Source organism: Acinetobacter higginsii (genome assembly GCF_000369845.1).
GTDB classification, from domain to species: Bacteria; Pseudomonadota; Gammaproteobacteria; order Pseudomonadales; family Moraxellaceae; genus Acinetobacter; species Acinetobacter higginsii.
The window spans coordinates 173,015-288,357 of the sequence record NZ_KB850223.1 but is presented as its reverse complement, the minus strand read 5'-3'; the positions used below and the strand labels follow the sequence as shown (position 1 = coordinate 288,357).

Genomic DNA, 115,343 nt, shown 5'->3' with positions numbered 1-115,343 from the left:
TTTAAACTTCTGTAAATAATCCCTGAGTGCTAAAACTAATAGAAACCAAGGAATTTACAGGTGAAAAAAATGAATAAAGTCTATTCAACCGCAGCACTGGCACTGCAAGATGTGGTGCAAGATCAACAGACATTTGCGGTTGGCGGTTTTGGCCTATGTGGTATTCCTGAGGCATTAATCCAAGCACTGAAAGAAACTGGTGTAACAGGCCTCACTTGTATTTCCAATAATGCAGGCATTGATGATTTTGGCTTGGGTGTCTTGCTCAAAACCCGACAAATTAAAAAAATGATCTCGTCTTATGTCGGCGAAAATAAAGAATTTGAACGTCAGTATTTGAATGGCGAACTTGAAGTTGAACTCACACCCCAAGGCACATTGGCGGAAAAACTACGCGCTGGTGGTGCAGGTATTCCTGCCTTTTATACCGCAACAGGTGCAGGCACCTTGGTGGCTCAAGGTAAGGAACAACGTGAATTTAATGGCCGTACTTACATCCTTGAACCCTCACTGACCGCAGATGTAGCACTGGTTAAAGCCTATAAGGCGGATAAAGCTGGCAATCTGGTATTCCGTAAAACCGCTCAAAACTTTAACCCTGAATGTGCGATGGGTGGAAAAATCACCATTGCCGAAGTCGAGCAAATTGTTGAAATCGGCGAACTTGATCCAGATGAAATTCATTTGGCGGGCATTTACGTCAATCGTGTGGTGCTGAATGCCACCCCAGAAAAACGTATCGAACAAAAAACCCTAAAAGCACAGGACGCATAATCATGGCATGGACACGTGAACAAATGGCACAACGTGCCGCACAAGAATTACAAGATGGTTTCTACGTCAACCTTGGTATTGGCCTGCCAACACTGGTTGCCAACTACATCCCAGAGGATATGGATGTGTGGTTGCAATCGGAGAATGGTCTACTCGGGATTGGGGAATTTCCTACCGAACAGCAACTCGACCCAGATTTAATCAATGCAGGCAAACAAACTGTCACCGCTCGTGCAGGTGCGGCATTTTTCTCTAGCAGTGAATCCTTTGCCATGATTCGTGGCGGCCACGTCAATATCGCCATTCTGGGGGCTATGGAAGTCTCTGAACAAGGTGACCTCGCCAACTGGATGATTCCGGGCAAAAAAGTCAAAGGTATGGGTGGTGCGATGGACTTGGTTGCAGGCGTTCAACGGGTGGTGGTGCTGATGGAACACAATGCCAAAGATGGTACCGCTAAAATTGTCAAACAGTGCAGCTTACCACTCACAGGTCAAAAAGTGGTGCATCGTATCATTACCGACTTGGGCGTTTTAGATGTTGTCGCAGAAGGCATCAAACTGGTGGAGTTAGCACCGGGTGTGACTGAACAACAAATTCTAGATGCTACAGGTGTTGAGCTATTGATTGAAGCCAAAGCTTAACTCTACCCCCCTTTTATTTTTCTCGTTGAAGTGATGCTGTAATGGCATCACTTTTCGCTGTTTTCGGGAGCAGCACATTCATTTAGGACAAATGAATCAGATACAACAAAATTAAAAATGGATGCTAAACATGAATAAACAACCTGCCTTGTTAGAACGGTTTGCCCTGCGGATTAGTAACTGGTCGGAAAAATGGTTTCCTGACTCTTATATCTTTGCCCTGCTCGGTGTGATTATCGTTTCCTTTGCTGCAATCAGTATCGGTGCATCGGTACAAGATGTCGCCAGCTCCTTTGGGAATGGTTTTTGGAGTTTAATCCCTTTCACTCTGCAAATGACCATGCTGATTATTGTTGGCTATGTCGTTTCGGTTTCTGCACCTGTGAAAAAACTGATTCAGAAGATGGCGCGTATCCCCCATTCGGGACGCAGTGCCATTGTCTTGGTGGCCACGGTCAGTTTATTGATTTCTTTGGTCAATTGGGCAGTCAGTACTATTTTGACGGCGTTATTGGTGATTGCGCTGGCAAAGCGTAAAGAACTACAAATGGACTATCGTGCTGCCGCCGCCGCTGCAATTATTGGTATGGGCGCAACTTGGGCACTAGGTATCAGCTCTTCTGCAGCTCAATTACAGGCCAATAAAGCCAGTCTACCTGAGTCGATCTATAACTTAACTGGTGTGATTCCATTTACCGAAACCATCTTCCTGTGGCAATCCATGTTAATGACTTTGATCTTGGTGATTGTCTCGATTGCGATTGCCTATTGGTCTGCACCGAAAGGCGGTAATGTCAAAACCATGCAGGATTTTGAACTGAGTTTTGAGGAAGAGGAAGAAACTGAGGTCAAATCCACTCGACCTGGGGATTGGTTGGAGAACTCACCGCTTTTAACCATTATTGTGGTGGCACTAGGCTTGATTTGGATGTTTATCGAGTTTTCTAAAACCAATCCAATCATCGCCATTTCCAGTCTCAATACTTATAACTTTGTGTTTTTGATGCTGGGTCTGGCACTACATCGTACCCCACGTAATTTCCTGAATGCAGTCAGTCAGGCTGTTCCTGCGGTCTCAGGCATTCTGATTCAATTCCCGCTCTACGGCAGTATCGCCTTTATTATGACCCAAGCGCTGAATAGTCAGGATTTATCGCTGTCGCACTATATCGCTGAATTCTTTGTCTCGATTGCCTCCAAAGAGACCTTTGCGATTGTGATGGGTATCTACTCTGCGGTACTCGGTTTCTTTGTGCCATCAGGCGGTGGGAAATGGATTATTGAAGCGCCTTATGTGATGCAGGCCGCCAATGATTTACAAGTACATTTAGGTTGGTCGGTACAGATTTATAATGCGGCCGAAGCATTGCCAAATCTGATCAATCCCTTCTTTATGCTACCGATGTTGGGCATTTTAAAACTTAAAGCCAAAGATGTGATTGGTTTTACCGTCACTCAATTGGTGTTCCATCTGCCTTTAGTACTGTTCTTATTGTGGATTTTAGGCCGTACCCTCAGCTATAGCCCACCTGTCATGTAAGACCAGCAACAACTGCACAGCGCTGCTTTTTATATTGAACATTACGGATATGAAAAGTGGCGTGAGCTGTTCTTGAACACAGCAAAAATCCTCTCCCCATTTGCATTCAAATCCCTCACAGCCTTTCATTTAGAAATGCCCAAAACTGTGCTATTTTTAAGCAAATTGCACCACTTCTCACCAAAATTACAATTTAACTTCTAAATTGGTGCGTTTTTTGCTTTATAAATTTCATCAAATTGAGTTGTTTCAATACAGCTTGAGTTTTTAGATTTACTAAATCTATTTTGGTGCAGAAAATGAATCAAATATTTGCATCAAAATAAAATTTAGCACTTTTTTTGAGCACCACTATGCAAAACGTAGATCTATTTTTCTTACTGCTCGGTGCAGTACTGGTATTAGCAATGCACGCTGGCTTTGCGTTCTTGGAATTGGGCACGGTACGCCATAAAAACCAAGTCAATGCATTGAGCAAAATCCTTACCGATTTTGCCATTTCAGCGATTGCCTATTTCTTTGTAGGCTATTGGATTGCATATGGTCAAAACTTTTTCCATGCAGGCAGTACCTTAGCAGCCGATCATGGCTATAACCTGATGCGTTGTTTCTTCTTACTGACCTTTGCTGCTGCCATTCCTGCGATTATTTCGGGTGGGATCGCAGAACGTGCCAAGATGCGTGCTCAAGCGATTGCAACATTGATCTTGGTGGCACTGATCTATCCTTTGTTTGAAGGTATGATTTGGAATGGTAACTATGGTCTGCAAAAGTGGCTAGAGAACTCTTTTGGTGCAAGTTTCCATGACTTTGCAGGTTCTGTTGTAGTGCATGCAATGGGCGGCTGGATTGCCCTTGCTGCAGTGATTTTACTCGGTGCTCGTCATGGTCGTTATAAAAATGATGGTCGTGTCAGTGCCCATCCACCATCATCTATTCCATTCCTTGCTTTAGGTTCATGGATTCTGATCGTGGGCTGGTTTGGCTTTAACGTGATGAGTGCACAACGGGTTGAAGCGATTTCAGGTCTGGTTGCAATCAATTCTCTCATGGCAATGGTCGGTGGTACTTTAGCAGCCAACTTTATGGGCCGTAATGACCCTGGTTTCTTACACAATGGTCCATTGGCTGGCTTAGTCGCAATCTGTGCGGGTTCAGATATTGTGCACCCAATTGGTGCGCTTGTAATTGGTGGCACGGCGGGTGCACTGTTTGTTTACCTGTTCACCTATACTCAAAATAAACTGAAAGTCGATGATGTACTTGGGGTATGGCCTTTACACGGTGTTTGCGGTGCATTGGGAGGAATTGCAGCAGGCATCTTTGGTCAACAAGCTTTAGGTGGCTTAGGTGGTGTCTCCATCATCTCGCAAATCATTGGTACGGGTCTTGGCATTATCATTGCCTTGGTCGGTGGTTTTATTGTCTATGGTCTATTAAAAGCGACTATGGGTATTCGCCTGTCACAAGAAGATGAATACCGTGGCGCAGACCTTTCCATTCATAAAATTTCAGCCAATTCTGAAGAATCGATGTTCTAATTTTTCAAACTCTTTTAAGCGACGGAAACGTCGCTTTTTTTATCTCAATTAAAAACGAACGAGTGTTTATTTTCCCTATTTTATTTTCTCTTCTCATCAATGCTATCGATACATAGCGGTTTTAATACTGAGATAAAGCCGCTGTACAACCGACTCTGCCCTAGTCTATCCAAACCATTATGGCATATATCATGCTTTATATTTCTTGCAATTTTTACTGTAATTTACAGCTTTTAAATTACGTCACTCATCCACCATTACGATTAACAAAACCGTAAAGAATATCGCTTGAGCATGTGCATTGAACTCCATTAAGATGAAAAATAATGCTTTTTAATACATCAAAAAGAACACATTATTTTTCATAAAAATGAACGGTTAAACCGCAACAATGACGCATGCGATCATAACGATACAAAAGGAGTTTTGTACATGATTTATAAACGCACCATGACCTCTCTGCTTTGTGCAGGCACATTGATATTCGGACTTAGTGCTTGTAGTGACAACAAAGCGCCGGCTGCTGGCGACAAAGCGACTGAAGCGGGTGCCTCCACTTCGGGAACATTAAACAAAATCAAAAGCTCTGGCACGATAGTGCTGGGTTATCGAGACTCATCCATTCCCTTTTCTTATATTGCATCTACCCCAAACCAACCCGTCGGTTATGCGCATGATCTACAACTTAAAGTGGTTGAGGCCGTGAAGCAGAAGCTGAACATGCCAGACCTGAAGATTCGCTATAACTTGGTCACCAGTCAGAACCGCATTCCACTGGTCTCGAATGGGACTGTCGATCTGGAATGTGGCTCAACCACCAATAACAAAGAACGACAACAGCAAGTCGATTTCTCTGTCGGTTTCTTTGAGGTTGGCTCTCGACTGCTGACTGCTAAAAATTCAGGGATTAAAGACTTTGCCGATTTAAAAGGCAAAAAACTGGTCACCACAGCAGGAACCACATCTGAACGCTATATTCGTCAACACCAGCAAGAACTTGGCATTGGCGAAATCATTTCCGCCAAAGACCATGCTGAATCCTTCCTGATGCTGCAAAATGGCCGTGCTGTGGCATTTATGATGGATGATATTCTGCTCGCAGGTGAAAAATCTAAAGCCAAAGATCCGAATCAATGGGACATCGTTGGTACTGCGCCAATTCATGAAATCTATGGTTGTATGCTGCGTAAAGGAGATACTGGTTTTAAACAGGTGGTTGATGATGCCATCAAGGCAACTTATGCTTCTGGTGAAATCAACAAGATGTATGAAAAATGGTTCCAACAACCGATTCCGCCAAAAAATATTAATTTGAATTTTGCCATGTCGGATCAGCTCAAAGCCTTAATCAGCAATCCACATGATCGCGATCAATAATTCGCTCCCCTTATCGCAAGCATAGTAGTGTGAGATCGGGAAACAGTGGATGTTGTCCCGACTCTACTCAGGAGTTGTTATGAATTATAGCTGGAACTGGGGAGTTTTATGGCAATCCACAGGTATCGGAGATACCACCTATCTGAACTGGATCATCACAGGTCTGGGCTGGCTGGTTGTGATTGCTGTGGTCGCATGGACTATTGCCCTGCTGCTGGGCAGTATCCTCGGCATTATGCGCACGCTCCCCAATAAAACCGCCAGAGCCATCGGTACCACCTACGTTACCCTGTTTAGAAATGTACCTTTACTGGTTCAATTATTTATCTGGTTTTATGTGGTTCCCAACTTTCTGCCCGCCCCGATTAAAAACTGGTGGATGAATGATCTTGGGGCCAATACCACTGCCCTGATTTCGGCCAGTATCGGACTCGGTCTATTCACTGCTGCGCGGGTATGTGAGCAAGTCCGAACTGGGATTGAAGCCCTACCCAAAGGACAAATCAATGCAGGTTATGCCATGGGCTTTTCCACGGCGCAACTGTATCGCTATGTCATTCTACCGCAGTCATTTCGCACCATTTTACCGCCGCTCAGTTCAGAATTGACCAACTGTGTCAAAAACACCTCGGTCGCCTCGCTGGTCGGTGTTGCAGAAATTATTTCACAGATGAAAACCATCAGTGAATACACCCAGAATACCATCGAAATTTACACCTACGTCACGCTCATTTTTATTCTGATTAACATCTGTCTTATTTTTAGCATGAACCTGTTGGAAAAGCGTCTGCGTATTCCTGGTTTAATATCAGGAGGAAAGTAGTATGGAATGGCTAACGTCTTTTCTCAGTGACTTACAGCAGTCTGGACCTGCGCTGTGGTATGGATTCAGCATTACCTTAAAAGTCGTGATGATTGCGACCATTGGCGGTATTGCCATTGGTACTCTCGTGGCTCTGATGCGCCTGTCATCAATCAAAATTTTAAATTGGATTGCGCAGGCTTATGTGGATCTATTCCGTTCCATTCCCCTGCTACTGGTGCTGATGTGGTTCTATTTTGCTGTGCCATTTTTTTATACCGCAATTACAGGACAATATCTGACCATTGATACCGCTTTGGTTTCAAGTATTGTCGCCTTCATGCTGTTTGAAGCCGCCTATTTTTCTGAAATTGTCCGTGCAGGGATTCAATCCATTCCCAAAGGTCAAGCTGCCGCAGCTTCTGCATTGGGCATGAGCTATGGCCAATCCATGCGACTGATTATTCTGCCACAGGCATTTAGAAAAATGACACCGTTACTGCTTCAACAGACCATCATCCTGTTTCAGGATTCCACCATGGTCTATGCCATTGGATTACTGGATTTTTTCAGAACAAATTATGTTCGTGGCGATTTAATGTCTCTACTCACCCAATATATTTTATTTGCAGGACTGGTGTACTTCACGATTAGTGCTTTAGCAACATTCGCAGTGAAACGTTTACAAAGGAGGTTAAGTGTATGAGCAACAATAAAGTAATGATAGACCTCCAGAATGTCAGTAAATGGTACGATCAATTTCAGGTCCTAACCGAATGCAGTACCCAAATTTGCCAAGGTGAAGTAGTGGTGGTCTGCGGTCCATCAGGTTCAGGAAAATCAACCTTGATTAAAACCGTAAATGGGCTAGAACCCTTTCAGCAAGGTAAGATCTTTGTCGATGGCGTGCCCGTTCACGAACCTAAAACGGATATGACTAAACTACGTAGCCGTGTCGGTATGGTGTTCCAGCACTTTGAATTGTTTCCTCATCTCAGCATTACCGAAAACCTGACCATTGCACAGATCAAAGTGCTGGGTCGTTCAGAAGCGGAAGCCAATAAAAAAGGACTGGCTTATCTGGATCGGGTGGGGCTCAGTGCCCATGCCAATAAATATCCCGCCCAGCTTTCAGGGGGGCAACAGCAACGGGTTGCGATTGCTCGTGCCCTCAGTATGGACCCAATCGCAATGCTATTTGATGAGCCAACTTCTGCGCTTGACCCTGAAATGATCAATGAAGTTCTCGATGTGATGGTGGGATTGGCCAAAGAAGGCATGACCATGATGTGTGTGACGCATGAAATGGGCTTTGCCCGTCAGGTCGCCAATCGCATTATTTTCATGGACCAAGGTAAAATCGTAGAAGACTGTTCTAAAGATGAATTCTTTGGGGCGCCACGTGGTGAACGTGCACAGCAATTCCTGAATAAAATCCTGCACTAATCAGTTCTTGGTTTCAGCATAAAGCAGCCAAATGGCTGCTTTATGCTGAAATGGAACAAGGAAAAATCATAAAATATACTTAAACAAAAAAATAAAATAATTTCAAACATTTAAAAAATAAGTTTGTGCTTATTTTTAACTCCCCTCCACTAACATTTTTTTATGATGATTTAAGAGCCAATTAAGCTTATTCACATTAAATAACACAATTGTCATCTGATTTTAATAATACGTTCCATGATTTTGAAAACACCTTTCTTCGCATTGATGAGCTTTCTATTATTGGTCAGCTTTTTCATCTTGTTGTTCGTGTTTCCAGTCGGTGGAACCATTGACATGCAACTGATTCAACCTTGGGTCAGTCAACATGGTGGCTTCCCTTATAAAAATGATTGGTTTCTCGATAAACTTAACCATACTTACGTCAAACAACTTTTAACGCTTGTTTATGTGGTTTTTTTCTTTTTGTGGTGCGCCTCTTTTAAAGTCGAAAAGCTGAAACCACAACGTTGGCAATATGGTTATATGTTTTGGGTCAGCATGCTCTGTACAGGTATCGTAGGACTACTCAAAGCCCATTCTTATCACGCCTGTCCATGGTACATGACCCATGAAACGCCAACAGGCTTTATCTGGGATTTCTCTGCAACTGCTGGACACTGCTTTCCAGGTGGACATGCCAGTACAGGTTTTGCATTGGTCACAGGCTATTTTGCCTATCGTCTACATCAAACACAACGTGCTTGGTTTTATCTCGTGGCAGCAATGATCATTGGATTTGCGATGGGTTGGGCTCAGATGATGCGCGGCGCCCATTTTTTGAGTCATAATTTGTGGACTGCATGGGTTTGCGTTGCTGTGAACCTTGTGTTGTATGCGTTCACTTATAAACGCCACCAAGCCATTACAAATCGTAATTCTATACCGTTATCGACAATTGATGTGGTAAAGTGAACGCCCGTACTCAAACAACGAGTATGTTTGACGCTCACATTAGGATTATTTTTGCTGCCGTATGTCTGACTATCAATCTTTTTTGGAATCCACTTTAGCAACGCAATCCGACTCTATTCAGTCTTATGAACTAGATTCACGTAAAGTATGGCTTAAAAAAGCATCTGAACGTCATGGTTTGTGGTTATATACGCCTCTGAAATGGCTAGCAAAAATATTTAATCTCGGCTCCATCACCCCAGTTCCCAACCAAGGGGGGGCAGTTGCAATCCAATGTGAATTCAAACGTATTCAGCAGCTCAAAGCATTAGGGATTTCAACACCAAATGTATTGGCACTCTCAAAAAAAGGCATTCTGCTCGAAGATGTCGGCTCACAACGTCAAAGCCATGTCAGCCAACTAGACCAGAAAATTGCAAGCCTTAAAGATCATCCAGAACAACAATTCGGCTTATTTCATCAAGCCATTCAGGCCATTCGCCAGTTGCATGCGAATGAGGGTTATTTAAGTGAAGCCTTTGCGCGGAACATTCTGGTCGATGAACAAAATCAGTTTACTTTTATTGATTTTGAAACAGATCCGCGAGATGTGCTCAGCCTGCATGATTGTTTTGTTCGTGACTGGTTACTATTTATCTTCTCGACAGCCTATCATTTTGAATTTGAACGACTCGAGCCAGCCAGCCAACTGCTTTATCAAGCTTTACTGGATGAACCTCAAGTCTATAAAGATATTTGTAAGGTCGGTAAACGTTTAAACTGGGTATTACGCTTGAATGTCAGCAAAGTCGGCAATGATGGTAAACGTATCCAGAAATGTGTGTTATTTCTGCGCGATCTGAAACAGCAATCTGAAGCCAATACTCAGTCAAATTAAGCCCTCGTTATATTCAATGCGGTTCATGATGCGCAAGTTTCTTTGGTAATCTGACCAATACGCTCAAACCGCCTAATTCAATACTCCGAGATAAAGTCAAAACCCCACCTAAACGTTGGGTGGCTTTATCTACAATTGAAAGTCCAAGCCCACTACCCACTTCTAAGTGATGGTGGACACGATAAAAACGTTTTAGTACTTTGTCGTATTGTTCAGGATCAATTCCATTACCACTATCTTCGATTTGAATATAGGCAAAATCATCGGTATCGCTATAGACTGAAATATTAATAATGCCTTGATTCGGGGTATATTTAATTGCATTGTCAATCAGGTTAAAAATAATCGAATGTACCGTTGATTCAAGACTCTGCATTTCAATCGGATCATTGCGCTCAAAGCCTAAATCAATCTCCTTTTGCATGGCTAAATTCACCAATTGCTCAACACAGTTGAGTGCAACATCGTTCAATCTGAAATTAGTATTGGGTTCAATCAGGCTTAGTGCAACATCCTGCTTAGCCAATGCCAAAAGCTGGGTGACTAAATGTTGAATACGGGCTAAGCCTTTACTCAGATTTTGCAAAGCCTCATGTTCTGGAAACTGACTGATCAAAATTCGGGTTTGCAAATTCAGTGCAGTCACAGGTGTTCTAAGTTCATGCGCGGCATCGGCAATAAATTGCTTTTGCTCAGTTTGAGCATGCTGAATACGCTCAAATAAACGATTCATTTCTTCAATGGTGGGTAACAGTTCTTGTGGATAATCTTTCACATCTATCGGTGATAAACCATCCGAATCACGTTGGGTCAATTCCGTTTTAAAATCATCTAAGGGTTTTAAGCTCAAACTGATAATAAATGCTAACACCAAAATCGCAATCGGCAATAAGAGCAGATAAGGGACAAACATACTCCCGGCCAACTCCCACGCAAACGCATGGCGTACCTCTTCTTGTTGACTGACTTGAATCTGATAGTCTTTTAATGGAATCACATACACACGCCACTTTCCTTGCGGTGTGTTTTGGGTATAAAAACCAGCTTGTTTCACAGGCGGGAGCAAGAGATGGGTCTGATGCCATAAATGACTTTGATCTTTATAGGCCCAAATATCAATCAACAAATCCTCTTCATGGTAGGTTCTGTGCAACTCCACCCGACTTGCCGTTGGCGTTACTGGCTGAGAACTTGAACGTTCCGCCATATACTGCATTTGGGTATCTAAAATTTCATCGACTTCATGCAATGAAATTTTATATGCGGCTAAAATCAAGAAACAACCCAGCACAATACTGAAAATAGAGGTCCCCCAAATCAGTCTTTTCTTGAGTGAATAATGCTGAGTTTTTTTCATAAGTTTAAGCTTGCCCCAAACGATAACCTAGACCACGAATGGTTCGAATAAAGTCTTTTCCAAGTTTGGCTCGTAAATGGTGCACATAGACTTCAATGGTATTACTGGTCACTTCACTGTCAAAATCATACAGTTTGTCTTCCAAATTAGCTTTCGAGAAAATTTTATTTGGATGAGAAACCATCGGGATCAGAATGGCCCATTCCCGATTAGAAAGTTCAATCTGTTGTCCTTTAAATGTCGCCAAGTGCTGTTCAACATCAAGAATCAACTCACCACTTTTTAACAATTGTGACTGACTTTTCAATTGTGCTGTTTCTACACTGCCACGACGTAATAACGCATTGATTCGTGCAAGTAATTCATCAAACTCATACGGTTTGATCAAATAATCATCTGCACCTTGATTGAGACCATCAACACGATTTTGTAACTGATCTCGTGCAGAAATAATCAACACAGGTATTGAACTACGTTGACGAATCTGTCTGAGAATTTGCATCCCATCCATCAAAGGTAGGCCTAAATCCAACAAGATTAAATCAAAAGACTGTTTGGTTAACAAAGCTAGTCCATCGACCCCGTTATTGACCCACTCCACCTCAAACTGATGATATCGCAATAAAGTCAATGTTGACTCAGCAATCATAAAATCATCTTCTATCATCAAGATCTTAGTCATGATTTCATTACACCTTATGGGTTAGGACATGTCTGCAACATGTCATTTTTAGCATTAATTACCTTGGTTTTGATATCAAGCAAACTCAGCATGGTTGGGAACAAGTTATCTTGGCTCAGCTTATTTTTACTTTGTTGTGCCAAACATTTGACTTGCTTCGCGGCTTGTTGCTGCCATGTCTGAGAGAACCACATCACCATCGGTACATGGGTTTGTTGCGTCGGTGCGATCGCATAAGGTGCACCATGCAAATACATCCCACTCTCACCTGTTGATTCACCATGATCAGACAAATACCACAAACCTGTTTGATATTTCGTTGTATTTTTTAATGTTTCAATCAATGAATCTAAAACATAATCGGTATAAAGCAAAGTATTATCATAGCTATTCACGAGTGCTTCTTGAGTACAGCCCTGAATCGCATTGGTGTCACAAGTTGGTTTAAATACACGGTATTCAGCAGGTACCCGCTTATAATAGGCTGGTCCATGGCTGCCCATTTGATGCAATACCACTAAATGTGGACGGGTATCATCTTTCGGGATTGTTTCAATATAAGCTTTTAAACTATCAATCAGAATATCATCCAGGCACTCTCCATCCTTACACCATTTCTGTTGAATTGGCTCAGGGATTTTAAATTGCTCAACACGGTCACAAGTCCCTTTACAACCCGAATTATTATCAATCCAAGTCACTTGGTAACCCGCTCGTTTTGCAATATCCAGTAGACCTTCTCGATGACTCGCGAGACGTTCATCGTAATCTTCTCTTGGCATACCAGAGAACATACAAGGTACTGAAACTGCCGTTGCTGTACCACACGAACTCACCTGAGAGAAATTCAAAATATCTTGTTTGGATAACTTAGGATTCGTATCTTTTGCATAACCATTTAAAGAAAAATTTTCTGCACGCGCCGTTTCACCCACCACCAATACCATCAATTTGGGTACAGCTGTTGATGATTGCGTTGCTTGAGCATCTTCGCCATAAGTCACCAGAGGTAAATTTTCCTTTGGTGCTTTCTTTTTATAATACGATACAAATGAAGCAATCATATTTTGAGGAGAAATCATGCCTTTTAAATCGCGGTTTTCACGAAAGATTGCAGCAAAATCGACATAAAAGACAAATAGTAAACCACCAACCATAGCTAAAGAAACAAGTGAAGCCACCACCTTTTTCCAAATTTGTCGAATAACAGGTTCTGGTTTTAGTTTAATCAGCAAAATCACAATAATCGGCACAATCACCATACCAATGATCCAGACCAGCAAATGCCAAGACCAGGTATCTTTTGCTTCAGCGATATCCGTTTGCATCAGGTTTTGAATTTGGTCTGAAGTGATCCAGACCCCTAGAGTATTAACCGCATAAGAGGCAAAACCACCAATAAAAACTAAGGCGATTGCAATTGGTTTTACGGTCCATTTCCAATTCAAAACTTGAAAAAGAAAAGTATAGAATGCAGTTACCACACCGACTGAGGCTAAAACAAATAGTCCTGCTTTAAAACCTGTATAGGGGGTCAGTGTCTGCATCTTTTCATAAAATGCAAAATTCAGAAAAACCCCTAACCAAACTGCGAGTAACACATTGAAGGTAAGTAATGAAATGGTCTTGGTTTTGAGTCTTTTTAGCAACATAAGCATCACAATCTAAAAATAAATTTCTTAGCTTTTTTTAAGATAAGAATAAAAACTTAAAAATGACTTAAACAAAACAATAGCAACCCAACAAATGACAGGTTGAAAATTGAGTTAATTAAGAATTGGAGTAATTAAAGTATGAATAAGGTCCTATTTTTATAAATCCTTGTTGAAGTAATCCTCCATCCTTGTAGCCTAGCGTTTTATGAAAATAAACTATTCTATTTAAAGAAAAAACAATATAAACAAAAATGCCCTTTAAGCAAACTTAAAGGGCATTTTTTTAAATAAAAGCAGATTAGAATTTGAACTCTAAACCTAAGCCTGCAACAGGTTGTTTATCCTTTTTGCTTGCTTGCTCAAGCGTTAGATAACCTGCATAACCATAAGTCTTAACTTGTTTGTTAAATGCATAATCTGCACCAGCAATAATTTGTTTTGCTTTAAAGTCAGCAGTATTGGTTTTAAAGCTCGTATCATTCTGACTATATTGACCTTTCACCGTCCAGTTCTTCGCTTGAGGGATATTATATTCCGCGCCTAACAACCAACCTTGTGTATCATCAATATTTTCTGAACCTGGCGCATTACCAGACACAGCTTCTACTTCTGAAGTCTGATACAGTGCTTTAAGTGCCAAGCCTTCAAGCGGCGTGACTTTACCAATTGCACGTACCGTATTTGCCGCTGCAAACAAGCCACCACCAGCAATTGCAGGCTCAGCAGCATTTAAGAAACCACGACCAAGGAAGGTGCTTGGAATCGCTTTGTCATAACCAAGACCAGCTACCACCAATGGATTTTCATAAGTTACAGATGCTGACCATGCATCACCTAAACCACGACCAGCAACTTTTGCGCCGCCACTGGTTGCTTTAATACCAGAAGACTCACCTGTTGCAAGTAACGCATTAAATTTAAATGCACCATCGAGTAATTTCACTGCTGGTGATTCATAAATCACTGCATTATCAATACGGTTTTCACCTGTGAAAATACCTGTGATATCAGCCTTGTTGGCAACATAGTTGTTAAAAGTATCTACAACGCTCGATAATTGTTTTACAGGCGTATCATGCTTACCAATTTTCAAAGTACCCAATTGCGCATCTTTCAAACCGACAAAACGGTTACGCTGTACCCAATCATTGCTATCACCATCAGCGCTAAAGCCCCATTCAATTGCATAAACTGCGCTTAAACGCTCAGTTAGCTTTTCATCACCTTTAAGTCCAAGGAATGAACTGTTTGAGCTGATTTCCCAAACGTCTTTGTTTGACTTCGTTGCATTTTTTTCTGGTAAATAATCAACACTGGCATCAATCTCGCCATAAAATGTTGGTGCAGCAAAAGTGGTTGTTGCAAGTAAACTAAGCACTGCTGCTGTTACAATTTTGATTTTCATTGTTTACATCCTGGTTAAATTTGTAACAAATCCTACACATTAACTTTATATGACAAAACGATTAAAATCTTATTAATTTATTCCAATTTCGACTAAAGTTTAATTTTTATACATTCAGTTATTCATTCTAATTGACTTATTTACGACAATATCTACTCTAAATTTAATATCTATATCAATTAATTATCACAATATTTCTGTATTCTTACTCACAGAAATCTCTATATTCATAAAATGATAAAATCCGACGAAAATCATTCCATTCCTATATAAGCTGAGTCATATACCCAGATTATTTGTTTCAACATACATCGTTTAAACACAAAAATTGTAATAAAAAGTGACCTTTATCTTGCTTTATTTTTCCAATAAAAGATCGGACTCAAACACAGCATTGAAATGATGCAGATCACCAGTAAATAATCTGCATAGCCCAGCCAATCGCCCACCACACCACTGAATAAATACAATAAACCACTGACCGTTGCCATGATCGATACCTGAAAGGTAAAGTCCGTTCCTGCAAATTGTTTACGGCTATATTGCATGACCAGTGTCAGCATCACCACCAGCAGCATTGCAGAACAGGCATCTTCAACCGCATTTACCACATACAACCAAAGTGGAGCAATTTGATAACGAGATTCATAGGCATAGCCGAGAACGGCATACGCCCCCAAACTTATAATTTTCAGAAATGAGAATACGATTAAACAACTTGTTCTAGAGAAATATTTTAATAATAGTCCAGCGACAGCCGCTCCCAATAATGCCGCAACCGCTCCAAACATGGTAATAAACACCCCAATCTGAGTGAAATTCAGCCCCATATCCACCATCAATGGTTTCAATAAAGGTCCTGCTAGGCCATCAGCCACTTTAAAACTGATCAGTACCAACAGCCATGCTTTTAACTCTTGAGAGGATTGAAAATAATTTAAATAAGCTTTAATTGCCTGAGTAAAGGATTGAACATTCGCTTTATTGAGTGTGTCTTTGCTTTCATGTTGCGGCTCGGAATAAAATAAAACAGGCAATGTGTTTAAAAAAACCAAACCTGCCAAAGCCAGAAATGTGCTTTGCCAATCCAGCCAATCCAAACACCAAAGTACAGCTCCGCCCCCAACAATAAAACCTAAACGTGATCCGATCACTTGGAAGGTATTGCCCCAATGCTGCTGATCACTTTTGAGTAAATTGACAGCCAAACCATCTGTGGCAATATCTTGGGTTGCCCCTGTTAAATTCATCAACAAGAGTAAGCCAAAGAAAATCAGTAGATAACTCGGTTGATCCAAGGCATAGATAGGGAAAAATGAGAGAATAATTAGAATAACAACGCTGCAAAGTTGCGTCGGAATGATCCAGCTACGGTAGTGCCCGAATCCAAATAAGGCAAACCGATCCACATAAGCAGCCCAAAAAATCTTAATCGACCAAGGCAACATCAATAAGCCGAAACCACCAATATGCGCCAGCGATACCCCTTGTGCCCTTAAAATCACAGGTAATGCATGCGTCATAAAGCCAACAGGCAAGCCCTGTGCCCAATACAAAGAAAACAATAAAATGTAAATCTGTCGAAGATTAGGCATTCCGCGTTTTCCATGGCAGTACAATAAAGTCGATTAAGTATCCAATCCTTTCATCTGTAAGGCAATAAAATCTTATTTTTTGCCAATGCAGGCGCTGTCATGAGTGTTTAACATAATTGTAGTTGTCATTACATATCGTGATTTATGCCACAGCATTTTCCAGATTTACCTCCGCTGGTTCCACAACGTGGTACAGCTTATAGTCGTGCATTGTGTAAAAAACTTTTTCTCGGTCAAGGCTGGACGGTTGTTGGTGAAATTCCCAATCTACCTAAAGCTGTTGCCATTATCTCGCCACATACTTCCAATATTGATGGTTGGTATGGTTTTCTCGCTATAGGTGGCTTGGGCTTAAAAATTACGGTTTTAGGTAAAGATACTTTATTTAAACCAGCTTTGAAGCCACTTTTAAACTGGGCAGGACTCATTCCTGTTCATCGTGATAGTGCTCATGGTTTGACAGAGCAAGTTGTTGCCACGATTCATCAACACGATAAAATCTGGATTGGGATGGCGCCTGAAGGAACACGTAAAAAAGCAGAGAAAATGAAAAGTGGTTTCTATCATATTGCCCATGCTGCTGGGATTCCCATCGTAATGTTTGCTTTTGATTACGACCATAAAACCATTTACTGCTTAGGTGCTTTTACCCCAACAGGTCACTATCAACAAGACTTAGAGCACATCATGCAACGTTATGTCGGACACTTCTCGCCCAAAAACCCAGATTGGCTGGCAGAACCCTTACAAAAACTTGTGAAAAAAAACTAGAAAGTTAAGGGCAAATCTGCTCTGATGTGCCCATCTTTTTGTACATTTTATCTGCACCTGATATGAAAATTGCTCGACTGTCTTGCTTGGCTGTTCTAAGTCTCGCTTTATTTGGTTGTGATCAAACAGCAAAGAAAACACCTCAAACTACGGCGATTAAAGCACGTGAACCTGTCATTGCACTCGCGTTGGGTGGTGGCGGTGCCAAAGGCTTTGCCCATATTGGCGTGATCAAAGTGTTAGAGTCACATGGCATTAAAGCCAAAATCGTGACGGGCACCAGTGCAGGGAGTTTCGTGGGCAGTATTTATGCCAGTGGACAAACCCCTTATCAAATGCAGAATCTGGCGTTAAAACTGCAAGAATCTGATTTACGCGATTTAACTTTGAATAGTCAAGGTATTATCCTCGGCCAAAAACTACAAAACTATGTAAATACGCAAGTGGGCAATAAACCAATTGAGCAATTCCCAATTCGTTTTGCTGCGGTCGCAACGCGCTTAGATAATGGAAAAAAAGCAGAGTTTATTAAAGGCAACGCAGGTCAAGCTGTACGAGCTTCTTGTAGTATTCCAAACGTGTTTGTGCCTGCGGTGATTGGCAATACCAAATATGTAGATGGTGGCTTAGTCAGTCCAATTCCTGTCAAAACAGCCAAAGATATGGGGGCCGATATTGTGATTGCCGTAGATATTTCTGCACGTCCGGTAGGAGGCAAACCTTTAAGTATGTGGGGCTTACTCGATCAAACCATTAATATTATGGGACAGCAAAGTATTAATGAAGAGCTCAATCAAGCCACTGTCGTGATTCAACCTAAAGTCGGTCATCTCGGTGCACTTGATCTTAAATCCAGTAATGAAGCAATTTTGGAAGGTGAAAAAGCGGCTCAAGCCAAGATCACTGCGATTCGAAATGCGATTACGACGTTTAAAAACTCCCCTGCTGCCCTTAAGCCTGCGCCAAAGTCTAAATTCTAAAAATCCTCCTCAAGGGCTGTTGATCTGCATAACGACTTGCAATCTAAGCAAGATTTCTCATGACCAACAGCCCCAAATTCCAAAAAAACAATCTTTGTATATTCATAAAGATAATGATCTGCTAGAGTGCTAAAGGTGAATATTTTTTCACCTTCACTCCGTTTAATGATGCGAGCAAATCTATGGAATTTGTAGTTGAACCTTGGCACTGGTTTGTATTAGGGATTTTACTCATTCTTTCAGAGTTAATTTTGCCTGCTTTTGCTGCATTATGGTTTGGCATAGCAGCCGTCATGGTCTGTATTTTACTGTGGCTTTTCCCGATGATGGGCTTTACCACCCAAGTCATTACTTGGGGAATTTTATCTATTTTATGCACGATTCTTTGGTTCAAATTTATCAAACCTCTCTCCATTGATAAAACCAAAGCAGGACTTCCTCGTGAAGCAACCATTGGTCAAGTCGGTATGGTGATCCAGACTGGTCTTGAACATGGACAAATTATTGTACGCTTCTCGATGCCTGTTTTAGGTTCTGATGAATGGAATTGCCGTTGTACTGTACCTGTACAAGTCGGCGATCGCGTTCGAGTCGTTGATATTTTGGGTAATGATTTAGTCGTTCAACCGCATAGCACGTCATAAACACAAAAGAGGGTTTTCAATGTCTGTCGGTACTATTGTTGTTTTAGCTTTTTTAGCTTTTATTGCTATAACCATCTTTAAAGGGGTTCGTATTGTTCCCCAAGGTTATAAATGGATTGTTCAACGTTTAGGTAAATACCATACCACGTTGAATCCTGGTCTCAATTTCGTGATTCCATATGTAGACGAAGTTGCTTATAAAATTACCACGAAAGATATTGTTTTAGATATTCCTTCACAAGAAGTCATTACCCGAGACAATGCTGTACTGGTGATGAATGCCGTAGCTTATATCAACCTGACAACACCAGAAAAAGCGGTGTATGGGATTGAAAACTATACTTGGGCCATTCAAAACCTTGTTCAAACTTCACTCCGTTCAATCGTTGGTGAAATGGATTTGGATGATGCGCTTTCTTCACGTGATCATATCAAAGCGAAGTTAAAAGCAGCCATTTCTGATGATATTTCAGATTGGGGCATTACCCTGAAAACGGTTGAAATCCAAGATATTCAGCCATCTCACACCATGCAAGCTGCGATGGAAGCTCAAGCGGCGGCTGAGCGTCAACGTCGTGCGACGGTGACTAAAGCAGATGGTGAAAAACAGGCTGCGATTCTAGAAGCGGATGGTCGTTTGGAAGCTTCGCGTCGTGATGCAGAGGCACAGGTTGTTCTTGCAGAATCTTCACAACGTGCGATTGAAATGGTCACGACAGCTGTCGGTGATAAAGAAATCCCTGTTGCTTACTTACTCGGTGAGCAATATGTGAAAGCGATGCAAGATCTTTCAAAATCTAGCAATGCAAAAACTGTGGTCCTTCCAGCGGATGTACTCAATGCCATTCGTGGAATTATGGGTAAACACTAAACCCATTTTTCAAATCAAAATAAAGCAGCGTTATCGCTGCTTTATTTTTTATACATTCTGAATCCGTTTTCGATCTTTAAGTGGGAGTTTCCCCACCACCAAATCATAAGAATCTTTAATCAGATCTTGCAGCAAATCAGCTGTAATTTCATGACTACTGGCAATTGATATCCAGTGTTTCTTATTCATATGGTAGCCTGCCGAAATCGAAGGATAAAGTTCCTGATATTCCAAACTTTTCTCAGGCTCGCATTTAATCGTCACCAGCAACTTGCCAGAATAAGCACCAATCAACATAAATACCTTATCAAAGACCTTAAAGACCTCACAGTCTGGACCAAAAGGTTGTGATTGGATGGAAAAAGCCAGTTGTTGTCCATATTCAAGCGCACATTGTTCTAATTGATCGTCATTCATAAAGTGATGCTCTGTTGTTATTTCTATGGATCATCTATTTATCTTAGATTCACTTTTATATTAAAACAATGATTTATAAACTGCTTAAATCTATTCTGTTGATCATCTTAAGGTATATACCGACTCCAAAAATAAAGACCATACAAGGATGGTCTTTTATAACACTCAATAATAGATCAAAGCTGACGAAAGATTAACTTTTCCGTGCCAGTAAAAACTGCGAAATTTCGACCAGCTCTTTGGCATCAGCACCAAAATAAGCCAAGGCTTCAAAGGCTTGATCATGTAAAGTTTGTGCATAAGCCTGTGCTTGTGCTAAGCCCATCAACGATGGATAAGTTGATTTTTGAACTTGCTCATCTTTACCAGCAGTTTTACCTAAAGTCTCAGTGCTTGCCGTCACATCTAGAATATCATCTTGCACTTGGAAGGCTAAACCAATCGTTTGCCCAAATTGGCGTAATTTCGGAATGGCCTGATCAGTCCCATTAAAAATGGTCACCGCGCCCATCATAATCGCCGCTTGAATCAAAGCCCCTGTTTTATTGCGGTGAATATTTTCCAATTCAGCTTGATCAACTTGTTTTCCTTCCCCTTCGGCCTGTAAATCCAATACCTGACCACAAACCATTCTTGAACTTGCTGTTGCCAAGATTTGCACTTGTTTTAAGACAATGGCAGCTTCAGTTCCTTGGCCCTGCTCATCAAACAAACGGCTGCCCAAAATCTCAAATGCCATCGACTGCAAAATATCACCCGCCAATAAGGCCGTATCTTCACCAAATGCAACATGACAGGTTGGTTGTCCACGACGTAGTAAATCATTGTCCATGCATGGTAAATCATCATGTGCCAACGAATAACAGTGTATCAATTCAACCGCAACTGCGGCACGGCGTGCTGCTGCAAAGTTGTGATTCGGCTGTAATGACGCTGCTGCATAACAGAGTGCAGGACGAACCCGCTTACCACCTAACATCACGGTATGATGAACGGCTGCTTTTAAAGGTTCTGGAATTGAAAATGCAGCCAATGCTGTCAATAAATCTTGTTGAATACGTTGTTGAGCTTGTTTTAGAACATCCGCATTAACTTGAGAGATAGATGACACAGTTGTTGCCTCAGGAAATCTGAATGGAAGAGTAAAATGACAAGACTTGTCAGAATTGCCACATCATAACATTATTTATCTCATGAAATTGTGTTTGTATTTTTAATAGACCTAAAATAATAAGGCCTTCAAATGAAGGCCTTACCTATAAAACTCAAAAAGAAAATAAACTAGAAGGTATCCCCTGGTACACGAACCCAGCCTTCCATCAACACACGCGCACTGCGACTCATAATGGCTTTTTTAACAGACCACTTACCATCAATCAATTCAGCTTGAGCACCCACACGTAAAGTCCCAGATGGATGACCGAAACGAACGGCTTCACGCTCACCGCCACCAGCAGCCAAATTCACTAAGGTTCCTGGAATAGCGGCTGCCGTACCAATCGCAACTGCTGCCGTTCCCATCATGGCATGATGTAATTTGCCCATCGACAAAGCACGTACCAATAAGTCCACATCACTGGTCTCGACGGGTTTACCACTTGATGAGGTATAGCTCTTTGGTTGTGATACAAAAGCAATTTTAGGCGTATGCTGACGCGCAGCTGCTTCTGAAATATCTTCAATCAAACCCATATGTACTGCGCCATAAGCACGAATTTTCTCAAAACGTGCTAAAGCTGCAGCATCACCATTAATCTGATCTTGTAATTCTGTACCTTGATAACCAATATCTTCTGCATTGAGGAAAATGGTCGGAATACCTGCATTGATAAATGTGGCTTGAAATGTGCCAATTTCAGGAACAACCAGTTGATCCACAACGTTTCCTGTCGGGAACATATCGCCGCCTTCTTCGCCATCATCCGCTGGGTCTAAAAATTCAATCTGAACTTCAGCTGCGGGGAAAGTCACACCGTCCAGTTCAAAATCACCTGTTTCCTGAACTTGACCATTGGTCACAGGAACATGTGCAATAATGGTTTTTTGAATATTCTTCTGCCAGATCCGTACCGTACAAATCCCATTTTCAGGAATACGCGCTGCATCGACCAAACCATTTGAAATGGCAAAGGAACCCACTGCTGCGGTTAGGTTGCCACAGTTACCACTCCAGTCGACAAACGGCTGATCAATTGATACTTGACCAAATAGATAATCAACGTCGTGTTCTGACTCAGAACTTTTTGCCAAAATTACCGTTTTACTGGTGCTTGAGGTCGCCCCACCCATGCCATCAATCTGTTTGCCATAAGGGTCTGGACTGCCAATCACACGGAGAAGAAGTTGATCACGTGCCTTGCCCGCTATTTGTGCCGCTTCAGGTAAATCATCCAGTTTGAAAAACACACCTTTACTTGTCCCCCCACGCATATAGGTTGCTGGGACTTTTATTTGCGGTACTGAGCTCATGTCAATGTCTTCCTTTTATCATATTCTTGGTGCAGATTGGTTTTGAATCTAAAGGTACTGCACGGCCATCAAAAATACCATACGACCAATGGTTTTGGGATTGGTCATAATGTGTAAAATCTGTGCATTATAGTGAGTAGATTTCAAGACTTTCACAATGGCAAAAATACTATTCCATCCGTCGGGAAAAACAAAGGCATTCTCCAGCTGTACAAAATTGCAGCATATTTCATTTTAATTTTCATATAAATATAAGATTTTAAATAACTTTTAAAAACAACTTTCCAGTCATAGCATCGCTGTACTTTTACTAGGCGAAAATCTTTGAATCTATTAGAATAATCCAGTTAATTCCTCGTCGAGCTCAGTCCTTTGAACAACGATTCTTCTCAACTTCAGCGTGGACTAAAAAACCGCCATATCCAACTCATTGCGATGGGTGGAGCGATTGGTACGGGCTTATTTTTAGGTTCTGCGCAAATTATCCAGTCTGCTGGGCCATCTATTATTTTGGGGTATGCGATTGGCGGCTTGATTGTTTTTCTAATCATGCGTCATTTAGGTGAAATGATTGTTGAAGAACCTGTTGCAGGTTCATTTAGCCATTTTGCTTATAAGTATTGGGGTAAATTTCCAGGTTTTATCACTGGCTGGAATTACTGGGTACTGTATATCCTTGTCGCAATGACTGAGCTAACGGCAGTAGGTAAATACATTAATTACTGGTGGCCACAAATCCCCGCTTGGCAGTCTGTATTGTTCTTCTTTGTCGTGATTACGGCAGTGAACCTAACCAATGTTAAATTCTATGGTGAATCAGAGTTCTGGTTAGCGATCATCAAGGTGACTGCTGTCGTTGCCATGATCTTGTTTGGTCTATTCTTGCTCTTCACTGCGGATGCAAATTCAACAGCCTCATTTAGCAACCTGTGGTCACATGGCGGCTTTTTCCCGCATGGCTTCGATGGCTTGTTCTATATGCTGGCTTTCTTGATGTTTGCCTTCGGGGGTATTGAACTGATTGGTATGGCCGCAGCAGAAGCCAAAGATCCAAAGACCACCATTCCTAAAGCGATTAACCAAGTGGTGATTCGTATTTTAGTGTTCTATGTGGGTTCGCTTGCTATTCTCTTGTCACTTGTGCCTTGGAACCAATTGGACTTAGGTGGCTTAGATAAAAGTCCATTCGTGATGATTTTCAGTCAAATGGGGATTGGTTGGGCAGCCCACCTACTTAACTTTATTATCCTGACAGCAGCATTATCTGTATACAACAGTGGTATGTATGCCAATAGCCGTATGGTATTTGGCCTAGCTCAACAAGGTAATGCACCAAAAATCTTTACCAAAACCAATAAACAAGGCGTCCCTGTTCCAGCAGTCCTGCTCTCGGCATTCCTGATCTTTGGTTGTGTCTTGTTAAACTACTTTGTACCTGAAGATGCACTTGGACATTTGATGTATGTGGTTGTTGGTGCACTGGTTTTAAACTGGGCCATGATCAGTTTGACCCATTTGAAATATAGAAGTCATATCAAAAAAGCTCAAATTAAAACCTCTTACCCTGCTTTATGGTCTCCATTTAGTAACTATTTGGTATTAGGTTTTATTGCTGTGGTGCTTTACATCATGTGGCAACAAGGCTTCAAAGAATCTGTACTGATGATTCCGATCTGGATCGTATTAATGTTTATTTTCTATAAGTTTTTAAATCGTAAAACTGAAAGTTAACAGCTGATCGGTTTCATTAAAAAGTGATTGCTTCTGCAATCACTTTTTTGTTTATAATCATAAAATTATGCGCTTATAGCTTAACTGGATAGAGCAGTTGCCTCCTAAGCGACCGACGTGGGTTCGAGTCCCGCTGAGCGCATAACCCATTAGCATTTTTGTTATATTGCAACAGCACATCGAGCGGCTAAATATCCCAACTCTTTTCGATCGCTGTAATCTGGCTATAGACACTTTGATATTCAGCCTGCTTTAGCGTACACCAAAGCGTGGCAAAGTCCTTTCCTAAGTATTCGATTAAAACCGAATTGGCTTGGAATAATTGCAATGCTTGCATTTGCTCAGTCGGCAAGAATAGATGCTCACTTTTCAGTTTTAACTGATGCGCTTGCTTTGGAATATCTAATCCCTGTGTTAGACCATGCAATGTACCTATCAAAATTATAGCGACAGCCAAATAAGGATTACAATCAGCTCCTGCCACGCGGTATTCCAGTCTCTGATTTTCTTGATCTGAACATGGAATTCGAATCGCCACATTTCGATTATTCAGCCCCCAATTGGCTTCAAGTGGCACATGATTGCCAAATTTAAAGCGTCTAAAAGAGTTTAAATTAGGCGCTAAAATCGCCATTGAATCAGGCATCAATAACAGTAATCCACTCACCGCTTTTAATAAATTGTCAGAGATTTTTTCTTGCGCCGAACTAAAAAGGTTCTCCTGATTCTGATCTAAAAGACTCATATGGAAGTGCATACCACTGCCCGCCTTATGCATATCAGGCTTGGCAAGGAAGTTTGCACGTAGTCCATGCTTATTCGCAATCTGCTTGATGCTTCTTTTCAGCAACATAATCTGATCACATAAGCTCAATAGATCCGTTGTATGTTGCAGATTAATCTCATACTGACCTGAAGAGGATTCAGAAACGATTCCTGTAATTTGAATACGCTGTCGTTTTGCGACTGCTTCGATCTCATTCAGAATATTTTGATAATGATCGGAGGTATTAATATCAAAGCATTGGCTCATGGTTTCTTCAACCTCATCAGCCTCACTTAAGGGATGCAGATAGAACTCGACTTCGGCAGCGATACAGGGAAAGTAACTTTTATCATGAAGTTGAGAGAGGATTTTTTTCAACATATTGCGAGGTTCAAATACGCAATCTTGCTGATGATCATCCTTCATACTGAGCAGTAGTTGGGCTGTTGTTTCTGGCTCAAGTGCGTGTGGTTTCAATGTGCCTAAAACAGGTTCACATAAATGATCAGGCTCTCCAATATATTTACCGAGTCCTGTCTCTTCAATCACTTTGCCATCCAAACTCATAGCATAAATCGACAATGGAAAATAACAGCCTTTACTCAGATTTTTGAGGCAACCGACATCTATACGTTTACCGCGTAAATGTCCATTTAAGTCACATAAATAAATATCGACGTGTTGAGTCTGTGGATAATGTTTTAAATAAGTTTCAACTTCTTCTATAAATCGTTTTTTTAGCGTAACACCATTAATATCATTGTTGCAGATTGCCGTTTGAATATACTTTTTAAGCGCAGATGGATGATTGATCTCAACAAGTACAGCACTCATAGCTGAAAGCTCAAGTTATATAGATAAATTTAGCTTAGTTGAGGCTTGGGTAGAAGTAACGTAAACAGTGCGTAAACTCTTGGGGTAATCGAATAAATTTCTTATAACTCGGACAATAAAAAACGGAGCAATGCTCCGTTTTTTATAAATTCATTTAGGCCAGATATCAATCCATCAATTGAACTGGCTTTATACGTCTAATTCTAATTGCCAATTCTTTCAGTGCATAATTGACTGATACCACCAGCATAAAACCAATCACAAAAGAACCAATCACATCAAAGGGAAAATGAACACCGACAAAAACTCTCGATAGACCGACAACTACACTACACAATAATCCGATCAAACCAATCTTTTTAAAGCCCGCCATCCAATAAGAAAAGCCAATAATCACAACCGTTATCGTATGCTGACTTGGGAAAGATGAAGTTGAACCATGGCCAATTAACTTATGACCTAAGTCAATTTGAAATGGGCGAGGATGATGATAAAAGAATTCAATAATGTCGCTTAAAAGTAAAGAAAACAGCACAATCACTAAAGTTTTGGCAAATAAAAGATGATATGTTTTCCATTGGATGACCAATAAAAATACCAGAAAACTGATCAGTACCGTATTTAAATCCTCCGCCAAAAAAATTGCGGCCTTGTCTAGCGCGGCATGCTCCTTTGCAAAAGAATTTATACTATTAAACAAAGAGATATTTAAATCTTTAAAAATCATTTCCTTTTCTATCCACACTATCCATGAAGATCAATGCGCTCAATATACAGGAGAATAATGAAGAAATTATTAATAATTTTTATATTTTATTATTCACATATTCTAAAAGGAATTAAGTCAAGCCTTGCTTTATCAACGAGAAAAACACTTCAAATAAAATCACCAATAAATAGGACAAATTTATCCTATTTATTGATGTTAATTCACTGAAATTTAGAACTTAAATTCTAGACCAGTCCCCGCAATCGGTTGCTTGTCTTTAGCACGTGCTTGCTCGAATGTTGAGTATCCAGCATAGCCATAGACTTTCACTTGTTTGTTAAATGAATAGTCTGTACCAAGCAATAATTGCTTGGCATCGAAATCCGCCTCATTGCTTTTAAAGCTGGTACTGTTTTGGCTATATTGTGCTTTCACTGTCCATTTTGACTGATTTGGTAACTTGTATTCCGCACCGATGAGCCAGCCTTGTGAATCATCAATGTTGATTGCAGCGTCATCATTCCCCTTTTTATCAGCGACCTTCGAGGTTTGGTATAGCGTTTTCAGTGCTAGGCCTTCAATTGGTGTTAAACGACCAATCACACGCACGGTATTCGCAGCAGCGAACACTTCATCCACTTGCGTTTCAGTCTCAGCTGCATTTAATAAACCATGCCCCAAGAAATCACTTGGAATGGCTTTGTCATAGCCAACACCAACCAAAAATACAGGATGACTATAGCTCAGCGATGCCGACCATGCATCACCTAGACCACGACCCGCAGCATTCACACCACCACGTTTATCATCTTCAATGCCTCTACTCTCACCTGTTGCAAGTAAAACACTGGCTTCTAAGTTACCACCATTCAAGGCAATTTCAGGTGAATCATAGACCACCACATTATTGACACGATTCTCACCTGTCATAATGCCGGTGATATCCGCTTTATTACTGATATAGTTATTAAAACTATCTACAGGACTGGATAAATCTTTTAACGGTGTATTATGTTTACCAATTTTGACTGTACCAAAACGATCATCTTTTAATCCGACAAAACGATTACGTTGCGACCAATCAGTTTTGTCGCCATCCGCATAAAATGCCCATTCTGCTAAATAAACCGCACTCAAATTTTCGGTTAATTTTTCTTCACCTTTAATTCCAACAAATGAACTATTACTATTTACTTTCCAAACATCATGATCTGCCGAATTTGCATTTTTTTCTGGTAGATAATCAATACTGGCATCAATCTCTCCATAAAATTTTGGTGCTGCAAATGCAGAACAGGTCGCAATACTCATCATTGTCGCGAGTGCAATTTTCATCTTCATTGTTATGTTCCTAACCATCTAAAAAAAGTGTAAAAAATCTCTATTTCGCTGTGTTTCAAGCAAAATTTAGAATTAAGTGGGAATGCGTAAATAAGTATGCTTTTATATTCTCATGAATATAAAAGCATTATAACAAATTGATTTACATATTATAAAATGGAAATACACCGAATATTAAGGCGCTACCCATCAACACGCAGCAGGTAATAAATGCCCATTTCAACGTGAATTTCTGATGATCACCCATTTCTACAGCAGCCAAACCACATAACAAATATGTTGAAGGAACTAAAGGTGATAACAAGTGAATCGGTTGCCCAATAATCGACGCACGTGCAATTTCAACTGGCGAAATTCCATAATGCGATGCTGCTTCCGCAAGAATTGGTAAAACACCGAAATAAAAGGCATCATTCGACATAAAGAAAGTCAAAGGCATACTCAATACGCCCGTAATTGGCGCTAGATAAGGTCCTAGGCTCGGTGGAATCACCGCAACGAAACCTTTAGACATGGCCTCAACCATACCTGTGCCCGATAAAATCCCTGTAAAAACACCCGCAGCAAAGATTACCCCCACTACTGCTAAGACACTGTCTGCATGCATGGCAATACGCTTTTTCTGCATGTTGACACACGGATAGTTCACGACTAATGCAATACAGAAACCCAGCATAAATAAGATCGACATTGGTAAAATCCCTTTTACCAAAGATGCCATCAAGACTAAGGTCAAAATACCGTTAAACCAACGTAAATGTGGACGTTGTGCTTCTGGATCTTTTGAAATCGAAATATCATCGGCATGGCTGATGTCTACAAGTTCAATCACGCCCAAACGTTTGCGTTCATACATGCCATACATATAAGCCAAGAAGAATAACCAAGCAGCCGCCACAATCATTGATGGGATCATTGGAATGAAGACTTCACTGGCATCAACTTGTAATGCACTTGCAGCACGGGCTGTTGGTCCACCCCATGGCGTCAAATTCATCACACCACTACAAAGCAACATCAAGCAGGTCATGATCAGTGGATTCATACCGACTCGTTTATAAAGCGGCATCATTGCCGCCACACAAATCATATATGTGGTTGAACCATCGCCATCTAAAGAGACCAATAATGTGAGAAAAACTGTACCCAAAGTGATTTTTAATGGATCGCCTTTTACTTTCTTTAAAATCCATCTTACCGAAGGGTCAAATAACCCAGAATCAATCATTAAGGCAAAATATAAAATAGCGAAAAGAAGCATAACGCCTGTTGGTGCAAGCTTTTTAATACCCTCTAACATGGTATTGCCAAGTTCGGCCAATTGAATATGACTTAAGCTATCAAAATAAAAACCTAAGCCCCAAGCGATAATAGCGAATATGAATGGGATTAAAATTAATGCAACTAATGCACTGAGACGTTTTGACATGATCAAATACATAAAGCACATGATCATGCTGATACCTAAAAAAGTCAGCATTGAATGCAATCCTTAGCATAATAAGTTTTTTTAATGGGTAGACCTACCCTAATCCAGCACAGATTCTATGCGATTTAACTTTAGCTAATTCATTTAATTTAATTATATAGTGAACACAGCCATTCACATGAAAAATACCTTAAAAGTATACAAATATACTTTTAAATATAAGACTCTAATTATTAATATGTTTTTATTAAAAAATATAGATCAATCGATCAAAACACCTGAAGAATAACTAATCAAAATGTTATATATTTAAAATCACAATGCAATATTATGGTGCATTTTTTGATTAAAAAATAACATATTTAATTAAATGATAATTAAAACAAATATCATTCATTTATAAAACTTCTATCGTGGTTAAAATAAATAGCTATTTATGAGCATTCCAACAATTATAATCATCATTATTATCGCGTGATATTAAAATTAAATTAAAAAATTCATATTTTGAGAATAAAACCTATTTTTTAAACTAAATTATCTTATTTTTATCGGCTCGATATTCATTTGGTGAAACCCCCACCCAATTACGATAGGCTTTTCTAAAATTTGAGGTATCAGAAAATCCTAAGCGTTCTGCGATTTCATCAATGCTCAAACTTGTTGCCAAATATTCATCTGCAAGCCGCCTTCTGGTACTGTCTAAAATCTCTTGATAACTGATATCCACATCGGCTAAACGGCGATACAAAGTCCGCTTGGATAAATGCAATTGATCTGCCATCTGTTGTGCCGTTGGAAAGCTTCCCACTGCATCTAATAAAATGAGTCGAATGCTACGAACTAATTCAGGTTCCTGTTCATTGTCATCTGTAGCTAACATGCGCTCACAAAAAGATTGGCACATATCTGCAGTAATCGGATTGGCATTCGGACAAGGTTTATCGAGCCAATCAAGATCAAAATGCCATTGCATCACATCAGCATCAAACTCGACTGGACAGCGGAAGACTTTTTCATACTCTGCCGCATACGCTGGGGCAGGATAAGGCACTAATAATTTTTTCGCTTGAAAGGGTGCTTCCAAAACACATTCAATCAGGGTTTGCATTGAACTAAACCAAAACTCACACACCAGAGGCAATAGCTTGCCGAGTGCAATAATTTCATGACCTTCAAAAATGGCAACTTGCTTTTGAATTGAAAAGCTTTTCTTAAGGACGGGTGCCGCGAGTTTGATATGGCGAATACCAAACTCTACGGCTTGTTGAAAATTACGAGAGGAAGACAGCGCATAACCATAAACCCCAAAGTCCGATAGCCGCTGTTTTTGCCCAGCCCGCATACCGATCAGCGGATCTTTAGTTAAATGCTGAATGGTTTGAAACAGTTGTAATTTTTGAAAGGGGGAAATATGAGAGGCCGCACTATTCAGCGCATCTTGAGAAATGCCTGTGCCCGCTAAAACCTCATCCAAACGATAACCTTGCTGTTGCATGGCTTCTAGCAGACTAGTTAAACCGAGGATCGGCGTACCTTGAGCCAATTGATTTTGATCATAACGTGCTTCGACCAATGTTGAGCTCAACTCCTGTTTACGCATTTTTTCACCTCATCCCTTGAGTGATGATGCATAATGGCACTAAATTACCTTTTGTTGTCTCAATTTAACATCGACTACAAATCTCATCAATCATAAAGTCTATTCTACTAATAAGCATGAAAGGAGCAACAATGACACTTTCAACTTCACAAACCTTCAGTGATCCTGCAACCGAGCATATGTATTCGGTTTTTAATCAGCAACGTGCTGCTTTTGATGCTCAGCCTTACCCAGATCTCGATGCTCGTCGTACCAAATTATTGCAAATAAAAAAACAAATTATCCGTTATCAAGATGTGATTGCGACTGCAATTAATACCGACTTTAGTTCACGCTCGGTAGATGAATCAAAACTGCTTGATTTACTCGGTTCAGTGCTTGAAGCAGAACATGCCATTCGTCATGTCCGCCGTTGGATGCGACCAAGTAAACGTAGCACTGAACTGCTATTTTTATCCAATCGCCTACGGGTGCAGTATCAGCCTAAAGGTGTGGTTGGCGTCATCGTACCGTGGAACTTCCCTGTTTATTTAGCTTTGGGCCCCTTAATTGCCGCAATTGCAGCGGGCAATCGGGTGATGATCAAACTACCAGAAGTGACTCCAGCAACCAATGCCGTAGTTAAACGAATGCTGGCTGAGATTTTCAGTGAAGATGAAGTAGCTGTTTTTGGTGAAGAGATCCTTGATCCAGCACAATTCACCTCGCTGCCCTTCAACCATATTGTATTTACTGGCTCGCCTGCGATTGGTCGGGTGGTGATGCGTGCGGCAGCAGATAATTTAACCCCAGTCACCTTAGAACTTGGCGGTAAATCCCCTGCTTTAGTCAGCCGCAACTATCCGCTTGCCGATGCAGCAAAACGTGTTTTACATGGTAAAGCCACCAACTGTGGTCAGATCTGCGTTGCGCCCGACTATGCACTGGTGCCAAAAGAAAAAGTAGATCAATTCGTTGCAGAATGCCAAGCGAATTTCACTGCGATGTATGGCAAAAATATTAGCCAAAACACAAACTACACCTCGATTGTGAATGATCGCCATCTAAAACGTTTGCTTGATATCTTAGATGATGCCAAAGCCAAAGGCGCTCAAATCATTGCCTGTGGCGAATATGATCGTGACAAAGATGCACGTCGTATGCCTGTACATATCGTCCTGAATTGCACAGAAGATATGCGGATTCTTAAAGAAGAGTTATTTGGCCCAGTTTTACCTGTGGTTGCTTACGATACCGTGGATGATGCAATTGATTATATTCAAGCGGGTGAACGACCATTAGCCTTATACCTCTTTACCCACGATGCTAATGAACGTGATTATGTCTTAAAACAAACCCATTCAGGGGGTGTGACCTTGAATGATTGGGGCTGGCATGTGGTCAATCATGATGCACCTTTTGGGGGAATCGGAAACTCGGGAATGGGCACATATCATGGCGAAGAAGGTTTCCGTGAGCTTTCCCATGCAAAAACTGTTTTTGCACGTCATCGCTTCTTCCCAACCCAACTGTTCTATCCACCTTATGGGACTTGGGTACAGAAACTCGCCTTACGTTTCTTCTTGAAACAAGGTGATCCAAATATTAAATAAGATTCGATAATAAAAAAGCCTCATCAAGAGGCTTTTTTATTCTACAGATGAAACATGAATTACTTCACTACGCCATCTTGTTGGTATTTCGGTGAACGAGGTCCGTAAAGCAAACCCAAACCAGAGTTATGCTGCGTCGGGGTAAAGAGTTGGGTATTTACAATCGTTGCCAAAGGATAAGCACGATCATTTAAGCTCCCCGCAATTTGTTCAACCAATGCCCCAACCAGCGCAGTGAGTAAATCATTGTTACCACTATTGCTCGATTGCACGGCTTTCTTTTCACCCGACCAAAGCGTCTCATTGGTGTTTAAATCGACCAGTTTTGCTTCCACACTCACCGTTGCAACACTTTGAATGACTTGATACTGAGAACCATATTCTTTAATTCGAATATACAAAGCCGCATCAGCACCAAAGATTTCCTGCAATTTCTGTGTCGAAATGCTTTGCGCGTCATGACCATTGGTCACGCCGTTCTCTTTAAACATCGAATCCACAACAGAAATTGGAAAAACATAATAACCCGCTTCAGCAACAGGCATAACGACTGTCGGCCAATAGCTATACGTTGCCTTTACATCAGGAGAATCGTTAACGGGCGGTAATACCAAAATAGATTTCGGCATATGCTGTTTATACGCCGTCATATCCTTATTTACCGCTGGAGATGAAGCACAGCCCGTCAATACCAAACCCGTCAGCAGAAGGGTTGTAACTAAAAAGGTCTTAATCATGGCTGCGTCGATCCCACATTGGCATTCATTTTCCGCAACAACCGATCCATCAATACCGTAGATTCAGGATAAACTTGTCGTTCCAATTGAAAATATTCAACTGCTTTTTGCGCATTATTCACTTGTAAAGATAACAATCCTAGATGTGCATATAAACCTGGCGGAACGGCCAGATTTTTCGCTTTGGCTTTTTCAATTTCCGCTTCTAACTTAATGATTTGTGCACTCGGTGTAGCTTTTTCTGGCTGGTTATACATCAGATAGGTCTGTTGTGTATAAGAACCCCAACTATATAAAGGTTGAGGCCCCGCAGCACAGCCAACCAAGCCGATCGTGATTAAACTGGTGAACAGAATTTTTTTCATTTTACAGCGGTCCAGCCTTATTGCGCAGTCCAACGATTATTCTGAATATCAGTCACTAAGTTATTCACTGCTTCACGTACAGCCAAGTCTAAAACCTTACCATTTAAAGTCGAATCATAAGATGCGGTAGAACCAAAACCGAGTACTTCACGTGCGCTCAATGCATATTCCCCCGCGCCTTGTACTGAATGTACAATCTCTGAAGTTTTTACATCCACAATATTCAAGTTCACTTTGGCATAAGCAATTTGCTGTTTACCGCGCCCTAAAATCCCAAATAATTGCTGATCACCCACTTCTTTGCGACCAAATTCAGATACATCACCAGTGATCACATAACGTGCACCTTTAATGCTTTGAGTGCTGTTGCTAAATCCCACTTCTTGCTTAAGTTCAGACAAATTATCGCGATTTAGAACAGAGAAATAACCCGTTTGCTGTAAATGCGTTTCTAAAATAGTTTTCGCCTGCCCACCAAGACGATCAACATTGTCAGAGAAAATGCCTCTCATATAACTAGAACGGTTATCAAACTTACCAATCGAAACAGGTACTTTTACCCCGTTATATTTAATCTGTTGAACTGCTGCCGTCACTTGAGGACTTTGAATTGATTTAGATGTTTCTGTGGTTGAGCAGGCCATTAAGCCAAAAGTACTGAATACTGTCACCGCTAATAATTTTTTCATTGTCGCTCGATCAAAATAAAGATTAAAAAACGTGAAAATTATAGCTTAAAAACTGTGAACTATCTAACATTTTACAATTCAAGCTCCACCTTTAAATCATCATAAATAATTTTATAATCCAACCAATTAGCTCAAATTAATCCAGATTATTCGCAAAAACGTAACCCTACACCCGCAATAGTAAAAATATACTTAGGTGTCACTGCGGAATCCCCTATTTTAGTTCTGAGTTTTTTTACCAAGATTCTAAGATAGTGGGTATCCTCTTCATGCGTAATGCCCCATAACTCGGTCATGATTTGTTTTTGTGTCACGATCTTGCCCTGATGACGAATCAATAAAGCCAGCAACTGAAATTCTTTTTTGGTTAGGGTAATGTCCTCGCCTGCCAGTTTGGCTGCATGTTCAGCCACATCAACCCAGAGCTGTCCATCATTAAACATCAGATTGTGTTCTGCCTGTTGTGGCTTATTGCGGAACATCACCCGAATACGCGCACAGAGCTCCTGAATGCTAAATGGCTTGGTGACATAGTCATTCGCGCCTGCATCTAACAGTTTAATTTTTTGATTTTCATCTGGACGGGCCGACAAGACAATCACAGGAATATCTGACCATTGTCGCAACTCAAGCAATACCGCCTGCCCATCCATATCCGGTAGGCCCAGATCCAGAATCAACAAATCAGCACCACGCGTCGCCAAAACCTCTAATCCTTTCATACCATTTTCAGCCACATGTACCTGATAACCCTGTGCACGTAAGGCAATGTCTAAAAACTTCCGAATTTGTGGCTCATCATCAATAATCAGAATTGATGCTTGTGAATGAAATGATTGCGGCATAAAAGTGGTTTTAATCCTGATGCAGTGGTAATCGTATTCTAATTAAGGTGCCCTGACCATATGTGCTCGCTAGGGCTTCGATACTGCCCATATGCGCTCCAATAATCGCTTTGACAATAGCAAGACCTAAACCAGTTCCTGTTTTACCACGATCGCCACGTTGCATAGTATAGAACATATCAAAGATTTGCTCCCGCTCATCCTCTGGAATACCAACACCTTGGTCCATGATATCAATTTGCAGGAATTGATCTTGTTGTCGAATCCGCACCTCAATCGGCACATCATCAGGTGAAAACTTGGCTGCATTTTCCAACACATTAAAAATAGCCTGCTCAATCAATGCGGGATGTACATGCAATTGCGGCAAGTCTTCTGGCATTTCGACATCAATATTAACCTTGGGCTGATAGCGTTTCAGTCGCTGTGTCGCTGAACCAATCAGTTCTTCTACCCCAATCCAGTCGCGACTGAGACTCAAACCTTGATGGCCAAGTCGGGTCATATCCAGTAAATTTTGAATATAACGATCCAGCCGCTCACCTTCAACATGAATGGTGTCCAATAAGCTTTCACGATCTTCTACCGACATCTGCTCAGCATAGTATTTCAAACTATCCGCCGACCCAATCATGGCCGCCAAAGGTGAACGTAAATCATGGGAGACCGATGATAATAATGCAGAGCGTAATTTTTCAGTTTCAGCCACCACACGGGAGTTCTCTAGCTGTAAAGACAATTGCACCCGCGAAGTGGTTTGCGCAATATCATCGATCATCAACTCGGCTAAACGCTGCTGCTCAAAACTAATAGTTTCGGTTTTCTGATTAAACCGAAGTGCAATTACCCCATAACCTCCCACCAGATTCAATGGATTAAACCACCATTTGGATTGAGTTAAGGTATTGGTAAAGCGCCCACAAGGCTTGGCATTTTTCTGAGTCCAATTGGCCGCGATCTGATCTTTTTCATTTAATAAACGGCTATCGCCTAATTCCTGTGTACCAACTCTCAACCACACCGTTGCATTTAAAGAACTCTCTAGATGTTGCTTGGCGATATTTAACACCTGTTCGATATCGACACAACTGGATAATTTGCGCTCCAACTCCTGCATTTGTAAAGACACTGAATTGGCAGCACGTAAACTCAGGACCTGAGCGCGTAATTGATTGGCTAAGCGCCCCACCAATAAGGCCGAAGCAATAAAGATAACAATGGTGATCACACCACGTTCCGCACTAATCCTGAGGGTAAATCGCGGTTCAATAAAGAAATAGTTATACAGCACGAAGCAAATCACCACACTCAAAATGGTGATCAGCATCCTCGCCCGCATTGCAACCACCAGCACGGTGACCACAAAAATTAAAGCCAATTCGCTATAACCAATAAAATGATCGCTCACCGTTGCCACAATTAAGCCCAATAAGACAATCAAAATACTCTCAATGATCTCACGTGGATTAAAAGCCAAGCCTTGTTCCAACCAAGCAGCACCGTCCCGATCAGTTTGCAGCTTGGATTCATTCACTTTGGCTTTTAAAGGTTGAACAAAAGTGATCTCAAAAGGATGCTGTTTTTCCAAGAGTTGGTCGGCAATATGATCTGAAAACAGACGTTGCCAGAGTGACTTTTTAGGACTCTTCCCCAATAAAATATTGGATGCACCATAATCATAGGCCGCCTGTAAAATGGTCGATGCAATATGATTACTATGTAACAAATAGGTATCGGCACCCAGCTTACGCGCCAAGTTAAATGCTTTGGTCACGGCTAATGTCTGGGTTGTGGTTTTCTGGCTCTTTTGGATCGAAATCACACTCCAGATTGCATTGCGTCTTTCTGCAATACGATGTGCCCGCCGTACCAGATCTTCAGAAAATTCTGATCCATCAATCGCCAACATCACATGATTTTGAATCGGGATAATCTGCCCTTGCGCAACAAACTTCTCTCGATAATCAATTTCAACTTGCCCTGCAACGGTTTGAATCGCCAGATCACGTAAAGCCGTTAAATGGGCGGGTTTAAAAAATCCTTGTAATGCTTGAGGCGCAACATCAGCGAAATAAATCTTGCCATGATTCATTCGCTCTAATAGTTCGGGTACAGGCAAATCCACCAAACGGATGTCTTTCAAACGTTTTAATAAGGCATCGGGAACGGTTTCACTGACCCGAATCCCAGTAATCTGATAGACCACATCATTCAGACTTTCCAAATGCTGAATATTTAAGGTGCTATAGACATCAATGCCTGCATCCAGTAATTCATTGACATCTTGCCAACGATATTCATGCCGACTGTTTGGCACATTGCGATGCGCGAGTTCATCCACCAACACAATTTCAGGCTTTAATTTGAGGATTTGATCAAGATCCATCTCTTCCAGTATCCGACCTTGATATTCCACAGCCTTTCTTGGAATCACATTGAGGCCTTGAATCAAACGCTCGGTATCAGATCGACCGTGGGTTTCCACCACCCCAACCATTACATGCTGCCCTTGTTGCATCAGTTCATGCGCTCGAGTCAACATAGCATAGGTTTTTCCCACGCCAGGTGCTGCACCCAAGAAAATGGTTAAACGTCCAGACTGTTCACGTTGACTATGAGCCAACCATGCATCTGCTTTGTTATTACGGTCAATCTGCATAAAAGAGGCTCTATCAATGAGGTGTAGATGACAATTGATCTAAAGCTAGATTCAACTGCAGTACATTGACTCGTGCTTGCCCATATAAACCAAACTGCGCAGGCTGAATCTGTTGTTGCACCAAATCTCGCAATTGTTGCTCTGCTAAATGACGTTGCTCAGCCACTCGCTTCACCTGTAACAATGCACTCTCCGGTGAAATATCGGGGTCAATCCCACTGCCTGATGCTGTGACCATATCGTTCGGTACGTGTTGCTCTGAAATATGATTATGCTGGGCAAATTGCACAGTTCTTTCCTTAATTTGTTTTTGTAAATCAGGATTAGAGACCGCTAAATTACTGCCGGCCATTCCATCTACACTGTAACTTACCGCACTGGGGCGGCCATGGAAATATTGTTCACCAACAAAATGTTGCCCCACCAAACTTGAACCAACAATTCTGCCATCAAGTTGGATTAAGCTACCATTGGCCTGCTTCGGAAAAATTAACTGGGCAATCGATACACTCACAGCAGAATATAAGACACCTGCGACAAGGAACCCCACCAGAATCAAACCAAGGCTTGGACGTAAAATTACATGTACTGGATTGGATAATGGTAGGTCCTGTTTATTCAATTGCTCATGATTCAATAAAGTATTCATCTCTCACTCCTAAATCCACAAGGACACAATAAGGTCAATCAACTTGATCGCAATAAACGGAAAGATCACGCCACCTACACCGTAAATCAGCATATTACGGCGTAACAATTGCAATGCACTGGCGGGTTTGAATTGCACCCCTCTCAATGCCAATGGGATCAACATCGGAATAATCAGTGCATTAAAAATCAAAGCTGAAATTACTGCACTGCTTGGACTACTGAGTTGCAGAATATTCAACACCCCAAGTTGTGGAATTGCTACTGCAAACAGTGCAGGTAAGATCACAAAGTATTTGGAGACATCATTTGCCAGAGAAAAGGTGGTTAAGGCGCCACGAGTAATCAATTGCTGTTTCCCAATTTCCACCACATCCAACAGTTTGGTTGGATCGGAATCCAAGTCCACCATATTGCCTGCTTCTTTTGCGGCTTGAGTACCTGAATTCATAGCCAAGCCAATATCCGCCTGTGCCAAGGCAGGTGCATCATTAGTCCCATCACCCACCATTGCCACCAGTTTACCTGCCGCTTGTTCTTTACGGATGCAAGCCAATTTATCTTCAGGTTTGGCCTCTGCAATATAGTCATCCACACCCGCTTCTGCGGCAATCGCTGCTGCAGTCAACGGATTGTCTCCTGTGACCATGATGGTTTTAATACCCATCTCACGTAACAGGGCAAAGCGTTCCTTAATCCCAGACTTGATTACATCCGAGAGCTCAATCACCCCTAAAATACTGTGATTCGAAGCCACTACGAGGGGTGTCGCACCTTTTGATGCCACTTGTTCGACACGAGTCTTAAGCTCAACGTTATCCTTGATTTCTTGGTTGGTAAATTTAAGAATCGCGTCCACAGCACCCTTACGAATCTTTTGCCCTGTGACCAAATCCACGCCAGACAACCGTGTCGACGCACTAAACTGGATGAATTCTGCATCTTGAGGCTCACGAATACTCTCACCCAACTCTTTACCCAAACTCACCACGGATTTACCTTCAGGGGTTGGATCAGCAAAAGAGGTCAGCATGGCTGCTTGGCGCAATTCACTTGGCGTTACACCTGCCAATGGATAAAAGGCGGTGGCTTGACGGTCGCCATAGGTAATCGTGCCAGTCTTATCTAACAGCAACACATCAATATCACCTGCAACTTCAACCGCTTTCCCTGATTTGGCCAAGACATTGGCTTTTAAAGCACGGTTCATCCCAGCAATTCCAATCGCAGGCAGCAAGCCTCCGATTGTGGTTGGAATCAAACATACCAACAGTGCAATCAACAAGACGATGCTGATTTTTATGCCAACCATAGAACCAATAAAAGGTAAGCTTGCCACCACTACAATAAAGGTAATGGTCATGATGTTGAGCAAAATACTGAGTGCAATCTCATTCGGTGTTTTTTGGCGGTTGGCACCTTCAACCAAAGCAATCATGCGGTCTAAGAAACTATGACCTGCTTCATTACTCACCCGAATAATAATTTCATCGGACAAGACCTTAGTCCCACCAATCACCCCTGAACGATCAGTATGAGCTTCACGGAGTACAGGTGCAGACTCACCGGTGACTGCCGATTCATTGATGGTGGCAAAACCTTGAATAATCTCACCATCCGCAGGAACAATTTCACCTGCTTTAACAATCACCAAATCATCTTTTTTAAGTAGATTGGCAGAAATGGTATTCGGTGCCGCATTTAAATCGAGGATACGATTTGCAGTTAAGTTTTCACGTGCCTGACGTAATGATGCTGCTTGTCCACGGCCTTTGGCTTCTGCAACCGCTTCTGCATAATTGGCGAATAAGACCGTCACCAATAAGATCAAACTCAAGAGTAGACCAAAACCTAAGCTGGCACTGCCCATCAAGGTTGCAATAATCGTTAAGATTGTTCCCACCCAGACACAGGCCATCACTGGGTTTTTAAAAGCATACTGTGGCAACAGTTTATGAAAAGTTTGCTGAATAATTTCTTTATTCAAAATATCCATTTGTTGTGTCGCATTTGAATGTTTCATTGTTGTCGCTCCACGCTTAAACTTTCACAGATAGCACAGATAAATAATCAGCAATTGGCCCAATCACCAACACTGGCATGAATTGCAATAAGGTGAGAATTAACACGATCCCGATTAAGGTCAGTGCAAATGTCGGTGACTCAATATGTAAAGAACCTTTGCTTTCGGTTGCTTGAGCTTTGGTAGCCAAACTGACTGCAATCAACACAGGGATGATCAGTACGCTGTAACGGCCTGCCAATAACGCAACACTGGCACTCAGATTCCACCATAAAGTGTTATCGCCTAAACCTTCAAAACCAGAACCATTGTTGGCATAAGCAGAGACATACTCATAAAACACTTGGCTAATCCCATGAAACGCTGGATTTGAATTCCCTGTAATCGATGGAAATGCAATCGCAATGGCTGTTAAGCCCAGAATCACCACGGGTTGCAGTAGAATGACCAAAGCCAATAACTTGATTTCAGTCACTTCAACTTTTCGGCCAAACAATTCAGGGGTACGTCCCGTCATCAAGCCTGCAATAAATACAGCCAAGAACAGGTAAATAAAGAACTGTAATAGACCACAGCCAATACCGCCCCAAATGGCATTAATCAGCATATTGCACAGTTCAACCAATCCCGTCAGTGGTGAGGCAGAGTCATGCATCATATTGACCGAACCGTTATTCACTTGGGTGGTCAAACTTGCCCACAGCGCCGATGCCTCTGTACCAAAGCGGACTTCCTTACCTTCCATCAATGCCGTGTTTGGAATCAACGAAGATTTTTCAGCCCACAACGTTAACGAGGTTGAAGCCAATGACATCAGTAACATGGTGCCAAAAATCATCCACATCAATTTCTTACGTTGGATAAAGCGTCCCACCATAAACACCACAGACAATGGAATCAGTAAAATCGCGATCATCTCGATCACATTGGATAACGGCGTTGGATTTTCTAAAGGCACACTACTATTTGGACCATACCAACCACCACCGTTACTCCCCAGTTGTTTAATCGCCACCATCGGCGCAACTGGACCCAGTGGAATATGTTGGGTTTTAAGCTCTACGGTTTGATCCAAAACCTGTGCGGTTGGACCGGCAGATAATGTTGCAGGAACACCTTGAAAAGTGAGTAGCAAAGAAAAAATAAGACCTAATGGAATAAAGAATCGAAATAATGGTCGGACGATATCCATCCAGTAATTACCTAAATTAATCGTATTCCAATTTTTTTTATCCGAGCCTTCTTCTCGACCTGATTGCAAAAATAAAGCTCGCAACATTGCCACCAACAAAGCCAGCCCAATAATTGGCGATAAATATTGCAATCCAACAATGACTGTCATTTGCGATAGATAAGACAGTTGAGCCTGTCCTGAATAGTGTTGTTGGTTGGTATTGGTCAGAAATGAAATGCTGGTATGTAAAGCCAGATCCCAATTCATATTTGGAATATGATCAGGGTTGAGTGGTAACCATGCTTGAGTCATTAAAATAGTGACACTTGCAGCGAGCAGTAAAATATTACTGAGCACAAATGCCGTTAAATATTGCCGCCAATTCATTCCACTACGCTTAACACCCAACACAGCATAAATGGGTTGTTCAATCCATTTAAACAACGCGTCACTTTTCATTGGCTTTGCTTGCATCACATCTGCAAGATAAGCACCGAGCGGATAAGCCAGCAGTAATGAAAGGACAAATACAGAGATAAATTCCCACATAGCATATGCCATTTAAAAATAGGTTAGCGTTAGTATGGAAATGAAGGACGTAAATTCTCTATATTGAAAAAACCAGTAGACGTAAATTCTGCGTAAAATTATTCAACGATGTTCTAATGCGCTGAAATTTTTACCTAAAAAGAAAATATGGAGAAATAAATCTCATTTTTTACAAAAAATCTTTGACCAAATAAAAAACTTTTTTGGGAAAAATGCAAAAAAGAACGATTACTATTTTAAAATAATAATTTATATTTATCATTATTTTACAAATAAAAACACATATGTATATAAATTTTTTAAGATTTATTTTTATCCATTTTCACCTAATCCAGCGTACTGCTTAGTTCATTTAGAACATTTACTCTTATTTTAATTATGGTATTTTTGTTACATGAAGTTATAGCCAATCACGATAGATAACTTTTTTGTTGTCAGATCATAGCTTCTTAACACTTAAGAATCTTGAAGTTCAAGGAAAGATTACAATGAAATTAAAACATCTTAGCACTGCCATGATCTTAGCAACGCTACCTGCAACTGGAGTTTTTGCAGCAGCGTTAGACCGTTCAGGTCAATCTATGTCTGCATTTTTACAGCCGGGTAACTATTTTGAAGCTGGTCTTTCGGTTCTAGACCCAACAGTTAAAGGTCAGGAAGCTGGTACATCATCGACCACTCGTAAAATTGGCGATATGGGTGATGATTATTATTTCCCTAGCGCAGCATTAAAACTGCAACTGACTGACAACATTTCTTTTGGTCTTATTTATGATCAACCATTTGGTGCTGATGCAAAATATACTGGTAACAATGTATTCGTTTCTAGCCCAACTGACGGTGTTTTAAATCAAAAATCTCTAAACGATTTATCAACCAAATCTGTTGGTCAGTTAGTTCAAGCTGCTGGTTCTTCATTCGGACCAGCTCTTCAACAAGTTGCAAAAGACCCAACAAATCCTACTCAACAAGAAATTTTAGGTGCATTACAACGAGTTGCACTAGGTGGTAATGCTGCCGTAGGTGCTGGTCTTCAAAAACTACAACAAACTCAAGCAGCGTTAAATGCAGCAAAAGGCTACCTTGGCTCAAGCACAGGTTCAAATAGCACACAAGTTGAAGTTGACACTCAAAACCTTTCTATGGTTTTTGGATTCCAACCAAATAAAAACCTGAATTTCTATGCGGGTCCAGTGCTTCAAACTGTAAAAGGTAATGTTAGCCTTCGTGGTGAAGCTTACAGCGTTTACAATGGTTATGATGCAAATATTAAAGAAACAACTGGTGTGGGTTGGTTAGCAGGCGCTGCATACCAAATTCCTGAAATTGCGTTAAAAGCTTCTTTAACTTACCGTTCAGAAATCGATCACGATGTGAACATCAAAGAAGATTTATCTTTATTAGCTTTTCCTGGTTTAACAAACGTACTTACAGGTTTAGGTGTTGATCCAACTAAACTTGCAGGATTAAATGCTGATAAGAAAACAAAAATTACGACTCCTCAATCTGTTAACTTAGATTTCCAGACTGGTATCATGGCGAACACTGTTGCATTTGCAAACGTTCGTTGGGTGAACTGGAAAGACTTCTCTATTCAACCATATAAATTTGGCGAGTTATCTAAAGTATTAGGTGGTGCAGGCCTAGTACCAGGTAAAGCAAATGGTTTTAACCTAGTTGAATATTCAGATGACCAATGGTCTGTAAACGCTGGTGTTGGTCGTAAACTGAGTGAACAGTGGGCTGGTAACGTTTCTGTGGGTTGGGATTCTGGCGCAGGTAACCCTGTAACAACTTTAGGCCCAACAGAAGGCTACTGGAATGTTGGTGTTGGTGTTCAATATAGCCCAACCCCTGCTACATTCATCGCTGGTGGTGTAAAATACTTCTGGTTAGGTGATGCTAAGGCACAAACTGGTGCTCAAGCAGGTAGCAATGATTACGTTGCGAAGTTTGAAGACAACAATGCACTCGCATATGGCTTAAAAATTGGTTATAAATTCTAATCAATTTTTAGAAAAGAGAAGGTCATCTTAGGATGACCTTTTTTATTATGTTTTAATCAACAAAATCAAATTAATAGATCAATAAACACACACCCTCTTGTACGCTTAGATGCATCAATAGAAAACATGAATGCTCAAGCATTTTTCGTGACTTTATCAGTTCATTTATTGACATTTGTAAAATATTTAAGCGCATAAAAATTATGATACTTTTCGCGCCATTCTGTTACAAAGTGATTTGAGAGAACATATTAATGAAGCTGAATGCTATTCAAACGGCTCTTCTACTTAGCTTAGTTCCAACAACGACAACATTTGCCGCAGCACTGGATCGCTCAGGTCAATCAATTGCAGCATTTTTACAGCCAAATAACTATTTTGAAGCAGGTCTTACTGTTCTTGATCCCAATGTATCAGGTAAGGACACATCTCAAAACAATACAGGGAATATGGCGAATCATTATTACTCGCCAAATGCTGCCCTAAAAATTCAAGCAACGGATAAATTCTCGATTGGTTTGATCTATGACCAGCCTTATGGGGCGGATGCAGAATACACAGGCAAAAGTAACTTTATCGAAAGCCGTCCTTTGCCTTTTAAAGGTGGTACATCAGTTACGGTCGATACTGAAAACTTAAACTTGTTATTCGGTTATCAACCAACACAAAACTGGAACCTTTATGCGGGTGCGGTTTATCAAACTTTAGACAGCACCGTGTTATTACGTGGTCAGAGCTATAGTGCCTATAGTGGTTATGATTTTAAAACAGGCCGTGATGAAGCAGTCGGTTGGTTAGCAGGGGTTGCTTATCAAATTCCTGAAATCGCACTCAAAACCTCTTTGACCTATCGTGCCAAAATCAAGCATGAAATGAATGCTTATGAAACACATGGCATTGCTGGTATGACTGGTAATGCGGGTTTTGATGCGATTTTAAATAAAATCAATCATTCAACAGGCACAACTGAAATCACCACCCCTCAATCGGTTAACCTTGATTTCCAAACAGGAATTATGGAAAACACAGTTGCGTTTGCGAATTTACGCTGGGTGAACTGGAAAGATTTTGCCATTCGTCCATATAAATTTGGCGCTGCTTCAACATTACCTCCTATCGTTGCTTCAACAGGTAAAAAAGACGGTTTTGATCTGGTTGCATACACCGAAGATCAATACTCAATTACCGCAGGCGTTGGTCGTAAACTAAATGATCAATGGGCAGGAAATGTATCTGTGGGTTGGGATTCTGGTGCAGGTAACCCTGTAACTACACTGGGTCCAACTGAAGGTTATTGGAATGTCGGTATCGGTGTTCAATATAGTCCTACGCCCACAACCTTTATTGCGGGTGGCGTGAAATACTTCTGGCTCGGCGATGCCAAAGCTCAATCAGGTTCACAATTCAATACACCAGGCTATGTGGCTGAATTTGAAAATAATGATGCCATCGCTTATGGCTTAAAGATTGGGTATAAATTCTAACTATCGACCTAGGATAAAAGGCGCTATTTAGGCGCCTTTTATCTTTTAATTTTCTCCAACATACTCAAAAGAAAGCTGGAGAGAATTCATTATTCAGGAATATCACGTTGTGATACCGAACGAATCGCTTGTTTCAATGCTTCATAACCATGCAATGGTGGGAACTGTGGAAATTCTGCAATCACATTGGCTGGTGCATCAAATAAGAAACCATGATCAGCTTCCCCCAGCATCGTGGTATCGTTATACGAATCACCTGCCGCAATGACACGGAAGTTCAAACCATGCAATGCTTTTACCGCCTGACGCTTTTGATCAGGTTGGCGTAATTTATACGCGGTGATCATGCCATTTTCATCAGTTTCAAGCTTATGACAGAAAATCGTTGGCCATCCCAATTGCTTCATGAGTGGATGCGCAAACTCATAAAAAGTATCAGATAAAATAATCAATTGGAAATGAGTACGTACCCATTCAACAAATTCTTTCGCGCCTTCAAATGGTCCCATATCAGCAATCACAGCTTGAATATCATTCAATCCCAAGCCATGTTGTTTTAAGATATTCAAACGTTGTGTCATCAGTACATCGTAATCTGGAATGTCACGTGTAGTTGCTTCGAGTTCTTTAATCCCTGTTTTTTTTGCAAAGTTAATCCAGATTTCTGGAACTAACACCCCTTCAAGATCTAGGCATACGATTTCCATGAATGCTTCCAATGTTGGTTAAAAATTGCTGTATCATAGCACTAAGATTATTCAATTTTTGCGCTGTTGTTGAATAAAATCATTTTATTCTGCAAGATTAAAATCAATGACAAGCACACTGCTTTGCTTCGATTGATTTACAATTGTGCCCAAGCCTATCGCCAGGAACATCCATGACTGTTATTCCGACTATTGACCTTGTAGATGCGCTCGCTGCTGAATATGCAGATAAATCGCCACGAGAAATTTTAGCACTTGCGTTAAGCCAGCAAGGTGAAATCGCAATTTCATTTTCAGGCGCAGAAGATGTTGTTTTAATTGATATTGCTTCTCGTCTTGGCAAGCCCTTCCGTGTTTTTAGTTTGGATACGGGACGTTTACATGCAGAGACTTACCAATTCATTGAAACTGTTCGTAAGCACTATAAGATCGATATTGAAATTTGCTTCCCTGAGTCTGCTGCAGTTGAGCAATTCGTGACTAAAAAAGGCTTGTTTAGCTTTTTTGAAGATGGACATCAGGAATGTTGTGGAATCCGTAAAGTACAACCTCTGCGCAAGAAACTGGCAACATTGGATGGATGGATTACTGGCCAACGTAAGGATCAAAGTCCAACCCGTAGCGAAGTACCTGTGGTTCAAGCTGATGCTGGTTTTTCGGGTGAAGGCAAGCAATTGATCAAATATAACCCGCTTGCAAATTGGAGCAGTGCCGATGTCTGGAGTTATATCCGCATGATGGAAATTCCATATAACCCATTGCACGAACGCGGTTTTACTTCAATTGGTTGCGAACCATGTACACGTGCGGTGCTGCCAAATCAACATGAACGCGAAGGTCGTTGGTGGTGGGAAGAGGCCACGCATAAAGAATGTGGTTTGCACGCAGGCAACCTAAAAAAATAATCAATTACAGATTTGGTATATTAAAACCACTGATTCGTCAGTGGTTTTATTTTTCCTGACTCGCCTGTCTAAAGTCATATTTTAACCAGAACAAACAGTATATACTGCGCAGAACGGTTCCAATAATTCTAATAAGAGCTCTTCGAGAGTATCTTAGAAAAAATGCGATGAGAGGCTAGATCTGCTATGCGCCCACTACACCCCATTGATTTTATCTTTCTCTCGCTAGAGAAAAGGCAACAGCCTATGCATGTAGGCGGATTGTTTTTATTCGAGCTTCCAGAGAATGCATCACCCACGTTTGTGCACGATCTCGTCAATGAAATTCGCCAATCAAAGAGTATTCCTGTCCCACCATTTAACAATCAACTGAATGGTTTGTTCTGGGGTGAAGACAGCGAATTTGATCTGGATCACCACTTCCGCCATATTGCGCTGCCAAATCCTGGGCGTATCCGTGAATTACTGGTTTATATTTCACAGCAGCATAGCTCCTTGATTGATCGCGCCAAGCCTCTTTGGACCTGCGACATTATTGAAGGCATTGAAGGCAACCGTTTTGCCATGTATTTCAAAATTCACCATGCCATGGTGGACGGCGTCGCAGGTATGCGTCTGATTGAAAAATCACTTTCGCAAGATCCAAATGAAAAGCATGTAGTGCCACTCTGGTGTGTAGAAGGTAAACGAACCAAACGCCTCAAAGCACCAAAGCCGCCGACTGTCAGCAAAATCAAAGGTGTGATGGAAGGGATTAAATCTCAGCTTGAAGTTGCCCCTAAAGTCATGCAAGAGCTGTCGCAAACCATTTTTAAAGAGATGGGCAAAAATCCAGATTATGTCTCAACCTTTCAAGCACCACCTTCTATTCTGAACCAACGCGTGAGTTCTTCACGTCGTTTTGCCGCACAATCCTTTGAACTCGGTCGTTTCCGTCGTATTGCCAAATCTTTGGGTGTAACGCTCAATGACGTGATTCTAGCGGTATGTTCAGGTGCTTTACGTGAATACCTCATCAGCCATAACAGCTTGCCAAAGAAACCTTTAATTGCGATGGTTCCTGCATCACTGCGTACCGACGATTCTGATGTCAGCAATCGTATTACCATGATTTTGGCCAATCTTGCGACCCATATTGAAGATCCAATTGAGCGTTTAGAAGTTATTCGCCGTAGCGTACAGAACTCGAAACAGCGTTTTAGCCGTATGACTGCCAATGAGATTTTGAATTATAGTGCAGTTGTGTATGGTCCAGCCGGTTTGAATATTGCATCAGGCATGTTACCTAAGCGTCAAGCCTTTAACCTTGTCATCTCAAACGTACCAGGTCCGCGTGAACCTTTATATTGGAATGGTGCAAAGTTAGATGCGCTCTACCCTGCATCGATTGTGATGGATGGACAGGCACTGAATATCACCATGACCAGTTATTTAGATAAACTGGAAGTGGGTTTGATTGCATGTCGTAATGCTTTGCCAAAAATGCAAAATTTACTGACCCATTTAGAAGAAGAAATTCAACGCTTTGAGCAAGCGATTCAAGATTTACCACAGAAAGTGGCGAATTAAGGATTGAGAAAAAATTAAGGGGCTTTCAGTGGCCCCTTATTTTTTGATTGTGCGGCAACGTTGTAGCAGTTGATGGCAGGCTGAACGAATCATCGCCGTAGTAATCTGAACTTCTTTACCTTGGCTGTCTACCATATAACATGTATTTACAGGGTTGCTGTCTAAAACATGCTTGAAACCGTGGTTCACTAATCTTTCACTCACATTCATCGTTATATACCTCATATTATTTGCTAAGGGACCCAAAAGTACCTATGGCTCATTTTATGGTTCTAGTATTTAAAATTCGTGATAGAAAGTAAAATTTCAGTTGTAACAAGGCTTAAGCGAAATCTTGTTACATCTTTAGGTCAAAATGATATCGTATTGCTCTTGCGTATATAGATTTTCCACTTGGAATTTGATCACACGATTCACAAAATGTTCTAAATCCGCGACAGCTGGGGCTTCTGCTGTTAATAGCCGATCTATCACAGCTGGATGCGCAACGACAGTAAAGCCACCCTTGGAATCAAATGCACGCGCATAACGCATGATCTCTCGAAATATTTCGTAACATACTGTCTCTGCTGTCTTCACATAGCCTCGCCCTTGGCAGGTTGGACATGATTCACAAAGCAAATGTTCCAATGATTCACGCGTGCGTTTACGTGTCATTTCAACTAAGCCCAGCTCCGAAACTTGGGTAATTTTAGTTTTCGCATGATCGCGTTCCAGCATTCGTTCAAACTGACGCATCACTTCTTCACGATGCTCAGCTTCCTGCATGTCGATAAAATCAATAATCAGAATCCCCCCCAAATTACGCAGACGCAGTTGTCTTGCGATCACTTGAGTAGCTTCCATATTGGTTTTAAATACCGTGTCTTCTAAGCTGCGCCCACCAACATATGAGCCGGTATTGACATCAATCGTGGTCATCGCTTCGGTCTGATCAATCATCAGATAGCCGCCAGACTTGAGTGCGACACGGGTTTGCAACGCTTTTTGAATATCTTCTTCGACGTTATACAAATCGAAAAGTGGCTTTTCGCCAGGATAATGAATTAAGCGATTTTGAATCGTCGGAACAAACTCATCGACAAATTCACTGAGCTTGCCATGAATCTCGCGTGAATCGACATAGATCTTCGCCGTTTCATCACTGGCTAAATCTCTGATGATACGTTGCGGTAAAGGCAATTCTTCAAAGATCAGTTCAGCCGTTGCCGCTTCTTTTTGTTTGCGCTGAATAAATTCCCAAAGTTTGCTGAGATAACACATATCTTGTGCAATCGCAGCTTCATCGACGCCTTCTGCCGCAGTACGAACAATGACGCTACCTGGTAAATTATGTTCTGCCTGAATATGTTCAATGATGCTACGTAGGCGATCTCGCTCTTCTTCAGACTCAATTCGCTGCGACACACCAATGTGATTGCCATAAGGCATGAGCACGAGATAACGCGACGGGATAGAAAGATCAGTACTTAGACGAGCACCTTTGGTCCCCAACATATCTTTCATGACTTGGACAGTGAGCATCTGTCCCGGGTGTAACAGCTCAAAAACGTTTGGTGTCGGTTGCGAACGCGACCACACCATATCGTTAATATGCAAAAAAGCGGTTCGAGACAAACCAATATCGACAAAGGCTGCTTGCATACCTGGTAGTACACGAACCACTTTACCTTTGTAGATATTACCCACTAACCCACGTTTTACAGTTCGCTCAACGAATAATTCATTGACCGTACCATTTTCAATCAATGCCACACGACATTCCATCGGCGTGACGTTAATCAGCAACTCTTCTGCCATAACAAACTCAAAATTTTATAAAAATTCTTATACCCGAAAGTGTCGTTCCCTGTATTGAAATACTTAGGCTTTAACGCTTTCTAATAACTGTGCGATCTCATGCAAAGGCAAACCCACGACATTGCTATAACTGCCTCGAATTTGTGGAATATATTGTGCTGCAATTCCCTGTATCGCATAAGCACCTGCTTTACCAATCGGTTCGCCCGTTGCCCAATATTTTTCCATTTCCGCATGACTGAGTTGCTGTAACTCAACTTGCGTTCTCACCACACGACTCAAAATCTGAGCAGAACTTGCAACACAAATTCCGGAATAGACATCATGCCATTGCCCAGAAAGCATCGACCAGATGGAAAAAGCGTGTTGCTTTGACTCTGGCTTACCAATGATCTGCCCAGCAAAACTTAAACTGGTATCTGCCGCAATCACAATTGCGTCAGTATATTTATTTAAAACGACTTGTGCCTTCTCGCGCGCCAAGCGTTCAACATAATGCTCAACAGTCTCACCCTCATGCACCGCCTCATCGACATCTGGACGATAGATTTCAAAGTCCAAACCCAACTGCTGTAGTAGCTCCTGCCGACGAGGCGAGCTTGATGCGAGAATTATATGCGCCATTTATGTAAGCAATAATAAACCAATGGCCATGCCAGTACACTTGTCACAACAGGTTGCCAATGGCGCGCAATCGAAAAATGTGTACCTGCAATGGTCTGGCTAATCCACAAAAAAGTAATATGTGCAACAATCGCAATCACCGCAATCACCCACGAATTCCCAAAAGTGAGAATACGGCGCTCACGGATTAAATAGCGAATACCGAAACTGATTACAACAAAACTGAGTGCATTTAAGCCAAACGGTGCATCGAGCAGCAGGTCGGCAAACAGGCCCATGCCAAAAGCAAACCAGACACCACACCAAACAGGCTGATAGAGAATCCAGAACAGCATAATCATTAGCATGATGGATGGTCGCCAACCCGAGGCCTCATAGGCCATTGGATAAACCATCAATACAGAACCAATCACGATGGATAGAATAATCATCCATAGCGGATCTTTGCGTTTCTCATAATTGAGCTTAGCGATCGGCATAAGGTTGCTCCTGCGCTAAGGATTCAGAGAACAGCACCACAACATGATGACCACTGGCAAGTTGAGCTGCTGGAGTAACATCAATTTCAGCAAACTCACCTGAAGTATGACGACTGACTTTAGACACAGTTCCCACTAAATAACCTGCTGGGAAATGTTCGCCTAAACCTGAACTAAAGACTTTGTCCCCAACCTGGATATTGGCACTGGTTGGCACATATTCCATTTTGAGTTGACCCAAATCGCCAGTACCCGAAATAATCGCACGCATTCCAGTACGCTCTAAACGCACAGATAATGAATGCTCTTTATCAGATAGCAACATGATACGGGCACTATGTGGATAGACATTAATGATCTGCCCCATAATCCCTTTATCGTCTAGAACAGTTTGTCCCGCACTTAAATGATCCACTGAACCACGGTTAATAATAATAATATGGCGCAATGGGTCTGCATCCGTTCCAATCACTTCCGCAATTTGCATACGTCCATCAATAATTAACGGCGTATCCAAAAGCCCTCTTAAACGGTTATTTTCCGCAGAGAGTTCTGAAAGTTTTTGGAGGCGGACTTGTGCTTGTAGCAGTTCAGCTTGCATTGCGGTGTTTTCACGACGCAATTGCGCTTCAGATTTGGTTTGTTGGTTAAGCCATTCTCGCGACAGTACAGGATAGCTTGCCAGCGCATAAATTGGATTATACGCGGCGTACAAGACATCCCTTGCAGGTTGAATTACATAAGGCATGCGCCAATCAAAGAAAAGCACCACCAAACATGTAATCACCGCAATAACAAATGAGCGAAAAGATGGCGGTTGTCTTGAAAAAAGATTCGGTTGCACCGCCTAGTCCTTATGATTTAACCAACGAAAAGCATGTCGTGGTTTGGATTGTCAAAGAACTCTAATACTTTACCGCCGCCACGAGTGACACAAGTTAAAGGATCATCTGCAACAATTACAGGCAAACCTGTTTCTTGCGCAAGCAATTTATCTAGGTTACGCAATAATGCACCACCACCTGTCAACACAATACCGCGCTCTGCAATATCCGAAGACAATTCAGGTGGCGTTTGTTCTAGTGCAGATTTAACAGCACTCACAATGCTTTGTAACGGATCAGAAATGGCCTGCGTAATTTCATCAGAAGTCACCGTAATCGCGCGAGGTACACCCTCAGCCAAGTTGCGACCGCGAACTTCGATCTCTAGGGTCTTGCCATCAGCAACAGCCATACCCACTTCTTTTTTAATGACTTCGGCTGTCGTTTCCCCGATCACACAACCGTGTGCTTTACGCACATAATTGATGATTTGCTCATCAAATACATCACCACCGATACGTAAAGAATCAGCGTAGACACAACCTTGTAATGAAATGATTGCAATTTCAGTGGTACCACCACCAACATCGACAACCATCGAACCACATGCTTGCTCAACAGGCATACCCGCACCAATCGCAGCAGCCATTGGCTCTTCGATTAAACGTACATCACGCGCACCTGCATTAAATACAGCTTCGCGAATCGCACGACGCTCAACCAATGTCGATTTACAAGGTACACAGACCACAACACGCGGTGCTGGCGGGAATAAACGCTTTTCATGCACTTTGCCAATGAACTGATTCAACATGGTCTCAGTGACTTCGAAATCAGCAATCACACCGTCTTTCATCGGACGAATTGCTGAAATATTCGCTGGTGTACGGCCTAACATTTGTTTAGCATCAATACCTACAGCGGCAACAATTTTTTGTGAACCACTATGGCGAATTGCCACAACAGTTGGTTCATTTAATATAATGCCACGGCCTGGTGCATAAATAAGTGTATTTGCAGTACCTAAATCAATGGCTAAATCCGGCGAAAACAAGCCAATTAGTCGTTTTAGAATCACGGGGGCGTTCTCAATTAAACTTTGTGTGAATACAAGGTGGCAACTTTAACTAAATGTGATGATTTGAACAAGTCAATCGCTTATTATAACGCACGATATTTTGAAATTTTTTAATACTGAATTAGGTAAAGTTATGTCTACATCATCAGATGCTCAGCAGACAACAGACTTAAATGCGCAAACGGTCTCGCAAATTGCACACCTTGCCCGTTTATCTCTCAATGACACGCAATCTGCTGAATATGCTCAAAGTTTGAATAAAATCCTTGGCATGATGGAAAGCTTGAAAGGCATTAATACCGATGATGTTGAGCCTTTAAAGAGCCCATTTGACAACCCGCAACCCTTACGCGCTGATGTTGTGACTGAAAGCAACCATCGTGATGAATATCAAGCGGTCGCGCCTGCTACAGAAGCAGGTTTGTACCTCGTACCTCGCGTAATTGAATAAGATTTATTCGATTAGTCAATATTTTATATTTAGAATGTAAAGAAATTTTTCATATGACAGATTTACATCGCTTATCAATCCGTGAACTCTCTGAAGGCTTAAAACAAGCCCAATTTTCATCACGCGAATTGACTGAACATTATTTAAAGCGTATTGCCCAAATTGACCCGAAAGTAAAAAGTTATGTGACGGTTACCGCAGAACAGGCTCTTGCTGAAGCGAATGCAGCCGATGCAGCACTGAAAGCAGGCAATGCACACGCGCTGGCAGGTATTCCACTTGCCCACAAAGATATTTTTTGTACCCAAGGCATTAAAACCACTGCCGGTTCAAAAATGCTGGATAACTTCATTTCACCTTATGATGCAACTGTAGTTGCAAAAGCTAAAGCTGCGGGTCTCGTGACTTTAGGTAAGGTGAACATGGATGAATTCGCCATGGGTTCAACCTCTGAAAACTCTTATGTCGGTGCAACCTCTAACCCTTGGGCACTGGATCATGTTCCGGGTGGTTCATCAGGTGGTTCTGCAGCAGCTGTCGCGGCTGATCTTGCGCCAATCGCAACAGGTACCGATACAGGTGGCTCAATTCGTCAACCTGCTTCATTCTGCGGCTTAACAGGCTTAAAACCAACCTATGGTCGTGTATCTCGCTTCGGTATGATTGCGTATGCATCATCTCTCGACCAAGGCGGTCCAATGGCACGTTCTGCGGAAGACTGTGCTTATTTGATGAATGTAATTGCCGGTCATGATGCCAAAGACTCGACTTCGATCAACAAAGAAGTGGATGATTACGTTGCTAACCTAAACGGTACGGCAGTGAAAGGTCTACGCATTGGTATTCCAAAGCAATACTTCAATGTGGCCGGTTTAGACGCTGATGTAAAAGCACGCGTTGAAGAATCGTTGAAAAAGCTTGAAGACATGGGCGCGATCTTGGTTGAGATTGATCTCAACATGACTGAAGCCTATGTACCAACTTACTACTTGATCGCACCTGCGGAAGCTTCTTCGAACCTATCACGCTTTGACGGCGTACGTTATGGCTACCGTTGTGAAAATCCTGTGGATTTGATGGACTTATACAAACGTTCACGGTCAGAAGGTTTTGGTGCTGAAGTACAACGTCGTATCTTGATCGGGACGTATGCCCTTTCTGCGGGTTACTACGATGCATATTATGTCAAAGCACAAAAAGTACGTCGTTTGATTCAGCAAGATTTCCTCAAAGCATTTGAAAATGTCGATGTGATTGCTGCACCATCTGCACCAACTACTGCGTACAAGATCGGTGCGAATCTCAGCCCGACTGAAATGTATTTAGGCGATATCTATACCCTTGCTGTGAACTTGGCAGGTCTACCAGCCATCAACGCACCAGTTGGTTTTGATAAAGACAGCTTGCCTGTGGGCTTACAGTTGATTGGTAACTACTGGTCAGAATCACAATTGCTTTCGATTGTGCATCAATATCAACAAAATACAGACTGGCATACCAAACGTGCGGCAATTGCTGAGGAGAATGCATAATGGCTGAAGCTCAAAAGTTAAAGTTAATTGACGGTTGGGAAGTCGTTATCGGGATTGAGATCCACACGCAGTTGGCGACCAAGTCTAAAATCTTTTCAGGTTCATCGACTGAATTTGGTCAAGACCCAAATACACAAGCCAGCCTTGTTGATTTGGCGATGCCGGGTGTATTACCAGTATTGAATGCTGAAGTGGTTGATCTTGCAATTCGCTTTGGTTTGGGTATCGATGCCTATATCGACCAAGCCTCTGTGTTTGCACGTAAAAACTACTTCTACCCAGATTCGCCAAAAGGCTACCAGATCAGCCAGATGGACAATCCGATTGTGGGCTTGGGTCATATCGACATCCAGCTTGAAGATGGCACTGTGAAGCGTATTGGCGTAACACGTGCCCATCTTGAAGAAGATGCAGGTAAATCGATCCATGACCAGTTCGAAGGTATGTCGGGTATCGACTTAAACCGTGCGGGCACACCATTACTTGAAATCGTGTCTGAGCCAGATATGCGTTCGGTGGAAGAAGCGGTTGCCTATATCAAATCGATTCACACCCTAGTGCGTTGGTTAGGTATTTCTGACGGTAACATGGCAGAAGGTTCATTCCGTGCCGACTGTAATGTGTCACTCCGTCGTCCGGGTCAACCTTTTGGTACGCGTTGCGAGTTGAAAAACCTCAACTCATTCCGTTTCATTGAGCAAGCGATCAATGTCGAAATTGAACGCCAAATGGAAATTTTGGAATACGGCGGCGAAATTGATCAGGAAACCCGTTTGTTCGATCCGAACAAGATGGAAACCCGTTCTATGCGTTCGAAAGAAGAAGCGAACGACTATCGCTACTTCCCAGATCCAGACTTGTTGCCAGTAATTATTGCTGACGAACAAATCGAAGCGGCACGTGCTGCCCTTCCAGAACTACCTAAAGCGCGCCGTGCACGCTTTATCGCTGACTTTGCTGTAACTGAGTATGATGCGCATGTATTGACGCTTTCACGCGAAATGGCGGACTTCTACGAAGCTGTTGTGGCTGCTGCTGGCGGTGCGAAGCAAGGTAAAGTCTCTGCAAACTGGGTAATGGGTGAATTCTCAGGTGCTTTAAACAAAGCGGGCCTAGAATTGGCGGACTCTCCTGTTTCTGCTGAGCAATTAGGTGGCATGATTGCACGTATTGTCGACAATACCATTAACGGCAAAATTGCGAAGCAAGTGTTTGGCTTTATGTGGGAAGCAGAAGGAAAATCTGCGGATGACATCATTGCTGAGAAAGGCTTGAAGCAAGAAACCGATACCGGTGCGATTGAAGCGATTATCAAAGACGTACTTGCAGCCAATGAAAAAATGGTTGAAGAGTACAAGTCTGGTAAAGAAAAAGCCTTTAATGGTCTGGTTGGTCAAGTCATGAAAGCGGCAAAAGGTAAAGCCAACCCAGCCCAAGTAAATGAATTAATGAAGAAATTGATTGGTTAAACTGATTTAATTTCAAAAGAAAACCCGCTTTAGAGCGGGTTTTTTGGTTTTTATAGGATAAAATACCCGCACAATAAATTTTTAAACTAAAACTGACATGATTATTCAACTTATGAAAAATAGATTACTCTTAGGTGCCTGTTTGCTTTTGATCAGCAATTCTAATTTTGCACAAACACCTCAAGTCCCGAAAGCGGATACTGATGCTATTTTCAAAGCAGCAGGTTTTACAAAAAGTAAAAAGGGCTGGAAAAGTGATTGTTCAGTCGGTGAAATTACAGCTTATGCCGATTTAAACAGTGATGGGCTGAAAGATGCAATCGTTTCAGATTACGGCACCATGTGTTATGGCAATACAGGCGTTGGTTATTATATTGTGGCCCAACAGAAAAACGGTCAATGGAAAACCATTTTAAAAGAAGCTGGTATGCCTGAATTTTTAAAAACGAAAGGAACAGATGACTGGCCTGATATTGAGAATGGTGGGCCTGGTTTCTGTTTTGAAGTTTTACGCTGGAATGGTCAAGCCTACAAGGTTAATCGCTACGAATACGAAGGCAAGGCTTGTAAATTAGATTAAAGGTTATAATAAATCAAAATTATATGTAAAATCAAAATAGTGATTTTACATATTAGGGACTATAAAAATCATGGCTCAAACTAAAACAGTTTTTAACATCACAGAAGAAAGAACATCCAAGCTGGCTGTTTTAATCGATGCAGATAATGCCTCAGCAAAAGATATTAAAAATATTCTAGATGAACTTACAAAATATGGGGAAGCAACAGTAAAGCGAATTTATGGAAATTTTGTTAGTCAAAATGGTAACTGGAAACAAGCTATTAATGATTTAGCCATCAAGCCAATGCAACAATTTGCTTATACCACAGGGAAAAATGCTACTGATGGTTTTATGATTATTGATGCAATGGATTTGCTTTATACGAATCGATTTGATGGTTTTGCCCTAATTTCAAGTGATAGTGATTTCACTGCTTTAGCTATTCGTATTAAAGAACAAGGAGCAACCGTTTATGGCTTTGGTAAAATGCAAACGCCCGAAGCATTTAAAAATGCTTGCTCACATTTCACATATGTTGAAAATTTAAGCAATGAAAATGATACTGAAATCATTCAACCGTTGCCAACTAAACAGCAAACAAATATTAAAACACCTCAAAAAGAAACAAAAAAAACAGAAAGCACTCCAATAATCAGCAATATTAGTCATAAACTACCATTATCAACAATTAAGCAAATTTTCGATAATCATGATGCTGAATGGATACCCGCTTCGTCTTTCACGTCTCAATGGAAGTTATTACAAAATGACTTCGACCCAAGAAATTATGGTTTCAAAAAAGTTGTAGATTTAATCAAAAGCCATACCGATATTTTCAAGTATGATGAGCGTCTATTAGAAAATGGACACAGACAAATATATATAAAATTAAAAGATTAAATTATCCAATATTAATAAAATGCTAAGTCTAATATAACTAATTTATTGTATGGCCTTCTATTCTTAGAATGGAAGGCCTAAAACATCACTGCCCTCTTAACACACCCAACTTATTCCAGATATCAGGTGTTAAAAAAGTCGTAACCAATTTATTCAAATCAATATAACGCAAGGTACCTTGCAACTGCTGTCTAACCGCAGGGTCTTTGACAATATCCTGACCTGCACTCTGACCTAACTGTTGAAAAGCCTGTCCAACTGCTTGAATGCCCTCAGCTTGAATCACTGCTTTGGTTTGTGTCGAACACTGCTCCACAATCACACGCTGTAACACCTGTGCCAATTTCTGATCCAACTGGGTTTTCTGCTCAGGTGTAACATTACTAAAAGACTTTAAATCTGGATGTGCCGCTAAAGCCGTGAAAGTCCATTGCAAAACCGTAGTCTTATCTGCTGCCGTTGTGGCTTTCACTAAACAATCACTCAATTGATCCACAGTTGGCCCTGCCATCGCCACTTGGGTTGTACCCAACACAGCCGCAGCCATCAACACAGAACGACTCAAATGAGAAAATTTACGGCGGGCAGAAGTATAAACACGAGACATAAGCACAGTTCCAAATTGCAATCTTCCCTTTGTACCATGCTCTGTCTAGATCATCTGTTATGACGCTGTAAATTGCGTAAGTCCACGCCCTTAAAGCTTTGGCAAAATGTAAAAACCATGATGATGGTAAATCACTCAACCTGCACCCTCATAATCCCATTCTTCTGGAATATTCGGTTGTTCAGGTGCTTTATTTAAATCAATATTCAGGTTGCGGCTGCCCTTAAATGATTTCTCACCCGAATCTGACGCAGGTGATACATCCAGACTGTAGCGGTAACGGAATTGCCAAAGCATCGGCTTGATCGGACGAATATCCAGACTCAAACTATCTTCATCATGGCACTTGCCCTTAGAGCTTTCATAATCCTGTTCGGAGAAACAGGCCCGAATCATACGGCTAAAATTAAAAGGATAGTTTTCAATAAAGCGATGCGTTTTACCTGAATCCTTTAACTCATAAAAGCTGGCCCGTTCAATTCCAGCCCCACCACCCGAATACATTTCTGAAAAGGTATCAATCACTGCAACGGCATAACGGTTTTGATCCATAGGAAACAGTTTAGGGAAAATATATTGGCTAGATCGTGCCATTTCTTCCGTAGCCGCCAATTCAATACGCCACTGCTTTAACAATTTAAAACCTGTGGTCGAAGTCGCAAACTGGGCAATATTTCCCTCAGATAATAACCATAAGGTTTGATCTGGTGTTTTCAAACTCTGCCATTGTGCGCGCTGCTGACACAGCTCTTTGACTTGTTCACAGAGTTGCGTCTGCTCCGTTGCACTCAGTTTCCCCTTTTTAAAGTCAAGAATCTGTAAAGGTGCAGCAAAAACTGATGCACTAAAATAGGCGGATGTACCTATTAAAATCATTCCACCTAAACCCATTTTATGTTTAAGCATTGTGTTTCCTTAGGCTATTTTTATATTCACAATATTATTTGACGATTGCTTCAATCTGATCAAGATCCCACACTCCACCTGCGGCAAGGCCTCGACACATCCCTGTCCAGCGATCTAGGGTATGTACAAACCTCTGCCCATCCCAGACCCATTCATCACTCGACCAGCAATCACCAATACCGCGCCCTTTCTGCGAACTGCTGAGAATCCCATTATAAAACTCAGAGGAATGTTCCGTCACAAAAGTGGCTTTATTAGCCAGTGACTCATCCAATACCCATGCACCATAACCTTCGTTATATGCACCTCGCCAACATAGCGTAGCTGCCAAAACTTTTTTATTGGTCAATTTATAGAGATCAATTGCTTGAGGTGCTGTTTGCTTACCATCATAAGCCCCTTCACAAAACCCTTCTTGTTTCGGAATTGGCTGGGCAGCCATCAAGTTTTGATAGAGTGCAGCATAGCGTTTGTCGGTTGGCCGCAATGTCAGATAAGGCTTACTGGATGTTTTGATCTGCTTGACGGTAAATTTGGGGTGAGCAACCAATACCTTGGACTCATCTGCCTTACCCTTTTTAATCAAAGCGCCCACTGTACCAATACGTTTTTGAAAATCATCCATTTTTAGCAATACCGCAGTCATTCCCTTATCTGAGATTTGCCAATGTAGATTAGCATTTTTAAACACGATTTCGGTCTTTTTCTTAGATTGCTGTAATAAGGCATTGACTTGATTTGTTGAGAGTTGCCCCATCAGTGGGAATTCTGTTCCATCGACGAACACTTGCCCAAAGTCTTTACCATTCACATAAAAATGGAGATTTTTAAGCTTTGCTGCGGGCATAGAAGGTTGTTCAAAACGAGCCAATGCAAATTCAACCTGTACAGGCTGTCGTGCGCCTGCCTGACGGGTCAATAACAGCGATGCAGGTTCATCATCACTATATTCATTGTAATAACCTGCTGCTCGGCAAGTGCCTGTATTGCTACAGTAAATTTCCCAATCTTCATGCGAGAATGAAATGCCTTTGATATCTTGGGCAAAAGCATTGGAACTCAGGACAATAAGGGAACAGGCTGAAAGAATCTTTTTCATAAGACTTATGCTCTGTCTCATCAATTTTATTATTTGTTAAAATATTCTAAATCTTTTAAATGAGTCAGTTTGTAGGTTCTTGTATTCAAGAATATGCTAATTTGATCTCAACCCCAAAACATCATCTAAAAATGAAAACATTAATCTCTATTCTTACTATTTTATTCGCATTATCAGCCACTTCAACTCATGCTGAGGTCAGTAGCTTTAAGCCCATCTTTCCCAAATTTTCAAATACAGCGCAAGAGCGAAAAGCCGAAAACCAAATTTATGCCTTGGGTGAAGTGTCCTTTGCCAACGATGTCCGGGTTCCCTTTTATGGAGTGACTGCACTCAATCCTGCCGATGAAGGCTTATTAAAAGACTTTAAAAACTGTACAGCCAAAAGCTGCCATTTCGATTTTAAACTGGATACCAATCAGGCCAAGCAACTTAAATTAGTTGCGCTACCTGAAATTGGTGCAGTACTTGTACCCAAAGATTGGCACGATGTGGAGGCACATGCGGGCGCAAATGGTACGGGTTCAGCCCTGCTGATGAGTCCAAATCAAAAACAGGCCATAGAATTATACGATTCATCCTTCTGTGTCGGTTGCGGTATGCCCAATGCCACGCTTTACTTTCCCAATCTGTTAAAAGAGAGTATTGAAAATGAGTTTGGCGGCTATAAAGATCCACAGAAACTGGTGAATATTGTACATCCTTCCAAACAAGTGGCTTTCTTTAGCTATCAAATCCCAAACCTGAATAATAAAACCCATGGCGTCGCGAAATACCATGACGAGGACACCTTCAATTTTAGAGAAATCATCGTCACGCTAGATAAATCACAACAGCACTTGGTTGGACCGATTTTAAACTTCTATCACTTTAACCATTGAGCCGTTTCAAACAGCTTGACTGGCTTTGAGTAGACTCAAGAAATGCTCAACCCGAACACTATTGCCTTTGGCACGGCAAATTGCATAGATCGGGGCGATACAGGGTTTTTTTGCTTCTAGCGGTTTATACACAATTTGCTTATTCCAGAAGTCCTGAATTGAGGCAGGAACAATTGATAGTCCAATCCCCGCTGCAATCAGATTCAGGCTCGAAGTTAAACGAGGGGCTTCTTGGACAATGTTGGGACTAAACCCCGCCTGATAGCAATTTGCCAAAATATTATCAAACAGGTCTTGCCCCGCAATACGGCGATACAACACAAACTCATACGGCTCTAAATCAAGCAAACGGATTGATCCCGCTTGCTCAGCCAAAGGATGATTACTTGGTAAAGCCACAATCAAGGGCTCATCCAGTACATGTATGCTTTGTACTTCGGCATGAATCGGCGCAGGTTTGCGTAGAAAGACGATATCCAGTTTTTCATTAATCACTGCATCAGTTAAAGCAGTACTGCTATCTTCTTCCAAATGAATAGCGACAGCAGGAAACTTTTCCCTGAATTGACGCAAGAGTGCAGGCAAAAAAGGATGTAGCCCTGCGGAGTTGGTAAAGCCAATATTGATTTGACCTTCCAAGCCTTGCGCAATGTTTTTGACCCGTTTCGGAATCGACTGAGCATGCGCCAAAATGGTAATGGCTTCCTGATATAAAGCCTTACCCGCTTCCGTCACCTCTACACCTCGGGGCAGGCGTTTGAGCAAAGCCGTATCCAGCTCTTCTTCCAGACTTTTAATCAATCGGGTCAGTGGCGGCTGTTGCATATGCAGTCTAACCGCAGCTTTGGAAATATTGCTTTCTTCCACCACAGCAACGAATGCATTGAGTTTATGAATATCAATCATACATACCCTAAAAGTATAGATAAAGGCAAAAATAGCATTTGTGAATATACCACAAATCTTTCATGCTATAGCTCACAAGGTTGAACAGAAAGGTAATCCAATGAAAGCCCAAGCCCTATCAATACAGAATGAGCCTCTCACAACTGCTCCTGATTGTAAGGCACTTTTTACGGGATTTATGAAATTGGGATTGATGGGTTTTGGTGGCGTGCTGCCACTGGCACATCGCATTATCGTTGAAGAACATAAATGGATTGATGCTGGCAAATTTACCGACTTACTTGGCGTGTGCCAATTATTACCGGGCGGTAACATCATCAATATGGCCGTTGCCATTGGAATGGAATTCCAAGGCGTGAAAGGTGCGATCAGCTCAGTCCTCGGTTTGATCTCTGCCCCGACCGCAATTGTATTAATCATCTATCAGGTCTATGAGCATTTTCAGTACCTCCCCGCAGTCAAACACATGATTCAAGGTTTGGCCGCTGCTGCCGCAGGCTTACTATTTGCGACAGGATTTAAGATGCTCAAGCCAATTTTGAAAAGCTATCTGACCATTTTCACCATTGGCCTGACTTTCGTGTTTATGATCTGGATCAAGCTGCCCTTAGCACTGACTTTAGCGATTTTACTGGCCATTAATATGCTGGTTCTAGGAGTGAAAAAATCATGATCTTAGTCACCCTTGCTGTCGTTTTTACTCAGCTTTCGCTACTGGCTTTTGGCGGTGGTAATGCCATTCTCCCTGAAATGCAGCACCAAGTGGTAACCGTGCATCAATGGATGAGTGCAGAGCAGTTTAGTTCGTTGTTTGCCATGGCTCAGGCTGCCCCAGGTCCCAATATGATGATTGTACCTTTAGTCGGTTGGCATGTCGCAGGTCCAGCAGGTTTGTTGGTGACGTCGTTGGCGAAGTTCGGCCCATCTTCAATCATTACCATTTATGCACTTAAATTTTGGGAACGCTTTAAAGCCAATCCATTACGGGCACGTTTTGAAAAAGCGTTGAAACCGATTACCGTGGGCTTGGTTTTGGTCAGTGCATGGTTGATTGCCGATGCTTCTGCACAGAACCTGCTTTTGGTCATCATCGTGATTTTGACAGCCATCCTCGGCATGTTTAAAAAGATTCATCCGCTTTGGGTCATGGCCGCAGGCGCAGGGCTTGGAATCGCCTTCCTTTAAAATGGCAATAAAAAACCTGCTTGATGCAGGTTTTTTATTGGATCTCGAATTACCAGATACTAACGCGTTTTTCAGGCGCTAAATACATTTTGTCCCCTTCTTTGATCTTGAAAGCATCATAGAACGGCGCTTGATTGACTAAAGCACCATTGGCGCGAACTTTATCTGGTGCGTGTGGGTCGGTTTTTAAATACACAATCGCTTGCGCTTCTCGAGTTTTGGCACGCCAAACTTGCGTCCAGCCCATATAGAAACGCTGCTCACCCGTACGCCCCTCGATCACAGGCGCAGCTTTGCCTGCTAACGAAATTTGATACGCTTTATAAGCAATCGATAGACCCGAATTATCGGCAATATTTTCACCCAAGGTCAGTTCACCATTGACGTGATAGCCTGCAATCGGCTCATAGGCATTATATTGCGCAACCAAAGCCTGTGTTTTGGCTTTAAACTTCTGATGATCTTGCTTGGTCCACCAATTACGCATATTGCCCAATTCATCAAACTGGCTGCCCTGATCATCGAAACCATGACTGATCTCATGCCCGATCACACTGCCAATCCCGCCATAGTTCACTGCATCATCCGCATCGATATTAAAGAATGGCGGTTGCAAGATTGCTGCTGGAAAGACAATTTCATTAGAGGATGGATTGTAATAGGCATTCACGGTTTGCGGGGTCATAAACCACTCATCACGATCCACAGGTTTACCGAGCTTGTCTAAATCATCTTGATGCTCAAATTCTCTGGCACGAATCACATTGCCAATCAGATCACCATCTTTAATCTCAAGTGCTGAATAATCACGCCATTTGTTTGGATAGCCGACTTTAATCGATAAGCTGGCTAATTTCTTTTTAGCCTGCACTTTGGTTGCAGGACTCATCCAATCCAACTGGCTAATGCTTTGATCATAGGCTTGGATCAAATTCTGCACCAAAGCATCCATACGCTGTTTTTTCTCTGCAGAAAAATGTTTTTCCACATAGATTTTACCCAGACCATCGCCCAACACCGCATTTACGGTTTGTACACCACGCTTCCAGCGCACTTCTTGTTCTGCAACATCACGTAAGGTTTTGCCGTAAAATTCAAAACTTTCATCCACAAAAGCCTTGTTTAAGAAGGGCGAAAAATTACTGATCAAGTTCCATTTAAAATACGCTTTCCACACATTTAAAGGGGTTTTATTGATCACTGGATCAAGTGCTTTGAAATAACTTAATTGATGTACTTGGATGGTTTGAATTTTGTCTTTGACCCCGACTGTATTGAGATAACTATCCCAATCAAAGCTACGGCTTAACTTATTCAAATCTTTAAGTGAGTAAATATTATAGCGTTTAGATAAATCACGGTTCTGAACATTGCTCCACTGGATTTTTGCCAATTCTGTTTCGAGCTTGAGAATGTCTTGTGCATGCTGTGCTGCTTGCTGATCGCCAGACAGTTGCAGCATCCGCTCAATATGCTTCAGATATTTGGCGCGAGTTTCCACAAACTTCTGATCATCTTTTAGATAATAGTCTCGATCTGGTAAACCCAAACGACGCTGCGCCAGACCTGCAATCATCACATCAGAGCGTTTCATATCTTGATCAATACTGATATCAAACGGCGTTCTAACCCCGATGCGAGAGAAATGCCCCATTAATTGAGCAAGGTCTTGTTTATTTTGAATCGCATCCACACCTGCCAATTCTTGCTTTAATGGTGTAATTCCCTGCGCTTCAATTGTTTTTTCATCCATAAAGCTGGCATATAGGCTGGAAACTTTTTGCTCTACTGTTCCTGTTGCCCATTTTTTTGTACTCAGTTCATCAACAATAGCATGTAACTGATTGGTCGATAGCTCATGTAATTCGTTGAATGCGCCCCAGCGTGATTTATCTGCTGGAATCTCAGTATCTTTTAACCATGTGCCATTCACATAGTTATAAAAGTCATCATTGGCAGGCACGCTTTGGTCGATATACTGTTGGTCTATGCCAGAAACTTTTTGTGTTGTAGAAGATTGAATTGCTTGGTCAGCCCATACAGTTGCAGTAAAGGCAGTCAGTGCAAGCGCCAATACACTTTTGAGCAATATAGGTTTCATGATTTATCCTATTTATTTAGGTTTTAAGCGATACAAGAGAGAAATGAAAGATCATTAATTTTATCAAGCGACTATAGTGAAGTACTTTGATCAAATAAAGTCATTTTCGTTGCAATATATATTCACTTTTCACATAAAAACCACAAACTCGCTAAAACCTTTGGCAATAAAAAAGCCTTAGCATCAAGCCAAGGCTTTCTTAATCTTAACTGTTCAAACTAATCTAATATTTTTTCAAAAGCTTTAAGACGTTTATGAATCGATAGTAACTCGATGATAGTTTTCCATGAACTAATCAGATATTGGAAAGAATCTCGAACATTACTAAATACATTCAGTATCTGTTGAAATAAACCAAGGGTTAACAGACCTGCTGAAATAGATGGAAATAACACGACTAGCTTATATAAAATATCAAGTTGTCCATACCAGTTTGCGGTCAAATTAAAATAAGAATAATGGAAGTATAGGCGGAAATAGTTTTTTCTTACTTGAGCAAATAGCTCTTTTAACTTGGCAGGCTGAGCATATTCGACATGATCTTCACCATAAACTAATTCTTTACGGTAAGCAGCCTCGACTTTCTGATTATTAAATTGCAAACCTGGCAATTTTATCCCAACAACCATTAAAAGTATGGTTCCAAAGACAGCCCATAACACAGCAGCCCATACTAATGAATATTTAACCTCACCAATAATAGGTAATGCAGGTACATGATTTGATAAGATAAAAAGTAATGGTAAAAATGCAATAAGCGTCATAATCGCTTTAATAAACTCTACACCCAAGTCCTCAACAATCGTTGCAAAACGCATGGTGTCTTCTTGCACACGTTGTGAAGCACCTTCAATATGTCTCAATTTTTCCCAATTCTCGACATAATATTCATTCATTGCTGTACGCCAACGAAAAACATAATGACTGGTAAAAAAGACATTGATCGTTGCCAAGGTCACGTACACCATAGCAATCCATAAAAAAACCGCCAACTCCTTATAAAGTGCTAGAACATCCCCCCCTTTTGCAGAGAGCATGCTTTGGACTAAATCCCAAAATGGTACATACCATGCATTAATCGCAACATTCGCTTGTACGGCAAACCAGATATTAAAGATGATAAAGGCGGATCCCCAAATCGACCAACGTTGCCATTTATTGGCTGAAAATATCCGCCAAAAACCAGCAAATAGTGCTGTTGCGGTAATAAACCAAGAATAGAACCAAAGCGAAGAAGGTGCCCAAAAACGACTAACACCAATTGGCAACTCTGCATTAGCATAACCTTTGGCAAAACCAAGATATTCGCCCCAACTATGCCCACCGGTGTACCACAGCAACATATTGAGGGATAACCATACGATGACAGAAATAAAAAACAAACGTGGGTTGGGAAAGAAAGACTTAAACATCTGTTTAACAATCCTTGTTAGGTAGCGACTCATTTGACTAGGTCATCCTATGACCTGAAACTTAAAACTGTCTGATAAAAAAGTTTGATGATTTGTAGTTATTTACCTGTTTTTTTCTCTTTTTAATAGCTTTTTGTAGATGATTTACAATTTGTTTTTGCCCGAATATAAGTTTAGTAAATGGACTCAAGTACTTAAGTCCATTACAAGGTTCATAAAATAAAGGCTTAACGTGGTGCTGAGGTACTCATTTTTAAGGCAATATCCTGTTGCTCGCTTTGCGTTGGGAAGCTCTTGCTTTGAATTGCCCATTGAATTTCAGCGAGTTTTTCATTGGCAGCATCCACTCCTGCCTGCATAGTCATCTCTCGACCTTTGACATCAAAGATATGCGCTTTTTCACGCAGATCAGGTTGAATTACAATATCAGCCTCTTTAAGTTCCTCTTCGGCCAAACGTCCTTGCATGATATTGATATTTTGGTTGAACAAGCCCCAGACATTACTGGTTTCCGTATGAATCGGCTGAGCCAAGATATCCACGGCGATGACCACATCCGCACCCAGTTCACGTGCAACCTGCACAGGTACAGGGCTGACTAAACCACCATCAACATACTCAACATCATGAATTTTAGTCGGTACAAACATACTTGGAATGGATGCAGAAGCCCGCACTGCCTGCCCGGTATTACCATAATTAAAGACGGTTCGGGTGCCATCTTTTAATTCAGTTGCCACCACATACATTGGGATTTTCATCTTTTCTAATGGCAGGTTATGCACTTGCTCATTGATATAGTCTTCCACTTTTTTACCGTCAAAAAAGCCCTTTAGACTGACATTGACTTCGCGCACATCATTGGCTTTGAGTTTTAACGCAATATCGCGTAATTCGGCAGGACTTTTACCACTGGCATAGATTGAACCAACAATACTGCCTGCACTGGTCCCCACAATAAAATCTGGACGAATGCCTTGCTGCTCTAAGACTTCAATCACACCAATATGGGCATAACCACGCGCGCCACCACTGCCCAACACCAATGCAATCACAGGACGCTTTTGCTGCTGTTTGATAGCATTAAAGGGTTGGCTTACAGCTTGAGCTTGGGCATCTTCAATGACAGGTTTTAAATGTGAGGTACTTTGGCAACCAGCCAAAATTGCCATTGAAAGACCCAACATCCATAATTTAAGCTGTTTCATACGCCGCGATTGCCATATTAACCATATCTCAGATCCGAATTTTAGCGTTTAGCACATCTAAAAACTGTAGCAATTTTTTGTATTTGTCATCAAAAAGACATAAAAAAAAAAGCTCCTCGAAAGGAGCCTTTTTTATGATTTTAGTTTTGCTTTAGATGCATTACCAAATATCAGAATCAACTTTTTTCTTTAATTCTGGATAGTTATCAATCTTAAACTCAGGCTCTTTAATACCTCGTTTAAGTTGAGAGGTGTAGTCTTTCAACAATGTACGTGCCATAGGGGTTAACAACAAGATTGCAATCAAGTTAATCGTTGCCATGATCCCCATGAACAAGTCCGCCATTGACCAAACCAATGGCACACTACCAATCGCACCGAAATACACCATTACCAATACAAAGATTCGGAAGATGAACATCACTTTCGGATTGTTATTGATAAACTGCACATTACTTTCTGCATAGGCATAATTACCAAGTACAGCGGAATAACAGAATAAGAATAACAGCACCGCAAGGAAGTCAGCACCCCAGTGTCCGACTTGAGTCTCTAAAGCACGCTGTGTCAGCTCTACCCCGACAAAGCCCGCATCGTGATAAACACCCGATACCAAGATAATGATCGCAGTACTGGTACACACAATGAACGTATCAACGAATACACCAAGCATTTGCACCAAGCCTTGGTTCACTGGATGTTTCACATCCGATGCTGCTGCAGCGTTTGGTGCAGAACCCATACCCGCTTCGTTAGAGAACAAGCCACGCTTGATCCCTTGCATCATTGCCATCGAAATCATGGCACCGAAGAAACCACCCGCTGCTGCATTAAACTGGAATGCTTCAGTGAAGATCAGTTTGAAGATCCCTGGTAGAAGTTCGTAATTGCTGATCGCAATATACATCGCCACAGCAAGGTAAAGACCTGCTTTGAGTGGTACAAACATTTCTGCAAATTTGGCGATACGTTTAATACCACCGAAAATCGCTAACGCAACCATAACAACCAGTGCAAGGCCTACCCATGAAATTTCGAGATCAACACCACCTAAGTGGGCAACCAGATTGGCTTTGTCCCAACCCCATGCATGTGAAGATGCATTGGCAATCGCATTGATTTGAACTGAGTTGAATACAAAACCATAGGTAAAGATTAGTGCAAGTGCGAAGATCACACCAAAGGTTTTACTGCGTAAGCCTTGCGTAATATAGTAGGCTGGTCCACCGCGGAATTGCTTACTATTGCTATCTCGTACCTTAAATAACTGAGCAAGCGAAGACTCAATAAAAGCCGAGCTCATCCCCAACAATGCAGTAAACCACATCCAGAACACCGCACCTGGTCCACCAATCGCAATCGCGATCGCCACACCTGCAATGTTACCTACCCCAACACGACTGGCTAAGCCCGTTACAAATGCTTGGAAAGGTGTCAATCCGTGTGAATCTTTTTCTTCACCTTTAGTACGACTGCCCTTCATCACCTTGATACTGTGGAAGAACATTCTGATTTGGACAGCTTTCGTTGCAATGGTATAAAAAATACCGACTGCAAGCAGGAAAACAACGAGAAAGTCCCATAAAGGATCATTGAAAAAACTTACCCAAGCCATCAGGGTGTCATTTAATTTTTCATTCATCACTTATTCGCTTTTAAATATTTTATGTACGTCCGTACATATACGATAACAATGGATGAATCAAAAAAGCCCCGCTTGGGGCTTTTGATCCGACTTAGGCAAAGAATTTCAAAATTAATTGAATTACTGTTGCGTTAATTAAATCAACGAAGAACGCACCACAAAGCGGAACAATCAAGAAGGCTTTATGAGATGGTCCATACATATTGGTAATCGCTTGCATGTTTGCAACCGCAGTTGGTGTTGCCCCCATACCAAAACCACAGTGACCTGCTGCCAATACCGCTGCATCGTAGTTTTTACCCATGACGCGGAAGGTAATGAACGCAGCATATAATGCCATCGTAATGGTTTGCGCACCTAAAATAACGACAAGCGGGCCAGCCAAATCTGCCAACTGCCACAATTTCAATGAAAGCAATGCCATTGCAAGATAGAGCGATAATGATGCATTACCAAACACATCAATTGCACGGTCAAAGATATCTACTTTTAATACGCTTTCTAAGACATTACGTAAGATCACACCACCGCCAAGCGCCCAAACGAAAGTTGGTAACTCGAACCAAGTGCCCTTACTGAAACCTGTCATGAATTCTGCAAATGCCAAACACGCAGCAAACATACCCAAAGTCGTAATCGCATTATCAGCCGTAATTAAACGAACCTGATGTGGATTTTCAAATGGTGCCAGCTCGTCAGGATGTTGATCTAAATGCGTATCGCGATTTTTGATTTCAGCTGGGGTCTGTGCTTGAGCAAGGCTATAACGGTTAATCAACAACTTCGCCAATGGACCACCGATAATACCACCGATAATCAGACCGAAAGTTGCACTCGCCATACCTAAAGCCAACGCACCTTGAATCCCATGCTGAGTCTCAAGAATTTCACCCCATGCACCTGCAGTACCATGACCACCAGTCAATGTGATTGAACCTGCAATCAAACCCACCAAAGGATCAATACCTAGCATGGTTGCAAGGCTCATGCCGACAGCGTTCTGTACCACAATAAAAGAGGCGACACAGACCAGGAAGATCACTAAACCAATACCGCCTTCTTTGAGCTTCATGAAGTTAGCACTTAAGCCAATCGAAGCGAAGAAGATCAACATAAAACTGGTTTGTAATTCACTACTAAACACAATACTGTAACCCCAAAGTGAGTGTACAAGTAGTGAAAGTACCGCTGCAACCAAACCACCAGCCACAGGCTCAGGAATGTTATAGCGTTTTAAGAAGTCAATTTTATTAACGAGCAAACGTCCTAATAACAAGACGATGACCGCCGAAATTAGGGTATAGAAACCATTAAAAGTAAATTCCATATCTTCTTCCGTTTATTTTATTCGTTCTACCGATGATTTTTTCACCACTTTGGAACGCATAAAATAGTAACTCTCAAAATGAGTGAAAACTCAATCAACTTAATAAAAAGCATACAGTTCTAAGCAAGAACTAAGGCCTGTTTCGTTGATCAGTTTTCACGGATGATTACACCTACTAGATAGGTGGCTTAGAAGTTATAGCGAGCCATGGCCCCTACACGATTATCCTTACCTTTTTGTCCATCAAAGGTCTTACGTTCACCGTAGACATACTCTAGACCAAACGTAATCGGTGTAACTGGTGAATACATGATATTCCACCAACCTTGTTGCAAGGTTTTGTTCTGCGCAGCATCTTTTGCAATCACCGCTTGTTTAGCAAAGTCATTGCTATCATCAGCAAACATTGCGCCATAAGCCAAGGTACTACGTAATTTAGGATTAATTTGATAAGTTGCACCGAGTGTCAGCGCATCAAATTCATTCAAATTTAAACCGAAATTATTTGGATTTACGTTATAAGCATTGTTGGTATACAACAAGAATTTGCTGTCACCCTTCACATGCGAGTAATCAATCATCGCCTGCAACGCATCGCTGAACTTATATTTTGCACCAACCGCAACACCCCAGCCTAATTCAGCGTCATTGGCACTGAGCTGTTTGTCATTATTGTAAGCAGCTTTACTGCGGGCTTCGGTAAGTAACACACGTGCAGAGCTTGTGCCCTGACCTTCTGCAAAATCATATTTTAATTTTGAAGTTAAAGCAGGCGCTCGGTTATCGTCATTGCCTTTTTCTAAGGCAACAAAATAATGTGTATTTGGATTAAATGCACCGCTATAACGAACCATTGGTGTACGGTAAGTCCCGATTCCCAAAGGTGAGTTAAAATCTAGCATTTCTGGCTGTAAATCTGTTGCCAAGAACGTCGATGTGGTTTGACCAAATAACCAGTCATTAAAGGTCATATACGCGTGACGGATACGAATGGTGTCATTGCTACTACCACCACGGAAATCAACTTCTAACTTACCACCGACTTCAGCGCCTTCCACAGGTGCTTTAAAATCCAGGCCTAAGCGGGTAACCGTTGCCGTGCTATAGAAACGATCGCTATTCTTTTCAGCGCCTTCTAAATCAACCTTATTGATGCGGTTAAAGATTCCGTCACCACCTTTGGCTTGATAAGAAGCATCACCACGTAAGAAACCGTGTAATTTAACTTCTGCGCCAGAAGCAGTGTTAAACACCAATTGCGACTTTTTAGGAACAGCGGGCGCTACAGCTACATTTGTAGGATGATCTGGGTGTGCTTCTTTAAAATTAGAATGTTCCTGTACAGGAGCAAGGTCATTTTTTTGTTTTGCTTGGGGAACATATTGCTGTAATAAAGCTTTTAATTCCTTCACTTCATCACGAAGTTGTTGAATCTGTTCTTGCTCACTAGCAGCGTGTGCGTTGTTCATCATTAAGGCAGCAACAGTGATTGCTAAACCTTGTAGTACGAACGGCTTACGGATGAGAGATACACTCATGAGAAGCTCCTTGTATCTGTGTATATTTCAACATTTTCTAGCGGCATAAAATTGGATAAATTTGCTATGCCTAGGATAGAAAATTCCCCTCACCTTATCAGTAAGGAAAGCCCAATCAGTTTTTTAAAAAGGGCGTATTATGCATAAATTTCGAATATTGTGTGTACTTTTTATTTAAGGAGTTCTCATCATTTTCGCGTGAATAAAAAAATAGTTTTTCGATTTCATTATGTTACTAATAGTTTTCTTTTTCACAGAAACCAAACAAAACATATAAAACATACTACAACTTATCATAAAGCTTTCTTTTTGTGATTATTTTTTACACACCGCTAAAGTTGTATGTGAAAAACTATCTGCAAAAACCATTTATTGATTTATAGTCAGCACACATTAAAAGATCAAAATGATGAGGAGTTTTTTATGAACACGGAACAAGTCCACTATGTAGATGAAGCGATTACGTCTCGTCATTCAGTCCGTGCATTTTTAGATACCCCTGTCGAAACACAAACCATCAAAGATATTTTAGCGGTAGCAAGTCGTGCGCCTTCTGGCACCAATGTTCAGCCTTGGAAAGTCTATGTGGTGACAGGGCAAAAACGTGCAGAGATGATTGATCGTGTTTGCACTGCCCAAATTGAACTGCTACAAAAACCTGAGCTTGCAGCACAATATCAAGAAACTTTTGCCTATTACCCTGCAACTTGGATTTCACCGTTCATTGATCGTCGTCGTGCCAATGGTTGGGGTCTGTATGGTTTGCTGGGCATTCAAAAGGGCGAAAAAGAAAAAATGGCAGCACAACAATTGCGTAACTTTCAATTGTTCGATGCCCCCGTTGCTTTATATTTTACCGTGAATAAAGTCATGGGGATCGGCTCCAAAATGGATATTGCCATGATGATTCAAAATGTCATGGTGGCTGCTAAAGCGCGTGGCTTAGATACTTGCCCGCAAGCCGCATGGAATCATTTCCATCCAATCGTACTCGATATTTTGGGCGCACCAGAAGATGAAGAACTGGTTTGTGCCGTGGCTTTAGGTCATGCTGACCCTGAGCATATTGTGAATACCTTTATTACACCGCGTGAACCTGTTGAAAACTTCACGGTGTTTTTAGACTAGACTTGTAAATAAAGCAGTCTCTAAGCGGAGAGACTGCTTTGCTGTTTCCCTACTTTTAAAATGGCGAACAATCCCGCACTGGTAAATAACAGCATCATGATGCCCATGTTCAAAGATGCCTTCCACACCAAGAAGTTCAAGATAATCCCAGCCAACAGACCACAAGCAAATTGCATACTGCCCATAATCGCACTGGCCGTACCTGCACGTGCCCCTTGCTGAGACATCGCCAAAGCCATGGCATTCGGCCCTGTTAAACCAATTCCTGATACCACCAAGAATAAGCCTGACATTAGCAGTAATAGCGGTGCATCCTCCATCAACCCAGCAGTCAGCACAATCAATGCCCCAAAACACTGGATTAGACCACCCAAACGCAGGCGTTGAAAAATTCCCATTCGGGTATTCAGATGTTTATTCAGTGAGGACATCAACATAATCCCTGCTGCATTCAACGCAAATGCATAAGAGAAATGTTGCTGAGACAATCCATATTGCCCCATAAACACTTCGGAAGCAGAGCTGATATAGCAGAATAAAGCGGCGCCAGTTAAACAACCCGCAAACATTGGTACTCTAAAGCTCTCATCTTTAAGAATAGCAGCATAGAGTGTGGTGACTTGATAAGCCGATAATTTTAAACGGCGTTCAACAGGCAGTGACTCTTTAAAGAAGAAATGTACACAGAGCCAGCACATCACCCCGATCATCGATAAAGTGATAAAAATCGCTTGCCATGGAAAGAAATTAAGAATCCATGCACCAAAGATTGGTGCCAGAATCGGTGCCAGCCCCATCACAATCATCATGCTAGAAAAGGCTTGTGCAGAGCCGTGCATATCCAGACGATCACGAATGGTTGCTCGCGCCATGACCACACCGACACAGCCACCTAAAGCTTGAAAGATACGAGCTGCAATCAAAGCCCACTCATTGGTCGCAAAGACACAGGCTAAACTGGCAATCGCATAAAGCCCCAAGCCAAAATATAATGGCTTTTTACGTCCAATACGGTCACTGACAGGTCCATAAATCAACTGTCCAATCGCCAGTCCCAAAAAATAAGCGGGTAAGGTATTGGCAACCATTTGTGTACTGACCCCGAACTCATCTGCCATTTGTGGCAAAGCGGGTAAATACATATCGATCGACAACGGCCCTAATGCGGTTAACAAAGCAAGCAACAAAATCCATGCTGTTGAATATTGACGCTGATTGGTTTGCTCTGCCTGCATAATGCTCTACTTTTCATGTTAATCACCATTCTAAGCTTAGCATCCTCAACATATTTGTGCATAATAAGAATCAGAAAATTGATTGCAGAATACAAAAAGGACAAACTTTGAATCCTTGGTTCGGACGTTTAAGACAAGCAACCTATAACACCACGTTTATGTATAACGTGCGTATGTTAATCGCCTTTACGGGCACTGCTTTTGTTCCCTATCTTTTAGATTATCAATTGGCAACGATTCCCTTAACACTCGGTGTCGTTGCAGCCGCGATTAGTGATATTGATGACCGCTTTTCTGTGCGCATCATGAACCTGATTTATACCTATATCGGGTTCTTCATTACAGCAGCTTCGGTTCAACTGTTATTCCCCTATCCGATTGCCTTTGCAATTGGATTAATCGCCTCTTGTATCGGCTGGATCTTATTGGGTTCTTTAGGTCGTCGCTATGCCACCATTGCCTATGGTTGTCTAGTCATTTCGGTCTATTCCATGTTGGGTGTACATTTATTTGAACAATGGTATCTGCAACCTGCTCTGCTTGTTGTTGGTGCTGCTTGGTATGGCTTACTTTCAACCATCAGCTTTCTATTGTTCCCCGTACGTAAAGTTCAAGATCAACTGGCTGCGTCCTACACCGCCTTAGGGAGTTTCTTATTCGCTAAATCAAACTTATTTGATGTGGATATGACCCCCTCTAGCTATCAACAAAGTATGATTGATATCGCCATGGAAAATGGCAAGTTGGTCGCAATCTTTAACGATATGCGGATGTCCCTGTTGACGCGTCTCAAAGGTGACCGTGGACAAAAGGGAACTCGACGAAGTCTGCAATACTATTTTGTCGCTCAAGATATTCATGAGCGCGCCGATTCAGCTCATATCGATTATCAAAAACTGGCAAAAGTCTTTCAACATAGTGATATTTTATTTCGCTTTCAAAGGATCTTATCGATTCAAGGCAAAGCCTGTCAGGATTTGGCTCAATCTATTTTAAGTCGTACCCGTTATGTACATAACAAGCGCTTTAAGCATAGTTTTGAGAACTTGCGTTTATCATTAGAAAAACTGCGCAAAGATGGACACTATGATCAAGTCAGAATTAATGCCTTATTTGCACTTTATCAAAACCTCAAATCGATTGATGCACAATTACAAAACCTAGAAACCGAACGAAATCTGCAAAAGATCAATGCACAACATACCGAAAGCCAGTTAAAAGATGATGATCTCAAAGGCTGGAATGACATCATTGTTCGGGTGAAACAGCATCTCACCCCTGAATCGGTACTCTTCCGTCATGCCGTGCGCTTATCCATCGTCCTCTTTATTGGTTATCTGTTTATTCAGATGACCAATATTGCTTATGGTTACTGGATTTTATTAACGGCACTGTTTGTCTGCCAACCCAACTTCAATGCCACCAAGCGACGTTTATACCTACGTATCATCGGAACCTTGGTCGGGATTATTGTTGGTTTAGCGATTATCTATTTTATTCCTTCAATCGAAGGTCAATTGGTGATGCTGATCCTGAGCGGTGTACTGTTTCTGGAACTACGCAGTAAACAATATGCGCAAGCCACTGCATTCATTACCATTCTCGCCTTAATCAATTTTAATCTGGATGGTTCTGCATTCGCAGCGGGTCTACCCCGTTTTATTGATACCGTGATTGGCTGTGCCTTGGCATGGTTTGGTGTCAGCTTTATCTGGCCAGACTGGAAGTTCCGCAGACTACCGCGTTCGATTCAACGTTCTCTACAGGCGCAATGTAAATATCTGGCCGAGGTGGTGGAACAATATCATCAAGGTCGTAACAATGCCCTGAACTATCGCGTGGTTCGACGTGCTGCGCACAATACCGATGCCGAAGTCGCTTCATTGATTTCCACCATTGCAACTGAACCCAACATTGATGTGAACCGAAAAAGTTTGGCTTTTGAATTTTTATGTCTCAGCCATACCTTTTTAAGTTATATCGCTGCCTTGGGCGCGCATCGGGAACAAATCCAAGATCAGGAAGTGCTGAGCTTACTCGATCAGGCTGTCGACGATATTCAAGGGGCACTGCTCAGAGATGAAGTTCCTGATTTATCCGCACAAAACCTGATGCAAACCATTCGTGACCGTCTCAGCCGCAATGAAGATAATGATCCAAAATCACTGATCATTTTGCAGCAACTTTCACTTATGCTCAGTGTGTTGACACGCTTAAGTATGCTGAAACAGAGTCTGAGCCATGAACCGAATGAAGATGGTACCGAATTTGCTTCACTTTAATGGCTGTTGTGATTGCAATAGCCGCCCATGATTCGCCATTGGCATAATATCTTTGCATGCCAATAGATGTTAAACTAAACCCAGTTATATACTCATTTTTTATACTATGACCGCCAAAACGCTATACGCTTATACGCTACAACCTGTTCCTTACGAAGTTTCTGAAGCTGAACAACGTCAAGCTCAACTGATGATTTGGCGTAGTACCAACAAATTCAGCCGCAAAGCATGGATGATTATGATTGCACTGGTTGTGCTCTCATTGGTTGCTGCAGGACTTATTAAATATTATTCAACCTACTCAACTGTGATTTGTTGGGTCGTGATTGTGAGTGTGGTGCTGTTCTATTTGATCAAACGTTTTGGTCTGGAGTGGTACGTTAAACGCAAGATGACTGAATTCCCTGTACAGGAAATTAAAGGTCTACGTTTAGGCGTACAACCACACGGTATCGTGATGCGTCAAAAAATGGGTCTGCAAGAAGGTACTGCAACCATTGGTTGGAAAGACATTTACGAATGGTATAGTTCACCTGACTTTATTTTGGTGAACTTTAAGGTAAAAACAAAAGGCGAAGAACAACAAGGTGCCTATATTTTACCAAAGCGTATGGACTCGAAAAATTTCTCGTTCAATACCGTACGTAGACACCTAAATGAAACAGTTGGTGCACCTAAATCAATTTAAGTTTTAGTCTCTGACGTAAAAGACCTCCCTACATGGGAGGTTTTTTAATACCCACTAAATAAATGAGAATCAAAATCAATATTACCTGCAAAATCCATATTATGTACTTATTCTTAGGTTATAATTTTTTACATGAATTCCATTATCTTTCCATTCTTTGACCATGTTTAAAAAAGTTTTTTTCCAAATCCATTGGTTTTTAGGGATTACCGCGGGGCTTATTCTCTCTTTAATGGGGGTAACAGGTGCAATCTATTCATACGAACCACAGATTCTAAAATGGATCAACCAAGACAGCTATGTCGTTGAGGTTGCCGAAACACCGAAACTCACCCCTGCCCAACTGTATCAACATTTCAATCAACAACAACCCGAGATTGAAATTAACAGCATCACCATTGCCGCTGATCCCATCGAATCGTCAACCGTCAATATTAAAAAAGAAGGTGCGCGTCGTGGCTATAATATGATGGTCAACCCCTATACAGCGGCAGTATTACCTGAAGTTAAAGGGCGTGATACGCTGCAATTTATTCAGCGTTTACATCGTAATTTAACGGCTGGAGAATTTGGGGCGCAGATTACTGGGGCATCTACGCTGATGCTGATTTTCTTTGTATTGAGTGGTATCTATCTACGCTTTCCAAAGAAACATAGTATTAAACAATGGTTGTTTATTAAGCCAAAACTAAAAGGTCGTAATTTTATTTGGGATCTACATGCAGTAGTCGGAACCTGGGTCATTGTGTTCTATCTACTGTTTGCATGTACAGGCTTATATTGGTCTTATGACTGGTGGCGTGCAGGTATGTTCAAAGTCATGGGCGTTGAACAACCACAACGTAATCAACAAAATAATGAACGTGGCAAAAATAAGCAACCTGAACTGGAAAAAACGCAGGTTAATAGCATCCTGACGCAAACATGGACAGGAGTAAATGCACAGATTGGCCGTGAATATTCTAGCCTGACCTTAAATATTCCTAAACGTGATGATGCCAAGGTTGAACTTTCATTTGTCGATGCTATTCCACAACATGAGCGTGCACGTAACCAAGCGGTTTATAACTATCAAAACAATAAATTCGAAAAATTCGAACTGTATGAAGACAAGAAGCTCAATGAAAAAATCATGAGCAGTATGCTGCCCGTGCATCGTGGTAGCTTCTTTGGTTCAACCTATCAATTTATTGCCATGTTGGCTTCATTGGCCATGCCACTGTTCTTTGTAACAGGTTGGATGCTGTATCTAAAACGCCGTAAACAGAAGAAATTAACTCAAGCGGCACGTCAGTCACTCGGCGCACAGCAGATTGACCCAAATGCCAAACCTTGGCTGATTACTTATGCAACGCAAACTGGTGTAGCTGAACAATTGGCTTGGCGTACAGCGACCAGCTTACAAGAAGCACAACAGCCAACCACGGTTAAACCAATTCAGCAACTGACTGAGCAAGACCTGCAACACGCAGCACAGGTTTTATTTGTGATCAGTACCTATGGTACAGGTGAGGCACCTGATCTTGCCGCAAGTTTCAGCAAGAAACTGATGCAACAACAGCTTGATCTTGGCCAAATGCACTATGCCGTACTTGCACTGGGTTCAAAAGAATACCCTGACAGCTATTGCAGCTTCGGCTATGCAGTAGATGCATGGTTAAAACAATGCAAAGCACAGCCGCTGTTTGACTTGATTGAAGTGGATAATGCCAATAGCAACGATATTCAACGTTGGAATCAGGGCTTGTCTGCGGTAACCCAGCATGAACTACATGCGATGAATATTGAGAAAGTATTTGATCAATGGACGCTAAGCGAACGCACCCTACTCAACCCAGATAGCTTAGGGCAGGCAGCTTATAATATCGAGCTGACCTCAGCATCTGACATAACATGGCATGCGGGTGATATTGCAGAAATTCAACCTGCCAACAGTTTGACTGATATTCAGAATTTCTTGATCAAGTATCAAACCCCTGCACATAGTATCGTTGAATCATTGAAGCAAAATATTGAACATGCACTGTGGAATAAAAATCTGCGGGTTGAGATCCAGCCGTTTGGTACGCTTGAAGACTTACTGGAACAGTTACCCACCCTACCCGCACGTGAATATTCGATTGCCAGTATTCCATCTCAACAAGTACTAAGACTAGTGGTTCGCCAAAAACGTGATGAAAATGATCAACTCGGTCTTGGTTCTGGCTGGTTAACCGAATTTGCGCAACCCAAACAAAACATCGCCCTGCGTATTCGAACCAATGAATCATTCCATTTAATTGATGACAACCGCCCAATTATCTGTATTGGTAATGGTACTGGTATCGCAGGTCTCATGAGCTTGTTACAGCAACGTAATCGCCAAAATTACACGGCCAACTGGCTGATCTTTGGTGAACGTCAACGCGAACATGATTTCTTCTATCAAGAAACCATTCAAGCCTGGTTAAACATGGGAACACTACAGCGTCTGGATTTGGCTTTTTCTCGTGATCAAGAACAACGTGTCTATGTGCAGGATATATTACGCAACAATGCAGATGAACTGATCAAATGGGTTGAGCAAGGTGCGGTGATTTATGTCTGTGGTAGCATTGAAGGTATGGCTTCTGGTGTCGATCAGGCATTGATGGAAATTCTTAGCGAAGAAAAACTGGATGAGTTAAGACAAGCTGGTCGTTATCGCCGAGACGTTTATTAATTCTTCTCTATAAAAAAAACGAGTGCTAGCCACTCGTTTTTTTATAAGACAATAAGAGGATTTGCCTTTCTCTGAATTTTGCATACACTTAGCACGGTTCAAATCGACACAATTAAGATTATGCAAATAAGTTCATGGGTTCGTATTATTTTAGCCCTTATCGGTTCAGTTCTGTTCTTAGATGGCGCAATTCTGATCGCTTTTAAAAAGATTCATATCGGAACCGTACTGCCGCTGCTACTTGGACTATTTTTCTGTCTCTATGCTTATTTCTATTATCATATTGAACGTTTCTTTTTCTATCATTTCCGCTTGCATTCAATCTGGCGCTTTGGCTGGCTCTGTTTCTGGATTTGGTTAGTTAGCTTAGGCTATTTCTTTGATTATCTTTCAGATAATAATGCCAAAACTCAACATATCCCTGCGGTTAAAGCAATTATCGTACTAGGTAGTGGTGTGGAAAAAGGACAACCATCTGCAACGCTCGCAAAACGTTTAGACCGTGCCGCCCCAATTGCTTTAGCTCAGCCTCAAGCAAAATTAGTCATGACAGGTGGTATTGATTTTGGTGAAACTGATAGCGAAGCCGTGGTGATGTCACGTTACGTACAACAACACTATCACATTCCTGCATCACAAATCATTTTGGAAGATAAAAGCACCAGCACTGAGCTAAATCTTAAAAATAGCCAACAGCTCTTGCAGGCACAACAGATTAGCATTCAACAACCAATTGCAATTGTGACCAGTGACTTTCATACCTTGCGTGCTGCTGCCATTGCTAAGAAACAAGGCTATACGGATATTACCCTACTCGGTGCGACTACACCTCTAAGCACACGCTACAATGCATGGTTAAGAGAATACTTTGCCTATGCGAGTGGTTGGATCTTAAATGAGTATTGATTGAGAGATTACCCTCTCAATTAGGATGAAGCTGAGTTATGCAACCGAATATCACGTGGTAAAGGTAGTTTTAACTCAGCAAAGACATCTGGACGTTGTAAATATATTTGGTATAAAAAATTCTTAATATCCAATAACAAAGAATCAGGAGAAACCAATAAATTGTTTCCCTCTGGGGTTAAATCTAGAGATAAGATCGTATTATTTTCTTTTAAAAATGGAATCAATTTTTCAATAAAAGCCAGTAATGGTACTTCCTGAATTTCGTATTGCGCCCAATTGTCTTTAATCAGCAGTTTTGCCAAACTTTTATTCTGCCACACGGATAAAGCATGTTGCCCAGATGGTGTTGAGCATAAGGCCCAACCATCGTGATACAGTGCAATCACATGACGTTGCATAACAATATTTTGAATGAACTGACGGTAAGCGTCTTTGAGTGAAGAACCAGAAGGTGTAGTTTGAGATTTCGACGCAGCCTTGCGTTGATAAGGGTTTCTCATAAAGTACTTCAATATTAGAATCATTATTGACGCTAATGATAGAATAACTTTGTATGGATTACAATGATATGAGATTTAGGGAAGATATATGGTGGGCGCTGACGGGATCGAACCGCCGACATTCTGCTTGTAAGGCAGACGCTCTACCAACTGAGCTAAGCGCCCTGAGCGAGGATAAACAAAGCGAAGCTTTGTCTGAGCGCAAGAGAAAAATCTTCGATTTTTCTAATGGCATCTCGAATCAGAGATCAAGTATAAAGATACTTGTTAAAACTAACATCCTCTTAAACTGATATCAAGAGAATGGCGCAGCGGACGGGGCTCGAACCCGCGACCCTCGGCGTGACAGGCCGATATTCTAACCAACTGAACTACCGCTGCACTGTATTACTTCTATTGAGAAGTAAATGTCACAAATTATGGTGGGCGCTGACGGGATCGAACCGCCGACATTCTGCTTGTAAGGCAGACGCTCTACCAACTGAGCTAAGCGCCCTAAGGAATAAAAACTGACTAACTATCAATCTTTATGACGCAAGATAAAATTATCATCTTGTATCCCAAGGTGTTCATTCTTGCAAATTTAAGTGGCGCAGCGGACGGGGCTCGAACCCGCGACCCTCGGCGTGACAGGCCGATATTCTAACCAACTGAACTACCGCTGCACGATAATTTTGCAATCATGACAAACAATTATTAAAACTTAAGTGGCGCAGCGGACGGGGCTCGAACCCGCGACCCTCGGCGTGACAGGCCGATATTCTAACCAACTGAACTACCGCTGCACTTGAGTTTTAACGTAAAGGCTTGGTGGGCGCTGACGGGATCGAACCGCCGACATTCTGCTTGTAAGGCAGACGCTCTACCAACTGAGCTAAGCGCCCTTAACGTCTTCATCGTTTGTGAGGTGCATTATAGAGAATCTTTACAGCCTGTCAAACGCTTTTGCCACTCTTTTCCGAAAAAACCGTACGAATGATTAAAAAATAAGTCATTCCATCAAAAAAATGATATTTTCGTATTTTATTTAAGCACTTATTTGCATTTTCACGCTTTATTTTCTAAGGCTTGTTCAGAAATATAAACCACAGCTTGCTCAGAAACGAGTTCAAACAGTTCAAGAATTTCATCATTCTTCATACGAATGCAACCATGTGACATTGGAATGCCCATCGGTTCTGTATCAGGAGTACCATGAATATAGATATAACGCTTAAAGGTATCGTGCCCTTCCCCATGGTTAAAGCCTTCTTCTAAACCATCCAACCATAAAATACGCGACAATATCCAATCTCGTTGTGGAAATTGTTGCGCTAATTGCTGGTCATACACTTCACCCGTGGGTTGGCGTGCAATAAATACGGCATTTTTAGGTGCATCACCACCAATCTTTTGAGCAACCTGATGCCAACCTCTTGGCGTCTTGCCACTATTTTCTTGCTCACCAATGCCGTTCTTACCAGAAGAGATCACATAGAATTTATTATGTTTTGGTAAATGTAAGGTTTGTTTTGCTAAATCAATGACGATATCTGCCTGATCTAGGGTATAGCTCATTTTTATCTCGATAGATGAAAGAACACTTTTATTTCAACATAGACCGTAATCTTTTTCTTGTACTTTTCAGTAGTTTTAATTATTCATTGGGTTTAAATATAAAAACAAAACGATGTAGCGTGATTTAATCTTGTTCTGATCTTTTGGATCGGCGATAAGCAATGTTTTATCGATTCTCAGAACAAAGGATTTCTTTTCTTAACTCGCCACTCGCAGCATGACTGCTCGTCTTCTTGCGGAGCTTTAATCGCTCCTCAGGACAAAGCCTTAAAGCGATGCTTTAAATTTGTTTATCCTCACCACTCGCAGCATAGCTGCTCGTCTTGCGCTTCGGGCAAAGCGTTGCTTTGCTTATCCTCGCTCAGGCTCGGGGCGTAACCACAGCCATACAGCCACGATAAACATAGTGACATCGGTAAAAACTTTTACCCAAAATGGCGCATTGGTAAAGAGCATCAAAATACCACTGATCAGCATCATGATACTGGCAATCCATTTTGCCTTACGCGGGACTGTGCCATGCTCACGCCAGTTGTGTAAGGTTGGTCCATACTTCGGATGATTCAATAACCATGCATCCATTTCAGGCCAGCCTTTTGAAGCAGCCCACGCTGCTAAAATCAGAAAGACAGTGGTTGGCATCCCCGGTAGAATTGCCCCTATAATTCCTAACGTAATAAAAATCACGACTAAACTACGCCAGAATAATGTTTTCATTGAGCAATTAACCAACACCGATTTACAACCGTGCTAGTATAAAGTGTTTTTATCGTTCTTTCTTAAACTTCACTTATTATTTCAATGATTGAGTTAATTCATGCCTAACCTGATTACCACTTCCAGTTATTTTGAACCGTGGTTACAGTTTAATAACCCAATCGTACGTCATTTAGCATTTTGTATCGCCAGCCCGAGTATATTGGCTCAGATTCCCAATGAGCTTCATGTAAAACATCATTTTGAGCTTCATCACGATTCGATTTGGCACACTCATTAGGCTTTGTTGCACAAATAGACGAAAGGTAGAGTTGTCTAATCTTCAGATATTTATGCAACAGCCACCGTTTTAGCTGTACCAAGTTGAGTAAATTTATTCAAAATATCGACTCTTATTTGCAAATCAACCACCTGACGATTAAAGCATCGACTAGATACACCTTGTCCAAGTCGTTTCAAGGCAAACATTTTAGCCTCTATTCGGGATCGTCGATGATAACCAATATCTCGTTTCCACTGCTTTTGACCCCTGTCCCAACAGCCTTGTACTGCATGATTCCTTGCTTTACCAATTTCATTTTCTGCCCATAAAGCAGCATTGGAACGAGGAGGGATAATTACATTTGCTTGCCGTTTCAAAATCGCATCATAACAATTCACTGTGTCATAAGCACCATCAGCCGTGACAGATGCAATGGGTTCATCAATTTGATCTAAAAGAGGTTGGAGCATTTCAGCATCACCATATTGGCAGGTCGTGACTTCAACCGCTTGTATTTCTCCACTGTTTGCATCTGTCGCGAGATGTAATTTCAGCCATTGACGATGTTGGTTTACGCCATATTTTTTACGCACCCATTCCCCATCACCTGTAACTTTGATCCCTGTGCTATCAACTAAAATATGCAAGTCTTCCTGTGGATTTTTTGCTGATTTATGTAGAAGTGGCTGGAGCTTATCTGCTCGCCGACTCAATGTTGAGAAGTCTGGAACATTCCAGTCGAGGTGAGCCATTTGAAAAAGGCTTTGAATGAAACCTTGTGTTTGGCGTAAAGCCAGTTGGAACAGGTTTCGTATCGTGAGGGCAAATTGAATTGCTATATCAGTGTAGGTAGGTTGACGTCCTTTTTTTCCAGTAGGTGTTGCAGACCATTGCATTTGGGGATCAAACCAAATGGTGAAAGCACCCCGTTGACGTAAAGCCTGATTGTACTCAGACCAGTTCGTTGTTTTGTATCGGCTTTTTGATTGTGTATTCATCTAACATGTATGGGGATGAAATTTATTTATGCAACAAAGCCCACTCATTATCAAAACTATGAACAGCGATTAAAGCAACTGGATCAACAGCCTCAGCCACTGATTGATTTTCTAGCACAACTCAAAAGTACCCGTCTTGGTTTGCGTTTTGAGAATTTACTCTGGTTCTGGTTATTGGATGATGACTATCATCCCTACCAACTGTTGGGACATAGTATTCAAAAAATTGCAGGTGCAGTGACCTTAGGTGAACTCGATTTTGTTGTACTCAATACAGGAACAAATGAAATTGAACATTGGGAAGTAGCACTAAAATATTACCTAGGTGAAAATGAATTAGATTTAGCGCAATGGTACGGCCTAAACCGAGAAGATACCTTACAGCGAAAGTTAAAGCATTTTACTGAACGTCAATTTCAGTTTTCAGAAGCCAATCACTATCAAATTCAAAGAAAGTTTGCCGTAATGAAAGGCCAACTCTATCTACCCCAAGAGCAAAATAACTTAAATCTACCATCTTGGATCAATGCATCACGACGTTTAGGGCATTGGGGAACCCAGATCCCACAAACGGCTTATTATCGCCTACAACGGCATGAATGGCTCTGCCCTGATTCAGAGCCATCATCACAAACCGCTGTCTGGTGGAGCAATGGTTTGTATTATCAGGATCAGCCAACGCCTTCTTATTATATGTTTCGCCAACCTTCACTTTTATTTATGAAATAAAGTGAATTATTATTCTACAAATTAACATTTTATAACATATCTACCATCAAACCCACATGGTCATTTTCTGTTAACTTTTTTAGCCTCTTAAGTACATCATAATTAAATTGAAATGGAGACGATGATGAAAAAAATTTTAGTTGCTTCAATCATGACTGCTTTTGTTTTAACTGGCTGTAATACATTTAAAGGTATTGGTAAAGATGTGTCTAAAGCAGGTGATAAAGTCACACAAACTGCGGAGAAAACACAAGATAAAATGTAATCCCTGAAAGCAACTTACCAAAACCTTATCTAAACCTAGATAAGGTTTATTTTCCCATACCTTTCTGCTGCATATTCCCCTATTATATCGGTTCACATTTCACCAGATTTAGCTACATCTCGCATGAACCATTCCGATACGCTTGAACTTAGTTTACAACTCCTTCGTCAACCTTCTGTAACGCCTGTAGATCATGATTGTCAAAACATCATGGCAGAACGTTTAGCAAAGATTGGCTTTAATATCGAAAACATGCGTTTTGAAGATGTTGATAATTTATGGGCACGTCGCGGTACTGAAAATCCAGTATTCTGTTTTGCAGGACATACCGATGTAGTGCCAACTGGCCATTTAGACGCATGGAATTCAGATCCATTTTTACCAAGTATTCGTGATGGTAAGTTATATGGGCGTGGTTCTGCTGATATGAAAACGGCATTGGCTGCGATGGTCGTTGCTTCTGAGCGTTTTGTTGCAAAACATCCAAATCATAAAGGTTCTATTGCCTTCCTAATTACTTCAGATGAAGAAGGCCCATCAATTAACGGTACAGTTAAAGTCGTTGAAACATTAGAAGCGCGTAATGAAAAAATGACGTGGTGCTTAGTTGGCGAACCATCAAGCACAAATCAACTGGGTGATATCGTTAAGAATGGCCGTCGAGGCTCTCTAAATGCCGTACTTACTGTTCATGGCAAGCAAGGTCATGTTGCCTATCCACATCTCGCTGAGAACCCAATTCATTCTGCGTCTAAAGCCATCAATGAATTGTGCGAAACGGTTTGGGACAACGGTAATGAATACTTCCCTGCAACCTCATTCCAAATTTCAAATATCCAGGCAGGTACTGGCGCAACCAACGTCATTCCTGGCACCTTAAAAGTAACCTTTAACTTCCGTTATTCAACCGAAGTGACTGCGGACATCTTAAAACAACGTGTACTTGAGACTTTAGATAAACATCAACTGAATTATGATATTCAGTGGACTTTATCGGGTTTGCCCTTCCTTACGCCTGTTGGTGAGTTGGTGAATGCTGCAAAAACAGCGATTAAAAATGTTACAGGCATTGATACGGTACTTTCAACCAGTGGCGGAACTTCAGATGGCCGCTTTATTGCCCCTACAGGTGCACAAGTACTTGAACTGGGTGTGTTGAATGCAACCATCCACCAGATTAATGAGCATGTTAATGTGGCTGAGCTTGAGCCATTGGCTGAAATCTATGAACAGATTTTAATCGAGTTACTTGCTTAAAAATAAAAGAGATCAATAAAGAAAAGGAACTCAAATGAGTTCCTTTTCTTTATTACAACCCGAGCTGGGTTTGTATATTTTGCAGATGGGGAACATAGAATTCATGTTCTCCCATTTTTACATATTTAAAGACTTTGTCGTCATCGGTTTCGCGCTCTTCATCCACAATCTCTGAAATACGCACACGAATCGATTCAGGCATTTCATCGCAGACCAAAGCAAATCGTTCAGAAACGTCATCCCCTTCGATCACCAATGCAACCCCTTGTTTCTGCTTCGGATCATTCACAGCATAGACTGGAAGTTTTAGATCATGCCATTCGATATGATCAACATTGGTTTGCGTATCCATTGCTGATAACACAATATTTTGCGGTAATAGCATCGGTACTTTTTGATGGCATTGAATAATATATGCATCAATAAATCCCGTAGAAACCGTGATTAAATGTTGTAATTCTTGCTGGTCAATCTGCCCCAGTGTCGAATTTGCGCTTTTCTTAGCCATTATTTTTCACCTCTTAGCGCACAGCCAGTAAGCTTTCAATATTTTCCAAAAGTGCCTCTTCTTGGAATGGTTTACCCATATATTGGTTTACACCGAGCGATAATGCACGTTCACGATGCTTCTCACCCGTACGTGATGTAATCATGATAATTGGCAAGTCACGGTGAATTTCATGATGTCGTACCAGATTCGAAACCTCGAAACCATCCATACGTGGCATCTCGATATCCAATAACATCAGATCTGGCTTAACCGTCTCAAGCTGTTCAATTGCATCGACACCATCTTTCGCAGTTACAACATCATAGCCTTGACGCTCTAATAGACGTGAAGTCACCTTACGTACCGTCACCGAGTCATCGACAATCATAATCAAGCGACGTTCGTCATAACGCTGCTTGGTATAGGTCTCATCCGCCTGCTTACTACGTGCAGTTGATTGCGCTTGTCGCGCAATATTTTGACCGTCCAAGATCAAACAAACCTGACCATCACCGAGAATCGTTGCACCTGCAATCACACCAATACTTGAGAACTGTTGTCCCACTGGTTTGACCACAATCTGTCCACGCGAGCCAATCAACTGATCAACCAGTAATGCCGTGGTTTGACCTTGCGCACCTTTAATCAACAGCACTGGTAAGGAATGGACCACACCACTCAATCGTGGAATTGGCTGCCCAGCAACAAACTCAGACAAGTAACGTAAACGATAACGCTCTTGATCAATGCTGAAGTAATCATCCTGACTTTCAAAGTACTGTTCTAAGGCCATTGGTGAGATACGTACAATACGATCGATCTGTGCCAATGGGAACGCGAACTGTTGATCGCCTGCTTTTACCATCAAGGCATCGCTCACCGCCACGGTAGTTGGTACGCGAATGGTAAAGGTGGTGCCCTGACCTAAGCTTGAATCGACACTGACGTGACCACCTAAGGCTTTAATATCACTTTGTACAACGTCGAGCCCTACACCACGTCCAGAAATTTGAGTGACTTGAGCCGCGGTACTAAAGCCTGGATGGAAGATAAATTGTAGAATTTCTTCCTGATCAAGCTTTTGGTCTTTGGTCATTAAACCAGTCTGTAATGCTTTTTCTTTAATGCGGTTAACATCAATCCCTTTACCATCGTCACTAAAGGTCACCACTACATCTGTGCCTTGACGACCAATGTTCAACACAATATGTCCAGTCTCTGGCTTTTGTGCCTGTAGACGTTGTTCGCGGTCTTCAATCCCGTGGTCAATCGCGTTACGTAACATATGTTCAAACGGCGCAACCAAACGTTCAAGAATACTGCGGTCTAATTCACCTTCAGTATTATTCACCACCAGTTCTGTTGGGCGGTTTAAGGTCGATGCTGTTTGACGCACAATACGTTGTAAACGCGGCAATAGACGTGAGAATGGCACCAGACGAGTACGCATCAAGCTTTCTTGAATTTCAGCCTGAATACGTGACTGCTGTAACAACAAACCTTCGGTATCACGAATCTTTTCAGACAGTGTAGTTTTGAAGTCAACCAAATCCGATGCTGACTCGGCCAAGGATTTAGACAATTGATTCAGCGAAGAGTATTGGTCCATTTCTAATGGGTCAAAGTCAGCATAACGTGAGTTTTCACCACCATGTCGTGCAATAATCTGACTTTCTAACTCACCTTCCATTCGGCGTAACTGATCCGCCAAACGTTTGATTGCAAGTTCCATTTCCGTCAAGGTACCGCCCAATTGACCTAAGTCCATCTCGATACGTGAACGGTTGATCGCATTCTCCCCTGACAAATCAATCATCTTCTCGATGACGTCAGCAGAAACACGGATCATTTCATTATTCTGTTCAATGCGTTCAGCGGTTTCCCATTCACCTAGCATTGACGGCGGCTCAGTGCCATCCCCTTGAACAAACTCCATCGTATATTCAGGCGTAAAGATGTCTTTGGCAGAGAGTTTCTGTGGAAGTTGTGCCGAAACATCGACAAATTCCATCTTCTCCAAGCTTTGTTTTAAGCCATCAAAGTTTGCATATTGGCGTTTAGAGATCGCATCCTCAAGCCATGCAAATGCAGTGTTGAGTAGGTTGTCATACACATTCGAGTTGAAATGATGTAAACCAAATTGCTCAAATGCATTTTCTAAGTGGTAGGCAATAATGGCAATCGCATCCATTTCTGCCATACGTGCACCACCTTTAAGACTGTGGGCATTACGCTGTAACTGCAACAGTAAACTACGGTTACTGCGTTGATCAAACCATTGTTTTAATAAGCCTTGTGCCTGCTCTATTAATTCTTCTGCTTCTTCAAGGAACGTTTGTTCAACCAGAGAACGGACATCGTCATCAGCCGACACGTTCTCTGTCTCAACGGTTTGAGCTGCTGAAGTATCTTCCAACACTTCTTCTTCGACTTCAACAATGCCAACTTGCTCTTCAAGTGCTATTGGCTGCACGTCAATTTCAGCTTCGACAAGTTCAAGTACGTCTGCCTGAGTATCAACACGCTCAGTTTCTTTGACTTCATCTACAGACGTATTAGCCTCAACAACTGGTTCAATCGTTGCAGGAGCAACTGTTTGATCTGCTTGTTGCAGTAACTGCACTACATGCGTCGACGGATAATCTGTTTGCTGATCGCGAATGGTTTGAATACGATCTGCAACATCATCTTGGACTAAACGAATGATCGCAATCAGTTGTGGTGTTGCCTGAATCTGTTGGTTAATCAGTTTTTCATAAATCGTTTCCAACTCATGCGCAATCAAACCAATATGACGTGCTTGAATCATATTTGAACCACCTTTTAAGGTGTGCAAATAACGCATCAAGTTCTTTAAAGCATTAATATTTTGGTGATCGGCAGTCCACGTAATTAGATCAGCATCAATCCCTCCCATCAACTCATCTGCTTCTTCAAGGAAAATATCCAACAAGTCAGGATCAAAGTCGCGGTTTGCATCACTTGATTGTAACTGTTGCTTATCCAGAGCCAACTGAGCAGCGAATGCGGTGACATCAATGGTTGCTGACACAGATTCAGTTTTGACTGGCGCAACCGTTATAGTTGCATCTGATGACTCAGCAACATCTTCAATTACAGCTGATGGATCTTGTAGTGTTACTGGTACCGATTCAGTTTCAACTGGATCTGCCACAGCAGCTGTTTTCGACAAATCGGCCAATACAATCAAAGTGTGTGTCGATGGATAATCTATCTGCTGATCACGAATGGTTTGAATACGATCAGCAATATCATCTTGCACTGAACGAATCGCAGTAATCAACTGTGGCGTTGCTTGAATCTGTTGGTTGATCAACTTCTCGTAGATGGTTTCCAATTCATGCGCAATCAAACCAATATGACGCGCTTGAATCATATTTGAACCACCTTTTAAGGTATGCAAATAGCGCATCAGATTCTTTAAGGCATTGACGTTTTGATGATCCGCAGCCCATGTATTCAGGTCAGTATCAATCCCACCCAGTAATTCATCAGCTTCTTCAAGGAAGATATCCAATACGTCAGGATCAAAATCTCGATTCGCTTCATCTGACTGTAACTGCTGCTTATCTAAAGCAAATTGCGCGGCTAGATCAGTGCTCGCAATAACAGGCGTAGTTGCCTCTTGGAGTTCGACTGTATTTGTCTCTTCAACGGCCTCAGTCACCTCAACAACAGGTGTTTCCAGAGACTCAACATTTTGCTGAGTGAAGGAACTTAATTCATTTAAAACAAGCTCATGCGCTTTGCTTAAGGTAACACGCTGTCCTGCAGCCAAAGTATCAAACAGTTGGATAAACTGTTGATGGACTTGGTGATAAAGCTCAAATGCATAATCAAGATTCAGCAGACTTGGTTTAAAGAGAATATCTTGATAGCTAGAACGCAACTGACTGGTGTATTGATACATGCCAATGGTTGCATGGTGATGAGTATGCTGTAACAAGGTTTCAGCTTGCTGGCTGAGTAACTGAATATATTTCGGGAACTCATGACGTGCGCGCTTTTCAAAATCAAACTCGACGTCTAAGAGATCATTAATATTGAGTTCAAGCAGCTCAGAAACTAAACCTTGTGGTCGAACAGTAGTTCCATTCTTTTCTTCAAGTTGGAAATCGTAGCTATCCCAAGCAACATTGAAGGTCTGATAGATTTCAGCAAATTTCTGCTGTGGGGCTTGCTGTTTCAAAGTATGTAAATAATCACGTACAAATTGAGCATAATGTGTCAGCAGAGCCGTTTCATCTGAGCTTGAATCCAGCTCTTCTTGTAATAATGTTTTAAACAAATTCTCAACTTTTGAGCTGGCCTCAAACACATGATCAACCTGCGCCATGGCAGAGCTACCACGTAAGGTATGTAATGCTCGAATCAGCGTATTATAGTGATCATTACTTGGACGATCATTCACCAAGAATTGATCAATCGTGGCAAGATGCTCTTCCGCTTCTTCCAAGAAGATGGCCAAAGTTTCCTTCGCAAGAACCTCATCATCGGTATGAACTGTTGTCTCAGCCGAAAGAGATTCGACTGCGATAGTTTCAGGAACTGTTTCTTCAACTGCTTCGACATCTGCCCATTCAAGACCCGTCACGACATCATCATGCGTCAGATCAGTAGCAAGCTTAAATAACTCGGCCAATGCTGGCTCAGGACTTTGCTGTTGTTGTAATTGTTGTCCTAATAAAACCAGCGGTCTGAAGTCGATCAGATGACTTTGAACTGCTTTAAAATCATGAATCAGTTTAAAACGGTAGAGATTGAAAACTGCTTGTATATAGCGTTGGATATCGGTATTTAAGCTAATCGTACCCGCAATCACACGATTTAAAGTATCTTCAACCGTCCACGCCAACTCACCCGATGACTTCGCCCCCACCATTCTTCCAGAGCCTTTCAGCGTATGGAAATGGCGACGAATATCGGTGAGCACATCCTGCTGATGTGGTTGTTCCGTCCATTGAACTAATAATGGTTCTAACTCAACAAAGATCTCATCTAATTCTTCAATAAAAATTTCAAGAATCTCTGCATCTTGTTCAAGATAACTGTCTTCAGGAAGCGTCATCGTTTCAACTAACGTTTTTAATATTTGTTTCATAGCTGCTTCTTTCGTTTTTATCCACCAACGTGGGTAAAAATTACGTCTATCTATCACACAAGATGTAGTTACATTTCGCCATCACCTTGTTGAGATATCCAACATCTCTAAAAATGGAAAGACAGACACCCCCATCTGCCTTTCCAATTCGGTTTACTCAGGTAACTTAAAGTCAGTTACCGATTCACGTAATGATTCAGCCATGTTTGCCAACTCAGAAACTGAGCGCGCTGTATCAAACGTTGCAGTTGTTGTTTGTGAAGTAATTTCCTGTACGACATTCATCGTAGTTGCAATATGACTGGCAGATGCAGACTGAAGTTTTGCTGCATCCGAAATGCTTTCAATCAGTTTTGCCAAGTCGCCCGATACAGTCTGAATCTCATCCAGTGCAATCCCCGCATCTTTTGCTAAGTTCGCACCACGTACAACTTCCGACGTGGTTTGTTCCATCGAAATTACGGCTTCGTTGGTATCTGTTTGAATGGTTTTTACTAAGCTTTCAATCTGCTTGGTTGCTGATGCAGAACGTTCTGCAAGACGCTGTACTTCATCTGCTACGACCGCGAAACCACGACCTGCTTCACCCGCCATCGATGCTTGGATCGCTGCGTTTAATGCCAAGATGTTGGTTTGGTCGGCAATATCGTTAATCAACGAGACAATGTTACCAATCTCTTGAGAAGATTCACCCAAACGTTTAATACGTTTTGAAGTCTCTTGAATCTGTTCACGAATATGATCCATACCTTCGATTGAACGGTTTACCACTTGCGCACCATTGGTTGCAATTTGTACCGAGCGTTGTGCTACGTCAGCAGATTCAGATGCGTTGGCAGATACTTGGTCAATTGACAGTGCCATTTCGTTCATTGCCGCTGATGCACCTGCAATTTCTTGCGCCTGATGTTCAGAAGCTTCTGCTAACTGGTTAGTAATGCTCTGGGTATCTTGGGTATAACGTGCAACTTCTTGCGAGGTATCGGTAATTCGAGATACAAGGTCACGTAACTGATCAATCGCGAAGTTAATCGAGTCGGCAATCGCCCCCGTAAAGTCTTCCGATACTGTTGCGTAAGAGCGTAAATCACCATCCGCTAAGTCGGCGATCTCATCCAGTAAACGTAAAATCGCGTTTTGGTTACGGTCATATTCGTCTTGTAGACGCGTTACACGTTCTTTATCGGTATTACTACGTAATGCAAGTAATTGTAATGCTGAGAATACAAGTAAACCCAAAGCGCCAATCAGTACAATACCTGCAACTACGTTATCCCAACCGCCTTCGGCTTTATTTGATAAATCATTGAGCGAAGTTAAAAGTGCATCGGACTGAGAGAAAATTTGTGAAGATGCCTGACGTACACGAACAATCTGGTTGGCGTTTTGCAATACCGTTGCTGCCGCAGATTTCAATACGGCATCATAATCAGATTTAATGCTGTCTACAGATTCGCGCAATGCTGCTGAACTGATGCGGTCTACACCAAGCTCTGAGCTACCATTTAACTGTGCATTTAAATACACACCAAAGGTATCAATATCGGCACCAAAGTCATTCGCTGACACGTTTGAGTTGTCCGTACCGACCAATACCGAGTTGATCGAACGTAAAATACGTTCTGCAATGAACACTTGGTTTTTGGTGATAATTACCTGACTACTCGGCATGTTTTCACGAACCATCTGGTCGACCATCAAGTTATATTCCGCCTGAATTTCAGGAATGGTTTCACTGATCGAGATGTTGGTATCGTAAAGCTGGTTAATGACTTTTTGTTGCGATGCAATCAGGTCAATATTTTTGGCAACAGTATCCCAAAGACCACTGACCTTCTTATACTCATCAGAGCCTTTACCATAGACACTCTCAACAGTGTCTAGGTTTTCAGCAAACTGCTTCTCTGACTCGACTAGTTTTTTCATCGCTTCTGGCGTACCAGATGCAGTTGCTTCAGTTGCTTGACGCGAAATGGTTTGCGATAACAAACGCAATTCACCCAAACTACGGGTCAACTGGTTCGAGCGCGGAACACTCACGAATAAGTAAATTAAGAGGATAACTGCAAGGGCCAAAGCAATTAAAGCACGATAGATAATCGGTTTCGATTTCTCTGTTTCACCGAATAAGCGTGAAAACTGGTCAAGTTGCGCTTTAATATTATCTAAAAACGCACCACCTTTTTTCAGCCCTGCACTATCGCCATTGCCGTTCTTTTTTTTAAGTTTAAAGCCCATATCAGCTTCTCCCCTGAATACGCGTTTATGTTCCGTAGCGTATAAATTAGTTTATAAATTTTATTGATGCGTTCATGTATTGTGGATTGCTGAGCAACCGACTCAATAAAAACACATGCCATTGTTGATTATGTTGGTGGAAGTGACCTTGGCAATAATCTTTCAATTTATTATCCAGCTCATTATTTTGAGAGAAAAAACTCTTTTTATTAAAGTGTTGAATCCCCAAAACCTGATCGACGACCAACCCCACATAATGGTCTTGATGGCTAATACAAATCACTTTTTGCGTTGGGGAAAACTGACTTCGTTGCCCTGAAATAAAATGTGTTAAATCAGAAACTGAAAGTAGTCGTCCACGAATATTGGCCAAACCACGTACCCACGCCTGAGTATTTGGTACTGGTGTATATTTCGGAGGATAAATCACCTCCGAAATTTCCCCTAAAGGCGCAACAAAATATTGCCCTAACATCTCAAATGCGATACCAGACCAACGGCTGACTTCATTTTGAGTTGAAGTGTATTGTTTATTGCCTCGCTTGGATAAACGAAGCAATTCGATAAATCCATTTGCTGCCATACCCTATCCCGTATTGAGAAGGCTCATCTTGAGCAAAAAATTAACTTAATAATTGTTTAATTACATCAATAAGCTGCTGTTCATCAATCGGCTTAGTCAAATAATCACAAGCCCCTTGACGTTTACCCCATACACGGTCTGTGGCCTGATCTTTGGTACTCACGATTACAACAGGAATATGCTGTGTGTCTTTGCCCTTACTAATCTGGCGTGTTGCTTGAAAGCCATTCATCCCTGGCATCACCACATCCATCAATACCAAGTCAGGCAATTCTGCTTGAGCCATAGTGACACCGTCAGCACCATTGGTCGCTTCAATAACGTCATAACCGTGCTTCGTCAAAATTTCTCTAAAGCGAAATGTTTCAGTAGGTGAATCATCTACAATAAGTATACGAGCCATTTTTTCCTCAATCTTAAATTTTATGCGCTAACGTGGTTGCGAATCGCATTTAACAATTCATCTTTACTGAATGGCTTGGTTAAATATTCATCCGACCCCACAACACGCCCTTTCGCTTGATCAAACAAACCGTCTTTGCTTGACAACATAATTACTGGAATATTTTGATAATTTAGAGAGTTTTTGATTAATGCACAGGTTTGATAACCGTCTAAACGAGGCATCATAATGTCTACAAAAACGATATCTGGATTGGCTTCTGCAATTTTTGACAATGCTTCAAAGCCATCAACCGCAGTGATCACTTCACAACCTTCACGTTGCAATAAGGTCTCAGCTGTACGGCGAATCGTTTTTGAATCGTCAATCACCATCACCTTTAAATTTTGAAATTTATCGTCCATTTATTGTCCTGCCCCAATACTCAATACAAACTATGGTTGGTTTAATTTGTTTTATACAGATTAGTTGATATTTTTAACATATCTTTACTTGCATTATCAATGAAGTTTTTTGAACCAACCTATCAGTTTCGCTTAACAATCACAAACAGTTCACACTTTTGATTAAATTCCTAATTTTTTTGCTGAATAACTATTTTTAAATGTCTAAATTAGCACTAATATACAACTGATTATTATTTAAAAATAAGTGATTTAATTAACTTTTTTACGGGGAATGTAATGACTGGTTCGTTAAAGTGCGGTTTCCGCATTCGTCACTTTACAACGATTACTCGTAGTTACATTTGTTGTTTTTTTCTATTGCTATTTGTCAACAGTTCCACTTTTGCAGCAACTGAACAGGTTAAACCTGTTTGGTATCGTTATTATGACAAAAATGGTGTTGCCAATGTCAGTACCTCAGTCACGCCAGAACACATCCGACATGGTTATGAAGCACTCGATCGTAATATGCAAGTGATCAAACGTAATCGTGCTTATAATGCCGCTGCCGATGTTCAGCAATCAGCCCAACGTGAGTCTCTCGCACGCCGTCGTGAACAGGATTTAAGGCTCAAACGCGCCTATGGCAGTCCACAAATCGCAGCAGCAAAACGGGATCAAATTTTAGCAAACCTCAAAAAACAGCTGAATTATCAGCAAGAACAGTTACAGCAATTACAAAAGGATAAGATTGGTTTCAAACGCCAAGAAATGGAATATCACCGCAAAGGTGAAATGCTACCTGCCCAGCTTAAAAGCAATCTAGAAAATAATGCTCAAAATATCGAAAACGTCAAAAAAACCGTTGAAAGCCTACGTAATGCCTATCACAAGACTGAAGTTGAATATAGCGATATTATCAATCGCTTAAATGCACTCGGCTCGACTTAAGCTCAAAATCTTGTATAAATCCCTCCCCCTCAATATTAATTTTTAAACAATTTCAATATTTAAACATATGCCAGTGCTATATACTGCGCGAAATTGAATGTTTCATGTCATAATGCCCATTGCTCAAAACTGAGCACATTATTTTTGCTCATTTTATAGCACTTTTTAAATAACACTTAACTTTAGGACAGTTTCCATGCGCGCAAGCCGCTTTTTATTTGCAACGTTAAGAGAAACCCCAAATGATGCTGAAGTGATTTCACACCAGCTCATGTTACGTGCGGGGATGATTCGTAAACTCGCTTCTGGCTTATACTCTTGGTTGCCCATGGGAACGCGCGTTTTAAAGAAAGTGGATGCGATTGTTCGCGAAGAAATGAACCGTTCAGGCGCATTGGAAGTGTTCATGCCGGTTACACAACCTGCTGCGCTTTGGGAAGAATCTGGTCGTTTCGAACAATACGGCCCAGAGTTATTACGCTTTAAAGATCGTCATGACAATCCTTTCGTACTGGGTCCAACTCACGAAGAAGTGATTACCGACTTAGCCCGTAACGAGCTGAAAAGCTATAAGCAACTGCCATTGAATTTTTATCAAATTCAAACCAAATTTCGTGACGAAATTCGTCCACGTTTTGGTGTGATGCGCTCGCGTGAATTTATCATGAAAGATGCTTATTCTTTCCATGCTGACCAAGCATCATTACAAGAAACCTATGATGTTATGTACGACACCTATAGCCGTATCTTTACCCGTCTAGGTTTGGACTTCCGTCCAGTACAAGCAGATACAGGTTCAATTGGTGGTTCTGCATCGCATGAATTCCATGTACTTGCATCAAGTGGTGAAGATGACATCGCTTTCTCGACAGAGTCTGACTTTGCCGCAAACGTTGAAATGGCAGAAGCGCTTTTAGTTGGTGAACGTGCTGCAGCAACTCAAGCATTAACCTTAGTTGATACACCAAATCAAAAAACCATTGCTGATGTTTGCCAGTTCTTAAATGCTGATGCCAAACAGTCTGTTAAAGCATTGCTGGTACAAGGTCCAACTGACGACAAAGGCAATACACCAGTTGTTGCATTGTTCCTTCGTGGCGACCATGAACTCAATGATATTAAAGCTGAAAAGCATCCATTGATTGCTGCACCTTTAGCTTTTGCAACTGAAGAACAATTGCAACAACACGGCCTAACAGCTGGTTTCTGCGGTCCTCAAGGTCTGCTTGAAAAAGGCTTAACTGTGATTGTGGATCGTGCTGCATCGGTATTGTCTGACTTTGTAGCGGGTGCAAATGAAGTCGACAAACATGCAACGGGTGTAAACTGGGACCGCGATGCGAGATTCACGGAAGTGTTTGACCTACGTAATGTAGTTGAAGGTGACCCTTCTCCAGATGGTAAAGGGACAATCCAAATTAGACGTGGTATTGAAGTTGGTCATATTTTCCAACTCGGTACAAAGTATTCTGAAGCTTTGGGCTGTAAAGTCTTAGGTGAAGATGGCAAACCATTTACCGTCACCATGGGTTGTTACGGAATTGGTGTAACACGTGTTGTCGCTGCTGCGATCGAACAAAACTTCGATGATAAAGGTATTATTTGGCCACAAGCGATTGCACCTTTTGAAGTTGCAATTGTGCCAATGAATGCACATAAATCACCACGTACGCTTGAAGCAGCTGAAGCGCTCTATGCTGAATTACAAGCACAAGGCTATGACGTATTATTAGATGATCGTAACGAACGCCCAGGCGTGAAATTCTCTGATCTTGAGTTGATGGGTATTCCACACCGTATCGTGATCGGTGAGAAAGGTTTGGATGCAGGTACTTTTGAATATAAAGGCCGTCGTGATGCTGAAGCGACTAACCTTAATAAAGAAGAATTATTAGCAAAACTTGTTCGCTAATCTCAACTCTATCTGTAAAAAAGCCGTTTCATTGAAACGGCTTTTTTATTACTGATTTAAACAGTTAAATCTTTAATGGTTTCTGATGGTCCATTATTTTTAACAGACTCAATGCCTTTATCACGCGATTGTTCATTTGAATACAGTTGACTGGTACCAATCACCTGATGGTTAGCAGCTTTTAAATTAAAATAAGGTTTATCATTCTTAGATGTTAATCGCTCATAACGTGCATCATCTGGACTATTTTTTTGTACAGATGCAATTCCATTCTGCGCAGCTGCTTTGGTTTTATATAATTCACTATTTAAAATTGGCTCACCATTTCCTGCTTTTAATACAAAACGATATTGCCCATCACTCGCTTGACTTACTTCGAACCATCCTGCCATAAGGACCTCTATTTTTGGAGTTAGTACTGATTGTTATCTCATCCAATATAGATCAGCTCTCATCGTTTAAGAAGATTGTTTTTTGTTCACTTTTGGTAATTTGTATCAGGTAGAAAAAGGAGCATTTTCATGCTCCTAAATAAGAATTTAAACTTTCTTCACAAACTCAGATTTTAATTTCATGGCACCCACACCATCAATTTTACAATCAATGTTATGACCATCGCTTGCATCAGGCACCAAACGAATACTTTTTACCTTCGTTCCCACTTTAACGACAGATGATGAACCTTTAATTTTTAAATCTTTAACAACCGTAACGCTATCACCATCAGCCAATACATTACCGTTGGCATCTTTAATAATGTCTTGCAATTCTGAAGCAGATGCTTCCCCCTCCTTCCATTCATGTGAACATTCAGGACAAATCAATAAGTCGCCATCTTGGTAAGTGTATTCTGATTGGCATTGTGGGCAATGTGGAAAAGACATAAAAGAAACTCAAAACGACTATTATGATGGATAGACACAGTTTTTCAAAATTTAGGCTTGAATCGCTTTGCCAAGTAAATAATTTTTAAGTACCAAAGCATGATTCAGCTCAGGATCTTTAGCTGCATAAATTAGCGTCAACTGCTGTTGCTCTGCCATTTCTCGGAGCTGGTGCACATAAGGATTATCTTTAAGCTCTTGATAATACCCTTCTTGAAAGCTGAGCCAGTGCTCAGCCTTATGACAAAAGGCCTGCCGCAATTCTGTAGTAGGTGCAATTTCCTTGAGCCAAACATCCAAATGCGCACGCTCTTTAGAAATTCCTCTTGGCCACAAACGGTCAACCAGTACACGCTGCCCATCGGTTGGTTCTACAGGATCATAAATACGTTTGATCTCGATTTGCACATGACTCTCCAGCACCTTATCCGTTCAACTTTCCATTGAAATATCTATGACCTGCCCTTTGGAGTCAAAGCTCACACAAATCACATAGTTGGTGATTTCGTCTGGCAAGGTAAAATCCAGCATATCATAACTGTCTAAGTCCTCATCTTCCCACTGATGGGCAAGCACCAAAAACTCTAACACCTGTATAGGTGATGGCGTTGAAGTTGCAAAGTGCTTTTTCCAATATGCTGGCTCCACTTCCTCCAGATGGTGTTGAATAAACAATTCCACACTATCTTCGGCTTGTTGATTTTCCAAAGCTTCACGCATGGCGATACGCGCAAGTTGTTCACGGCGTTCAACAATCGCTTGTTCTGACATAGCATCCCCCGATGTAATGATCATCAAAACTCTGTATTTAAGATTTAAACTGTTTTCCTTATTGATCCGGTATGTCTGCTTGCACCAATAAGCTCAATAAATAAAGTGATTCTTGCCAACCCAGATAACATGCCTCTACAGGAATCACATCAGGGATTCCTTCTTGTGTAATCTGTACTTCTGTGCCGACCAATACTTGCTTCAATTGAATTGTGACTTGAATATCACCCGGTAGATTAGGATCGTCAAAGCGATCGGTATAACGCAGAAGTTCATTGGGTACCAGCTCAACATAGGTTCCACCAAAGGAATGCGAGCTCCCCGTTGAGAAATTGGTAAATGACATTTTATAAGATCCACCTTGTTGTGGATCTAAATGATGAACTTTCGCGGTAAATCCATGCGGTGGCAGCCATTTAACCAATGCATCAGGATCAAGAAATGCGTTATACACACGTGCAGGTGGCGCATTAAATACGCGATGTAATCGAACTGTACCTGTCATTATTATTCTCCAATATCACTATTATTCTGTTGGATCGATTCATCATAGCGATTTATTGTACAAAAGCTATGCCTTCAATCGCTCATTTGAGCACGAATATCGAGAATCTCAAGCTGCTTTTTTGTGAAAAATGGCGCAAAATAACAATCCATATTTTAGTGTCCAGAACGCAGATTTAGGATTGATCTATGAGTCAGCTTGCTTTTACTGCTTTTAGTTTAAATGGTGTCGATGCACAAAAATTTTTACAAGGTCAAGTGACGGTTCATGTAGAACGCTTGCCTGAAAATGAAACTCGCTATACTGCTATTTGTGACTTAAAAGGACGTATTCATTTTGGTTTATGGATTAAAAGATTAAATCCAGAAAGTTTTGAACTTGTGACCACTCAAGATCAGGCAGAAGAGTTTTCTAAGCATATTAAAAAGTTTGGTGCTTTTTCTAAAATGAAGTTAGAAGAAGTTGGAACAGTTTATCCAACTGTTGTCGGTACACAAACCGAGTTTTCTGCAACAACGACAGATATCGATACTTGGCAAGTTCAGGCAATCCAGTCTGGACAGGCTTGGATTACCCAAACAACAGAACATTTGTTCCAACCTCAAGAATTACGTTTACATCAACGTGATGGTGTGCATTTCGATAAAGGCTGTTATCTTGGTCAGGAAATCGTGGCACGTCTTTGGTTTAAAGCTAAACCAAAGCACTGGCTTCATTTAATCCAAGCCAAAGGTGATCTTCCTGCCCCTGCAACTCAACTCAATAAAGATGTTGAAGTGGTGAATAGTATTGCGTTTGAAGAAGGCTATTTAGCACTGGTGATTGCCAAACCCGCTGCTTTAGAAGAACTCGGCGTAATCGTTTTAGATTTACCAGAAACGCTTAATGGTGATGTAGCAAGACCAAGCTAAATACTTGTAAAAATCAGGCTTTGATTTTATATTGAAAACTCATGTGTTATCGCGGCTGCTGAACCCGATCAACTCATGAGTTTTTTAATATGGATGATGTAGCACAACAACGTAATCGAGCGTGGCGGCGTAAACAAAAATTTCTATTTCGTGGTCGAGACTGTAAGCATAATTCTCTCTGTTGGAAACCTCCCAAACAATGGAAATATCTGTATACACGACAAGATAAACTTGCACGTGCCAAGCAATTAAGAATTGAATATCCTCGAATTTCCAAAGCAAAATATTTACGTGAAGCTCATTTCAACTCTTGGATTTAACATACTGAACACTCTTTTCATTTGCAGTCGCAATCAATGGCGCAGTCCTACAGCCGAACGTATTTTCGCTCAAGGGTATGGCTTACATACCCGTTCAGCAGGGACTAGCCGTCATGCCAAACATACTCTTTCGTTAAAAGATATTGCTTGGGCTGAACAAATCTTTGTGATGGAGCCTAGACACAAGCAACAGATCAAACAACAGTTTTCCAAACAGCTTATGCATAAGAAAGTGTTCGTGCTCGATATTCCAGATGACTATCACTATATGGATGCTGAACTAATCGAATTGCTGCAATTGGCAATGCAGCCTTATTTGAAATAAAGTTTAACGATCGTTCTTGTCGAGAATCGAAATGAAGGTTATTGTTCACCTATCCTCAATACAACCGATTTCTCATGAAAATAATGATCAAAACATGGTTATCTGTACTCAGTCTGAGCCTTCTCAGCGTACAAAGCTTGCATGCAGATAGCAAAACACTGGAACGAAACTTCAAACAGAATTATCCTGATATTCCAGTCAAATCCGTCAGCCCCTCTCCTTTACCGGGTATTTATGAAGTCTATGCCGCAGGTAAAATTATCTATACTGATGAAACAGCCAAATACCTATTTTTTGGTAACCTCCTCGATGTCAAAAATAAGAAAAACCTAACCGAAGAGCGCTTGGCTGAATTTGGTAAAATTGATGTTAAACAGCTGCCACTCGATCAGGCCATCAAATATGTAAAAGGTAATGGGGAACGTATCCTCTATGTCTTTAGCGACCCTGATTGCCCTTATTGCCAAAAGCTTGAGCAACATATGACTTCGGTTGATAATGTCACCGTGTATCTGTTCTTGTTCCCGCTTAAGAGACTACATCCTCAAGCAGAAACGATTGCGAATAAAATTTGGTGTTCGAAAAACCCGTATGAAGCTTGGGAAGATTATATGCTGCACCGTAAAGCACCTAAAAATGCAGCACAGTGTGAAACCCCTATTCAGAAGAATCTCGCCCTAGGTCAAAAATTACAAATCGATGGAACACCAACTTTATTTTTGCAAAATGGGATGCGGCTCTCTGGTAGTCCACAAAATGCTGAACAAATTGAGCAACTTTTACAAGAAGCCAGTCCCCCAAAATAAAGATTAAATATGAAGGCTTGTTGACTTTTCTGCCACAAAAAATCTCAAGCCTTCTTTCATATTTTTCAACCTAAGACATTAACTTTAAACAACTAAATAAAAATAAAGTTCCAGTTCAGTCTCTTCCATTTGCTAAGATTTATACAAAATCCTTATTTACATTTTTAACTAAACTTTTATGATGGGAACAGCATATTGAGTTCTGCTATGCAAAGGATGAAAGCAGATCAACATGAAAGGAAAAAATAAACATGAAAAAATTGCTTATCGCAAGTTTAATGACGATTGCAAGCCATGCAACATTCGCAGCTGCCCCTAAAACGTCAACGATTAAACCTGATCCTGCATTTACTAAAGCGACTCAACTTTATGAAGCAAAGGATTACCCTGCTGCCTTCCAAGAAATGCAACGCTTAGCCACAACAGGAAATAAGCAAGCTGTCTATAATCTTGGTTATATGACTCAACTTGGCCAAGGTACAGTAAAAGATGATAAAAAAGCGTTGCAGTATTACCAAGAGGCATCTAATAAAGGCTATGGACCAGCAAGCTATGTCCTAGCGCAGGCCTACCATAAAAGTACGCTTGGCTTAACACATAATCCGCAAAAATATAAAGAGTATTTAGATAAGGCCTCGACTCAAGGCTCAGATGAAGCAACTGTTGAGTTTGCTGATTTATTATTCAGACAAGGAAAACCTGAATATGACCAAATTGCCATTCAGAGGTTGCTCCCTTTACTCCGAAAGGACTATTATCCAGCGAAGAATTTAAAAGCAGTATATGATCTTGGCATTGGCGTAAAGAATAAAAACCCTTTCATGCAACAACAAGCGGTTGAAAGCTTAAAAGATCTTGCCAAGAAAAACTATGCGCCATCTCTAATGATTTTGGGTAACATGCTCGCCAACGGCAATATTATCGATCAAGATTTAGAGCAGGCAAAAAATATTTTCTCTCGTTTAGCTGAAGCAAACTATCCCAATGCGAAAGAATCTTTAGCCAAGGTTGAAGAAGCAATCGCAGCAAAAAAAGCAGCAACTAAAAAGTAGAAAACAAAGAGCAGCATAATAAATGCTGCTCTTTTCACTTAGAATTGTTTGCTGACTTTAATCCCCGCACTCCAGTTGCGCCCATCTGCAGGTTCGAAGAAGCGGCTATTGCTATCATTCACAATCACAGAACCCGCATAGTTTTTATCAAACAGGTTGTCGACACGCGCAAAGCCATTTATGCCCCAATCTGCATATTTCCATGCATATCCAGTATAGATTGAAGCAATGGTGTAACTTGGTGCTGCATCACTATTGATATCATCAACATAGACCTTGTCCATATACTGAGTATCAACACCTGCATAGAAGCCTTGCTCTGGTTTCCACGCCAAGCCAAGAAAAGCTTGGTTCTTGGCAATCCCCGGAATTGCATTGCCCTTTTCAACAGCCTTGACCGTACCTACAGCCGGAATTGTGGTATCAAACTTGGCATCTAAATAACCATAACTGCTACTGATTTCCAGATCTTTCCAGAGCTTTTTATTCCATGCCAACTCAACCCCTTGGCGCAAGGTTTTATCAGCATTCCGAAAGGTCGCACGTCCATTTGAAGTGCCTGCTGAAACAATATCATCTTTGGTTTTACTTTGGAAAACAGCCAAGGTGAAATCACCTAGCGGATTTTGTGATTTTAAGCCAAGTTCATAATTATCACTAGTCGATGGTTTTAGATCAAAGTTAAACCCAGACTTTTTAGGATCAGCTTGATAAGCCATTTCAGTAAACGTTGGGGTTTCAAAACCTTTAGCATAACTGGCATAGGCCAATAACTCAGGTACAATTTGCCAGCTTAAGGCAGCCGACGGTAACACCTTGTTATAATCCGTTTTATCACTATCATCGCCATTACTTAAATAATGATCCTTAGATTTATAATGCACATTGCTATAACGCACACCGGTATCTAAACGCCAAGTCGGTAAAAACTGCCAAGAGGCTTGTAAATAGGGATCAACATTCCACAAGGTATTGTCTTCATCGCGACGCAATGTGCCTTTCACCCCATAAGATGGTGAACCATTAACCAGATTAAAGTTCTCATACCCTTTACGATCTTCATCCATGCTATCAACCGCAAGCCCTGCACTGAAGCTTGTATTCTGCAATAGTTCTTTACCTGTCCAGCGGAAATCAGCACCATAATAATTGCGTTCAAAATCAATCACACCACCAGCGTGATTCTTATTTAGTTGTGTAGTGTTAGGGATACATTCTCGAGTGTCTTTTTTAAAACTACATCTTGGTATCGATTGATATTGAGTCACCTGACGATTGCCAAAATATGCCATGGCATACAACTCATGTTGATCATTAATCGGTTTAGACCAAGTCATACCCGTTTGCGTTTGCTCAATGTCTTTACGAACGTTATATTCATTATTCGCATCATTCACCTGACGCGGATTTTGCTGCCATTGGGTTCGATTTAAGCCTTGGGGATCATCGGCATGAATCTTGACATAGTTGGTGATCCAATTAATTTTACTACCATCATCCAAGTTCCACGTCAGTTTCGCATTATTTAAGACTTTTTCTGCACTGCTGTGGTCTCGATAGCCATCGGTATCAAAATACGAAGAACTGATGATATAGCTCGGTTCATTTTGATTTTTTGCACCGCCCTGTAGTACCAGACCTGCACGATTCTTGTTATGACTGCCACCCGCATAACTCATCTCAATCGAATCTTTGCCCTGACCTTCTTTGGTCGTCGCCAAGATCGCCCCACCTGATGAGTTGCCATATAGTGATGAAAATGGCCCCGTTAAAACTTCAAGATGGCTCAAGCTACCCAAATCAATATTTGAGGTTTGCCCTTGACCATCTGGCATCGTTGCAGGAATACCATCAGTATATAAACGGATTCCGCGCACACCAAAAGTAGAACGCGCACCAAAACCACGCATCGAGAGCTGCAAATCTTGCGCGTAATTTTCGCGATTGCGTAATTGAACACTTGGAAGGCCTTTCACCACTTCGGTTAAATTGACCTGTGCTGATTGATCATTTTTAGGCATATCGACCCTAAAAATTGATGCAGGCGTTTGCATATAAGTGGTATCTGTACGTGTTGCTTCAACTTTGATCGTTGGAAGCTGTACCGCTTGATCCGCATCTGATTCAGCTGCCCAGACAACGCTACTACCCGCCCCCATACACATTGCGACGCAACCGTATAAAAGGTTAATTTTCAGTGAAGGCATGAAGATTCCTTATTTCTCAAAATTTCGAAAGGATGATTTTTAAAAGTAAGCATCTGATTATTTTATATTTGTCTTACATCATTAACTTTAGCCAAAATCATCAATAATCTGGTTACTGATCGGCATTGGTAAATAAAATTAAATACCGTCATAATTGTAAGTGAAACATTTGCCCTCATTGTATTGTTGTTGAAACAACTTGAGCTTTCTATGCCCGAACTTCCTGAAGTTGAAACCACCAAAACCAGCCTGCTGCCGCTGTTGCAACAACGTGTTCAAGCAGTCAACGTCTTGAATGCAAGTTTACGTTGGCCCATTCCGAACGATCTCAATAAGCTAGTTGGACAACGTTTGATTCAACTTAAACGTCGCTCGAAATATATTTTAGCTGAATTTGAACAAGACCATATGCTCTGGCATCTGGGCATGTCTGGTAGCTTTCGTCTATGTGAACCTAATGAAGCACTCAGAAAGCATGACCATCTGGTGATTGATTTTGAAGATCTGCAACTCCGCTATCATGATCCACGTCGCTTTGGCTGTATTTTGTGGTTAGACCAACAGAATCAAAGTAAATTGATCGACACGCTTGGTCCTGAACCACTCAGTGAAGACTTTAACGCAACTTATTTACACGAAAAGCTGAGTAAAAAGAATGTCGGCATTAAAATTGCTTTGATGGATAACCATGTGGTGGTTGGTGTCGGCAATATTTATGCGACTGAAAGTTTATTCAACATCGGGGTTCATCCAGCACAACCTGCTTCGACGCTGAGCAAAGCACAAGTGGAAAAATTGGTCATTGAAGTTAAACGCATCTTAAAACAGGCGATTGACTTAGGTGGCTCAACCTTACGTGACTATAGCAATGCGATGGGTGAAAATGGTTATTTTCAGCAGACGCTTTTGGCCTATGGGCGTGCTGGTGAAATGTGCGTGAATTGTGAAACCACATTGGAAAATATGAAATTAGGTCAGCGTGCCAGTGTATTCTGCCCGCAATGCCAGCCACTGAAGTTAAAAAAAGCGTAAGCTTATGAAATGTACGAAGGAGAACACATCATGCAAACTGCGATTGTTCGACATATTCTAGTTAAAGACAAAGACTTGGCTGAGCAGCTAAAAAAACGGATTCAGTCGGGTGCGGATTTCAGCAAGGTTGCCAAGCAATATTCAACCTGTAATTCAGCAAAACGTGGTGGTGAACTCGGTGAAGTGAAAAAAGGTCAGTTGGTCCCTGTGATCGATAAACTGGTCTTTAGCGCAGCAGAGCGTATTTTACATGGTCCGATTAAAAGCCAGTTTGGCTTCCATCTGGTCGAAGTCAAATTCCGTATGGATGGTTTGAGATAATCGCTGGGGTTGAGCTTAAATTCTAATTTAAGCTCAACAGCCTGTTCCAAGAATAAACCTTTTAATCCTGAGGCTTCATCACATAAGTCCATGCCAATCTTGTGCTGCCATCAGACAACTGAACCTGAACCTTTACACGTTGATATTGTATCCCTTCAAAATCATCCAACATTTGCCAATTCTGTTCTAATTTTTCTGTGCTAAACAAATAACCTTCAACCAACGGATCAGCCTCATTCAAAACCATTGCAGGTAAACCTTGATCTGGCCCCCAATCCAAAATATGAATGGTGCCATGCACCGAAGCCTGCTGCCAGTCACCGCCTATTCCACCCAAAATATGGGCATTTTCTCGATTTGGGCACAGCGTGCCGTAAACAAATAATTGGTTCATGTTGGTTAATCCCCCGATCATATGCACAGCATCTTAAAATGAAAGCAGCAATTTTTCTATGTGAAATGATGATTTTCACCGCATTATCCAGTGCCAATCTATTTTAATAGGCAATAAAAAAACGGCATTTCAAATGCCGTTTTTTTATTCAAGACAAATTAACCTTGTTTTTTCAACTCATCACGAATTTCACGTAACAATTGAACATCTTCAGGTGTTGCTTCAGGCTCAGGCGCAGCCTCTTCTTGTTTGCGGATACGGTTCATCACTTTCACCAACAAGAATACAACCCATGCCAATAACAAGAAGTTAATCAGAATAGTTAAGAAGCTACCATAAGCAAATACATTCAGTCCTGCATCCTGTGCTGCTTTCAGGGTTGTCACATTGTTCGGGTTGTCGCCGAGGATAAGGAACCAATTGGTGTAATCCACATCACCACCCAAGATCCATGAAATCACTGGCATCACAATATCTTTCACTAATGAATCAATGATTTTACCGAAAGCACCACCAATGATGACACCAATCGCTAAATCCATCATATTGCCTTTGATGGCAAATTCTTTAAATTCTTTAATAATACTCATCTATAACTCTCCAGAGTTGAACTTGATCGCAGCCTGTTTTTGCATTGTTTATTACACAGGCGCAGTTATCCACATAATGTTGATAATTTAATATTTTTATCAAAAAAAGAAAGTTATTTCACAGTTTAACAACACTTTTTATTTTAATAAAAATATGTGTTTAAGCATGTCCCTCCCCTTAGGTTTATGCAATAAAAAACCGCTAAATAAATTTAGCGGTTTTGTCATTTTTCAGTGAAGAAAAATTATTTATCGCGGTTACGCTTACGTTCGTTTTCAGTTAAGTAACGCTTACGAATACGAATCGATTTTGGAGTTACTTCAACTAATTCATCATCTTCAATGAATTCAAGCGCTTGTTCAAGCGTGTATTCCATTGCAGGTGTTAAAGTCAAAGCTTCATCAGTACCTGATGCACGAACGTTAGTTAACTGCTTCGCTTTAGTTGGGTTAACAACCATGTCATCAGAACGAGAGTTAATACCGATGATCATACCTTCATATACTTCTAACTGTGGTTTAGCGAACAGACGACCACGGTCTTGAAGTGTGAAGAGTGCATAGCCCAAGCAAGTCCCTTGAACCATAGAGATCAACACACCGTTTTGACGCTTCGCAACAGTACCTGCTTTTGCTGGACCGTAATGCGAGAAGCTTGATGTCATGATCCCTGTACCAGAAGTCATGGTTAAGAATTCTGAACGGAAACCAATCAAACCACGTGAAGGTACAGTTGCTTCAATACGGATACGGCCTTTACCGTCAACTTCCATATTGGTCATCTCACCTTTACGGAAGCCCATTTGTTCCATTACAGAACCTTGGTGTTGTTCTTCAACGTCAAAAGTTACGTTTTCGAATGGCTCTTGTTTTTCGCCATCGATTTCTTTCATGATTACTTGTGGACGTGATACGCCCATTTCGAAGCCTTCACGACGCATGTTTTCGATCAATACTGAAAGGTGAAGTTCACCACGACCAGAAACTTTGAAACGGTCTGGGCTGTCAGTATCTTCAACACGTAATGCTACGTTGTGAATCAATTCACGATCAAGACGTTCACGAATGTTACGTGAAGTTACAAACTTACCTTCTTTACCAGCAAATGGTGAGTTGTTTACTTGGAACGTCATCGAAACTGTTGGCTCATCTACAGACAATGGCGGTAAAGCTTCTACATTCTTCGGATCACAAATCGTGTCAGAAATGTTTAATGCATCAATACCTGTAATACAGATAATGTCACCAGCTGATGCAGATTCTACATCAACACGCTCTAAACCGTGGTAACCCATGATTTTTAAGATACGACCGTTACGAGTCTTACCTTCTTTATCAATTACAGTCACTTGAGTGTTTAATTTTACTGAACCGCGCTGGATACGACCAACACCGATTACACCTACGAAACTGTTATAGTCAAGTGATGAAATCTGCATTTGGAATGGACCATCAACATCAACTGCTGGTGGTTCAACGATATCTACAATCGTTTGGAACAACGGTGTCATGTCTTCCGCTAATTCTTCTGGTGAAGGACCAGCAACACCACGAAGACCAGAAGCATAAACGATTGGGAAGTCTAACTGTTCGTCTGTACCACCAAGGTTATCAAACAAATCAAATACTTGGTCGATTACCCAATCTGGACGCGCGCTTGGCTTGTCGACTTTGTTGATAATCACGATTGGCTTCAAACCACGTGCGAACGCTTTTTGCGTTACGAAACGAGTTTGTGGCATTGGACCTTCTTGTGAGTCTACAAGAAGCAATACGCAGTCAACCATCGACATTACACGTTCAACTTCACCACCGAAGTCGGCGTGTCCTGGGGTGTCCACAATATTAATGCGGTATTCGGTGTTTGTACGTGCGTCTAACCATTTGATTGCAGTGTTTTTTGCAAGAATGGTAATACCACGTTCAGACTCAAGCGCGTTAGAATCCATAACACGTTCAATCTCGCCTGCGCGATCACCAAGAGCACCTGATTGTTGTAAAAGTTTGTCGACTAGAGTCGTCTTACCATGATCGACGTGCGCAATAATGGCAATGTTACGGAGAGTTTTAATATCTGACATGTAAAATTCGATACGCTTTAAATTTGAGGGCAAATTATACAGAAAAATACTAAACTTTAGTAGTGACAGTTTATTGACAGTGCACTTTTTTTCTGACGAAGTGTCATAGAATCGTTGGTAAAGCGAACTAACTCTATTAGAATATTCCACTAATGCCTCTCGCTTTTTATACTCCCATGTCGAATTCACAACCTCAGCAGCAGCTTGATCTGGTCTATGGACTCAATGATCGACCGAAACCTTTTGTTGCATTTTTAGCCGCTTTACAGCATCTTTTAGCGATTTTAGTCCCGATTGTCACCCCTGGATTACTGATTTGTTTAGCACTTGGCGTCTCTCGCGAAGACACCAACATGATCCTTTCGATGTCTTTAATCATTTCAGGAATTGCAACCTTTTTACAGTGTAAAAAGGTTGGTCCATTTGGTGCTGGACTCCTCATTGTCCAAGGTACAAGTTTTAACTTTATCGGCCCAATTATTGGTATTGGGAGTGCAATGGTTGCTGCGGGTACACCTGTTGAGCAAGTCATGGCAGCCATTTTTGGTGTTGTGATTGCGGGTTCATTTATTGAAATGGGCGTTTCTCGAATTTTGCCATGGGTAAAAAAGCTGATTACGCCGTTAGTCACTGGTATTGTGGTGCTGTTGATTGGTCTTACTTTGATTAAAGAAGGCTTGATTAGCATGGGCGGTGGTTATACCGCAATGCAGGACAACACCTTTGCCAATGCAGATAACCTAATTATGTCATGCACCGTGCTTGGCATTATTATTCTATTAAATCGTATCAAAATTATTTGGGTAAAAAGTTCAGCAATTTTAATCGCACTGGTGATTGGCTATATTCTTGCTGGATTCATGGGCCATTTAAACTTTTCAGTACTGAATGATGCACCTTTAATTCAAATTCCAACACCGATGCATTTTGGACTCAGCTTCTCATGGAGTTTGTTCATTCCAATGGCATTCATCTATTTAGTTACTTCTCTCGAAGCGATTGGTGATGTTACTGCGACCAGTAAAATATCTAATCAGCCGGTCGATGGCCCGATCTGGATGCAACGCATTAAAGGTGGTGTATTGGTCAATGGCGCTAACTCTTTCTTAGCAGGTATCTTTAATACTTTCCCAAGTTCAGTATTTGCACAAAACAATGGCGTGATTCAATTGACAGGTGTAGCAAGTCGCTATGTCGGGATTTGGATTGCCGTACTCTTGGTGATTCTAGGCTTATTCCCTGCTGTTGCTGCCGTGATTCAAGCCGTACCGCAAGCGGTACTTGGTGGCGCTGTTATGGTGATGTTTGGGGCTGTTGCTGCGTCTGGTATCAATATTCTTTCCAGTATTCACCTTGACCGTCGTGCATTGTTGATTATTGCGATTTCACTCGCGCTCGGTCTCGGTGTTGCACAAGTACCACAGATTCTTGAGCACCTACCTGAATTATTTAAGAATATTTTCAGTTCAGGTGTTGCAACAGGTGGTATCGCGGCCCTAATTTTAAATATTGTTTTACCTGAAACACATAAATAATCATCCAACCATCACAAGTGCCCAGTTTCACGACTGGGCTTTGTTTTTGATGAGAGATCAAAATGGATCCACGTAGTGAAGTTGTCATCAGACAACAAGATTATTTAAGCGGGCAAGTTTTACTGATTAATGCCCCAAATGATCAACTCGCCAAAACTTTACCCAATAAAGTCCAAGCCTCAGTATGGACTTGGAATTATGCTGATCATCAAGGTTTTATCAGCTCTGGAATTCGCTCTCATTTTTCCGTGGAATTCCCACAAGCACAGTTTGATCAGGTTGTTATTTTCGTTCCAAAGTCTAAAGAACTCCTGAATTATATTCTGCACGTTGTGGTTAGCCATTTAAAACTTGATCAAAATATTTTTCTGGTTGGTGAAAAAAAAGGGGGCGTTGAGCGGGCAGCAAAACAATTATTGCAATATGGCAAAACACTAAAACTTGACAGTGCACGTCACTGCCAACTTTGGCAAATGAAGATCGAAAGAACAGAGCAGTTAAAACCACTTGAACACTGGTTAAAAACTTATACAGTTCAAATAGATCAAGAACAGTTAAATATCTGTGCCTTGCCTGGTGTATTTAGTCAAGATCA

Annotated in this window: 104 protein-coding genes, 7 tRNA genes and 2 pseudogenes (1 of these 113 cut by a window edge); 49 read left to right on the top strand and 64 right to left on the bottom strand. The window is 41.4% G+C overall.

Annotated features, from left to right (window positions below; all coding sequences use genetic code 11):
- The first annotated feature begins 69 nt into the window (after nucleotides 1-69).
- From F885_RS01345 to F885_RS01390, 10 genes are all read left to right on the top strand, one after another.
- Entirely contained in the window at nucleotides 70-774 is a 705-nt protein-coding gene (locus tag F885_RS01345; RefSeq protein ID WP_005322674.1) for a CoA transferase subunit A, read from the top strand.
- 2 nt (nucleotides 775-776) lie between these two features.
- Complete coding sequence (locus F885_RS01350; RefSeq protein ID WP_005322672.1) at nucleotides 777-1,418, top strand: CoA transferase subunit B; 642 nt, start codon at nucleotides 777-779, stop codon at nucleotides 1,416-1,418.
- A 130-nt stretch (nucleotides 1,419-1,548) separates the two neighbouring features.
- Nucleotides 1,549-2,958 carry a short-chain fatty acid transporter gene (locus F885_RS01355; protein WP_005322669.1) on the top strand — a complete coding sequence of 470 codons (1,410 nt, stop codon included), beginning with the start codon at nucleotides 1,549-1,551 and terminating at the stop codon, nucleotides 2,956-2,958.
- A 353-nt stretch (nucleotides 2,959-3,311) separates the two neighbouring features.
- Entirely contained in the window at nucleotides 3,312-4,499 is a 1,188-nt protein-coding gene (locus F885_RS01360; protein ID WP_005322667.1) for an ammonium transporter, read from the top strand.
- Between the two features lie 432 nt (nucleotides 4,500-4,931).
- Complete coding sequence (locus F885_RS01365; protein WP_005322665.1) at nucleotides 4,932-5,876, top strand: transporter substrate-binding domain-containing protein; 945 nt, start codon at nucleotides 4,932-4,934, stop codon at nucleotides 5,874-5,876.
- 79 nt (nucleotides 5,877-5,955) lie between these two features.
- Nucleotides 5,956-6,699, top strand: coding sequence for an amino acid ABC transporter permease (locus tag F885_RS01370; RefSeq protein ID WP_004803070.1), 744 nt, complete (start codon nucleotides 5,956-5,958; stop codon nucleotides 6,697-6,699).
- Between the two features lies 1 nt (nucleotide 6,700).
- Entirely contained in the window at nucleotides 6,701-7,384 is a 684-nt protein-coding gene (locus tag F885_RS01375) for an ABC transporter permease subunit (protein WP_005322663.1), read from the top strand.
- Nucleotides 7,381-8,124 carry an amino acid ABC transporter ATP-binding protein gene (locus tag F885_RS01380; protein WP_005322661.1) on the top strand — a complete coding sequence of 248 codons (744 nt, stop codon included), beginning with the start codon at nucleotides 7,381-7,383 and terminating at the stop codon, nucleotides 8,122-8,124. The genes F885_RS01375 and F885_RS01380 overlap by 4 nt, the downstream gene beginning before the upstream one ends.
- 237 nt (nucleotides 8,125-8,361) lie before the next feature.
- Nucleotides 8,362-9,078 (top strand): phosphatase PAP2 family protein, encoded by a 717-nt coding sequence (locus F885_RS01385; RefSeq protein ID WP_005322659.1) that lies wholly within the window; start codon nucleotides 8,362-8,364, stop codon nucleotides 9,076-9,078.
- A gap of 61 nt (nucleotides 9,079-9,139) precedes the next feature.
- The gene (locus tag F885_RS01390; protein WP_005322657.1) at nucleotides 9,140-9,955 is read left to right on the top strand and encodes a lipopolysaccharide kinase InaA family protein; all 816 of its coding nucleotides are present in this window, start codon (nucleotides 9,140-9,142) and stop codon (nucleotides 9,953-9,955) included.
- 13 nt (nucleotides 9,956-9,968) lie between these two features.
- On the opposite strand, the gene F885_RS01395 is transcribed toward F885_RS01390, so the two are convergent.
- The 5 genes from F885_RS01395 to F885_RS01415 all read right to left on the bottom strand — a co-directional run bounded on the left by F885_RS01395 (nucleotide 9,969) and on the right by F885_RS01415 (nucleotide 16,649).
- A complete protein-coding gene (locus tag F885_RS01395; protein WP_005205968.1) occupies nucleotides 9,969-11,312 on the bottom strand; it encodes an ATP-binding protein in 1,344 nt (447 codons plus the stop codon).
- A 4-nt stretch (nucleotides 11,313-11,316) separates the two neighbouring features.
- Nucleotides 11,317-11,994 carry a DNA-binding response regulator PmrA gene (locus tag F885_RS01400; protein ID WP_005205969.1) on the bottom strand — a complete coding sequence of 226 codons (678 nt, stop codon included), beginning with the start codon at nucleotides 11,992-11,994 and terminating at the stop codon, nucleotides 11,317-11,319.
- Nucleotides 11,995-12,008: 14 nt separating this feature from the next.
- Entirely contained in the window at nucleotides 12,009-13,646 is a 1,638-nt protein-coding gene (locus F885_RS01405; protein WP_005322656.1) for a phosphoethanolamine transferase, read from the bottom strand.
- A 301-nt stretch (nucleotides 13,647-13,947) separates the two neighbouring features.
- On the bottom strand, nucleotides 13,948-15,054 hold the full coding sequence (locus F885_RS01410; protein ID WP_004803055.1) for a porin: 1,107 nt from the start codon (nucleotides 15,052-15,054) through the stop codon (nucleotides 13,948-13,950).
- A 347-nt stretch (nucleotides 15,055-15,401) separates the two neighbouring features.
- A complete protein-coding gene (locus F885_RS01415) occupies nucleotides 15,402-16,649 on the bottom strand; it encodes an MFS transporter (RefSeq protein ID WP_005322655.1) in 1,248 nt (415 codons plus the stop codon).
- A 144-nt stretch (nucleotides 16,650-16,793) separates the two neighbouring features.
- Between F885_RS01415 and F885_RS01420 the strand changes: the two genes are divergently transcribed.
- The 4 genes from F885_RS01420 (at nucleotide 16,794) to F885_RS01435 (ending at nucleotide 19,915) form a co-directional block, all read left to right on the top strand.
- Nucleotides 16,794-17,420 (top strand): 1-acyl-sn-glycerol-3-phosphate acyltransferase, encoded by a 627-nt coding sequence (locus F885_RS01420; protein WP_004803051.1) that lies wholly within the window; start codon nucleotides 16,794-16,796, stop codon nucleotides 17,418-17,420.
- 62 nt (nucleotides 17,421-17,482) lie between these two features.
- Nucleotides 17,483-18,400, top strand: a complete 918-nt coding sequence (locus F885_RS01425; RefSeq protein ID WP_004803049.1) for a patatin-like phospholipase family protein — start codon at nucleotides 17,483-17,485, stop codon at nucleotides 18,398-18,400.
- A gap of 182 nt (nucleotides 18,401-18,582) precedes the next feature.
- Entirely contained in the window at nucleotides 18,583-19,044 is a 462-nt protein-coding gene (locus tag F885_RS01430; protein ID WP_004803047.1) for an NfeD family protein, read from the top strand.
- A 19-nt stretch (nucleotides 19,045-19,063) separates the two neighbouring features.
- Nucleotides 19,064-19,915, top strand: a complete 852-nt coding sequence (locus F885_RS01435) for an SPFH domain-containing protein (protein ID WP_004803045.1) — start codon at nucleotides 19,064-19,066, stop codon at nucleotides 19,913-19,915.
- A gap of 48 nt (nucleotides 19,916-19,963) precedes the next feature.
- On the opposite strand, the gene F885_RS01440 is transcribed toward F885_RS01435, so the two are convergent.
- The 3 genes from F885_RS01440 to prpF form a co-directional block, all read right to left on the bottom strand.
- Nucleotides 19,964-20,332: an MmcQ/YjbR family DNA-binding protein gene (locus F885_RS01440; RefSeq protein ID WP_005322653.1), complete on the bottom strand. Its 369-nt coding sequence runs from the start codon at nucleotides 20,330-20,332 to the stop codon at nucleotides 19,964-19,966.
- 193 nt (nucleotides 20,333-20,525) lie between these two features.
- The gene (locus F885_RS01445) at nucleotides 20,526-21,443 is read right to left on the bottom strand and encodes a polyprenyl synthetase family protein (protein WP_004803041.1); all 918 of its coding nucleotides are present in this window, start codon (nucleotides 21,441-21,443) and stop codon (nucleotides 20,526-20,528) included.
- Between the two features lie 170 nt (nucleotides 21,444-21,613).
- Nucleotides 21,614-22,801 (bottom strand): 2-methylaconitate cis-trans isomerase PrpF, encoded by a 1,188-nt coding sequence (prpF, locus tag F885_RS01450; protein ID WP_004803039.1) that lies wholly within the window; start codon nucleotides 22,799-22,801, stop codon nucleotides 21,614-21,616.
- Nucleotides 22,802-23,173: 372 nt separating this feature from the next.
- On the opposite strand from prpF, the gene F885_RS01455 reads away from it, so the two are divergent.
- Nucleotides 23,174-24,532 (top strand): amino acid permease, encoded by a 1,359-nt coding sequence (locus tag F885_RS01455; RefSeq protein ID WP_005322651.1) that lies wholly within the window; start codon nucleotides 23,174-23,176, stop codon nucleotides 24,530-24,532.
- A gap of 69 nt (nucleotides 24,533-24,601) precedes the next feature.
- Nucleotides 24,602-24,674: transfer RNA gene (locus tag F885_RS01460), tRNA-Arg, on the top strand.
- A gap of 45 nt (nucleotides 24,675-24,719) precedes the next feature.
- On the opposite strand, the gene F885_RS01465 is transcribed toward F885_RS01460, so the two are convergent.
- The 5 genes from F885_RS01465 to F885_RS01485 all read right to left on the bottom strand — a co-directional run bounded on the left by F885_RS01465 (nucleotide 24,720) and on the right by F885_RS01485 (nucleotide 31,214).
- The gene (locus F885_RS01465; RefSeq protein WP_005322649.1) at nucleotides 24,720-26,132 is read right to left on the bottom strand and encodes a glutamine synthetase family protein; all 1,413 of its coding nucleotides are present in this window, start codon (nucleotides 26,130-26,132) and stop codon (nucleotides 24,720-24,722) included.
- A gap of 166 nt (nucleotides 26,133-26,298) precedes the next feature.
- The gene (locus F885_RS01470) at nucleotides 26,299-26,859 is read right to left on the bottom strand and encodes an undecaprenyl-diphosphatase (protein WP_005322644.1); all 561 of its coding nucleotides are present in this window, start codon (nucleotides 26,857-26,859) and stop codon (nucleotides 26,299-26,301) included.
- Nucleotides 26,860-27,072: 213 nt separating this feature from the next.
- The gene (locus tag F885_RS01475; RefSeq protein WP_005322642.1) at nucleotides 27,073-28,182 is read right to left on the bottom strand and encodes a porin; all 1,110 of its coding nucleotides are present in this window, start codon (nucleotides 28,180-28,182) and stop codon (nucleotides 27,073-27,075) included.
- 142 nt (nucleotides 28,183-28,324) lie between these two features.
- Nucleotides 28,325-29,662 carry a CitMHS family transporter gene (locus F885_RS01480; RefSeq protein ID WP_005322641.1) on the bottom strand — a complete coding sequence of 446 codons (1,338 nt, stop codon included), beginning with the start codon at nucleotides 29,660-29,662 and terminating at the stop codon, nucleotides 28,325-28,327.
- 481 nt (nucleotides 29,663-30,143) lie between these two features.
- Nucleotides 30,144-31,214, bottom strand: coding sequence for an AraC family transcriptional regulator (locus tag F885_RS01485; protein WP_005322639.1), 1,071 nt, complete (start codon nucleotides 31,212-31,214; stop codon nucleotides 30,144-30,146).
- Between the two features lie 131 nt (nucleotides 31,215-31,345).
- On the opposite strand from F885_RS01485, the gene F885_RS01490 reads away from it, so the two are divergent.
- Nucleotides 31,346-32,806: a coniferyl aldehyde dehydrogenase gene (locus F885_RS01490; protein WP_005322636.1), complete on the top strand. Its 1,461-nt coding sequence runs from the start codon at nucleotides 31,346-31,348 to the stop codon at nucleotides 32,804-32,806.
- A 59-nt stretch (nucleotides 32,807-32,865) separates the two neighbouring features.
- Here F885_RS01490 and F885_RS01495 read toward each other — a convergent pair whose 3' ends face one another.
- From F885_RS01495 to kdpA, 8 genes are all read right to left on the bottom strand, one after another.
- Nucleotides 32,866-33,543, bottom strand: a complete 678-nt coding sequence (locus F885_RS01495) for a DUF799 domain-containing protein (protein ID WP_005322634.1) — start codon at nucleotides 33,541-33,543, stop codon at nucleotides 32,866-32,868.
- The gene (locus F885_RS01500; RefSeq protein ID WP_005322632.1) at nucleotides 33,540-33,908 is read right to left on the bottom strand and encodes a DUF4810 domain-containing protein; all 369 of its coding nucleotides are present in this window, start codon (nucleotides 33,906-33,908) and stop codon (nucleotides 33,540-33,542) included. The genes F885_RS01495 and F885_RS01500 overlap by 4 nt, the downstream gene beginning before the upstream one ends.
- 17 nt (nucleotides 33,909-33,925) lie before the next feature.
- A complete protein-coding gene (locus tag F885_RS01505) occupies nucleotides 33,926-34,597 on the bottom strand; it encodes a CsgG/HfaB family protein (RefSeq protein ID WP_005322629.1) in 672 nt (223 codons plus the stop codon).
- Between the two features lie 146 nt (nucleotides 34,598-34,743).
- A complete protein-coding gene (locus tag F885_RS01510; protein ID WP_005322628.1) occupies nucleotides 34,744-35,442 on the bottom strand; it encodes a response regulator in 699 nt (232 codons plus the stop codon).
- A gap of 10 nt (nucleotides 35,443-35,452) precedes the next feature.
- Nucleotides 35,453-38,101: a sensor histidine kinase gene (locus F885_RS01515; RefSeq protein WP_005322627.1), complete on the bottom strand. Its 2,649-nt coding sequence runs from the start codon at nucleotides 38,099-38,101 to the stop codon at nucleotides 35,453-35,455.
- Nucleotides 38,102-38,114: 13 nt separating this feature from the next.
- Nucleotides 38,115-38,750, bottom strand: coding sequence for a potassium-transporting ATPase subunit KdpC (gene kdpC, locus F885_RS01520; protein ID WP_005322626.1), 636 nt, complete (start codon nucleotides 38,748-38,750; stop codon nucleotides 38,115-38,117).
- Between the two features lie 9 nt (nucleotides 38,751-38,759).
- Nucleotides 38,760-40,772 carry a potassium-transporting ATPase subunit KdpB gene (kdpB, locus tag F885_RS01525; RefSeq protein ID WP_005322625.1) on the bottom strand — a complete coding sequence of 671 codons (2,013 nt, stop codon included), beginning with the start codon at nucleotides 40,770-40,772 and terminating at the stop codon, nucleotides 38,760-38,762.
- 16 nt (nucleotides 40,773-40,788) lie between these two features.
- Nucleotides 40,789-42,495, bottom strand: a complete 1,707-nt coding sequence (kdpA, locus tag F885_RS01530) for a potassium-transporting ATPase subunit KdpA (RefSeq protein ID WP_032859829.1) — start codon at nucleotides 42,493-42,495, stop codon at nucleotides 40,789-40,791.
- A 488-nt stretch (nucleotides 42,496-42,983) separates the two neighbouring features.
- Between kdpA and F885_RS01535 the strand changes: the two genes are divergently transcribed.
- Together F885_RS01535 and F885_RS01540 are read left to right on the top strand one after the other, a co-directional pair.
- Complete coding sequence (locus F885_RS01535; protein WP_005206009.1) at nucleotides 42,984-44,501, top strand: outer membrane protein transport protein; 1,518 nt, start codon at nucleotides 42,984-42,986, stop codon at nucleotides 44,499-44,501.
- A gap of 254 nt (nucleotides 44,502-44,755) precedes the next feature.
- Entirely contained in the window at nucleotides 44,756-45,985 is a 1,230-nt protein-coding gene (locus tag F885_RS01540; protein WP_005322623.1) for an OmpP1/FadL family transporter, read from the top strand.
- A gap of 89 nt (nucleotides 45,986-46,074) precedes the next feature.
- Here the strand turns inward: F885_RS01540 and thrH are convergent, their stop codons facing one another.
- Nucleotides 46,075-46,692, bottom strand: coding sequence for a bifunctional phosphoserine phosphatase/homoserine phosphotransferase ThrH (gene thrH / locus F885_RS01545; protein ID WP_004652299.1), 618 nt, complete (start codon nucleotides 46,690-46,692; stop codon nucleotides 46,075-46,077).
- 173 nt (nucleotides 46,693-46,865) lie between these two features.
- Between thrH and F885_RS01550 the strand changes: the two genes are divergently transcribed.
- Nucleotides 46,866-47,597: a phosphoadenylyl-sulfate reductase gene (locus tag F885_RS01550; RefSeq protein WP_005322621.1), complete on the top strand. Its 732-nt coding sequence runs from the start codon at nucleotides 46,866-46,868 to the stop codon at nucleotides 47,595-47,597.
- Between the two features lie 186 nt (nucleotides 47,598-47,783).
- Nucleotides 47,784-49,166, top strand: coding sequence for a WS/DGAT/MGAT family O-acyltransferase (locus tag F885_RS01555; RefSeq protein WP_004802995.1), 1,383 nt, complete (start codon nucleotides 47,784-47,786; stop codon nucleotides 49,164-49,166).
- 36 nt (nucleotides 49,167-49,202) lie between these two features.
- On the opposite strand, the gene F885_RS20855 is transcribed toward F885_RS01555, so the two are convergent.
- From F885_RS20855 to F885_RS01580, 6 genes are all read right to left on the bottom strand, one after another.
- Nucleotides 49,203-49,376: a PA1571 family protein gene (locus tag F885_RS20855; protein ID WP_004775299.1), complete on the bottom strand. Its 174-nt coding sequence runs from the start codon at nucleotides 49,374-49,376 to the stop codon at nucleotides 49,203-49,205.
- Nucleotides 49,377-49,511: 135 nt separating this feature from the next.
- A complete protein-coding gene (gene rng / locus F885_RS01560) occupies nucleotides 49,512-50,966 on the bottom strand; it encodes a ribonuclease G (protein ID WP_004802994.1) in 1,455 nt (484 codons plus the stop codon).
- Nucleotides 50,967-51,029: 63 nt separating this feature from the next.
- Nucleotides 51,030-51,590: a Maf-like protein gene (locus F885_RS01565; protein WP_005206018.1), complete on the bottom strand. Its 561-nt coding sequence runs from the start codon at nucleotides 51,588-51,590 to the stop codon at nucleotides 51,030-51,032.
- Nucleotides 51,578-52,069, bottom strand: a complete 492-nt coding sequence (gene mreD, locus F885_RS01570; RefSeq protein ID WP_005206019.1) for a rod shape-determining protein MreD — start codon at nucleotides 52,067-52,069, stop codon at nucleotides 51,578-51,580. Before mreD ends, F885_RS01565 begins: the two co-directional genes overlap by 13 nt.
- On the bottom strand, nucleotides 52,056-52,913 hold the full coding sequence (gene mreC, locus F885_RS01575; RefSeq protein WP_004802987.1) for a rod shape-determining protein MreC: 858 nt from the start codon (nucleotides 52,911-52,913) through the stop codon (nucleotides 52,056-52,058). Before mreC ends, mreD begins: the two co-directional genes overlap by 14 nt.
- Nucleotides 52,914-52,930: 17 nt before the next feature.
- Nucleotides 52,931-53,971 (bottom strand): rod shape-determining protein, encoded by a 1,041-nt coding sequence (locus F885_RS01580; protein WP_004652309.1) that lies wholly within the window; start codon nucleotides 53,969-53,971, stop codon nucleotides 52,931-52,933.
- Nucleotides 53,972-54,104: 133 nt separating this feature from the next.
- Between F885_RS01580 and gatC the strand changes: the two genes are divergently transcribed.
- From gatC to F885_RS01605, 5 genes are all read left to right on the top strand, one after another.
- On the top strand, nucleotides 54,105-54,422 hold the full coding sequence (gatC, locus tag F885_RS01585) for an Asp-tRNA(Asn)/Glu-tRNA(Gln) amidotransferase subunit GatC (RefSeq protein WP_004652310.1): 318 nt from the start codon (nucleotides 54,105-54,107) through the stop codon (nucleotides 54,420-54,422).
- Between the two features lie 53 nt (nucleotides 54,423-54,475).
- Complete coding sequence (gene gatA, locus F885_RS01590) at nucleotides 54,476-55,954, top strand: Asp-tRNA(Asn)/Glu-tRNA(Gln) amidotransferase subunit GatA (protein WP_005322610.1); 1,479 nt, start codon at nucleotides 54,476-54,478, stop codon at nucleotides 55,952-55,954.
- Nucleotides 55,954-57,423, top strand: a complete 1,470-nt coding sequence (gatB, locus tag F885_RS01595; RefSeq protein WP_005322609.1) for an Asp-tRNA(Asn)/Glu-tRNA(Gln) amidotransferase subunit GatB — start codon at nucleotides 55,954-55,956, stop codon at nucleotides 57,421-57,423. The genes gatA and gatB overlap by 1 nt, the downstream gene beginning before the upstream one ends.
- A 97-nt stretch (nucleotides 57,424-57,520) precedes the next feature.
- A complete protein-coding gene (locus F885_RS01600) occupies nucleotides 57,521-58,003 on the top strand; it encodes a hypothetical protein (protein ID WP_005322608.1) in 483 nt (160 codons plus the stop codon).
- Nucleotides 58,004-58,073: 70 nt separating this feature from the next.
- Nucleotides 58,074-58,886, top strand: coding sequence for an NYN domain-containing protein (locus tag F885_RS01605; protein ID WP_005322607.1), 813 nt, complete (start codon nucleotides 58,074-58,076; stop codon nucleotides 58,884-58,886).
- Between the two features lie 85 nt (nucleotides 58,887-58,971).
- Here F885_RS01605 and F885_RS01610 read toward each other — a convergent pair whose 3' ends face one another.
- The 3 genes from F885_RS01610 to F885_RS01620 all read right to left on the bottom strand — a co-directional run bounded on the left by F885_RS01610 (nucleotide 58,972) and on the right by F885_RS01620 (nucleotide 61,498).
- On the bottom strand, nucleotides 58,972-59,493 hold the full coding sequence (locus F885_RS01610) for a hypothetical protein (RefSeq protein WP_005322606.1): 522 nt from the start codon (nucleotides 59,491-59,493) through the stop codon (nucleotides 58,972-58,974).
- Between the two features lie 135 nt (nucleotides 59,494-59,628).
- On the bottom strand, nucleotides 59,629-60,399 hold the full coding sequence (locus F885_RS01615) for a hypothetical protein (protein WP_005322605.1): 771 nt from the start codon (nucleotides 60,397-60,399) through the stop codon (nucleotides 59,629-59,631).
- 34 nt (nucleotides 60,400-60,433) lie between these two features.
- Nucleotides 60,434-61,498: a DUF1176 domain-containing protein gene (locus F885_RS01620; RefSeq protein WP_005322604.1), complete on the bottom strand. Its 1,065-nt coding sequence runs from the start codon at nucleotides 61,496-61,498 to the stop codon at nucleotides 60,434-60,436.
- A 131-nt stretch (nucleotides 61,499-61,629) separates the two neighbouring features.
- Between F885_RS01620 and F885_RS01625 the strand changes: the two genes are divergently transcribed.
- Entirely contained in the window at nucleotides 61,630-62,379 is a 750-nt protein-coding gene (locus F885_RS01625; RefSeq protein ID WP_032859869.1) for a DUF4850 domain-containing protein, read from the top strand.
- Nucleotides 62,380-62,385: 6 nt separating this feature from the next.
- Here the strand turns inward: F885_RS01625 and F885_RS01630 are convergent, their stop codons facing one another.
- Nucleotides 62,386-63,285, bottom strand: coding sequence for a LysR family transcriptional regulator (locus tag F885_RS01630; protein ID WP_004802973.1), 900 nt, complete (start codon nucleotides 63,283-63,285; stop codon nucleotides 62,386-62,388).
- A 100-nt stretch (nucleotides 63,286-63,385) separates the two neighbouring features.
- Between F885_RS01630 and F885_RS01635 the strand changes: the two genes are divergently transcribed.
- Both F885_RS01635 and F885_RS01640 read left to right on the top strand, forming a co-directional pair.
- Nucleotides 63,386-63,958 (top strand): chromate transporter, encoded by a 573-nt coding sequence (locus F885_RS01635; protein WP_005206040.1) that lies wholly within the window; start codon nucleotides 63,386-63,388, stop codon nucleotides 63,956-63,958.
- Entirely contained in the window at nucleotides 63,955-64,470 is a 516-nt protein-coding gene (locus F885_RS01640) for a chromate transporter (protein ID WP_005322602.1), read from the top strand. Before F885_RS01635 ends, F885_RS01640 begins: the two co-directional genes overlap by 4 nt.
- 49 nt (nucleotides 64,471-64,519) lie before the next feature.
- On the opposite strand, the gene F885_RS01645 is transcribed toward F885_RS01640, so the two are convergent.
- From F885_RS01645 to F885_RS01670, 6 genes are all read right to left on the bottom strand, one after another.
- Nucleotides 64,520-66,571, bottom strand: coding sequence for a M13 family metallopeptidase (locus F885_RS01645; protein WP_005322601.1), 2,052 nt, complete (start codon nucleotides 66,569-66,571; stop codon nucleotides 64,520-64,522).
- A 218-nt stretch (nucleotides 66,572-66,789) separates the two neighbouring features.
- Nucleotides 66,790-67,983, bottom strand: coding sequence for a peptide antibiotic transporter SbmA (sbmA, locus tag F885_RS01650; RefSeq protein WP_005322600.1), 1,194 nt, complete (start codon nucleotides 67,981-67,983; stop codon nucleotides 66,790-66,792).
- Between the two features lie 227 nt (nucleotides 67,984-68,210).
- Complete coding sequence (locus tag F885_RS01655; RefSeq protein ID WP_005206048.1) at nucleotides 68,211-69,191, bottom strand: patatin-like phospholipase family protein; 981 nt, start codon at nucleotides 69,189-69,191, stop codon at nucleotides 68,211-68,213.
- A 160-nt stretch (nucleotides 69,192-69,351) separates the two neighbouring features.
- Complete coding sequence (locus F885_RS01660) at nucleotides 69,352-70,833, bottom strand: alanine/glycine:cation symporter family protein (protein WP_005206050.1); 1,482 nt, start codon at nucleotides 70,831-70,833, stop codon at nucleotides 69,352-69,354.
- Nucleotides 70,834-70,927: 94 nt separating this feature from the next.
- Complete coding sequence (gene gltS / locus F885_RS01665; RefSeq protein ID WP_004652335.1) at nucleotides 70,928-72,163, bottom strand: sodium/glutamate symporter; 1,236 nt, start codon at nucleotides 72,161-72,163, stop codon at nucleotides 70,928-70,930.
- 188 nt (nucleotides 72,164-72,351) lie between these two features.
- Complete coding sequence (locus F885_RS01670) at nucleotides 72,352-73,701, bottom strand: DcaP family trimeric outer membrane transporter (protein ID WP_005322599.1); 1,350 nt, start codon at nucleotides 73,699-73,701, stop codon at nucleotides 72,352-72,354.
- Nucleotides 73,702-74,124: 423 nt separating this feature from the next.
- On the opposite strand from F885_RS01670, the gene F885_RS01675 reads away from it, so the two are divergent.
- Entirely contained in the window at nucleotides 74,125-74,829 is a 705-nt protein-coding gene (locus F885_RS01675) for a nitroreductase (RefSeq protein ID WP_005322598.1), read from the top strand.
- 20 nt (nucleotides 74,830-74,849) lie between these two features.
- Here F885_RS01675 and F885_RS01680 read toward each other — a convergent pair whose 3' ends face one another.
- On the bottom strand, nucleotides 74,850-76,064 hold the full coding sequence (locus tag F885_RS01680; protein ID WP_005322596.1) for a multidrug effflux MFS transporter: 1,215 nt from the start codon (nucleotides 76,062-76,064) through the stop codon (nucleotides 74,850-74,852).
- Between the two features lie 107 nt (nucleotides 76,065-76,171).
- Between F885_RS01680 and yccS the strand changes: the two genes are divergently transcribed.
- From yccS to F885_RS01700, 4 genes are all read left to right on the top strand, one after another.
- On the top strand, nucleotides 76,172-78,346 hold the full coding sequence (yccS, locus tag F885_RS01685; protein ID WP_005322594.1) for a YccS family putative transporter: 2,175 nt from the start codon (nucleotides 76,172-76,174) through the stop codon (nucleotides 78,344-78,346).
- Nucleotides 78,347-78,452: 106 nt separating this feature from the next.
- Nucleotides 78,453-79,034, top strand: coding sequence for a YcxB family protein (locus tag F885_RS01690; protein ID WP_004802952.1), 582 nt, complete (start codon nucleotides 78,453-78,455; stop codon nucleotides 79,032-79,034).
- 163 nt (nucleotides 79,035-79,197) lie between these two features.
- Entirely contained in the window at nucleotides 79,198-81,735 is a 2,538-nt protein-coding gene (locus F885_RS01695) for a PepSY domain-containing protein (protein WP_005322592.1), read from the top strand.
- A 120-nt stretch (nucleotides 81,736-81,855) separates the two neighbouring features.
- Entirely contained in the window at nucleotides 81,856-82,641 is a 786-nt protein-coding gene (locus F885_RS01700) for a YdcF family protein (RefSeq protein ID WP_005322590.1), read from the top strand.
- 20 nt (nucleotides 82,642-82,661) lie between these two features.
- Here the strand turns inward: F885_RS01700 and F885_RS01705 are convergent, their stop codons facing one another.
- The 9 genes from F885_RS01705 to F885_RS01745 all read right to left on the bottom strand — a co-directional run bounded on the left by F885_RS01705 (nucleotide 82,662) and on the right by F885_RS01745 (nucleotide 85,418).
- Nucleotides 82,662-83,144, bottom strand: a complete 483-nt coding sequence (locus F885_RS01705; RefSeq protein WP_004802944.1) for a DUF2750 domain-containing protein — start codon at nucleotides 83,142-83,144, stop codon at nucleotides 82,662-82,664.
- Nucleotides 83,145-83,233: 89 nt separating this feature from the next.
- Nucleotides 83,234-83,309, bottom strand: a tRNA-Val gene (locus tag F885_RS01710).
- A 139-nt stretch (nucleotides 83,310-83,448) separates the two neighbouring features.
- Nucleotides 83,449-83,525: transfer RNA gene (locus F885_RS01715), tRNA-Asp, on the bottom strand.
- 39 nt (nucleotides 83,526-83,564) lie between these two features.
- A tRNA-Val gene (locus F885_RS01720) sits at nucleotides 83,565-83,640 on the bottom strand.
- Nucleotides 83,641-83,732: 92 nt separating this feature from the next.
- Nucleotides 83,733-83,809: transfer RNA gene (locus F885_RS01725), tRNA-Asp, on the bottom strand.
- Nucleotides 83,810-83,852: 43 nt separating this feature from the next.
- Nucleotides 83,853-83,929, bottom strand: a tRNA-Asp gene (locus F885_RS01730).
- 23 nt (nucleotides 83,930-83,952) lie between these two features.
- A tRNA-Val gene (locus F885_RS01735) sits at nucleotides 83,953-84,028 on the bottom strand.
- Nucleotides 84,029-84,191: 163 nt separating this feature from the next.
- Nucleotides 84,192-84,701, bottom strand: a complete 510-nt coding sequence (elsL, locus tag F885_RS01740) for a cell wall-recycling L,D-carboxypeptidase ElsL (protein ID WP_005322587.1) — start codon at nucleotides 84,699-84,701, stop codon at nucleotides 84,192-84,194.
- 351 nt (nucleotides 84,702-85,052) lie between these two features.
- Nucleotides 85,053-85,418 (bottom strand): YbaN family protein, encoded by a 366-nt coding sequence (locus F885_RS01745; protein ID WP_005322585.1) that lies wholly within the window; start codon nucleotides 85,416-85,418, stop codon nucleotides 85,053-85,055.
- Nucleotides 85,419-85,518: 100 nt separating this feature from the next.
- Here F885_RS01745 and F885_RS20810 point away from each other — a divergent pair.
- Nucleotides 85,519-85,695 (top strand): annotated as a pseudogene (locus F885_RS20810) (DUF1853 family protein); the annotation flags it as partial.
- A gap of 53 nt (nucleotides 85,696-85,748) precedes the next feature.
- Here F885_RS20810 and F885_RS01750 read toward each other — a convergent pair.
- On the bottom strand, nucleotides 85,749-86,678 hold the full coding sequence (locus F885_RS01750; protein WP_005313773.1) for an IS5-like element ISAba10 family transposase: 930 nt from the start codon (nucleotides 86,676-86,678) through the stop codon (nucleotides 85,749-85,751).
- A gap of 42 nt (nucleotides 86,679-86,720) precedes the next feature.
- Between F885_RS01750 and F885_RS01755 the strand changes: the two are divergent.
- The 3 genes and pseudogenes from F885_RS01755 to dapE all read left to right on the top strand — a co-directional run.
- A pseudogene (locus F885_RS01755) lies at nucleotides 86,721-87,407 on the top strand (DUF1853 family protein); the annotation flags it as partial.
- Nucleotides 87,408-87,528: 121 nt separating this feature from the next.
- Nucleotides 87,529-87,672 carry an entericidin A/B family lipoprotein gene (locus tag F885_RS01760; RefSeq protein WP_016541456.1) on the top strand — a complete coding sequence of 48 codons (144 nt, stop codon included), beginning with the start codon at nucleotides 87,529-87,531 and terminating at the stop codon, nucleotides 87,670-87,672.
- Between the two features lie 123 nt (nucleotides 87,673-87,795).
- Complete coding sequence (gene dapE / locus F885_RS01765) at nucleotides 87,796-88,929, top strand: succinyl-diaminopimelate desuccinylase (RefSeq protein ID WP_005192851.1); 1,134 nt, start codon at nucleotides 87,796-87,798, stop codon at nucleotides 88,927-88,929.
- Nucleotides 88,930-88,981: 52 nt separating this feature from the next.
- On the opposite strand, the gene F885_RS01770 is transcribed toward dapE, so the two are convergent.
- From F885_RS01770 to pilG, 6 genes are all read right to left on the bottom strand, one after another.
- Nucleotides 88,982-89,437, bottom strand: coding sequence for a hypothetical protein (locus F885_RS01770; RefSeq protein WP_004802936.1), 456 nt, complete (start codon nucleotides 89,435-89,437; stop codon nucleotides 88,982-88,984).
- A 13-nt stretch (nucleotides 89,438-89,450) separates the two neighbouring features.
- The gene (locus F885_RS01775; RefSeq protein ID WP_005322578.1) at nucleotides 89,451-94,541 is read right to left on the bottom strand and encodes an Hpt domain-containing protein; all 5,091 of its coding nucleotides are present in this window, start codon (nucleotides 94,539-94,541) and stop codon (nucleotides 89,451-89,453) included.
- Nucleotides 94,542-94,694: 153 nt separating this feature from the next.
- On the bottom strand, nucleotides 94,695-96,779 hold the full coding sequence (locus F885_RS01780) for a methyl-accepting chemotaxis protein (protein ID WP_005322576.1): 2,085 nt from the start codon (nucleotides 96,777-96,779) through the stop codon (nucleotides 94,695-94,697).
- 46 nt (nucleotides 96,780-96,825) lie between these two features.
- The gene (locus F885_RS01785) at nucleotides 96,826-97,362 is read right to left on the bottom strand and encodes a chemotaxis protein CheW (protein ID WP_005206065.1); all 537 of its coding nucleotides are present in this window, start codon (nucleotides 97,360-97,362) and stop codon (nucleotides 96,826-96,828) included.
- A gap of 40 nt (nucleotides 97,363-97,402) precedes the next feature.
- Nucleotides 97,403-97,765 carry a response regulator gene (locus F885_RS01790; RefSeq protein WP_004652355.1) on the bottom strand — a complete coding sequence of 121 codons (363 nt, stop codon included), beginning with the start codon at nucleotides 97,763-97,765 and terminating at the stop codon, nucleotides 97,403-97,405.
- 20 nt (nucleotides 97,766-97,785) lie between these two features.
- A complete protein-coding gene (gene pilG / locus F885_RS01795; protein WP_004802929.1) occupies nucleotides 97,786-98,169 on the bottom strand; it encodes a twitching motility response regulator PilG in 384 nt (127 codons plus the stop codon).
- Between the two features lie 279 nt (nucleotides 98,170-98,448).
- Here pilG and F885_RS01800 point away from each other — a divergent pair, with 279 nt between their 5' ends.
- Both F885_RS01800 and F885_RS01805 read left to right on the top strand, forming a co-directional pair.
- Nucleotides 98,449-99,102: a hypothetical protein gene (locus tag F885_RS01800; RefSeq protein WP_005322573.1), complete on the top strand. Its 654-nt coding sequence runs from the start codon at nucleotides 98,449-98,451 to the stop codon at nucleotides 99,100-99,102.
- A 196-nt stretch (nucleotides 99,103-99,298) separates the two neighbouring features.
- Nucleotides 99,299-101,014 (top strand): proline--tRNA ligase, encoded by a 1,716-nt coding sequence (locus tag F885_RS01805; protein WP_005206069.1) that lies wholly within the window; start codon nucleotides 99,299-99,301, stop codon nucleotides 101,012-101,014.
- A gap of 56 nt (nucleotides 101,015-101,070) precedes the next feature.
- On the opposite strand, the gene F885_RS01810 is transcribed toward F885_RS01805, so the two are convergent.
- The 5 genes from F885_RS01810 to F885_RS01830 form a co-directional block, all read right to left on the bottom strand.
- Nucleotides 101,071-101,406 carry a YegP family protein gene (locus F885_RS01810; protein WP_005192866.1) on the bottom strand — a complete coding sequence of 112 codons (336 nt, stop codon included), beginning with the start codon at nucleotides 101,404-101,406 and terminating at the stop codon, nucleotides 101,071-101,073.
- Nucleotides 101,407-101,553: 147 nt separating this feature from the next.
- A complete protein-coding gene (locus F885_RS01815) occupies nucleotides 101,554-101,898 on the bottom strand; it encodes a zinc ribbon domain-containing protein YjdM (protein ID WP_004802922.1) in 345 nt (114 codons plus the stop codon).
- Nucleotides 101,899-101,949: 51 nt separating this feature from the next.
- Nucleotides 101,950-102,306 (bottom strand): DUF488 domain-containing protein, encoded by a 357-nt coding sequence (locus F885_RS01820; RefSeq protein ID WP_005206071.1) that lies wholly within the window; start codon nucleotides 102,304-102,306, stop codon nucleotides 101,950-101,952.
- 24 nt (nucleotides 102,307-102,330) lie between these two features.
- Nucleotides 102,331-102,693, bottom strand: a complete 363-nt coding sequence (locus F885_RS01825; protein WP_004802918.1) for a DUF2004 domain-containing protein — start codon at nucleotides 102,691-102,693, stop codon at nucleotides 102,331-102,333.
- Between the two features lie 34 nt (nucleotides 102,694-102,727).
- Nucleotides 102,728-103,180, bottom strand: a complete 453-nt coding sequence (locus F885_RS01830; protein ID WP_171067170.1) for an SRPBCC family protein — start codon at nucleotides 103,178-103,180, stop codon at nucleotides 102,728-102,730.
- A gap of 182 nt (nucleotides 103,181-103,362) precedes the next feature.
- Between F885_RS01830 and ygfZ the strand changes: the two genes are divergently transcribed.
- From ygfZ to F885_RS01855, 5 genes are all read left to right on the top strand, one after another.
- Nucleotides 103,363-104,085 carry a CAF17-like 4Fe-4S cluster assembly/insertion protein YgfZ gene (ygfZ, locus tag F885_RS01835; protein WP_005322569.1) on the top strand — a complete coding sequence of 241 codons (723 nt, stop codon included), beginning with the start codon at nucleotides 103,363-103,365 and terminating at the stop codon, nucleotides 104,083-104,085.
- 89 nt (nucleotides 104,086-104,174) lie between these two features.
- Entirely contained in the window at nucleotides 104,175-104,405 is a 231-nt protein-coding gene (locus F885_RS01840; protein WP_005322567.1) for a hypothetical protein, read from the top strand.
- A complete protein-coding gene (locus tag F885_RS01845; RefSeq protein WP_005322557.1) occupies nucleotides 104,377-104,730 on the top strand; it encodes a low molecular weight protein tyrosine phosphatase family protein in 354 nt (117 codons plus the stop codon). The genes F885_RS01840 and F885_RS01845 overlap by 29 nt, the downstream gene beginning before the upstream one ends.
- 83 nt (nucleotides 104,731-104,813) lie before the next feature.
- Nucleotides 104,814-105,536 (top strand): DsbC family protein, encoded by a 723-nt coding sequence (locus tag F885_RS01850; protein WP_004802905.1) that lies wholly within the window; start codon nucleotides 104,814-104,816, stop codon nucleotides 105,534-105,536.
- A 251-nt stretch (nucleotides 105,537-105,787) separates the two neighbouring features.
- Complete coding sequence (locus F885_RS01855) at nucleotides 105,788-106,588, top strand: tetratricopeptide repeat protein (protein WP_005206079.1); 801 nt, start codon at nucleotides 105,788-105,790, stop codon at nucleotides 106,586-106,588.
- Between the two features lie 38 nt (nucleotides 106,589-106,626).
- Here the strand turns inward: F885_RS01855 and F885_RS01860 are convergent, their stop codons facing one another.
- Nucleotides 106,627-108,795 carry a TonB-dependent receptor gene (locus F885_RS01860; protein WP_005322555.1) on the bottom strand — a complete coding sequence of 723 codons (2,169 nt, stop codon included), beginning with the start codon at nucleotides 108,793-108,795 and terminating at the stop codon, nucleotides 106,627-106,629.
- 210 nt (nucleotides 108,796-109,005) lie between these two features.
- On the opposite strand from F885_RS01860, the gene mutM reads away from it, so the two are divergent.
- Nucleotides 109,006-109,827, top strand: coding sequence for a bifunctional DNA-formamidopyrimidine glycosylase/DNA-(apurinic or apyrimidinic site) lyase (mutM, locus tag F885_RS01865; protein WP_005322554.1), 822 nt, complete (start codon nucleotides 109,006-109,008; stop codon nucleotides 109,825-109,827).
- Nucleotides 109,828-109,857: 30 nt separating this feature from the next.
- Nucleotides 109,858-110,148 carry a peptidylprolyl isomerase gene (locus F885_RS01870; RefSeq protein WP_004802898.1) on the top strand — a complete coding sequence of 97 codons (291 nt, stop codon included), beginning with the start codon at nucleotides 109,858-109,860 and terminating at the stop codon, nucleotides 110,146-110,148.
- Nucleotides 110,149-110,209: 61 nt separating this feature from the next.
- On the opposite strand, the gene F885_RS01875 is transcribed toward F885_RS01870, so the two are convergent.
- From F885_RS01875 to typA, 3 genes are all read right to left on the bottom strand, one after another.
- Nucleotides 110,210-110,542 carry a gamma-glutamylcyclotransferase family protein gene (locus F885_RS01875; protein ID WP_005206086.1) on the bottom strand — a complete coding sequence of 111 codons (333 nt, stop codon included), beginning with the start codon at nucleotides 110,540-110,542 and terminating at the stop codon, nucleotides 110,210-110,212.
- A 158-nt stretch (nucleotides 110,543-110,700) separates the two neighbouring features.
- Nucleotides 110,701-111,132, bottom strand: coding sequence for a large conductance mechanosensitive channel protein MscL (gene mscL / locus F885_RS01880; protein WP_004652374.1), 432 nt, complete (start codon nucleotides 111,130-111,132; stop codon nucleotides 110,701-110,703).
- Between the two features lie 245 nt (nucleotides 111,133-111,377).
- Complete coding sequence (gene typA, locus F885_RS01885; protein ID WP_017402215.1) at nucleotides 111,378-113,213, bottom strand: translational GTPase TypA; 1,836 nt, start codon at nucleotides 113,211-113,213, stop codon at nucleotides 111,378-111,380.
- Between the two features lie 176 nt (nucleotides 113,214-113,389).
- On the opposite strand from typA, the gene F885_RS01890 reads away from it, so the two are divergent.
- Entirely contained in the window at nucleotides 113,390-114,748 is a 1,359-nt protein-coding gene (locus F885_RS01890; RefSeq protein WP_017402214.1) for a uracil-xanthine permease family protein, read from the top strand.
- Nucleotides 114,749-114,810: 62 nt separating this feature from the next.
- On the top strand, nucleotides 114,811-115,343 hold the 5' portion of the coding sequence (locus F885_RS01895; RefSeq protein WP_005322553.1) for a class I SAM-dependent methyltransferase. It continues 484 nt past the right edge of the window; only the first 533 of its 1,017 coding nucleotides appear in the window; it begins with the start codon at nucleotides 114,811-114,813; the stop codon falls past the right edge of the window.

What these genes read in the sequence shown, in the direction of transcription:
- F885_RS01655 (WP_005206048.1), bottom strand. Translation starts at nt 69,191, where the DNA reads ATGAAACAGCTTAAATTATGGATGTTGGGTCTTTCAATGGCAATTTTG.
- F885_RS01615 (WP_005322605.1), bottom strand. Translation starts at nt 60,399, where the DNA reads ATGCTTAAACATAAAATGGGTTTAGGTGGAATGATTTTAATAGGTACA.
- F885_RS01700 (WP_005322590.1), top strand. Translation starts at nt 81,856, where the DNA reads ATGCAAATAAGTTCATGGGTTCGTATTATTTTAGCCCTTATCGGTTCA.
- F885_RS01435 (WP_004803045.1), top strand. Translation starts at nt 19,064, where the DNA reads ATGTCTGTCGGTACTATTGTTGTTTTAGCTTTTTTAGCTTTTATTGCT.
- F885_RS01625 (WP_032859869.1), top strand. Translation starts at nt 61,630, where the DNA reads ATGAAAACATTAATCTCTATTCTTACTATTTTATTCGCATTATCAGCC.
- F885_RS01430 (WP_004803047.1), top strand. Translation starts at nt 18,583, where the DNA reads ATGGAATTTGTAGTTGAACCTTGGCACTGGTTTGTATTAGGGATTTTA.
- F885_RS01870 (WP_004802898.1), top strand. Translation starts at nt 109,858, where the DNA reads ATGCAAACTGCGATTGTTCGACATATTCTAGTTAAAGACAAAGACTTG.
- F885_RS01610 (WP_005322606.1), bottom strand. Translation starts at nt 59,493, where the DNA reads ATGTCTCGTGTTTATACTTCTGCCCGCCGTAAATTTTCTCATTTGAGT.
- F885_RS01800 (WP_005322573.1), top strand. Translation starts at nt 98,449, where the DNA reads ATGACTGGTTCGTTAAAGTGCGGTTTCCGCATTCGTCACTTTACAACG.
- F885_RS01605 (WP_005322607.1), top strand. Translation starts at nt 58,074, where the DNA reads ATGGCTCAAACTAAAACAGTTTTTAACATCACAGAAGAAAGAACATCC.
- F885_RS01470 (WP_005322644.1), bottom strand. Translation starts at nt 26,859, where the DNA reads ATGATTTTTAAAGATTTAAATATCTCTTTGTTTAATAGTATAAATTCT.
- F885_RS01370 (WP_004803070.1), top strand. Translation starts at nt 5,956, where the DNA reads ATGAATTATAGCTGGAACTGGGGAGTTTTATGGCAATCCACAGGTATC.
- F885_RS01500 (WP_005322632.1), bottom strand. Translation starts at nt 33,908, where the DNA reads ATGAAAAAAATTCTGTTCACCAGTTTAATCACGATCGGCTTGGTTGGC.
- F885_RS01750 (WP_005313773.1), bottom strand. Translation starts at nt 86,678, where the DNA reads ATGAATACACAATCAAAAAGCCGATACAAAACAACGAACTGGTCTGAG.
- F885_RS01440 (WP_005322653.1), bottom strand. Translation starts at nt 20,332, where the DNA reads ATGAATGACGATCAATTAGAACAATGTGCGCTTGAATATGGACAACAA.
- F885_RS01480 (WP_005322641.1), bottom strand. Translation starts at nt 29,662, where the DNA reads ATGCTGACTTTTTTAGGTATCAGCATGATCATGTGCTTTATGTATTTG.
- F885_RS01670 (WP_005322599.1), bottom strand. Translation starts at nt 73,701, where the DNA reads ATGAGTGTATCTCTCATCCGTAAGCCGTTCGTACTACAAGGTTTAGCA.
- F885_RS01385 (WP_005322659.1), top strand. Translation starts at nt 8,362, where the DNA reads ATGATTTTGAAAACACCTTTCTTCGCATTGATGAGCTTTCTATTATTG.
- F885_RS01790 (WP_004652355.1), bottom strand. Translation starts at nt 97,765, where the DNA reads ATGGCTCGTATACTTATTGTAGATGATTCACCTACTGAAACATTTCGC.
- F885_RS01555 (WP_004802995.1), top strand. Translation starts at nt 47,784, where the DNA reads ATGCGCCCACTACACCCCATTGATTTTATCTTTCTCTCGCTAGAGAAA.
- F885_RS01490 (WP_005322636.1), top strand. Translation starts at nt 31,346, where the DNA reads ATGACACTTTCAACTTCACAAACCTTCAGTGATCCTGCAACCGAGCAT.
- F885_RS01600 (WP_005322608.1), top strand. Translation starts at nt 57,521, where the DNA reads ATGATTATTCAACTTATGAAAAATAGATTACTCTTAGGTGCCTGTTTG.
- F885_RS01785 (WP_005206065.1), bottom strand. Translation starts at nt 97,362, where the DNA reads ATGGCAGCAAATGGATTTATCGAATTGCTTCGTTTATCCAAGCGAGGC.
- gatC (WP_004652310.1), top strand. Translation starts at nt 54,105, where the DNA reads ATGTCTACATCATCAGATGCTCAGCAGACAACAGACTTAAATGCGCAA.
- F885_RS01540 (WP_005322623.1), top strand. Translation starts at nt 44,756, where the DNA reads ATGAAGCTGAATGCTATTCAAACGGCTCTTCTACTTAGCTTAGTTCCA.
- F885_RS01810 (WP_005192866.1), bottom strand. Translation starts at nt 101,406, where the DNA reads ATGGCAGGATGGTTCGAAGTAAGTCAAGCGAGTGATGGGCAATATCGT.
- gatA (WP_005322610.1), top strand. Translation starts at nt 54,476, where the DNA reads ATGACAGATTTACATCGCTTATCAATCCGTGAACTCTCTGAAGGCTTA.
- F885_RS01380 (WP_005322661.1), top strand. Translation starts at nt 7,381, where the DNA reads ATGAGCAACAATAAAGTAATGATAGACCTCCAGAATGTCAGTAAATGG.
- elsL (WP_005322587.1), bottom strand. Translation starts at nt 84,701, where the DNA reads ATGAGCTATACCCTAGATCAGGCAGATATCGTCATTGATTTAGCAAAA.
- prpF (WP_004803039.1), bottom strand. Translation starts at nt 22,801, where the DNA reads ATGAGCTCAGTACCGCAAATAAAAGTCCCAGCAACCTATATGCGTGGG.
- pilG (WP_004802929.1), bottom strand. Translation starts at nt 98,169, where the DNA reads ATGGACGATAAATTTCAAAATTTAAAGGTGATGGTGATTGACGATTCA.
- F885_RS01805 (WP_005206069.1), top strand. Translation starts at nt 99,299, where the DNA reads ATGCGCGCAAGCCGCTTTTTATTTGCAACGTTAAGAGAAACCCCAAAT.
- mscL (WP_004652374.1), bottom strand. Translation starts at nt 111,132, where the DNA reads ATGAGTATTATTAAAGAATTTAAAGAATTTGCCATCAAAGGCAATATG.
- mutM (WP_005322554.1), top strand. Translation starts at nt 109,006, where the DNA reads ATGCCCGAACTTCCTGAAGTTGAAACCACCAAAACCAGCCTGCTGCCG.
- F885_RS01635 (WP_005206040.1), top strand. Translation starts at nt 63,386, where the DNA reads ATGAAAGCCCAAGCCCTATCAATACAGAATGAGCCTCTCACAACTGCT.
- dapE (WP_005192851.1), top strand. Translation starts at nt 87,796, where the DNA reads ATGAACCATTCCGATACGCTTGAACTTAGTTTACAACTCCTTCGTCAA.
- F885_RS01395 (WP_005205968.1), bottom strand. Translation starts at nt 11,312, where the DNA reads ATGAAAAAAACTCAGCATTATTCACTCAAGAAAAGACTGATTTGGGGG.
- F885_RS01350 (WP_005322672.1), top strand. Translation starts at nt 777, where the DNA reads ATGGCATGGACACGTGAACAAATGGCACAACGTGCCGCACAAGAATTA.
- F885_RS01645 (WP_005322601.1), bottom strand. Translation starts at nt 66,571, where the DNA reads ATGAAACCTATATTGCTCAAAAGTGTATTGGCGCTTGCACTGACTGCC.
- F885_RS01375 (WP_005322663.1), top strand. Translation starts at nt 6,701, where the DNA reads ATGGAATGGCTAACGTCTTTTCTCAGTGACTTACAGCAGTCTGGACCT.
- F885_RS01690 (WP_004802952.1), top strand. Translation starts at nt 78,453, where the DNA reads ATGACCGCCAAAACGCTATACGCTTATACGCTACAACCTGTTCCTTAC.
- F885_RS01660 (WP_005206050.1), bottom strand. Translation starts at nt 70,833, where the DNA reads ATGAATGAAAAATTAAATGACACCCTGATGGCTTGGGTAAGTTTTTTC.
- F885_RS01775 (WP_005322578.1), bottom strand. Translation starts at nt 94,541, where the DNA reads ATGAAACAAATATTAAAAACGTTAGTTGAAACGATGACGCTTCCTGAA.
- F885_RS01465 (WP_005322649.1), bottom strand. Translation starts at nt 26,132, where the DNA reads ATGAGTGCTGTACTTGTTGAGATCAATCATCCATCTGCGCTTAAAAAG.
- mreD (WP_005206019.1), bottom strand. Translation starts at nt 52,069, where the DNA reads ATGCCGATCGCTAAGCTCAATTATGAGAAACGCAAAGATCCGCTATGG.
- F885_RS01620 (WP_005322604.1), bottom strand. Translation starts at nt 61,498, where the DNA reads ATGAAAAAGATTCTTTCAGCCTGTTCCCTTATTGTCCTGAGTTCCAAT.
- F885_RS01400 (WP_005205969.1), bottom strand. Translation starts at nt 11,994, where the DNA reads ATGACTAAGATCTTGATGATAGAAGATGATTTTATGATTGCTGAGTCA.
- F885_RS01675 (WP_005322598.1), top strand. Translation starts at nt 74,125, where the DNA reads ATGAACACGGAACAAGTCCACTATGTAGATGAAGCGATTACGTCTCGT.
- F885_RS01415 (WP_005322655.1), bottom strand. Translation starts at nt 16,649, where the DNA reads ATGCCTAATCTTCGACAGATTTACATTTTATTGTTTTCTTTGTATTGG.
- F885_RS01780 (WP_005322576.1), bottom strand. Translation starts at nt 96,779, where the DNA reads ATGGGCTTTAAACTTAAAAAAAAGAACGGCAATGGCGATAGTGCAGGG.
- F885_RS01535 (WP_005206009.1), top strand. Translation starts at nt 42,984, where the DNA reads ATGAAATTAAAACATCTTAGCACTGCCATGATCTTAGCAACGCTACCT.
- F885_RS01550 (WP_005322621.1), top strand. Translation starts at nt 46,866, where the DNA reads ATGACTGTTATTCCGACTATTGACCTTGTAGATGCGCTCGCTGCTGAA.
- F885_RS01640 (WP_005322602.1), top strand. Translation starts at nt 63,955, where the DNA reads ATGATCTTAGTCACCCTTGCTGTCGTTTTTACTCAGCTTTCGCTACTG.
- F885_RS01505 (WP_005322629.1), bottom strand. Translation starts at nt 34,597, where the DNA reads ATGAAAAAATTATTAGCGGTGACAGTATTCAGTACTTTTGGCTTAATG.
- F885_RS01745 (WP_005322585.1), bottom strand. Translation starts at nt 85,418, where the DNA reads ATGAAAACATTATTCTGGCGTAGTTTAGTCGTGATTTTTATTACGTTA.
- F885_RS01850 (WP_004802905.1), top strand. Translation starts at nt 104,814, where the DNA reads ATGATCAAAACATGGTTATCTGTACTCAGTCTGAGCCTTCTCAGCGTA.
- F885_RS01425 (WP_004803049.1), top strand. Translation starts at nt 17,483, where the DNA reads ATGAAAATTGCTCGACTGTCTTGCTTGGCTGTTCTAAGTCTCGCTTTA.
- F885_RS01475 (WP_005322642.1), bottom strand. Translation starts at nt 28,182, where the DNA reads ATGAAGATGAAAATTGCACTCGCGACAATGATGAGTATTGCGACCTGT.
- F885_RS01510 (WP_005322628.1), bottom strand. Translation starts at nt 35,442, where the DNA reads ATGCCGCAATCATTTCATTCACAAGCATCAATTCTGATTATTGATGAT.
- F885_RS01840 (WP_005322567.1), top strand. Translation starts at nt 104,175, where the DNA reads ATGGATGATGTAGCACAACAACGTAATCGAGCGTGGCGGCGTAAACAA.
- F885_RS01365 (WP_005322665.1), top strand. Translation starts at nt 4,932, where the DNA reads ATGATTTATAAACGCACCATGACCTCTCTGCTTTGTGCAGGCACATTG.
- F885_RS01630 (WP_004802973.1), bottom strand. Translation starts at nt 63,285, where the DNA reads ATGATTGATATTCATAAACTCAATGCATTCGTTGCTGTGGTGGAAGAA.
- kdpC (WP_005322626.1), bottom strand. Translation starts at nt 38,750, where the DNA reads ATGAATACTTTATTGAATCATGAGCAATTGAATAAACAGGACCTACCA.
- F885_RS01515 (WP_005322627.1), bottom strand. Translation starts at nt 38,101, where the DNA reads ATGCAGATTGACCGTAATAACAAAGCAGATGCATGGTTGGCTCATAGT.
- F885_RS01890 (WP_017402214.1), top strand. Translation starts at nt 113,390, where the DNA reads ATGTCGAATTCACAACCTCAGCAGCAGCTTGATCTGGTCTATGGACTC.
- thrH (WP_004652299.1), bottom strand. Translation starts at nt 46,692, where the DNA reads ATGGAAATCGTATGCCTAGATCTTGAAGGGGTGTTAGTTCCAGAAATC.
- F885_RS01825 (WP_004802918.1), bottom strand. Translation starts at nt 102,693, where the DNA reads ATGATCATTACATCGGGGGATGCTATGTCAGAACAAGCGATTGTTGAA.
- gatB (WP_005322609.1), top strand. Translation starts at nt 55,954, where the DNA reads ATGGCTGAAGCTCAAAAGTTAAAGTTAATTGACGGTTGGGAAGTCGTT.
- F885_RS01875 (WP_005206086.1), bottom strand. Translation starts at nt 110,542, where the DNA reads ATGAACCAATTATTTGTTTACGGCACGCTGTGCCCAAATCGAGAAAAT.
- F885_RS20855 (WP_004775299.1), bottom strand. Translation starts at nt 49,376, where the DNA reads ATGAATGTGAGTGAAAGATTAGTGAACCACGGTTTCAAGCATGTTTTA.
- F885_RS01695 (WP_005322592.1), top strand. Translation starts at nt 79,198, where the DNA reads ATGTTTAAAAAAGTTTTTTTCCAAATCCATTGGTTTTTAGGGATTACC.
- F885_RS01705 (WP_004802944.1), bottom strand. Translation starts at nt 83,144, where the DNA reads ATGAGAAACCCTTATCAACGCAAGGCTGCGTCGAAATCTCAAACTACA.
- F885_RS01770 (WP_004802936.1), bottom strand. Translation starts at nt 89,437, where the DNA reads ATGGCTAAGAAAAGCGCAAATTCGACACTGGGGCAGATTGACCAGCAA.
- rng (WP_004802994.1), bottom strand. Translation starts at nt 50,966, where the DNA reads ATGGCAGAAGAGTTGCTGATTAACGTCACGCCGATGGAATGTCGTGTG.
- F885_RS01405 (WP_005322656.1), bottom strand. Translation starts at nt 13,646, where the DNA reads ATGTTGCTAAAAAGACTCAAAACCAAGACCATTTCATTACTTACCTTC.
- typA (WP_017402215.1), bottom strand. Translation starts at nt 113,213, where the DNA reads ATGTCAGATATTAAAACTCTCCGTAACATTGCCATTATTGCGCACGTC.
- gltS (WP_004652335.1), bottom strand. Translation starts at nt 72,163, where the DNA reads ATGGAATTTACTTTTAATGGTTTCTATACCCTAATTTCGGCGGTCATC.
- F885_RS01410 (WP_004803055.1), bottom strand. Translation starts at nt 15,054, where the DNA reads ATGAAAATCAAAATTGTAACAGCAGCAGTGCTTAGTTTACTTGCAACA.
- F885_RS01355 (WP_005322669.1), top strand. Translation starts at nt 1,549, where the DNA reads ATGAATAAACAACCTGCCTTGTTAGAACGGTTTGCCCTGCGGATTAGT.
- kdpB (WP_005322625.1), bottom strand. Translation starts at nt 40,772, where the DNA reads ATGAAACATTCAAATGCGACACAACAAATGGATATTTTGAATAAAGAA.
- F885_RS01860 (WP_005322555.1), bottom strand. Translation starts at nt 108,795, where the DNA reads ATGCCTTCACTGAAAATTAACCTTTTATACGGTTGCGTCGCAATGTGT.
- ygfZ (WP_005322569.1), top strand. Translation starts at nt 103,363, where the DNA reads ATGAGTCAGCTTGCTTTTACTGCTTTTAGTTTAAATGGTGTCGATGCA.
- kdpA (WP_032859829.1), bottom strand. Translation starts at nt 42,495, where the DNA reads ATGTGGGAATTTATCTCTGTATTTGTCCTTTCATTACTGCTGGCTTAT.
- F885_RS01495 (WP_005322634.1), bottom strand. Translation starts at nt 33,543, where the DNA reads ATGATTAAGACCTTTTTAGTTACAACCCTTCTGCTGACGGGTTTGGTA.
- F885_RS01360 (WP_005322667.1), top strand. Translation starts at nt 3,312, where the DNA reads ATGCAAAACGTAGATCTATTTTTCTTACTGCTCGGTGCAGTACTGGTA.
- F885_RS01345 (WP_005322674.1), top strand. Translation starts at nt 70, where the DNA reads ATGAATAAAGTCTATTCAACCGCAGCACTGGCACTGCAAGATGTGGTG.
- F885_RS01485 (WP_005322639.1), bottom strand. Translation starts at nt 31,214, where the DNA reads ATGCGTAAACAGGAGTTGAGCTCAACATTGGTCGAAGCACGTTATGAT.
- F885_RS01760 (WP_016541456.1), top strand. Translation starts at nt 87,529, where the DNA reads ATGATGAAAAAAATTTTAGTTGCTTCAATCATGACTGCTTTTGTTTTA.
- F885_RS01420 (WP_004803051.1), top strand. Translation starts at nt 16,794, where the DNA reads ATGCCACAGCATTTTCCAGATTTACCTCCGCTGGTTCCACAACGTGGT.
- F885_RS01815 (WP_004802922.1), bottom strand. Translation starts at nt 101,898, where the DNA reads ATGTCTTTTCCACATTGCCCACAATGCCAATCAGAATACACTTACCAA.
- F885_RS01565 (WP_005206018.1), bottom strand. Translation starts at nt 51,590, where the DNA reads ATGGCGCATATAATTCTCGCATCAAGCTCGCCTCGTCGGCAGGAGCTA.
- F885_RS01390 (WP_005322657.1), top strand. Translation starts at nt 9,140, where the DNA reads ATGTCTGACTATCAATCTTTTTTGGAATCCACTTTAGCAACGCAATCC.
- sbmA (WP_005322600.1), bottom strand. Translation starts at nt 67,983, where the DNA reads ATGTTTAAGTCTTTCTTTCCCAACCCACGTTTGTTTTTTATTTCTGTC.
- F885_RS01855 (WP_005206079.1), top strand. Translation starts at nt 105,788, where the DNA reads ATGAAAAAATTGCTTATCGCAAGTTTAATGACGATTGCAAGCCATGCA.
- F885_RS01680 (WP_005322596.1), bottom strand. Translation starts at nt 76,064, where the DNA reads ATGCAGGCAGAGCAAACCAATCAGCGTCAATATTCAACAGCATGGATT.